The 115,343-nt window shown below is 62.9% G+C and carries 98 protein-coding genes and 3 pseudogenes (1 of these 101 running past the window's edge); 36 read left to right on the forward strand and 65 right to left on the reverse strand.

The genetic code is table 11. From position 1 onward, the window contains the following. The coding region (gene tmk / locus B0W80_RS03675; protein ID WP_076997761.1) for a dTMP kinase at nt 1-448 on the reverse strand (448 nt) is incomplete at its 3' end. Continuing rightward, complete coding sequence (gene mltG, locus B0W80_RS03680) at nt 445-1,470, reverse strand: endolytic transglycosylase MltG (protein WP_076997762.1); 1,026 nt, start codon at nt 1,468-1,470, stop codon at nt 445-447. The genes tmk and mltG, both read right to left, overlap by 4 nt. A gap of 83 nt (nt 1,471-1,553) precedes the next feature. Here mltG and B0W80_RS03685 point away from each other — a divergent pair, with 83 nt between their 5' ends. Then, nucleotides 1,554-2,477: a folate-binding protein YgfZ gene (locus B0W80_RS03685; RefSeq protein ID WP_076997763.1), complete on the forward strand. Its 924-nt coding sequence runs from the start codon at nt 1,554-1,556 to the stop codon at nt 2,475-2,477. 28 nt (nt 2,478-2,505) lie between these two features. Here the strand turns inward: B0W80_RS03685 and B0W80_RS03690 are convergent, their stop codons facing one another. The 6 genes from B0W80_RS03690 to B0W80_RS03715 all read right to left on the reverse strand — a co-directional run bounded on the left by B0W80_RS03690 (nt 2,506) and on the right by B0W80_RS03715 (nt 8,812). After that, nucleotides 2,506-2,718: a YbdD/YjiX family protein gene (locus B0W80_RS03690; RefSeq protein ID WP_076997764.1), complete on the reverse strand. Its 213-nt coding sequence runs from the start codon at nt 2,716-2,718 to the stop codon at nt 2,506-2,508. Beyond that, nucleotides 2,718-4,781, reverse strand: coding sequence for a carbon starvation CstA family protein (locus B0W80_RS03695; RefSeq protein WP_076997765.1), 2,064 nt, complete (start codon nt 4,779-4,781; stop codon nt 2,718-2,720). The genes B0W80_RS03690 and B0W80_RS03695 overlap by 1 nt, the downstream gene beginning before the upstream one ends. Nucleotides 4,782-4,906: 125 nt before the next feature. Further along, nucleotides 4,907-5,539: a response regulator transcription factor gene (locus B0W80_RS03700; RefSeq protein ID WP_076997766.1), complete on the reverse strand. Its 633-nt coding sequence runs from the start codon at nt 5,537-5,539 to the stop codon at nt 4,907-4,909. 52 nt (nt 5,540-5,591) lie between these two features. Beyond that, a complete protein-coding gene (locus B0W80_RS03705; protein WP_076997767.1) occupies nt 5,592-6,953 on the reverse strand; it encodes a cache domain-containing protein in 1,362 nt (453 codons plus the stop codon). Between the two features lie 42 nt (nt 6,954-6,995). Next, a complete protein-coding gene (locus B0W80_RS03710; protein ID WP_076997768.1) occupies nt 6,996-7,865 on the reverse strand; it encodes a YbgC/FadM family acyl-CoA thioesterase in 870 nt (289 codons plus the stop codon). Beyond that, nucleotides 7,862-8,812: an alpha/beta hydrolase gene (locus B0W80_RS03715; protein ID WP_076997769.1), complete on the reverse strand. Its 951-nt coding sequence runs from the start codon at nt 8,810-8,812 to the stop codon at nt 7,862-7,864. The genes B0W80_RS03710 and B0W80_RS03715 overlap by 4 nt, the downstream gene beginning before the upstream one ends. A 67-nt stretch (nt 8,813-8,879) precedes the next feature. Between B0W80_RS03715 and B0W80_RS03720 the strand changes: the two genes are divergently transcribed. After that, nucleotides 8,880-10,016, forward strand: a complete 1,137-nt coding sequence (locus B0W80_RS03720) for an iron-containing alcohol dehydrogenase (RefSeq protein ID WP_076997770.1) — start codon at nt 8,880-8,882, stop codon at nt 10,014-10,016. A gap of 22 nt (nt 10,017-10,038) precedes the next feature. Here the strand turns inward: B0W80_RS03720 and B0W80_RS03725 are convergent, their stop codons facing one another. The 4 genes from B0W80_RS03725 to B0W80_RS03740 form a co-directional block, all read right to left on the reverse strand. After that, a complete protein-coding gene (locus B0W80_RS03725; RefSeq protein ID WP_076997771.1) occupies nt 10,039-10,548 on the reverse strand; it encodes a DUF3016 domain-containing protein in 510 nt (169 codons plus the stop codon). A 92-nt stretch (nt 10,549-10,640) separates the two neighbouring features. Beyond that, nucleotides 10,641-11,000, reverse strand: a complete 360-nt coding sequence (locus B0W80_RS03730) for a DUF1428 domain-containing protein (protein ID WP_076997772.1) — start codon at nt 10,998-11,000, stop codon at nt 10,641-10,643. A 321-nt stretch (nt 11,001-11,321) separates the two neighbouring features. Continuing rightward, on the reverse strand, nt 11,322-11,792 hold the full coding sequence (locus B0W80_RS03735) for a hypothetical protein (RefSeq protein ID WP_076997773.1): 471 nt from the start codon (nt 11,790-11,792) through the stop codon (nt 11,322-11,324). A gap of 101 nt (nt 11,793-11,893) precedes the next feature. Further along, nucleotides 11,894-12,799 carry an SDR family oxidoreductase gene (locus tag B0W80_RS03740; RefSeq protein ID WP_076997774.1) on the reverse strand — a complete coding sequence of 302 codons (906 nt, stop codon included), beginning with the start codon at nt 12,797-12,799 and terminating at the stop codon, nt 11,894-11,896. A 1,099-nt stretch (nt 12,800-13,898) separates the two neighbouring features. On the opposite strand from B0W80_RS03740, the gene B0W80_RS34650 reads away from it, so the two are divergent. Both B0W80_RS34650 and B0W80_RS34655 read left to right on the forward strand, forming a co-directional pair. After that, nucleotides 13,899-14,843, forward strand: coding sequence for a hypothetical protein (locus B0W80_RS34650; RefSeq protein ID WP_143684463.1), 945 nt, complete (start codon nt 13,899-13,901; stop codon nt 14,841-14,843). 22 nt (nt 14,844-14,865) lie between these two features. Next, nucleotides 14,866-15,561, forward strand: a complete 696-nt coding sequence (locus B0W80_RS34655; protein ID WP_143684464.1) for a hypothetical protein — start codon at nt 14,866-14,868, stop codon at nt 15,559-15,561. Between the two features lie 83 nt (nt 15,562-15,644). On the opposite strand, the gene B0W80_RS03745 is transcribed toward B0W80_RS34655, so the two are convergent. The 17 genes from B0W80_RS03745 to B0W80_RS03825 form a co-directional block, all read right to left on the reverse strand. Then, a complete protein-coding gene (locus B0W80_RS03745; RefSeq protein WP_076997775.1) occupies nt 15,645-16,607 on the reverse strand; it encodes a glutathione S-transferase family protein in 963 nt (320 codons plus the stop codon). A 31-nt stretch (nt 16,608-16,638) separates the two neighbouring features. Further along, nucleotides 16,639-18,282: an isovaleryl-CoA dehydrogenase gene (locus B0W80_RS03750; protein ID WP_076997776.1), complete on the reverse strand. Its 1,644-nt coding sequence runs from the start codon at nt 18,280-18,282 to the stop codon at nt 16,639-16,641. Between the two features lie 32 nt (nt 18,283-18,314). Further along, nucleotides 18,315-19,331, reverse strand: a complete 1,017-nt coding sequence (locus tag B0W80_RS03755) for an NADP-dependent oxidoreductase (protein WP_076997777.1) — start codon at nt 19,329-19,331, stop codon at nt 18,315-18,317. Nucleotides 19,332-19,340: 9 nt separating this feature from the next. Further along, on the reverse strand, nt 19,341-19,802 hold the full coding sequence (locus tag B0W80_RS03760; protein ID WP_076997778.1) for a PaaI family thioesterase: 462 nt from the start codon (nt 19,800-19,802) through the stop codon (nt 19,341-19,343). A gap of 15 nt (nt 19,803-19,817) precedes the next feature. Then, complete coding sequence (locus B0W80_RS03765) at nt 19,818-20,615, reverse strand: SDR family oxidoreductase (protein WP_076997779.1); 798 nt, start codon at nt 20,613-20,615, stop codon at nt 19,818-19,820. 42 nt (nt 20,616-20,657) lie between these two features. Further along, nucleotides 20,658-20,861 (reverse strand): hypothetical protein, encoded by a 204-nt coding sequence (locus tag B0W80_RS03770; RefSeq protein ID WP_076997780.1) that lies wholly within the window; start codon nt 20,859-20,861, stop codon nt 20,658-20,660. Further along, nucleotides 20,861-22,693 (reverse strand): acyl-CoA dehydrogenase, encoded by a 1,833-nt coding sequence (locus B0W80_RS03775; protein ID WP_076997781.1) that lies wholly within the window; start codon nt 22,691-22,693, stop codon nt 20,861-20,863. The genes B0W80_RS03770 and B0W80_RS03775 overlap by 1 nt, the downstream gene beginning before the upstream one ends. 34 nt (nt 22,694-22,727) lie before the next feature. Then, nucleotides 22,728-23,903 carry an acetyl-CoA C-acyltransferase gene (locus B0W80_RS03780; RefSeq protein WP_076997782.1) on the reverse strand — a complete coding sequence of 392 codons (1,176 nt, stop codon included), beginning with the start codon at nt 23,901-23,903 and terminating at the stop codon, nt 22,728-22,730. Between the two features lie 35 nt (nt 23,904-23,938). Further along, nucleotides 23,939-25,408, reverse strand: a complete 1,470-nt coding sequence (locus B0W80_RS03785) for a M20 family peptidase (RefSeq protein WP_256856473.1) — start codon at nt 25,406-25,408, stop codon at nt 23,939-23,941. Between the two features lie 19 nt (nt 25,409-25,427). After that, complete coding sequence (locus B0W80_RS03790; RefSeq protein WP_076997784.1) at nt 25,428-27,530, reverse strand: 3-hydroxyacyl-CoA dehydrogenase NAD-binding domain-containing protein; 2,103 nt, start codon at nt 27,528-27,530, stop codon at nt 25,428-25,430. A 185-nt stretch (nt 27,531-27,715) separates the two neighbouring features. Continuing rightward, the gene (locus B0W80_RS03795) at nt 27,716-28,411 is read right to left on the reverse strand and encodes an ABC transporter ATP-binding protein (protein WP_076997785.1); all 696 of its coding nucleotides are present in this window, start codon (nt 28,409-28,411) and stop codon (nt 27,716-27,718) included. Between the two features lie 21 nt (nt 28,412-28,432). Then, the gene (locus tag B0W80_RS03800) at nt 28,433-29,206 is read right to left on the reverse strand and encodes an ABC transporter ATP-binding protein (RefSeq protein WP_076997786.1); all 774 of its coding nucleotides are present in this window, start codon (nt 29,204-29,206) and stop codon (nt 28,433-28,435) included. Continuing rightward, nucleotides 29,203-30,573, reverse strand: a complete 1,371-nt coding sequence (locus B0W80_RS03805) for a branched-chain amino acid ABC transporter permease (protein ID WP_256856483.1) — start codon at nt 30,571-30,573, stop codon at nt 29,203-29,205. The genes B0W80_RS03800 and B0W80_RS03805 overlap by 4 nt, the downstream gene beginning before the upstream one ends. Then, nucleotides 30,569-31,522, reverse strand: coding sequence for a branched-chain amino acid ABC transporter permease (locus B0W80_RS03810; RefSeq protein ID WP_076997787.1), 954 nt, complete (start codon nt 31,520-31,522; stop codon nt 30,569-30,571). The genes B0W80_RS03805 and B0W80_RS03810 overlap by 5 nt, the downstream gene beginning before the upstream one ends. Before the next feature lie 87 nt (nt 31,523-31,609). Continuing rightward, entirely contained in the window at nt 31,610-32,848 is a 1,239-nt protein-coding gene (locus tag B0W80_RS03815; RefSeq protein ID WP_076997788.1) for a branched-chain amino acid ABC transporter substrate-binding protein, read from the reverse strand. Nucleotides 32,849-33,020: 172 nt separating this feature from the next. Beyond that, a complete protein-coding gene (locus tag B0W80_RS03820) occupies nt 33,021-34,667 on the reverse strand; it encodes a 3-(methylthio)propionyl-CoA ligase (protein ID WP_076997789.1) in 1,647 nt (548 codons plus the stop codon). 114 nt (nt 34,668-34,781) lie between these two features. Then, nucleotides 34,782-36,458 (reverse strand): carboxylesterase/lipase family protein, encoded by a 1,677-nt coding sequence (locus B0W80_RS03825; protein WP_076997790.1) that lies wholly within the window; start codon nt 36,456-36,458, stop codon nt 34,782-34,784. A gap of 129 nt (nt 36,459-36,587) precedes the next feature. Here B0W80_RS03825 and B0W80_RS03830 point away from each other — a divergent pair, with 129 nt between their 5' ends. Beyond that, entirely contained in the window at nt 36,588-37,694 is a 1,107-nt protein-coding gene (locus tag B0W80_RS03830; RefSeq protein ID WP_373038154.1) for an AraC family transcriptional regulator, read from the forward strand. 16 nt (nt 37,695-37,710) lie between these two features. Here B0W80_RS03830 and B0W80_RS03835 read toward each other — a convergent pair whose 3' ends face one another. Next, nucleotides 37,711-39,012, reverse strand: coding sequence for a UDP-N-acetylglucosamine 1-carboxyvinyltransferase (locus B0W80_RS03835; protein WP_076997792.1), 1,302 nt, complete (start codon nt 39,010-39,012; stop codon nt 37,711-37,713). Between the two features lie 191 nt (nt 39,013-39,203). Between B0W80_RS03835 and B0W80_RS03840 the strand changes: the two genes are divergently transcribed. From B0W80_RS03840 to B0W80_RS03860, 5 genes are read left to right on the forward strand one after another with little or no spacing between them, the layout of a single operon-like run. Continuing rightward, nucleotides 39,204-40,688: a YdiU family protein gene (locus tag B0W80_RS03840; RefSeq protein WP_076997888.1), complete on the forward strand. Its 1,485-nt coding sequence runs from the start codon at nt 39,204-39,206 to the stop codon at nt 40,686-40,688. After that, nucleotides 40,685-41,098 carry a peptide-methionine (R)-S-oxide reductase MsrB gene (msrB, locus tag B0W80_RS03845; RefSeq protein WP_076997793.1) on the forward strand — a complete coding sequence of 138 codons (414 nt, stop codon included), beginning with the start codon at nt 40,685-40,687 and terminating at the stop codon, nt 41,096-41,098. Before B0W80_RS03840 ends, msrB begins: the two co-directional genes overlap by 4 nt. Before the next feature lie 7 nt (nt 41,099-41,105). Then, entirely contained in the window at nt 41,106-41,645 is a 540-nt protein-coding gene (locus B0W80_RS03850; RefSeq protein WP_076997794.1) for a septation protein A, read from the forward strand. An 18-nt stretch (nt 41,646-41,663) separates the two neighbouring features. Further along, the gene (locus B0W80_RS03855; protein ID WP_076997795.1) at nt 41,664-41,927 is read left to right on the forward strand and encodes a BolA family transcriptional regulator; all 264 of its coding nucleotides are present in this window, start codon (nt 41,664-41,666) and stop codon (nt 41,925-41,927) included. Nucleotides 41,928-41,975: 48 nt separating this feature from the next. Then, nucleotides 41,976-42,755 (forward strand): peptidylprolyl isomerase, encoded by a 780-nt coding sequence (locus B0W80_RS03860; RefSeq protein ID WP_076997796.1) that lies wholly within the window; start codon nt 41,976-41,978, stop codon nt 42,753-42,755. Nucleotides 42,756-42,828: 73 nt separating this feature from the next. Here B0W80_RS03860 and purL read toward each other — a convergent pair whose 3' ends face one another. Continuing rightward, nucleotides 42,829-46,857: a phosphoribosylformylglycinamidine synthase gene (purL, locus tag B0W80_RS03865; protein WP_256856475.1), complete on the reverse strand. Its 4,029-nt coding sequence runs from the start codon at nt 46,855-46,857 to the stop codon at nt 42,829-42,831. Between the two features lie 120 nt (nt 46,858-46,977). On the opposite strand from purL, the gene map reads away from it, so the two are divergent. From map to B0W80_RS03880, 3 genes are all read left to right on the forward strand, one after another. Further along, on the forward strand, nt 46,978-47,802 hold the full coding sequence (gene map, locus B0W80_RS03870) for a type I methionyl aminopeptidase (protein ID WP_076997798.1): 825 nt from the start codon (nt 46,978-46,980) through the stop codon (nt 47,800-47,802). Between the two features lie 29 nt (nt 47,803-47,831). Continuing rightward, a complete protein-coding gene (locus B0W80_RS03875) occupies nt 47,832-50,420 on the forward strand; it encodes a [protein-PII] uridylyltransferase (RefSeq protein ID WP_076997799.1) in 2,589 nt (862 codons plus the stop codon). Between the two features lie 91 nt (nt 50,421-50,511). Beyond that, a complete protein-coding gene (locus tag B0W80_RS03880; protein WP_076997800.1) occupies nt 50,512-50,916 on the forward strand; it encodes a DoxX family protein in 405 nt (134 codons plus the stop codon). 26 nt (nt 50,917-50,942) lie between these two features. On the opposite strand, the gene def is transcribed toward B0W80_RS03880, so the two are convergent. The 4 genes from def to smc all read right to left on the reverse strand — a co-directional run bounded on the left by def (nt 50,943) and on the right by smc (nt 58,870). Then, nucleotides 50,943-51,482, reverse strand: coding sequence for a peptide deformylase (gene def / locus B0W80_RS03885; RefSeq protein WP_076997801.1), 540 nt, complete (start codon nt 51,480-51,482; stop codon nt 50,943-50,945). Nucleotides 51,483-52,130: 648 nt separating this feature from the next. Further along, nucleotides 52,131-54,218: an NAD-dependent DNA ligase LigA gene (gene ligA / locus B0W80_RS03895; RefSeq protein ID WP_076997802.1), complete on the reverse strand. Its 2,088-nt coding sequence runs from the start codon at nt 54,216-54,218 to the stop codon at nt 52,131-52,133. Between the two features lie 26 nt (nt 54,219-54,244). Continuing rightward, on the reverse strand, nt 54,245-55,345 hold the full coding sequence (locus B0W80_RS03900; protein ID WP_076997803.1) for a cell division protein ZipA C-terminal FtsZ-binding domain-containing protein: 1,101 nt from the start codon (nt 55,343-55,345) through the stop codon (nt 54,245-54,247). Nucleotides 55,346-55,354: 9 nt separating this feature from the next. Next, on the reverse strand, nt 55,355-58,870 hold the full coding sequence (gene smc, locus B0W80_RS03905; RefSeq protein ID WP_076997804.1) for a chromosome segregation protein SMC: 3,516 nt from the start codon (nt 58,868-58,870) through the stop codon (nt 55,355-55,357). A gap of 103 nt (nt 58,871-58,973) precedes the next feature. Here smc and B0W80_RS03910 point away from each other — a divergent pair, with 103 nt between their 5' ends. From B0W80_RS03910 to B0W80_RS36460, 8 genes are all read left to right on the forward strand, one after another. Then, nucleotides 58,974-59,483, forward strand: a complete 510-nt coding sequence (locus B0W80_RS03910) for a hypothetical protein (protein ID WP_256856476.1) — start codon at nt 58,974-58,976, stop codon at nt 59,481-59,483. 800 nt (nt 59,484-60,283) lie between these two features. Then, entirely contained in the window at nt 60,284-61,072 is a 789-nt protein-coding gene (locus B0W80_RS03915; protein ID WP_179106821.1) for a TnsA endonuclease N-terminal domain-containing protein, read from the forward strand. Nucleotides 61,073-61,365: 293 nt separating this feature from the next. Then, nucleotides 61,366-63,315, forward strand: a complete 1,950-nt coding sequence (locus B0W80_RS34660; RefSeq protein WP_076997806.1) for a DDE-type integrase/transposase/recombinase — start codon at nt 61,366-61,368, stop codon at nt 63,313-63,315. Next, a complete protein-coding gene (locus tag B0W80_RS03925; protein WP_083745163.1) occupies nt 63,312-64,742 on the forward strand; it encodes an ATP-binding protein in 1,431 nt (476 codons plus the stop codon). Before B0W80_RS34660 ends, B0W80_RS03925 begins: the two co-directional genes overlap by 4 nt. A gap of 12 nt (nt 64,743-64,754) precedes the next feature. Next, nucleotides 64,755-66,554: a TnsD family Tn7-like transposition protein gene (locus tag B0W80_RS36450; RefSeq protein WP_076997808.1), complete on the forward strand. Its 1,800-nt coding sequence runs from the start codon at nt 64,755-64,757 to the stop codon at nt 66,552-66,554. A 27-nt stretch (nt 66,555-66,581) separates the two neighbouring features. Beyond that, a complete protein-coding gene (locus B0W80_RS36455) occupies nt 66,582-68,162 on the forward strand; it encodes a TniQ family protein (protein ID WP_076997809.1) in 1,581 nt (526 codons plus the stop codon). A gap of 1,214 nt (nt 68,163-69,376) precedes the next feature. Beyond that, nucleotides 69,377-69,703 carry a helix-turn-helix domain-containing protein gene (locus B0W80_RS03940; RefSeq protein ID WP_083745172.1) on the forward strand — a complete coding sequence of 109 codons (327 nt, stop codon included), beginning with the start codon at nt 69,377-69,379 and terminating at the stop codon, nt 69,701-69,703. A gap of 81 nt (nt 69,704-69,784) precedes the next feature. Next, a complete protein-coding gene (locus B0W80_RS36460) occupies nt 69,785-70,111 on the forward strand; it encodes an MbcA/ParS/Xre antitoxin family protein (RefSeq protein ID WP_076997811.1) in 327 nt (108 codons plus the stop codon). A gap of 8 nt (nt 70,112-70,119) precedes the next feature. Here B0W80_RS36460 and B0W80_RS03950 read toward each other — a convergent pair whose 3' ends face one another. The 3 genes from B0W80_RS03950 to B0W80_RS03960 all read right to left on the reverse strand — a co-directional run bounded on the left by B0W80_RS03950 (nt 70,120) and on the right by B0W80_RS03960 (nt 72,010). Beyond that, a complete protein-coding gene (locus B0W80_RS03950; RefSeq protein ID WP_179106822.1) occupies nt 70,120-70,332 on the reverse strand; it encodes an AbrB/MazE/SpoVT family DNA-binding domain-containing protein in 213 nt (70 codons plus the stop codon). A gap of 603 nt (nt 70,333-70,935) precedes the next feature. Next, on the reverse strand, nt 70,936-71,310 hold the full coding sequence (locus tag B0W80_RS03955; protein ID WP_256856477.1) for an H-NS family nucleoid-associated regulatory protein: 375 nt from the start codon (nt 71,308-71,310) through the stop codon (nt 70,936-70,938). A 259-nt stretch (nt 71,311-71,569) separates the two neighbouring features. After that, nucleotides 71,570-72,010 carry a hypothetical protein gene (locus B0W80_RS03960; protein WP_076997813.1) on the reverse strand — a complete coding sequence of 147 codons (441 nt, stop codon included), beginning with the start codon at nt 72,008-72,010 and terminating at the stop codon, nt 71,570-71,572. Nucleotides 72,011-72,330: 320 nt separating this feature from the next. Between B0W80_RS03960 and B0W80_RS03965 the strand changes: the two genes are divergently transcribed. Then, nucleotides 72,331-73,017, forward strand: a complete 687-nt coding sequence (locus tag B0W80_RS03965; RefSeq protein ID WP_076997891.1) for a hypothetical protein — start codon at nt 72,331-72,333, stop codon at nt 73,015-73,017. Between the two features lie 862 nt (nt 73,018-73,879). Here B0W80_RS03965 and B0W80_RS03970 read toward each other — a convergent pair. Continuing rightward, nucleotides 73,880-74,863: an IS5 family transposase gene (locus B0W80_RS03970; RefSeq protein ID WP_076997814.1), complete on the reverse strand. Its 984-nt coding sequence runs from the start codon at nt 74,861-74,863 to the stop codon at nt 73,880-73,882. Nucleotides 74,864-75,630: 767 nt separating this feature from the next. On the opposite strand from B0W80_RS03970, the pseudogene B0W80_RS36385 reads away from it, so the two are divergent. Next, nucleotides 75,631-75,885 (forward strand): annotated as a pseudogene (locus tag B0W80_RS36385) (LysR family transcriptional regulator); the annotation flags it as partial. 235 nt (nt 75,886-76,120) lie between these two features. Here B0W80_RS36385 and B0W80_RS03985 read toward each other — a convergent pair. From B0W80_RS03985 to B0W80_RS04010, 5 genes are all read right to left on the reverse strand, one after another. Next, entirely contained in the window at nt 76,121-77,266 is a 1,146-nt protein-coding gene (locus B0W80_RS03985; protein ID WP_076997816.1) for a sensor histidine kinase, read from the reverse strand. A gap of 202 nt (nt 77,267-77,468) precedes the next feature. After that, on the reverse strand, nt 77,469-78,368 hold the full coding sequence (locus B0W80_RS34665) for a hypothetical protein (RefSeq protein WP_143684468.1): 900 nt from the start codon (nt 78,366-78,368) through the stop codon (nt 77,469-77,471). 1,365 nt (nt 78,369-79,733) lie between these two features. Next, nucleotides 79,734-80,810 (reverse strand): alpha/beta hydrolase, encoded by a 1,077-nt coding sequence (locus tag B0W80_RS04000; RefSeq protein ID WP_179106824.1) that lies wholly within the window; start codon nt 80,808-80,810, stop codon nt 79,734-79,736. 769 nt (nt 80,811-81,579) lie between these two features. Then, entirely contained in the window at nt 81,580-81,933 is a 354-nt protein-coding gene (locus B0W80_RS04005) for a hypothetical protein (protein WP_076997819.1), read from the reverse strand. A gap of 72 nt (nt 81,934-82,005) precedes the next feature. After that, a complete protein-coding gene (locus B0W80_RS04010) occupies nt 82,006-82,266 on the reverse strand; it encodes a hypothetical protein (RefSeq protein WP_076997820.1) in 261 nt (86 codons plus the stop codon). A gap of 230 nt (nt 82,267-82,496) precedes the next feature. Between B0W80_RS04010 and B0W80_RS04015 the strand changes: the two genes are divergently transcribed. Then, complete coding sequence (locus B0W80_RS04015) at nt 82,497-82,700, forward strand: hypothetical protein (protein WP_076997821.1); 204 nt, start codon at nt 82,497-82,499, stop codon at nt 82,698-82,700. Here the strand turns inward: B0W80_RS04015 and B0W80_RS04020 are convergent. The 8 genes and pseudogenes from B0W80_RS04020 to B0W80_RS04050 all read right to left on the reverse strand — a co-directional run bounded on the left by B0W80_RS04020 (nt 82,701) and on the right by B0W80_RS04050 (nt 89,321). Then, a pseudogene (locus B0W80_RS04020) lies at nt 82,701-83,405 on the reverse strand (SOS response-associated peptidase). A 324-nt stretch (nt 83,406-83,729) separates the two neighbouring features. Then, on the reverse strand, nt 83,730-83,852 hold the full coding sequence (locus B0W80_RS36135) for a hypothetical protein (protein WP_256856478.1): 123 nt from the start codon (nt 83,850-83,852) through the stop codon (nt 83,730-83,732). 31 nt (nt 83,853-83,883) lie between these two features. Beyond that, nucleotides 83,884-84,591 (reverse strand): TetR/AcrR family transcriptional regulator, encoded by a 708-nt coding sequence (locus B0W80_RS04025; RefSeq protein ID WP_076997822.1) that lies wholly within the window; start codon nt 84,589-84,591, stop codon nt 83,884-83,886. Between the two features lie 28 nt (nt 84,592-84,619). Then, nucleotides 84,620-85,897, reverse strand: a complete 1,278-nt coding sequence (fahA, locus tag B0W80_RS04030; protein WP_076997823.1) for a fumarylacetoacetase — start codon at nt 85,895-85,897, stop codon at nt 84,620-84,622. A gap of 5 nt (nt 85,898-85,902) precedes the next feature. Next, the gene (locus B0W80_RS04035; protein ID WP_179106825.1) at nt 85,903-86,880 is read right to left on the reverse strand and encodes a tripartite tricarboxylate transporter substrate binding protein; all 978 of its coding nucleotides are present in this window, start codon (nt 86,878-86,880) and stop codon (nt 85,903-85,905) included. Then, the gene (locus B0W80_RS34675) at nt 86,867-87,466 is read right to left on the reverse strand and encodes a carboxymuconolactone decarboxylase family protein (protein WP_179106826.1); all 600 of its coding nucleotides are present in this window, start codon (nt 87,464-87,466) and stop codon (nt 86,867-86,869) included. The genes B0W80_RS04035 and B0W80_RS34675 overlap by 14 nt, the downstream gene beginning before the upstream one ends. Next, nucleotides 87,463-88,476 (reverse strand): MBL fold metallo-hydrolase, encoded by a 1,014-nt coding sequence (locus B0W80_RS04045; RefSeq protein WP_076997826.1) that lies wholly within the window; start codon nt 88,474-88,476, stop codon nt 87,463-87,465. Before B0W80_RS04045 ends, B0W80_RS34675 begins: the two co-directional genes overlap by 4 nt. A 563-nt stretch (nt 88,477-89,039) precedes the next feature. Next, on the reverse strand, nt 89,040-89,321 hold the full coding sequence (locus B0W80_RS04050) for a YlcI/YnfO family protein (RefSeq protein ID WP_076997827.1): 282 nt from the start codon (nt 89,319-89,321) through the stop codon (nt 89,040-89,042). A 791-nt stretch (nt 89,322-90,112) separates the two neighbouring features. Between B0W80_RS04050 and B0W80_RS04060 the strand changes: the two genes are divergently transcribed. After that, a complete protein-coding gene (locus tag B0W80_RS04060) occupies nt 90,113-91,063 on the forward strand; it encodes a metallophosphoesterase (protein ID WP_083745167.1) in 951 nt (316 codons plus the stop codon). 306 nt (nt 91,064-91,369) lie between these two features. Here B0W80_RS04060 and B0W80_RS04065 read toward each other — a convergent pair whose 3' ends face one another. After that, a complete protein-coding gene (locus tag B0W80_RS04065) occupies nt 91,370-91,660 on the reverse strand; it encodes a hypothetical protein (RefSeq protein WP_076997829.1) in 291 nt (96 codons plus the stop codon). 385 nt (nt 91,661-92,045) lie between these two features. Here B0W80_RS04065 and B0W80_RS04070 point away from each other — a divergent pair, with 385 nt between their 5' ends. Next, the gene (locus tag B0W80_RS04070; RefSeq protein ID WP_076997830.1) at nt 92,046-94,016 is read left to right on the forward strand and encodes a beta-propeller fold lactonase family protein; all 1,971 of its coding nucleotides are present in this window, start codon (nt 92,046-92,048) and stop codon (nt 94,014-94,016) included. A gap of 70 nt (nt 94,017-94,086) precedes the next feature. Here the strand turns inward: B0W80_RS04070 and B0W80_RS04075 are convergent, their stop codons facing one another. The 6 genes and pseudogenes from B0W80_RS04075 to istB all read right to left on the reverse strand — a co-directional run bounded on the left by B0W80_RS04075 (nt 94,087) and on the right by istB (nt 99,460). After that, nucleotides 94,087-94,698: a hypothetical protein gene (locus B0W80_RS04075; RefSeq protein WP_076997831.1), complete on the reverse strand. Its 612-nt coding sequence runs from the start codon at nt 94,696-94,698 to the stop codon at nt 94,087-94,089. Further along, nucleotides 94,695-95,933: a hypothetical protein gene (locus tag B0W80_RS04080; RefSeq protein WP_179106828.1), complete on the reverse strand. Its 1,239-nt coding sequence runs from the start codon at nt 95,931-95,933 to the stop codon at nt 94,695-94,697. Before B0W80_RS04080 ends, B0W80_RS04075 begins: the two co-directional genes overlap by 4 nt. A 305-nt stretch (nt 95,934-96,238) precedes the next feature. Beyond that, nucleotides 96,239-96,625, reverse strand: a complete 387-nt coding sequence (locus B0W80_RS04085; protein ID WP_076997833.1) for a hypothetical protein — start codon at nt 96,623-96,625, stop codon at nt 96,239-96,241. A 382-nt stretch (nt 96,626-97,007) separates the two neighbouring features. After that, nucleotides 97,008-97,736, reverse strand: coding sequence for a hypothetical protein (locus B0W80_RS04090; protein ID WP_076997834.1), 729 nt, complete (start codon nt 97,734-97,736; stop codon nt 97,008-97,010). A 162-nt stretch (nt 97,737-97,898) separates the two neighbouring features. Continuing rightward, nucleotides 97,899-98,345 carry a hypothetical protein gene (locus tag B0W80_RS04095; RefSeq protein ID WP_076997835.1) on the reverse strand — a complete coding sequence of 149 codons (447 nt, stop codon included), beginning with the start codon at nt 98,343-98,345 and terminating at the stop codon, nt 97,899-97,901. A 357-nt stretch (nt 98,346-98,702) separates the two neighbouring features. Further along, nucleotides 98,703-99,460: pseudogene (gene istB / locus B0W80_RS36465) on the reverse strand (IS21-like element helper ATPase IstB). A gap of 200 nt (nt 99,461-99,660) precedes the next feature. On the opposite strand from istB, the gene B0W80_RS36470 reads away from it, so the two are divergent. The 6 genes from B0W80_RS36470 (at nt 99,661) to B0W80_RS04140 (ending at nt 106,521) form a co-directional block, all read left to right on the forward strand. Then, complete coding sequence (locus B0W80_RS36470; protein WP_076997836.1) at nt 99,661-100,029, forward strand: transposase; 369 nt, start codon at nt 99,661-99,663, stop codon at nt 100,027-100,029. Beyond that, nucleotides 99,999-100,400, forward strand: coding sequence for an IS66 family insertion sequence element accessory protein TnpB (tnpB, locus tag B0W80_RS04110; RefSeq protein WP_373038165.1), 402 nt, complete (start codon nt 99,999-100,001; stop codon nt 100,398-100,400). Before B0W80_RS36470 ends, tnpB begins: the two co-directional genes overlap by 31 nt. A 1,559-nt stretch (nt 100,401-101,959) precedes the next feature. Further along, nucleotides 101,960-102,271: a hypothetical protein gene (locus B0W80_RS04120; RefSeq protein ID WP_076997838.1), complete on the forward strand. Its 312-nt coding sequence runs from the start codon at nt 101,960-101,962 to the stop codon at nt 102,269-102,271. 81 nt (nt 102,272-102,352) lie between these two features. Next, on the forward strand, nt 102,353-103,147 hold the full coding sequence (locus B0W80_RS35915) for an NIF family HAD-type phosphatase (RefSeq protein ID WP_218668868.1): 795 nt from the start codon (nt 102,353-102,355) through the stop codon (nt 103,145-103,147). Nucleotides 103,148-103,169: 22 nt separating this feature from the next. Next, nucleotides 103,170-104,060 carry a metallophosphoesterase gene (locus tag B0W80_RS04135; RefSeq protein ID WP_256856479.1) on the forward strand — a complete coding sequence of 297 codons (891 nt, stop codon included), beginning with the start codon at nt 103,170-103,172 and terminating at the stop codon, nt 104,058-104,060. A gap of 829 nt (nt 104,061-104,889) precedes the next feature. Next, on the forward strand, nt 104,890-106,521 hold the full coding sequence (locus tag B0W80_RS04140; protein ID WP_076997839.1) for a Dam family site-specific DNA-(adenine-N6)-methyltransferase: 1,632 nt from the start codon (nt 104,890-104,892) through the stop codon (nt 106,519-106,521). 597 nt (nt 106,522-107,118) lie between these two features. On the opposite strand, the gene B0W80_RS04145 is transcribed toward B0W80_RS04140, so the two are convergent. After that, complete coding sequence (locus B0W80_RS04145; protein WP_076997840.1) at nt 107,119-107,847, reverse strand: H-NS family nucleoid-associated regulatory protein; 729 nt, start codon at nt 107,845-107,847, stop codon at nt 107,119-107,121. A gap of 789 nt (nt 107,848-108,636) precedes the next feature. Between B0W80_RS04145 and B0W80_RS04155 the strand changes: the two genes are divergently transcribed. Both B0W80_RS04155 and B0W80_RS04160 read left to right on the forward strand, forming a co-directional pair. Then, the gene (locus B0W80_RS04155) at nt 108,637-108,873 is read left to right on the forward strand and encodes a hypothetical protein (RefSeq protein ID WP_076997842.1); all 237 of its coding nucleotides are present in this window, start codon (nt 108,637-108,639) and stop codon (nt 108,871-108,873) included. A 370-nt stretch (nt 108,874-109,243) separates the two neighbouring features. Beyond that, on the forward strand, nt 109,244-109,657 hold the full coding sequence (locus tag B0W80_RS04160) for a transposase (RefSeq protein ID WP_083745169.1): 414 nt from the start codon (nt 109,244-109,246) through the stop codon (nt 109,655-109,657). A 186-nt stretch (nt 109,658-109,843) separates the two neighbouring features. Here the strand turns inward: B0W80_RS04160 and B0W80_RS34690 are convergent, their stop codons facing one another. The 3 genes from B0W80_RS34690 to B0W80_RS34700 are packed head-to-tail and all read right to left on the reverse strand — an operon-like array spanning nt 109,844 to nt 111,587. Beyond that, on the reverse strand, nt 109,844-110,698 hold the full coding sequence (locus B0W80_RS34690; protein WP_143684474.1) for a hypothetical protein: 855 nt from the start codon (nt 110,696-110,698) through the stop codon (nt 109,844-109,846). 38 nt (nt 110,699-110,736) lie between these two features. Beyond that, nucleotides 110,737-110,943: a hypothetical protein gene (locus B0W80_RS34695; RefSeq protein WP_143684475.1), complete on the reverse strand. Its 207-nt coding sequence runs from the start codon at nt 110,941-110,943 to the stop codon at nt 110,737-110,739. Further along, nucleotides 110,940-111,587, reverse strand: a complete 648-nt coding sequence (locus B0W80_RS34700) for a hypothetical protein (RefSeq protein ID WP_143684476.1) — start codon at nt 111,585-111,587, stop codon at nt 110,940-110,942. Before B0W80_RS34700 ends, B0W80_RS34695 begins: the two co-directional genes overlap by 4 nt. A 144-nt stretch (nt 111,588-111,731) precedes the next feature. Between B0W80_RS34700 and B0W80_RS04165 the strand changes: the two genes are divergently transcribed. Further along, entirely contained in the window at nt 111,732-112,010 is a 279-nt protein-coding gene (locus B0W80_RS04165) for a hypothetical protein (protein WP_179106829.1), read from the forward strand. Nucleotides 112,011-112,152: 142 nt separating this feature from the next. On the opposite strand, the gene B0W80_RS04170 is transcribed toward B0W80_RS04165, so the two are convergent. Next, nucleotides 112,153-112,602, reverse strand: coding sequence for a hypothetical protein (locus B0W80_RS04170; protein ID WP_076997844.1), 450 nt, complete (start codon nt 112,600-112,602; stop codon nt 112,153-112,155). A gap of 144 nt (nt 112,603-112,746) precedes the next feature. Continuing rightward, nucleotides 112,747-113,166: a hypothetical protein gene (locus B0W80_RS04175; RefSeq protein WP_076997845.1), complete on the reverse strand. Its 420-nt coding sequence runs from the start codon at nt 113,164-113,166 to the stop codon at nt 112,747-112,749. 1,108 nt (nt 113,167-114,274) lie between these two features. Here B0W80_RS04175 and B0W80_RS04180 point away from each other — a divergent pair. Continuing rightward, nucleotides 114,275-115,343: the 5' portion of a dsDNA nuclease domain-containing protein gene (locus B0W80_RS04180; protein WP_076997846.1), read on the forward strand. The gene runs 59 nt beyond the window's last position; 1,069 of the gene's 1,128 nt are visible here — the first part of the coding sequence; it begins with the start codon at nt 114,275-114,277; the stop codon falls past the right edge of the window.

Raw genomic sequence — 115,343 nt, forward strand, 5'->3', positions numbered from 1 at the left:
CCAGTCGCTCGGCCGCGATCTCGGGCGGCAGGTCGAACCACAGCGTCAGGTCGGGTTGCAGCAGTGTGCCGTCGCGCGACTGCGCCCACCGCTCCAGCGTGGAAAGAACGGCCGGGTCGAAGCCACGCCCTCCGCCTTGGTACGCGAACGTGGCATCGGTGAAGCGGTCGCACAGCACCACGTCGCCACGCGCGAGTGCCGGCTCGATCACCTGCACGATGTGGTCGCGCCGCGCCGCGAAGACCAGCAGCGACTCGGTCAGCGCGTCCATCGCTTCGTTGAGGATCATCGTGCGCAACGCTTCGGCCAGCGGCGTGCCGCCGGGCTCGCGCGTGCGCGTGACCTGCCGGCGCGCGCCCTCGAACAGTGATTGCAGGGCATCGATGTGGCTGGACTTGCCGGCCCCGTCGATGCCTTCGAGCGTCACGAACAAGCCCCGGCCGCTCATCGCTGATCGCCCTTCGGTGTCGTCGTGTCGATGCCGCGCTGGTAGCGGTTGACCGCCCGGTTGTGCTCGTCGAGCGAGCTGCTGAACTGGCTCGATCCGTCGCCGCGCGAGACGAAGTACAGCGACTTGCTCTGCGAGGGCTGCACCGCGGCCAGCAGCGCGGCCTTGCCGGGCATCGAGATCGGCGTGGGCGGCAGGCCGGGCCGCATGTAGGTGTTCCACGGCGTATCGGTCTGCAGGTCTTTCTTGCGCAGGTTGCCGTCGAAGCGGGTGCCCATGCCGTAGATGACGGTCGGGTCGGTCTGCAGCGGCATGCCGACCCGAAGCCGGTTGACGAAGACGGCCGAGATCTCGGCACGGTCCTTGGCGACGCCGGTTTCCTTCTCGACGATGCTGGCGAGGATCAGCGCCTCGTCGGGCGACTTGAGAGGCAGGTCGGACGCACGTGCGGCCCAGGCCGCGTCGAGCTTCTTGTCCATGGCGCGCAGGGCGCGCTGCAGCACGGCGACGTCGGTCGAACCCTTGGAATAGGTGTAGGTGTCGGGGAAGAAGCGGCCTTCGGGGTGCACGCCGGGCCGGCCGAGGCGTGTCATCAAATCGGCGTCGCTCTGGCCCAGGCTGTCGGGCTTCAGTTGCTCGGCCTTGGCCAGCGCGGCACGCACCTGGCGGAAGTTCCAGCCCTCCACGATCACGATGCTGCGGGTGGCCTCTTCGCCGCGCACCAGCATGTTGAGCAGCAGCCGGGGCGTGACGCCGCGCTCCAGCTCGTAGCTGCCGGCGCGGATCTGTCGGTCTTGCCCCGAGAAGCGGAACCAGCCGTAGAGCAGCTGCCAGGGCACCGCGACGCCCGCGGACTCGATCGATTGCGCGACGCCCTTCGGCGTAGTACCGGGCTCGACCGACAGGTCGACCGTGGGCGCCGGCAGCCTGAGCGGCTGCTGCACCCACCACAGCCCGGCCGCGCCGGTGCCGAGCACGACGAAGGCGACGAGCAGGAAAAGCGTGAGGAAGAAACGGCGCACGGATCCGGGGGAGCAACGACGGGGGTGGGAACGCGGTAGCCCTGCGGGCCGAACGGAACGGATCGGCCCATGATAATTCAGCGATGACCCCAGTCGTTCTGAATGGCGTAACAGCCTTGTCCCATCTCGGCGTGATCCGCGCCGAGGGCCCCGATGCCGCCCATTTCCTCAATGGCCAGCTGACCCAGGATTTCGCCCTGCTCGGCCCCGCCGAGGCCCGGCTCGCCGCCTTGTGCACGGCCAAAGGCCGCGTCATCGCAAGCTTCATCGGCATCAAGCCGCGGCCCGACCTGGTGCTGCTGGTGATCGGCCGCGACATCCTGCCGGCCACGCTCAAGCGCTTGTCGATGTACGTGATGAGGGCCAAGCTCAAGCTCAGCGATGCGACCGACGAGTTCATGCTGCACGGCCTGGCCGGCACGGCGCTCGCCGCCAATGGCGCAGACCCCGCCGCGGCGCCCGGCCGTTGCACGCAGGCCGGCGACGCCAGTGTGGTGTCGCTCTACCCTGCCGACGCCATTCCGCGCGCCCTGCGCATCGCGCCCGCCGGCGGCCCCGCGCCCGAAGGTCCGGCGCTAGACCCCGCGCTCTGGGCCTGGAGCGAGGTGCGCAGCGGCATCGTCACCGTCAGCACGCCCATCGTCGAAGCCTTCGTGCCGCAGATGCTCAACTACGAGTCGGTCGGCGGCGTGAACTTCAAGAAGGGCTGCTATCCGGGCCAGGAAGTGGTGGCGCGCAGCCAGTTCCGCGGCACCCTCAAGCGGCGGACCTACCTGGTGCAGTCGGATGCGGCGCTCGATTCGGGCCAGGAAGTCTTCGCAGCGGCCGATGCCGATCAGCCCGTCGGCCTGGTCGCACAGGCCGCGCCGGCACCGGACGGCGGCTGGGCCGCGCTGGTGTCGATCCAGATCGCGGCACTCGAGTCCGGAGGGCTGCGCGCCGGCACGGCCGACGGCGCAGCCCTCAGGGTCGAGCCCCTCCCCTACCCCCTGTTGGAAGACATCTGAATCGCATCGGCAAGGCGCGGCGCCCGCATCAGCAGCACCGCCCTTTGCCCCCGCCGTAGCGCGCTTCCAAGCGCTCGCGGAAGAAGGCCTCGTAGCTCATCGGCGCCTGGTCCGGGTGCGTGCGTTCCATGTGGCTCAGGTACGCGTCGTAGTCCGGCAGGCCCACCATGAGGCGCAGCGACTGCGCCAGCGACCGGGTCAGGTAGCGCCCGGCCTCGGGCAAGGCGGCCAGGGAGCGCATCAGGCGGTCTGTGTCGGAATCGGTTCGAAGGGGGTCTCGTGCGCAGTCGGCTTGTTGGACGCACGAGCCGCGAGCACGCTCTTCACGGTGTAGACCAGCACGCTCAGCACCACGCAGATGAAGAGCGCGCAGAGCGCCGCGTCGAGACGGTCGTTGAAGATGATGCGCGACATCGCCTCGGGCGTCTTGGCCGGTGCGAGCAGCACGCCCTTCTCCAGCGCTTCGGCGTACTTCGACGCGTGCGAGAGGAAACCCACCTTCGGGTCGTCCGAGAAGATCTTCTGCCAGCCCGCCGTGAGCGTACACACCAGCAGCCAGGCGGCCGGCGCGATGGCGACCCAGGCATAGCGCTCGCGCTTCATGCGGTAGAGCACCACCACGCCGAGCAGCAGCGCCACCGCGGCCAGCATCTGGTTGGAGATGCCGAACAGCGGCCACAGCGTGTTGATGCCGCCCAGCGGATCGACCACGCCCTGGTACAGGAAGTACCCCCAGGCCGCGACGCACAGGAAGGTGGCGAGCATGTTGGCCACGAAGGAATCGGTGCGCTTGAGGGCCGGCACGAAGCTGCCCAGCAGATCCTGCAGCATGAAGCGCCCGGCGCGGGTGCCGGCGTCGACCGCGGTCAGGATGAACAGCGCCTCGAACAAGATCGCGAAGTGGTACCAGAAGGCCATCATGGCCTGCCCGCCCAGGGCCTGGTGCAGGATGTGCGCCATGCCGACGGCCAGCGTCGGTGCGCCGCCGGTGCGGCCGAGGATGGTGGTTTCGCCCACGTCCTTGGCGGTCTGCACCAGCATCTCGGGGGTGACCACGAAGCCCCAGCTCGAGATGGTCTGCGCCACCGCGGCCGGCGTGTTGCCCACCAGCGCGGCCGGGCTGTTCATCGCGAAGTACACGCCCGGCTCGATGCAGGCTGCGGCTACCAGCGCCATCACGGCGACGAAGGACTCGGCCAGCATGCCGCCGTAGCCGATGAAACGCGCGTGGCGCTCGTTGTCCAGCATCTTCGGCGTGGTGCCCGACGAGATCAGCGCATGGAAGCCCGACACCGCGCCGCAGGCGATGGTGATGAAGAGGAAGGGGAACAGGCTGCCCGACCACACCGGCCCGTTGCCTTGCGCGAATTGCGTGACGGCCGGCATCTGCAGCGTCGGCGCGACGAACACGATGCCGATCGCCAGCGCGACGATGGTGCCGATCTTCAGGAAGGTCGACAGGTAGTCGCGCGGCGCCAGCAGCAGCCACACCGGCAGGCTGGCGGCGACGAAGCCGTAGCCCACGAGCATCCACGTCAGCGCCTTGCCGTCGAAGGTGAAAAGCGGCGCCCAGTCGGGGTTGTTCGCCACGGCCTGCCCGCCGAAGATGGCCAGCATCAGCAGCACGAAGCCGATCACCGAGATCTCGCCGATGCGGCCCGGGCGGATGTAGCGCAGGTACACGCCCATGAAGATCGCCACCGGAATCGTCGCCGCCACCGTGAACGCGCCCCAGGGCGATTCGGCGAGCGCCTTCACCACGATCAGCGCCAGCACGGCCAGGATGATGATCATGATCATGAAGGTGCCGAAGAGCGCGATCAGGCCCGGCACCGTGCCCATCTCCTGCTTGATCAGGTCGCCCAGCGATCGGCCGTCGCGACGCGTGGAGATGAAGAGCACGATGAAGTCCTGCACCGCCCCCGCGAACACCACGCCGGCCAGGATCCACAGCAACCCGGGCAGGTAGCCCATCTGCGCCGCCAGCACCGGACCCACCAGCGGCCCCGCCCCCGCGATGGCCGCGAAGTGGTGGCCGAAGAGCACGTTCTTGTCCGTCGGCACGTAGTCCAGCCCGTCGTTGTGCCGATGGGCCGGCGTCATGCGATTGGCGTCGAGCCCGAGCACGCGTTCGGCGATGAACAGGCTGTAGTAGCGGTACGCGATCAGGTAGACGCAGATGGCCGCGGCCACCACCCACAGGGCGCTGATCGCCTCGCCCCGCGACAGGGCGACCGTGCCGAGCGCGAAGGCGCCGACGATCGCCACGAGAAACCACACGATGTGGCGGCGGATGTTTTGCATGCGGATGTCTCCTTGGAACGCTGACCCCGGGCAGTGTGGCGAGCCCGGGGCGCGTCTGCATCCGTCACACCGCGCAGGTGGTGCGCGCGGCTTCACTTAAGGGATAACCCTGGAGCAACCTCCGATCAGCCTTGCCCGAACTGCCGCGCGTGCTCCACCGCGTACTTGATCAACTCCGCCTGCCCGTCGATCCCCAGCCTGCGCTTGATGCTCTGGCGGTGGGCCTCCACCGTTCGCACGCTCAGGCCCAGCTCGCGTGCGATCTGCTTGCTCGACTCGCCGCGGCCCAGGGCCGAGAGGATCTCGCTTTCGCGCGGCGTGAGCAGCGGGCGCGGCGCCTGGTTGCGGAAGAGGCGTTGCGACACGGCCGGGCTCAGGAAGGTGCCGCCCGCCGCAGCCGCTTCGATGGCGGCGACGATCTCCGCGGCCGGTGCGTCTTTCAGCACGTAGCCACGCGCGCCGGCCGCCAGGGCCTGCTGCACGTACTCGGGGTTGTCGTACATGCTGAGCATGACCACGCGCACGTCCGGGTGCCGCTCCTGCAGCGCCGCTGCGAGCTCGATTCCGTTCATGTCCTTCATGCCGACGTCGGCCAGCACCAGCTGCGGCTGCAGGCGGGCGATGGCTTCGAGCGCCTCGGCCGCGCTGCCGGCCTCGCCCACGATCTCGATGTTGGGCAGCGGGTCGAGCCGCGCATGCAGGCCGTCGCGCACCAAGGGGTGGTCGTCGACCAGGAACAGGCGAATGGGCGCGCTCACGGCGTGCCTCCGTTCTGCACTGCAATGCTCGCCTTGGCTGCGGCCCTGCGCCTCATGTCGCCTCCAGACTCTTCGCCGGCACGAACGCCACGATGGCCGTGCCGCTCGCAGCCGAACGCACGTCGAGGCGCCCGCCGATGGCGGCGATGCGCTCGCGCATGTTGCGCAGGCCGATGCCGCGCCGTGGGTCGAGCTGGGTCGCTTCGACGTCGAAGCCGACGCCGTCGTCGCTGAGCTCCAGGCGCAGGCCGCGCTCTTCGAAGTCGAGCGCGATACGCACCTGGCGCGCCCGCGCGTGCTTGCGCACGTTGGTCAAGGCCTCCTGGGCGACGCGGAACAGGGCCGTCTTCACCTCTTCAGGCAGCTCTTGCGCCGTGCCCTGCACCGCCACGGATGCAGCGACGCTGCCTTCGTCGCCGAACTCCGCGCCCAAGCGCTCCAGCGCGGCCGGCAGGCCCAGCTGGTCGAGCAGCGCCGGGCGCAGCCGGTGCGAGATGCGCCGCACTTCCGACAAGGTCTCGTTAAGCCGCGCCACAGCCTTGGCCAGCACCGCCGGCGCGGTCTGATGCGCACGCTCGAGCGTGTCGACCGCCGATTCGACCAGCAGCTTGGTGGACACCAGCGTCTGGCTGGTGCCGTCGTGCAGTTCACGTGCGAGGCGGCCGCGCTCTTCTTCCTGCGACTGCACGACTTGGCGCGCCAGCAGGCGCAGCTTGGCCTCGGCAACGCGATGCTCGCTGAGGTTGAGCAGCAGCCCGCCGGCGCTCACGGCAGAAAGGCACAGCGCCGCGATGCCGGCGATCCACAGCATGGTGGTCGTGACGTTGGTGTTCATCTGCCGGTCCAGCGTCTGCATGGCCGACTGGATGTCGTCGAGGTACAGGCCGGTGCCCACCATCCAGTTCCAGCGCGGCAGCGCCGTCACATAACCGAGCTTGGGCGCGAGCTGCGCGCTCGACGGCTTGCGCCATTCGTACTCGACGAAGCCGCCGCCGTCGCGGGCCCGCGCGATCAGCTCCTGGATGGTGAAGCGGCCCTGCGAGTCCTTCAGCTCCCACAGGTTCTGGCCGACCAGATCCGGCTGGCGCGAATGCATGAGCGATCGCCCCTGCAGGTCGTACACGAAGAAATAGCCGTCGTTGCCGTAGTCGAGCGCGGCCAGGCGATGCAGGGCTTCGGTCCGCGTGGCTTCGTCGTCCAGGCCCGCGTCGTAGAGCGGCTTGACCACGCTCACGGCCAGGGCCACGTAGCTGCTCAGCTCGTTGCGCCGCTGGTTCATGTAGGTCTGCTCGATCAGCGCGCGCTCGCGCTCGGCCAGGTCGCGCTCCTGGTGGCGCACGGCCAGCGTCACCAGCACCAAGGCGACGATCAACGGCGCGACAGCCAGCGCGACGATCTTGAGGCGGAGGTTCATGGGGCGAGCCGGGCCTGGTGTACTAGCGGCCGCCGTTCGCGTTCAAAGCGCGCGCCGCATCTCGATGTGGGCGATGCCGGCTTCCTCGAAAGGTTCGCCGTGCAGGCCGTAGCCGAGCCGCGCGTAGAAGGCCTCGGCGCTGCGCTGGGCATGCAGCGTCACTTCACGGTCGCCGCGCGCCTTGGCGGCGTGCTCCAGCGCCTGCAGCACGGCCGCGCCGTGGCCGCCGCCGCGCAGCGCGCGGTGCACCGCCATGCGGCCGATGCGGCCCTGGCCGGGCTCGCCGGGCACCAGCCGCCCTGTGGCGATGACCTGGCCCAGGCGGTTGCGCGCGACGGCGTGGACGGCGCTCTCGTCGTGCTCGTCCCATTCGAGTTCCTTGGGAATGCGCTGCTCCTCGATGAAGACGCTGCGCCGCACCGCACCTGCGCCCTCGCCCAGCTCGGCCCAGCTGCCGGTCTGCACGCTGCGCATGCTTTCGCCGGCCTCGTAGGCGGCCAGCGTTTCGCGCAACAACGGCGGCACCGGCTTCGAGGTCTGCGTGGCAGGGTCGGCGAACACGTAGACCAGCTCGCAACCCACCAGAAAGTCATCGCCTCGGAACAGCCCGCCATGAAAAATGATCGACGAGTTGCCCACGCGCACGCACTTCATGCCGACGTCGAGCATGTCGTCCGCACGCGCGGACGCGTGGAAGTCGACGGTCGCCTTCCGCACGTACAGGTCGCCTTGGAGCACATGCATCGCCTCTTCATAGGGCAACGCCATCGCGCGCCAGTAGTCGGCGATGGCGGTGTCGAAGTACATCAGGTAGTGGGCGTTGAAGACGATCTTCTGCATGTCCACCTCGGCCCAGCGCACGCGCAGGCGGTGGAAGAAGCGGTAGTCGGTCTTGCGGGTGGTCTCGGTCATGGTTGCAGGGCTTCCTGAAGGGCGCGCGCCGCGTCGGCCTGGGCCTGCAGCGCTTCGGGGATGGCCCGGCCCATTTTGACGAATTCGTGGATCACGCCGCGGTAGATATCGAGCGCCACCGGCACGCCCGCGGCGCGCAGCTTGTCGGCGTAGGCGATGCCCTCGTCGACGACCGGGTCGCATTCGGCCAGGCCGATCCAGGCGGGTGCGACGCCGTCGACGTCGTCGGCATTGAGCGGGGCGAAGCGCCAGTCGTCGCGGTCGGCCGGGGTGTTGACGTACTGGGCGAAGAACCAGCTGATCAGCGGCTCGTCGAGCAGCGGGCCTTTCTCGAAGACGCGGTGCGAGGCCGTGTCCTGGTGCGCGGTCGTGCCCGGGTAGAAGAGCATCTGCAGCGCCACCGGCAACCCGGCGTCGCGCGCGAAGATGGCACAGGTCGCAGCCAGCGTGCCGCCAGCGCTGTCGCCGCCCAGCGCGATGCGCGTGCCGTCGAGGCCGAGCCCGCCGGCCTCTTTCGCGATGAACTGCAGGGCATCCCAGGCATCGTCGGACGCCGTCGGAAACTTGTGTTCGGGTGCCAGGCGGTAGTCGAGCGACACCACCGCGCAGCCGCTCTTGTGGCTCAGCACGCGGCACAGCGTGTCGTGGGTGGCGATGCTGCCGACGGTGAAGCCGCCGCCGTGGAAGAACAGCAGCAGCGGCAGCCTGTCGTTCGACGGCGCGTAGAGCCGGGCCGGCACCGCGTGGCCATCGCGCGCCGGGATGGTGAAGTCGTCGATGCGGGCCAGCGCAGGCTTGGGCACCTCGAGCACGCCGGCGCCCTTCTCGTAGGCCGCCCTGGCCTCGGCGGCGCTCAGCGTGTAGTAAGGCGCCTGGTGCGCGCGTGCCATGCGGTCGACCACGCCGGCCATTTTGGAAGTCAGTGGCGGCATGGGGATCGGGCTCATGGGCAAGTCGGGCGCTGCTTGTTAAATTGGAAGGCCCCGCATCGTAGCGCCCCACTTCAAACGTCCCATGGCCCTCATCCAGTACCTGACCCAGATCCAGTTCGACTTCGGCGCGGTGCGCCTGCTGCGCAGCGAATGCGAGCGCATCGGCATCACGCGGCCGCTGATCGTCACCGACGCCGGTGTGCGCGCGGCCGGCATCCTGCAGAAGGCGCTCGATGCGCTCGAAGGCTTGCCGCACGCGGTGTTCGACCAGACGCCCTCGAACCCGACCGAGGCCGCGGTGCGTGCCGCGGCAGCCCTCTACCGCGAGCAAGGCTGCGACGGACTCGTGGCGGTCGGCGGCGGCTCGGCGATCGACTGCGCCAAGGGCGTGGCCATCGCCGCCACGCACGAAGGCCCGCTCAAGACCTACGCGACCATCGAAGGCGGCTCGCCGAAGATCACCGAGCGCGTGGCGCCGCTGATCGCGATTCCCACCACCAGCGGCACCGGCAGCGAGGTCGCGCGCGGCGCCATCGTCATCGTCGACGACCACCGCAAGCTCGGTTTTCACAGCTGGTTCCTGATGCCCAAGGCGGCCATCTGCGACCCCGAACTCACGCTCGGCCTGCCCCCGCGCCTGACCGCCGCGACGGGCATGGACGCCATCGCGCACTGCATGGAGACCTTCATGTCGGCCGCTTTCAATCCGCCGGCCGACGGCATCGGGCTCGACGGACTGCAGCGTGCCTGGCGCTACATCGAGCGCGCCACCAACGACGGCAGCGACCGCGAGGCGCGGCTCAACCTCATGAGCGCGTCGATGCAGGGCGCCATGGCGTTCCAGAAGGGCCTGGGCTGCGTGCATTCGCTGAGCCACAGCCTGGGCGGCATCGATCCGCGCCTGCACCACGGCACGCTCAACGCCCTCTTCCTGCCGGCCGTGATCGCGTTCAACGCAGGTGCGGAATCGGTGCAGAAGGACCAGCGGCTGCAACGCATGGCGCAGGCCATGAACCTCGACTCCGCCGGCGACCTGGGCGCGGCGGTCCGCGACATGAACGCGCGCCTGGCCTTGCCCAAGGGCCTGGCCGAGGTCGGCGTGACGGCCGCGATGTTCGAGCCCGTGATCGACGGCGCGATGGCCGACCACTGCCACAAGACCAATCCGCGTCTGGCCACGCGCGAGGACTACCGCGAGATGCTCGAAGCGTCGATGTAGGGCATGCAGGCCGCGGCGCGAATCAGCCTTGGCGCTTGACGATGCGCCGGTCGAACCAGTCGTCGAGCATCGCCTTCTCGTAGCGCAGGCGGTCGCTGGTCGAATAGCGGTTCACCGTCAGCAGGTAGTTCTGGTCGGCGATGCGCTCCTCGCCGCTCGCCACCACCTGGCCGCCCTGCGTCAGCGTGTAGCGCAGTTGCATGCGCGGCCAGGTGACACCGCGCATCACGCGCAGGTCGGCAGCCGACGGGGCGCGCCAGGGTTCGAAATGGCCGGCCAGGTCGACGTCGAGCACCTCGATGCGCAAGGCGTCGCCGGGCGGCAGCGTGCGGCTGGCCAACGATTGAAGGTGGCGCTCGATGTCGCGCATGACTTCGGCGCGGTCTTTCTCGGACGGGAAGGATCGCGAGTACGCCGCATCCGTGTAGCTCTCGGGGTGGATGAAGCTGACCGTCAGGCCGGCCGGTTGCGCCACGGCCGAGGCCGACAGGACGAACAGGCAGGCGGCAGCGATGAAGTTCCGGTCGGGCATGGCGCGCTCCTCGAGTACTGGGTGCGAGGCTGCTTGGACGACCACGGCGAACCGGCGGTTCCCGCACCGGGGCAGCAGGCGGGCCAGAACGATCAGACCGATACCAGCGTATCGAAGCCGCCCCAGAACATGCGCTTGCCGTCGAAGGGCGAGTTCTTGGGGTCCATCATGTCGGCCAGGCGCGGGTCGGCCATCACCTTGGCATTGACCTCGTCGCGGTGGGCGCGCGATTCGAACACGATGTACGAGAAGACCACCAGTTCGTCGTCCTTCAGGATCACGGCCTGCGGGAAGGACGTGACTTCGCCGGACTTGACGTCGTCGGCCACGCACTCGCGGTATTCCAGCGCGCCGTGCTCGCGCCAGATCTTGCCGGCCTTGGTGGCCATCTCGCGGTACTGCTCGAGGTTGCGCTTGGGGACTGGAAGAACATATCCGTCGACGTAGGCCATGCAGATCTCCTTTGGTCTGGCTGGGTGGGAAAGAAGCGGAACCTGCCGAGGTTAGGCGCTCCCCGACCGGCGCCTCGTCAAGCCCCCGTCAACGCCCGGGGCAAGTCGGCGAGGATGCATCGACAGGTCAGGACGCGCTGTCACAGTCTCGCGCAAATGCGTATGCGCGGCGACGTTGGACATGTCCCCGCCGAGGGTGGAAAAGCTTGTGGAAAACTCCATGAGCAAGTCTGGGAACCCTTGTCCCGCAAGGCTTTGCGCCGGATTGCCTGTTGAAGAAGCAGTGGGTTACATCCGAATGCAACAGATACAACGAAGGACTTAATTCTCTTGAAGCCAGCTGTCGGCGCAGGCTTCGAACAACGGAATCGCCTGGTCGATCTCGTCGCGCAGGAAGCGGCGTGCACCATCCCGCGCATGGCCGTCGAGGGCGAGCCAGGCTTCCCAAAGGCGGCTGTCCTTCGGCGGCGCCGTGGCGTCCCAGACCATCGCGACGATGGGCAAGGTTTCCGCCGGCGGCAGGTCGGACCAGATGATGCCCAGCCTCGACAAGGGGCTGGGCACGCCGCCCACGTCGATGCCGGTGCGCACACGGCCATCGTCTTCCTCGATCACCGGCGAGAAGCCGCCGCACAGCAACACGTGCAGCAGGTCGGCAGGGCTCGCATTGCGCACCCATTCGTCGGCGCGGCGCGCGAGCTGCGCGCCGAGGTCGTGCTTGGTCAGATGCGCGCGCACCGGGCCGTGTGCGCGATCGATGGGGGCAGGCATGGCGTAGGCGGACTGCAGCATCGCGCCAGTGTCGCCAAATCAGCTCAGCTGTCTGCCAGCGGCGGCCTACGTGGCTGCCCTCCCGACGCCGACACGGACGTATCGCCGCCTTCCGGCCGCGATCAATCCGCCCGAAGCTGGGCGCGAAGCTTTTCGCCGATCTCGGGCCGCTCCAGGAACGGGTCGGCCGGATTCGTGAGGGCCACGATGTTCTCCATGCGGCTCTTCACGTTGCCCAGCGCCTTGGGGTGGCTGAACACGTAGAACTGGTTGGCGCTGATGGCTTCGAACACCTTGTGCGCGACCTCCGCGGCCGTGATCTTGCCGCTGCTGACCGCCTTGTTGCTCATCGCCTGGCCGATCAGCTGGCTCTTGGTCGGCTTGTCTGCGGCCAGCGCGCCGGGCCGGTTACGCTCGCTGCTGGTGATGCCGGTGGGCACGAAGTACGGGCACAGCAGGCTGGCACCCACCTGGTCGGTGATGAGCTTCAGGTCCTGGTAAAGCGTCTCGGTGAGGCTCACGACCGCGGCCTTCGCGGTGTTGTAGATGCCCATGTTGGGCGGCGTCAGCAAGCCGGCCATGCTGGCGGTGTTGACGATGTGGCCGCGGTAGGCCGGGTCTTTGGCGGCGGCCTCGAGCATCATCGGCGTGAACAGGCGCACGCCGTGCACCACGCCCCACAGGTCGACACCGAGCACCCATTCCCAGTCGGCGACCGTGTTCTCCCACACCAGCCCGCCGGCGCCCACGCCCGCGTTGTTGAACACGAAGTGCGGTGCGCCGAAGCGCTCTTTTACCGCGGCGGCAAGGGCTTCCATCTGCGCGGCGTCCGACACGTCGACCTTGCGCGCCAACACCTGGGCACCGGTCGCTTCCATCTCGGCGGCCGCACGGTCCAGCGCGTCCTGCTGCACGTCGACCAGCACCAGATTCATGCCGCGCTGCGCACCGATGCGGGCGCATTCGAGGCCGAAGCCGGAGCCGGCGCCTGTGAGAACGGCCGTGGTGCCCGTGAAATCCTGAATCATTGCGCAAGTCCTTTTGTCTCTGGTTCGTCGATGGATGGAGGCGCTATTGAAATACGGAATGCGCTGCGCCGCAGTCGCCAAGGTGCCGCATGCGCCAGCGTGGAGCTTCAGCACGGGGCGCAACTATCCGCACTGAGGGTAGCCGCCGGCTCGTCAAGAGATTGATGGACGATTTTTGGCGCATCGTGCAGGAGGCTCTCAAGTTTTGCGCATTAGCGAAGAAAGCTGCGCTTGGCAAGAAGCGTCGAGGACGCCGATCGGGCTCCCTACTGAAGGTGCCAGTCGCCGCGGTCCTTTTAGATCGCCATCGTGGAGCGCGGCGCGCCCCCAACATAGAGTAGGCCTAAAGGCATATTTACGGCTGATGGCGACTGCACGATTCTCTGAACCGGCCACCGTCGTTGGCGAAGTAGCCGGTTGGCAACCTCTCGGCGCTAACGCCGTAACTGCCATTAATGCGTACCGCGCATGTAGATACGCACAACTTGGAGAGAACAGATGACTCACACATCGCGTTTTTGTCGAAGTTGGCCGTATAAACCAGCTAGGCGATGGCGGACTTACGTAAGCTCAATATCTTTTCGGCGTGGAGCTTTTGGTACATCGTTTTGAATGCGCGCTCAGCCTTTTTATGTTAATGCATTATTGAACTTATCGGCTTGTTTCTTCGAAAAGATGTGATATTGAGCGACGTTGCGTTCTTCAAAATGCCGGGCTCTATCAAAACGGAGGCGCCATTATTTTGATCTCTTCTGCAAACGACTCCGTCAAGCTACTGACATTTTACGCAGTACACGCCCTAGGTATATTTGCAGCGTTCATTAGTTTCTTTTATCTTTTTCATCCGGAATTTTTGGACGTATCCCAATGGGCCGGCGCCTTAGGTGTGGCGACATGGACATTTCTTAATAACCCCAAATTCTCGCAAGCCCTTGGCTTTAGAACCGTTCAAGCATACCGACGAAAATGCTTGAGGCATTTTCGAAAGTTTATATGCCTGTCAATTATTATCGCGACTTGCATTGCTTTGATTAGTAGTCTGATGCTTAAAGATTTATTCTCTCGTTGGAGCTATGTTGCACTGATCAAGGACATGACGTTGTCAGAGGCCACCGAGGCAGTTCCCTTTGCAACGGCACCCGATCTGGCAAGAGCATATATGCTGTACCCTCACCGCAAGGAAGTGCCATTTATACTTGCGCGCATGAGCCGACTTCTAGCTTTTGACGATGAAATAACCAATTTCAACATATTTGTTAACGCATTTATAAAGAACTTGGATGTCGAGCTTATTTTGACAAAATATGGTGATAAATCCAAACTGGATGACATGGTCGGTTCTTTGGATCCAGTCATCTTTGTTACCCGGGCCATTGTGGAGGGCTCACCGAACGAAAATGGTTTTCGCAGAGCGATAGGGATTCTAGAGCACCATCGGGCAACTGATGAGCTCGCCGAATTTCACAAAATAATCTACGAACATGAACTAATATCGATAGTAAAACCGCAAGATAGCAGAATTAAATTACTCGCTTTGCGATCTAAAATTGAAGAGCTAATGAAGAAATCTCAGGATCAAATTTCGCCTAGATCTCATCTGAAGTTCGTCACTCACCACATCTTCCAAGAAGTCCTTGACCATTACGCACAGATCGAAATCGAAGTGGCAACGCCAACCGATGCTGATGATGCTGAGCGCGTTCGAAGACAGGTTCCGCGCCTCTACTCAAGAGTCCTAACTGTCAGACAACAAATCGCTCGAGCGTCCGATGTCCCATGGCTTGAGGGTCCAGGAAAATTTTCTCTATATTATTACTTTCAACATCATCTGGGCCGCGAGTCTGAAACATCGCAAACCATTGTTGATTTTTTTTCGCGGATTCCGGGTCTACAGGAAGATTTGAACAAACGGCTGTTTGAAGCCGAAGCGTTTCGCGACTATCGCACACTCAAGACCTGGGACGTGGGGACTCCGCTCAGCGCGGAGTACGCTGGCACAGCGATGCATACAAAAATGCTTGAATGGTTAAAGTCAGGGTGGTAATTTTCCAACGAAGGAATATATTATGAGCATTCCGCTTTCGACTGCGAATCAGCGTATTGTTGCAGGGCATACCGCCGGACACCGCCCGCGCACAAATAAGCAAATCATGCATACGTTTTCGCCGATGGAATTAGCTTGGGCTTCAGATCAGCGTGGTTGTCAGATCATCATTCACCACGGTGCGGAAGATCCAGGCTCCTCTTATATCAAGGTTCATTCGCACATTGAAATACTTCTGCTGTATGCGCGAAAAGAAATAGCACGAGAGGGCTTGAGCGCAGTTGACGTTTTAGCAGCTCTGACCGCGCGTAGACCACTCGATGTTGACATTTTATATCACGCCGGCACACTATACGACAGAGCCTTGCAATATATAATTGATTTGAGCGGCGAAGGAGGTCATGTATCTGATAAGATTACCAGATCCCCCTCTTACATATCGATGGCAAAAGAATCGTTATACAATCGATCAGCTATATTAGTTGGCCTTCGGAGTGCAGCTGTAGGTCAAACTGATTTTGAACCGTGCCTCGTGAATGGAATAAGCCCATTGGAGTCTTGCGTAGACAGATACCCCTTCAAATCCGAGATTAACGTATATATGGCCGACGGCGAAAACTCAATGGTCGCAAAAGATTATTTGAGGCAAATCATTGCTAGGGTGCTTGACGACCAGCGATGCATTTTTACCCATGAGGCACCGTTGATTCTGGCTTAAAGTGAGTGACGGCATCGCGCGGGCGCCGTTCCTAGCGCTGGTGCATGGTTGTGATTGCTTCGGCCATAACGCGTCGCGTGTCCTTACACGCCTTTTTCTCTTCGCTTTGAGGCGTCGAGCTTGCACAGCGTGTAGCCCACGCGTGGGAAGTGCACGTGGATCGTGCCCGCGCGTGGGTCGTCGCGGCGCAGCGTGTAGTGGGTGCGCGTGGCTGCGATCAGTTCGCCTTCGGTGGGCTCGGGGCCGAAGCTTTCGGCAGCGATGGTGACGCGCGTGCCCAGCGGAATGCCGTGCTCGTCCTGGAAGGTGCTGTCCGACAGCAGCGTGTTCGGCGTCGATGCGGCCGCGACCGCGATCGCCTGCGCCGCATCGAAGCTTTCCATCGTGCCGTGGCCGATGGCGGCCATGCGGTCCAGCCAGTCGCTCACCGCCGGCGTGAACTGCAGGATGCCCGCCATCGACGGCGTGCGCTTGCGCGTGAACCACAACGGGTGGTAGCAGGCGAAGTCGGCCACGGTGGGGTACGCGCCGAGCAGGAAGTCGGTGTCGTCGAGCATGTCGGACAGGCGCCGCAGGTACGACTTGTAGGCCGACGCGGCATCGCCCGGGCGGTGGCGGACCATGTTGAAGGTCATCGCCTTGCGGTCTTCGGCGAAGGCACGCGCGGTTTCGGGCGGCGTGTTCGCGAAGATGTCGGCCAGGCCCTTGCCGCTGAGGTTGTAGCCCATCGCGGCCCAGAAGAGCGTGCTGTCGCCCCACTGCGCCACCACGCGCTCGAGGCCCTTGCCCGGCTCGGGGTAGATCGACGGCATGGGCGCCACGTGCTCCAGCACGTCGCAGATGAGCGACGTGTCGCAGTAGATGTCGGCGCCGATCTGCAGCACCGGCGTGCGGCGGTAGCCGCCGCTGAGCGCCACCAGTTCGGGCTTGGGCGCGATCTGCGGAATGATCACCGACTTCCAGGCCAGCTTCTTGTAGCCCAGGATCAGCCTCAGCTTCTCGGAAAAGGGCGAGGTGGCGTAGTGATGGAGGATCAGGTCGGCCATGGAACTCCTTGTGGCTTCGTGCGTTGTGGGGCTACGGCGTGGGGCGCGCGCGGGCGACGATCGAATCGAAATCGCTGCCCGCGCCCAGCGTACCAAAGGCATGCCCCCAGTCGCCGCCCAGCCGTGACGCGCAGAAGGCGTCGGACACCGCCGACGGTGCGGTCTGCACGAGCAGCGCGGCCTGCACCGCAAGCGCGATGTCCTGCGCCAGGCGGCGCGCCTCGACCTCGGTGGCCATGGCCTCGATGCGCGCGGGCAGCGCGTCGGCCAGCCGATCGAGCGCGGCATGGCCGCCACGCGCCGGCGCGAGTTCCTGTGCCAGCGCGGCGACGGCATCGCCCTTGCGCGTCGCGCGCAGCAGGTCGAGCGCCATGATGTTGCCCGCGCCTTCCCAGATCGAATTGAGCGGCATCTCGCGGTACACGCGCGCCATCATGCCTTCGCCGCCCTCCTCCACGTAGCCGTTGCCGCCCAGGCACTCCATCGCCTCCTGGGCCAGGTGGCTGCCGCGCTTGCAGATCCAGAACTTGGCGACCGGCGTGAGCAGGCGCGCCATCAGGCGCTCGTGCGCGTCCTGCGGCCGGTCGAAGGCGCGGGCCAGGCGAATGGCCAAGGCGGTGGCGGCCTCGCTTTCGAGCGCGAGGTCGGCCAGCACGTTCTTCATGAGCGGCTGCTCGGCCAGCGGCTTGCCGAAGGCGCGGCGCTGGTGGGTGTGGTGCAGTGCCAGGCTCACGGCCTGGCGCATCAGCCCGCTGGTGCCCAGGGCGCAGTCGAGGCGGGTCATCGTGCCCATCTCGAGGATCTGCGGAATGCCGCGGCCTTCCTCGCCCACCAGCCAGGCACTGGCGCCGTGGAACTCGACTTCGCTGCTGGCGTTGGCCTTGTTGCCGAGCTTGTCCTTCAGGCGCTGGATGCGGATCGCGTTGCGGCTGCCGTCATCGAGCACGCGCGGCAGGAAGAAGCAGCTGAGGCCGGCCGGCGCCTGGGCCAGCACCAGGAAGGCATCGCACATGGGCGCGGAGAAGAACCACTTGTGGCCGGTGATCTCGTAGCGCTCGCCCCAGGCGTCGCTGCCGGTGCGCACGGCGCGCGTGGTGTTGGCCCGCACGTCCGACCCACCCTGCTTCTCGGTCATGCCCATGCCCATGGTCAGGCCGGGCTTGTCGCGCCAGGGCTTCAGCGCGGGGTCGTACCAAAGGCTGGCGAGCTTGGGGCCCCAGTCGGCGAAGACGGCCGCGTTGCCGCGCAAGGCGGGCGTGACGGCGTAGCTCATCGAGATGGGGCACAGGATCGACGGCTCGAGCTCGGTGAAGAGCATGAAGCCGGCGGCGCGCTCGACATGAGGCGATGCGGACTCGCCGCTCCATGGGGTGCCATGCAATCCGGCGCCCACCGCCGCCTTCATCAACGCGTGATAACTCGGATGAAACTCCACCTCGTCGACACGCCGCCCGAACCGGTCATGCGTGTGCAGCACGGGAGGGTTCGTGTTGGCCAGGCGCGCATGCGTCTGCATGTCGGCCGTGCCGAGTTCGCCGCCCAGATGCGCGAGCGGCGCCAGGTGCAACTGCGGCGCGTTGAACTTCAGCGCATCGCGCAAGGCGCTGTTCGTCTCGAACAGGTTGTAGCCCGCCAATGCCTCGGGCTGGTTGAAGACCTCGTGCGTGGCGTCCATCGCGGCCTCCTTGCGCTGCAGAAGCGGCGCGGCTAGATCAGCTTGACCAGTTGCTTGCCGAAGTTGCGCCCCTTGAGCAGGCCCAGAAAAGCCTCGGGCGCCGCCTCGATGCCCTGCGCGACCGATTCGCGCGGCTTGAGCTTGCCGGTGCCCACCAACTGGCCCAGCTCGGCCAGGGCCTCGGGCCACACTTCCATATGCTCGCTGACGATGAAGCCTTCGAGCTTGATGCGGTTGGTCAGCAGCAGTGCCGGGTTGGCCAGCGGCACCGGCTGGCCGTCGTAGCCGGCGATCATGCCGCACAGCGCGATGCGCGCGAAGGCGTTGGCGCGCAGCAGCACGGCATCGAAGATGTAGCCGCCGACGTTCTCGAAATAGCCGTCGATGCCCTTGGGGCAGGCTTCCTTCAGCGCGGCGCTCATGCTCTTGGCGTCGGGATGCTGCCGATAGTCGATGCAGGCGTCGAAGCCCAGTTCTTCCGTGACGTAGCGGCACTTGTCCGCGCCGCCCGCGATGCCGACCACGCGGCAGCCGCGCGCCTTGGCCAGCGCACCGAAGGCGCTGCCGACCGCGCCGCTCGCGGCCGTGACCACCATCGTCTCGCCGGCCTTGGGCTGGATGATCTTGACCAGGCCGTACCAGGCCGTCACGCCCGGCATGCCGACGGCGCCGAGATAGTGCGACAGCGGCACGTGGGTGGTGTCGACCTTGCGCAGCGTGCCGGGCTGCGAGGCGTCGACCACGCTGTATTCCTGCCAGCCGCCGAAGCCGACGACCTTGTCGCCGACTGCGAACTTGGGATGGCGGCTCTCGACGATTTCACCCGCCGTGCCGCCCTGCATCACCTGGCCCAGCGGCTGTGGCTGCGCATAGCTCTTCGCATCGTTCATGCGGCCGCGCATGTACGGGTCGAGGCTCATGAAGTGGTGGCGCACGAGGACCTGGTTGTCCTGCAGCGCCGGCGTCTCGGCGGTGACCAGCTTGAAGTTGGAGGCGACGGCCTCGCCCTCGGGGCGATTGTCGAGGTGTTGCTGGCGGTTGGTGGGCATGGGAGTCTCCTAGTCTGTCGAGGGCGGGCGCATCGCGTTGGCACTGGCGGGGCCGATGGGCAGGCGATGCTTCACGTACTTGAAAGTGCCGGTGGCGTGCGCGCAGGCCTGGCCTTTCTCATCGTAGATCGTGGCCTCGGTGAAGGCGAGCGTGGCGGTGCGGTCCATCAGCCGGCCGCGGGCATGAAGCGGTCCGACCGAAGGACGCATGAAGCTGGTCTTCATCTCGATGGTGACCACGCCGATCTCTGGCGTCAGGCTGCGCGCGGCTGCCGCCATGGTGATGTCGAGCAGCGTCATGCAGGCACCGCCATGGGTCACGTCGAAGGTGTTGAGGTGCTCGGGCTTGGGGGTGTACTCGATCTCCGATTCACCGCCTTCGAACTTGGTGATCTGGAAGCCGAGATGGCGCGCGAACGGAATCCGGCTGGTGAAGGCGCGGAGGTCGATGTCGGTGGAGTCTGGGGGCATGAACGAGAGTGTCGCTCAGGCGGCGCCGAGAACCACGCTCACGCCGCCGTCGACCGCCATCCACTGGCCGGTGATGTGCTTGCCGGCATCGCTGGCGTAAAGCAGCGTCAGGCCCTTCAGATCTTCTTCGTCGCCCAGCCGGCCCAGCGGCGCGGCCGCGGCCATCTTCTCTTCGCCCAGCGACTTGATCAGGCCGGCCGCCATCTTGGTCATGAAGAAGCCCGGGCAGATCGCGTTGACGTTGATGTTGTAGCGGCCCCATTCGGCTGCCAGCGTCTGGGTGAAGCCGATCACCGCGGTCTTGGACGTGTTGTAGGCCAGCGTACGCATCTCGGGCGGATTGCCGTTCAGGCCCGCGATGGATGCGATGTTGATGATGCGCCCGGCCTTCTTCGGGATCATGTAGCCGCGTGCGATCTGCTGCGCCAGGATGAAGTAGCCGCGGACGTTGAGGTTCATCACCTTGTCCCAGGCCTCAACCGGGTGCTCCTCCGCGGCCGCGCCCCAGCTGGCGCCGGCGTTGTTGACCAGGATGTCGACCGCGCCCATGCGCTCCAGCGTTTCGTCGGCCAGGCGGCGTGTGTCTTCTTCCTTCGAGCAGTCGGCCGCGATCCAGCGGGCGTCGATGCCGGCCGCCTGCAGCTCGGCGGCGGCCTGCTCCAGGTCGTCTGCCTTGCGCGAGCTCAGCATGATCTTCGCGCCGGCCTCGCCCAGCGCATGCGCCATCTGCAGGCCCAGGCCGCGGGAGCCACCGGTGACCAGCGCGGTCTTGCCGCTCAGGTCGAACAACTTCTGGATGCTTCTTGCGCTCATGGGCTTCTCCGTAGGGTCAAGGGGTTGTGGTGCGGTCTCGCTTCAGGGCTTGAGCCGCGAGCGAACGTAGATCAGCACGACGCCGACGGCCGCCATGGCGGCACCCGGCACGCCGACCGACCAGCCCATCACTTCGTTGGCGCGCCCGGTCGCGAGGCCGAGGATCAGCAGGAACAGGCCGACGTAGATCAGGATCCAGGTCCATTTCTCGAGCGCGGCATGGGGCTTGGTTTCGTTCGTCGTCATCAGAAAGCGTCCTCGGGCAGGGCTGCGCAGGTCGGATCGCGGCGCTCCACCACCTGGAGCCAGGCGTCGATCTTGGGCAGTTCGTAGTGAAAGAAGTAGTCGGTCGCGCCGAGCCGCCCCAACGTGGCCGGCAGGGCCTTGGACGTGTCGGCGCGCAAGGCATGCTCGGCGACGTCGAGCCAGATCCAGGCCAGCACGACGTGGCCGAAGGCCTGCATGTAGGGCACCGCGTTGGCCAGCGCCTCTTGCGGGTTGCCGGTCGACCAGGCCGCGCGCGTGGCGCTGCCGATGCGTTGCAGGGCACGGGTCAGCGCCTCGGCATGTGCGGACAGCGCGGGTAGCTCCGAGGCGCGGCTTGCCGTGCCGGTGATGCGTGCGGCCAGCAGCTGCAATCCGCGCCCATCTTCCATCAGCACCTTGCGGCCCAGCAGGTCGGTGGCCTGGATGCCATGCGTGCCCTCATGGATCATGTTCAGGCGGTTGTCACGCCAGTACTGCTCCACCGGAAAGTCGCGCGTGTAGCCGTAGCCGCCGTGCACCTGGATCGCGAGCGAGTTGGCCTCCAGGCACCATTCGCTGGGCCAGCTCTTGGCGATGGGCGTGAGCACTTCCAGCAGCAGCCGCGCGTCGTCGGCGGCCTGGGGCTCGCCGGTCTTCTGCTCGTCGACGAGGCGCGCGCAGTACAGCTCGAGCGCCAGTGCGCCTTCGCAGTACGACTTCTGCGCCAGCAGCATCCGGCGCACGTCGGCGTGTTCGATGATGCGCACCTGCGGACGGGCCGCGTCCTTGCCGGCGGGTCCGACAGGCCGGCCCTGCGGCCGGTTCTTCGCATAGTCGAGCGAGGCATGGTAGCCGGCCATGCCGAGCATGGTGGCCGCGGTGCCGACGCCGATGCGGGCCTCGTTCATCATGTGGAACATGCAGTGCAGGCCCTTGCCCGGCGCGCCGACCAGGTAGCCCACTGCGCCCGCTTTGCCATCGACCGGGAACCGGCCTTCGCCGAAGTTCAGCAGCGTGTTGGTCGTGCCGCGCCAGCCGAGCTTGTGGTTGAGGCCCGCCAGTGCGATATCGTTGCGCTCGCCGGTCAGGCGCCCATCTGTGTCGACCAGCTTCTTGGGCACGATGAAGAGCGAGATGCCGCGCGTCCCCGGCACCAGCTTGCCGTTCTCGTCCGGAATCTTGGCCAGCACGATATGAACGATGTTCTCGGTCAGCTCATGGTCGCCGGCCGAAATCCACATCTTGTTGCCGGTGAGCCGGTAGCGCGGCCCCAGCGGATCGCTCTGGTAGTCGGGCCCGTCCGGCACGGCGCGCGTGGCCACGTCGCTGAGGCTGGAGCCGGCCTGCGGTTCCGACAGGCACATGGTGCCCGCCCAGCGCCCCGAAAATTCGTTCTTCGCGAACACGTCCTGCTGCATCGGCGTGCCGTGCACCATCAGCAGGTTGGCGTTGCCGCTGGTCAGCATGTTCGACCCGATGCTGACCGAGGCCATCGCGAAGAAGCTGTTCGCCGCCGCCTGCAGCGTGTAGGGCAGCTGCATGCCGCCGATGTCGTAGTCCTGCGCCGCGCTCAGCATGCCCGAGTCGACGAAGGCCTTGTGGGCGTCGTGCGTGGCCTGCGGCAGCACCACCTTGTCGCCGTCGAAATGCGGCTCCTGCGTGTCGACCGTGCGGTTGTGCGGCGCGTACTTCTCGCGCGCGATCCGCTCGCAGGTGTCGAGCACCGCATCGAAGGTCTCGCGGGAATGGTCGGCGAAACGGGTGCGCTGGTTGAGCGACTCGGCTTTCAGCCAGTCGTAGAGGAGGAAGTCGAGGGTGGGGCGAAGGCTCATGGCAAGACTTTCAAGATCGGCCTTCGACGGTCGCTCAAAGCACCTCGAACACCCCAGCCGCGCCCATCCCCCCACCGATGCACATCGTCACCACGACCTTCTTCGCCCCGCGCCGCTTGCCTTCGATCAGCGCATGCCCGGTCAGCCGCTGGCCGCTCACGCCGTAGGGGTGGCCGACCGCGATGGCGCCGCCGTTGACGTTGAGGCGGTCGCCCGGAATACCCAGCTTGTCGCGGCAGTAGATCACCTGCACTGCGAAGGCTTCGTTGAGTTCCCAGAGGTCGATGTCGCTGATCTTCAGGCCCAGGCGCTTCAGTACCTTGGGGATGGCGAAGACCGGGCCGATGCCCATCTCGTCGGGCTCGCAGCCCGCCACCGCGAAGCCGAGGAATCGGCCCAGGGGCTTCAGGCCTTTCTTCTCGGCGTAGGACTCATCGACCACCACGCAGGCACCGCCGCCATCGGAGAACTGGCTGGCATTGCCGGCCGAGATCAGGCCGCCCGGAATGGCGGAGCGGATGCCGCTGATGCCTTCCTTGGTCGTGCCGGCGCGGATGCCTTCGTCGTTCTCGACCGTCACTTCCTTCGTGCGCAGGCCCATGACCGGATCGGCCACGCCGGCCAGCACGGTGATCGGCGCGATCTCGTCCTTGAACAGCCCTTTTTCAAGCGCCGCGGTCGCCTTCTGCTGGCTGGCCGCGCCGTATTCGTCCATGGCGTCGCGGCCGATGTCGTAGCGCTTGGCCACCTGCTCGGCGGTCTGCAGCATGTTCCAGTAGATCTCGGGCTTGTGCTTCGCCAGCCAGGGGTCTGCCAGCATGTGCGTGTTCATCTCGTTCTGCACGCACGAGATGCTTTCCACGCCACCGGCAACATAGACCTCGCCCTCGCCCGCGATGATGCGCTGCGACGCCGTCGCGATGGTCTGCAGGCCCGAAGAACAGAAGCGGTTGATGGTCATGCCCGACGTGGTGATCGGCAGGCCGGCGCGCAGCGCGATCTGGCGCGCGATGTTGGCGCCTGTCGCGCCTTCGGGGTTCGCGCAGCCCATGATCACGTCGTCGACCTCGGCCGGCTCGATGCCGGCGCGCGACACCGCATGCTGCACCGCGTGGCCGCCCAGCGTGGCGCCATGCGTCATGTTGAAGGCGCCCTTCCAGCTCTTGGCGAGCGGCGTGCGGGCGGTGGAGACGATGACGGCGCGGGTCATGGTGAAGTCCTTTGCAACAAGAAAGATGGAAAAAGCTACTGGGGCTGCGCGGTGTTGCGCAGCAGCTGGTGATAGAACTGGATCATCTCGATGTAGTTGGCGATCGAAATGCGCTCGTTGGTACCGTGAAAGCGAGGCAGCTCCTCGGGCTTGGCGCGCACTGGCGAGAAGCGGTAGACGGCATCGCTGACGATCGAGAAGTGGCGCGAGTCGGTGGCCGCAATCATCAGGCCCGGTGCCACCACGGCTTCTGGGAACACCTGGCGCACCGACTGCGCGATGGCGCGGTAGCCGAGCCCATCCGTCGGCGACACCGGCGAAGGCTCGGAATTGCCGGGGTAGGCCTTGATCGCGATCGCATCGTTGCCGAGGGCCTTGCGCAGATGCGCTTCGACCGAGGCCAGGCTGTCGCCCGGCAGCACGCGGAAATTGACGGCTGCCTCGGCTCGGCCCGGCAGCACGTTGTCCTTGTTGCCGGCGCGCACGATGGTCAGCGCAGTGGTGGTGCGCAGCATGGCGTTGCTGCTGCTGCCTTTTTCGAGCTGGCCCTGCACCACGGGCCCGAAGAGCCACAGGTTCGACAACGCCACGCGATTGAAGCCGCTCATCTCGGGCGCCAGCGTGCCGAACATCTCGCCGGCCACGCCGCTGATGGCGGCCGGCATCGGGTCGGCCTCGAGCCGGGCCAGTGCGGCGCTCATGCTGCCGATGGCCGTGCGCGACGGTGGCATCGACGAATGGCCCGGCGGCATGTCCAGCGACAGGAAGAAGGTGGCGTAGCCTTTCTCTGCCAGGCCGATGAGCGCGGCCGGCTTGTCGAGGCCCGGCAGCACGCCCTCGGTGACCAGCAGGCCTTCGTCGAGCACCCATTCGAGCCTGACGCCGCGCGACTTCAGCAGCTCGGCGATGGGCCTGGCGCCCCGCAGGCCGCTGACTTCCTCATCGTCGCCCGCCACCAGGTAGATGGTCTGCCGCGGCTGGAAGCCCTGGGCCAGCAGCAGTTCGACGGCTTCCATCTGAGCGAGCAGGTTGCCCTTGTTGTCCCAGGTGCCCCGGCCCCAGACGAAGCCGTCCTTGATCTCGCCGCTGAACGGGTCGACTTCCCAGGCCTTTTCGGTGCCGGGCGCGATCGGCACCACGTCCTGGTGTGCCATCAGCGCGATCGGCCTGGCCGACGGGTCGCTGCCGGACCAGGTGTAGAGCAGCGCGTTGTCGCCGATCACTTCTTTTTTCAGCGCGGCGTGCAGCTTGGGAAAATGTTGCGCCAGGTAGGTGTGGAGCTTCTTGAACTCCTCGCCGTTCTGCTGAAGGCCCTCGAAGCTCGACACGGTACGGATCGGAATCGCGCCGGCCAGCCGCTGGGCGGCCGCGCGTTCGTCCACGGCCACCTTCTGCGCAGGCGGCACCTGCAGCTGCAGCGAAGGCCGGCGCCAGGTGTTGCACGCCACCACCAGCGCCAGCAGCACCAGCGCCGCCAGCAGCGTGAGCAATACCTTCCTGATCACCACCGGGCCCCGCGCGCCTTCAGCCGAACTGCTTGCCGTCGGCCACCAGCTTCTGGATCAGCGGCGCGGGCTGCCAGAACGACGCGTCGTCGCGCGGGTTCTTGGCGAAGCGCTTCATGGCCTCGGCCACGTTGTACAGGCCGACCTGGTTGGCGTAATGCATGGGGCCGCCGCGCCAGATCGGGAAACCGTAGCCGGTGAGGTACACCATGTCGATGTCGCCCGACTTCGAGGCGATGCCGTCCTCGAGGATGTGCGCACCTTCGTTGACCAGCGCATAGACCAGGCGCTGCACGATCTCGTCGTCGGAGATCTTGCGCGGCGTGATGCCCAGTTCCTTGCGGTGCTCCTCGATCATCTTGTCGACCAGCGCCGACGGAATCGCGTCGCGCTTGCCGGCCTTGTAGTCGTACCACCCTGCCCCGGTCTTCTGGCCGAAGCGGCCCAGCTCGCAGAGCTTGTCGGCCGTGCGGCTGTACTTCATGTCGGGGAAGTCGACCGAGCGGCGCTTGCGAATCGCCCAGCCGATGTCGTTGCCGGCCAGGTCGCCCATGCGGAACGGGCCCATGGCGAAGCCGAACTTCTCGACGGCCTTGTCGACCTGCTGCGGCGTGGCGCCTTCGTCCAGCAGAAAGCCGGCCTGGCGCGAGTACTGCTCGATCATGCGGTTGCCGATGAAGCCGTCGCACACGCCCGAGACCACGGCCGTCTTCTTGATCTTCTTGGCCACGCTCATCACGGTGGCCAGCACGTCCTTGCCGGTCTTGGCGCCGCGCACCACTTCGAGCAGCTTCATCACGTTGGCCGGGCTGAAGAAGTGCATGCCGATCACGTCTTGCGGACGCTTGGTGAAGGCTGCGATCTTGTCGACGTCGAGCGTGGACGTGTTGGAGGCCAGGATGGCGCCGGGCTTGGCGACACGGTCCAGCTCGCCGAACACCTTTTCCTTGACGCCCAGCTCTTCGAAGACGGCCTCGATGATCAGGTCGGCATCCTTCAGGTCGTCGTAGGACAGCGTCGTCTTCAGCAGCGACATGCGCTGGTCGTACTTGTCGGCCTTGAGCTTGCCCTTCTTGACCTGCGCCTCGTAGTTCTTGCGGATGGTCGCCACACCGCGGTCGAGCGCTTCCTGCTTCGTCTCGAGGATGGTGACCGGGATGCCTGCGTTCAGGAAGTTCATGCTGATGCCGCCACCCATGGTGCCGGCGCCGATCACGCCCACCGTCTTGATGGTGCGCTGGGGCGTGTCGTCGGCCACGTCGGGAATGCGCGAGGCGGCGCGCTCGGCCATGAACAGGTGGCGCAGCGCGACCGATTCGGGCGTGAACATCAGGTTGGTGAAGTGGCGGCGCTCCTCGGCCATGCCGTCGTCGAACTTGCGCTTGGTCGCGGCCTCGGCCGCGTCGACGCACTTGAGGGGCGCCGGGTAGTTCTTCGACATGGCGCCGACGGTGTTGCGCGCGAACTGGAAGTAGGCGTCGCCTTGCGGATGCTTGCACGGCAGGTTGCGCACCAGCGGCAGGTCGCCGCCCTTGGCGGCCACCGACTTGGCGAACTCCACGGCCTCGTCGAACAGCGACTCGGGCGATGCCGCGAGCTTGTCGAACAGCTTCTGGCCCGGCAGCGAGGCGAGCAGTTCGCTCTTGACCGGCTCGCCGCTCACGATCATGTTGAGCGCGGTTTCGACGCCCAGCACGCGCGGCAGTCGCTGCGTGCCGCCGGCGCCGGGAATGAGGCCCAGCTTGACTTCGGGCAGCGCGACGCTGGTGCCGGGTGCGGCCACGCGGTAGTGGCAGCCCAGGGCCAGTTCGAGGCCGCCGCCCATGCAGACCGAATGAATGGCCGCGACGATCGGCTTGGTGGAATGCTCGAGCGCCAGGATCACGCTCAGCAGGTTCGGGTCTTGAATGGCCTTGGGTGTGCCGAACTCCTTGATGTCGGCACCGCCCGAAAACGCCTTGCCGGCGCCGGTGAGCACGATAGCCTTGACGGCGGCATCGTCCAGCGCCTTCGACAGGCCTTCCGTGATGCCGACGCGGGTCGCGTATCCGAGTCCGTTGACCGGGGGATTCGCCAGGGTGATCACGGCGACATCGCCGAGCACTTTGTATTCAGCCGTCATGCTGCGTTCCTTTGGGATGGGAGAGGATCGAAAAGCGGATTCGGGGGTTCGAGTCGGAGCATGCACCTTGCGCTGCTGCACCGCATCTAAAAAGCACGGACGTTCTTTTTTCGGAAGATTCTAGGCCTTTGAAGCGACCTCGCAATGAAGCCCAGTCGCTGGCGAGACATTCACCGCGCGAGCGGTCAGACCTCGAGCCACTCCTTGCGGGTGGTGGCGTCGGCGCGCAGGCTGTCGGGCGTGCCGTCGAACACGATGCTGCCGTGGCCCATGACGAGCGCGCGGTCGGAGATCTGCATGGCGATGGTGAGCTTCTGCTCGATCAGCAGCACCGAGATGCCCTTGTCCTTGAGCGTGCGCAGGTACTGCCCCACCAGCTCGACGATCTTCGGCGCCAGGCCTTCGGTCGGCTCGTCGATGATGATCAGGTCGGGGTCGCCCATGAGCGTGCGGCACAGCGTCAGCATCTGCTGTTCACCGCCCGAGAGCACGCCGGCTTCGGTGTGCTGGCGCTCCTTGAGGCGCGGGAACATGCCGTACATGTCGTCGAAGGACCAGCGGCTGCCTTTGCCGCTGCCCTTCTGCCCGAGGAGCAGGTTCTGGTGCACGGTGAGCTTGGGGAAGATGTCGCGGTTCTCGGGCACGTAGCCGATGCCCAGGTGCGCGATCTCGTAGGCCTTGCGGCGCAGGATGTCCTGGCCCTTCCAGTGCAGGCCTCCCTCGGCATGCACCAGGCCCATGATGGCCTTGGCAGTGGTGGAGCGGCCCGAGCCGTTGCGGCCCAGCAGCGCGACGATTTCGCCGGCGTTGACGCCGAACGAAACGCCGTGCAGCACGTGGCTCTTGCCGTAATAGGCGTGAATGTCTTCGAGCTTCAGCATGTGTGTCTACCTGCTCCTGCCTCAGTGACCAGCGCCCTGTGCGTCGGCGACCGACGAGCCGAGGTACGCCTCCTGCACGCGCGCGTTGGCGCGCACCGCGGCCGGCGTGTCGAAGGCGATGACCTCGCCGTACACCACCACCGCGATCTTGTCGGCCAGGCCGAAGACCACGCCCATGTCGTGCTCGACGGTCAGCAGGGTCTTGCCGATGGTGACGTGCTTGATCAGTGCGATGAAGTGCGAGGTCTCGGTCTTGCTCATGCCGGCCGTTGGCTCGTCGAGCAGGATGACGCTGGCACCGCCGGCGATGGTGATGCCGATCTCCAGCGCGCGCTGCTCGGCGTAGGTCAGATTGACGGCCAGCACGTCGCGCTTCTTCTCCAGGCCCACCTGGCGCACCAGTTCTTCGGCGCGCTCGTTGGCATCGTCGAGCTTCGACAGGAAGCGCAGGAAGCTGTAGCGGTAGCCCAGGCTCCACAGGACCCCGCAGCGCAGGTTCTCGAAGACGCTGAGCTTGGGGAAGATGTTGGTGATCTGGAAGCTGCGCGACAGGCCCAGCCGGTTGACCTCGTACGGCTTCATGCCGTCGATGCGCTGGCCGTGCAGCCGCACTTCGCCGCTGGTGGGTGTGAGGCGGCCGCTGATCAGGTTGAACAGCGTGGACTTGCCCGCGCCGTTCGGGCCGATGATGGCGACACGGTCGCCCGCCGCCACCGCGAGGTCGACGCCGCGGATGATTTCGGTCTTGCCGAAGTTCTTGCGGAGATCCTTGAGCTCCAGGGCATACGTCGTCATGCCATCTCCCTCCGCTTGATCTCGGCTTCGATCTCTTCCTGTGCCTTGCCCCAGACCTTGACGAAGCGCCGGCGGATGACCTCGACGGCGGCCAGGCCGATCAGCAGCAAGGCGGCCGCGCCGGCCCAGCTCGCGACGGTGGAGGTGTCGAGCGCCACGCCGAAGAAGTTGAGCCTGGGCCCGAGCGCCGAGTTGAGCTGGATGTGATAGATCATCTCGATCACGGCCGCCGCACCGACAATCAACGGAATCGCAGCCAGCGCGAAGGCGCCATACAGGCCCCAGAAGCGGTTGAACTTGCCGAACTTCGCCACCCGCAGGTTCATCATGATCAGGCTGGCGATGCCGCCGGGCGCGAACATCACCATGAACACGAAGACCAGGCCGAAGTAGAGCTGCCAGGCCTTCGACAGCTCCGACAGCAGCACCGACGCGAACACCAGCAGCACCGCGCCGATGATCGGCCCGAAGAAGAAGGTGGCGCCGCCCAAGAAGGTGAAGAGCAGGTAGCCGCCCGAGCGGATCGCGTTCAGGCTGTCGGCCGCGTTGACGATCTCGAAGTTGATCGCCGCCAGGCCGCCGCCCACGCCGGCGAAGAAGCCCGCGATGATGAAGGCGAAGTAGCGCACCCGCTGCGTGTTGTAGCCGATGAACTCCACGCGCTCGGGGTTGTCGCGCACCGCGTTGAGGATGCGGCCCAGCGGCGTGCCGGTGAAGGCGTACATCAGCGCCGTGCAGACGAAGCAGTAGACCGCGATCAGGTAGTACACCTGCAGCTGCGAGCCGAAGTTGAAGCCCAGGAAGCTGCCGTACACGCGGTCGGTGGTCACCCCGCCCTCGCCGCCGAAGAAGGTCGGGAACATCAGCGACATGGCCGCCACCAGCTCGCCGATGCCCAGCGTGATCATCGCGAAGGTGGTGCCCGACTTCTTGGTCGTGACGAAGCCGAACAGGATGGCGAAGAACATGCCCGCCAGGCCGCCCACCACGGGAATGAGCACCAGCGGGATTGGCCAGCCGCCCTTGCCCGCCAGGTTCATCGCATGAATGGCGAGGAACGAGCCCAGTCCGGTGTAGACCGCGTGACCGAAGCTCAGCATGCCGCCCTGGCCGAGCAGGATGTTGTAGCTCAGGCAGATGATGATCAGGTAGCCGATCTGCGAGGCCATGGTCAGCGCCAGGCTGCTGCGGAAGATGTGCGGCGCCAGGATCAGCGCCAGTGCGAACAGCGTCCAGATCAGGTAGCGGCCGATGTTCCAGGGCTTGAAGCGGTAGTACTGCTTCGGGCCCGAGGTGGCTGCATGCTCGGCGCCGGTCGCGGTTGGCGCCTGCGTCAGGCTGTCGTGGGTCGTGCTCATGTTCTCAATCCTCCCGTGTGCCGAGCAGGCCCTTGGGTCTGAAGATCAGGATCAGCACCAGGAACAGATAAGGCAGGATGGGCGCCACCTGCGAAATGGTGAGCCGCAACAGCTCCCAGCCGAAGGTCTGCTCGCTCACGGCCACGCCGATCGCCTGCAGGCCCGATGCCAGCGAATGGTCCATGGCCACCGCGAAGGTCTGGATGATCCCGATCAGCAGCGACGCCAGGAAGGCGCCCGCCAGCGAGCCCATGCCGCCGACCACCACCACCACGAAAATGATGGAGCCGACCGAGGCTGCCATGGCCGGTTCGGTGACGTAGGTGTTGCCGCCCACCACGCCGGCCAACCCGGCCAGGGCCGCACCGCCGCCGAACACCAGCATGAAGACGCGCGGCACGTTGTGGCCCAGCGACTCCACCATCTCGGGGTGCTTGAGCGCCGCCTGGATGACCAGCCCGATGCGGGTGCGCGTGAGCACCAGCCAGACCGACAGCAGCATCAGCAGCGCCACCAGCATGATGAAGGAGCGCGACTTCGGGAACTGCGTGCCGTAAAGCGTGAAGAGCGGCCCCTGCAACTGTGGCGGCAAGCCGTAGGGCACGGTCGACCGGCCCCATACGAGCTGCACCAGTTCGAGGATGAGGTACGAAAGCCCGAAGGTCACCAGCAATTCCGGCACGTGGCCGAACTTGTGCACGCGCCGAAGGCTGAAGCGTTCGAAGCAGGCGCCCAGCGCACCCACCAGCAGCGGCGCGAGAAACAGGGCCGGCCAGAAGCCGACGATGCCCGAGAGCGTGTAGGCCACGTAGGCCCCGAGCATGTAGAAGCTGGCATGCGCGAAGTTGAGCACGCCCATCATGCTGAAGATCAGCGTCAGGCCCGAGCTCAGCATGAACAGCAGCAGGCCGTAACTCACGCCGTTGAGCAGTGAGATGACGAAGAATTCGAGGTTCATCGTTCCTGGAGGGTTCGTGCGGAAATGAAAAAGGCCCGAGTGTTGAAGTCGGGCCTCGACCGGTTTGGCTGTCGCGGTCCTAAGCCATCAGGGGCTGGGCCGCTTCATCTGGCACGAGGTCGGCGTGCTGGCCACATAGGGCTCGTAGTACTTGACCGGCACGAAGGTGTAGCCGGTCTTCTCTGCATCGACCTTGTTCTTGCCTTCGGCCTTGGCCCACTGCGCGATGTACAGGCCTTGTTGCAACTGGTGGTCGGTCTTGCGCATTTCGACCTCGCCGTTGAAGCTCTTGAACTTCATGCCTTCGAGCGTCGCGGCCACCTTCACCGGGTCGGTCGACTTGGCCCTGACGAAGGCTTCGCTGAGCATCGCGAACGCGGTGTAGGCCGAGTTGGTGTACAGGTCTTCGTTGAACTTCTTGTTGAACTCTTCGGCCAGGCGCTGCATGTCGCCGCCCATGTTGTAGTGGCCGTAGCCCACCTGGTACACCTTGCCTGCCGAGGCCGCGCCCATGGCGGTCGGCGTGCCGCTCACGGTGCCGTAGTAGGTGTAGAACTTGACGTTGTTCAGGCCCGCGTCGTTGGCGGCCTTGATCATCAGGGCCAGGTCGGAACCCCAGTTGCCGGTGATGACGGTGTCGGCGCCGGAGGCCTTGATCTTCGCGACGTAGGGTGCGAAGTCGCGCACCTGGGCCAGCGGGTGCAGGTCTTCGCCCACGATCTGCACGTCGGGCCGCTTGCGCGCGAGGTTTTCCTTGGCGAACTTCGCGACCTGCTGGCCGTGCGAGTAGTTCTGGTTGAGCAGGTACACCTTCTTGACGTCGGGCTGGTCCTTCATGAAGGTGGTCAGCGCTTCCATCTTCATCGAAGTGTCGGCGTCGAGGCGGAAGTGCCAGTAGCTGCACTTGCTGTTGGTCAGGTCGGGGTCGACCGCGGCGTAGTTGAGGTACAGCACTTCCTTGCCCGGGTTGCGCGCGTTGTTCTTCTCGAGCGCATCGATGATGGCCAATGCGGCGCCGGAGCCGTTGCCCTGCAGCACGTAGCGGGCGCCCTGGTCTTGTGCGGAGCGCAGCGCGTTGGTGGTTTCCTGCGGGCTCAACTTGTTGTCGATGCCGATGATCTCGAACTTCACGCCGGCCGCGTTCTTCTTGTTGAATTCCTCGGCCAGGAACTGGTAGGTCTTGAGCTGGTTCGTGCCCACCGCGGCCATCAGGCCCGACAGCGGATCGAGCCATGCGATCTTGACCGTCTCGCCTTTCTGGGCCATGGCACCGGTGGCGACGGCGGCGAGGATTGCCGCGCTGGCGAGTTTGAGAGCGAACTTCATTTGTGTCTCCTGGTCATGCTGCAATGCGAGATGAGGTTACTGTTGTTTGCACCCCTGCCCGTCAGGGAATGCCCGTAAGACGCCCGACTCAACGGGCCTTTCTATCACTCAGGCGACAGGCGGCACCGGGGTGGTGCTACCCGCCGGTAGGATCGGCGCGCGTCGAAGTGCTTCAGCACTCCGGCAGCTTGTAGTCGCGCAGCTGCTCCCGCAGCCGCGTCTTGAGGATCTTGCCGGTCGCGCCCAGCGGAATCGCCTCGACGAAGACCACGTCGTCGGGCACCTGCCACTTGGCCACCGTCTTGTTGCCGTAGAAGGCCAGCAGCTCGTCGCGGGTGACCTCGGCGCCGGGCTTCTTCACCACGATCACGATCGGCCGCTCGTCCCATTTTGGATGCGCCACGCCGATGCAGGCGGCCATGGCCACCGCCGGGTGCGCTACCGCGATGTTCTCGATGTCGATCGAGCTGATCCATTCGCCGCCGGACTTGATCACGTCCTTGCTGCGGTCGGTGATCTGCAGGAAGCCGTCGGCGTCGATGGTGGCGACGTCGCCTGTGGGGAACCAGCCGCGGCCCTGGGCGTCGGGCACCAGCGGATCGCCGCCCTCGCCCTTGAAGTATTCGGCGACCACCCACGGGCCCTTGACCAGCAGGTCGCCCGAGGCCTGGCCGTTCCAGGGCAGTTCGTGGCCGTCACCGTCGACGATCTTCATGTCGACGCCGAAGATGGCACGGCCCTGCTTCAGGCGCAGCGCGGTCTGCTGCGCCGGCGGCAGCGCCAGGTGCTTGTTCTTGAGCGTGCAGAGCGTGCCCAGCGGCGACATCTCGGTCATGCCCCAGGCATGCAGCACGTCGACTTTGTACTTCTGCTGGAAGGCGTCGATCATGGCCGGCGGGCAGGCCGAGCCGCCGATGACGGTGCGGTTCAGCGTCGAGAACTTGAGATCCTGAGACTGCATGTGGCCCAGCAGCATCTGCCAGACCGTCGGCACGCCAGCGGCGAAGGTGACGTGCTCGCTTTCGATCAGGTCGTACACCGACTTGCCGTCGAGCGCGGGGCCGGGAAAGACCAGCTTGCAACCGGTGAGCGCGGCCGAGTACGGAATGCCCCAGGCGTTGACGTGGAACATCGGCACCACCGGCAGCACCGAGTCGCGTGCCGACAGGTCCATCACGTCGGGCAGCGCCGCAGCGTAGGCGTGCAGCAGCGTGGAGCGATGGCTGTAGAGCGCGGCCTTGGGGTTGCCCGTGGTGCCGCTCGTGTAGCACATGCTCGAGGCCGAGTTCTCGTCGAAGCGCGGCCAGTCGTAGCGGTCGGACAGCTTGCCCATCCAGGTCTCGTAGCTGACCAGGTTCGGGATGCCGCTGTCGGCGGGCAGCTTGTCGGCGTCGCACAGCGCGATCCACTTGCGTACCGTCGGGCACTTGGCATGCACCGCCTGCACCAGCGGCAGGAAGCTCAGGTCGAAGCAGAGGATCTGGTCTTCGGCATGGTTGGCGATCCAGGCGATCTGGTCGGGGTGCAGCCGTGGGTTGATGGTGTGCAGCACGCGGCCGCTGCCGCTCACGCCGTAGTAGAGCTCGAGGTGGCGGTAGCCGTTCCAGGCCAGCGTGGCGATCCGGTCGCTGAAGAGCAACTGCTCGTTGTCCAGCGCGTTGGCCACCTGTCGCGCACGTGACGCGATGGTGCGCCAGTCGCTGCGGTGAATGTCGCCCTCGACGCGCCGCGACACGATCTCGCCGTCGCCGTTGTGGCGCTCGGCGAACTCGATCAGCGACGAGATCAACAACGGCTGGTCCTGCATCAAACCCAACATCAATCGACTCCTTGTTCAGGTGGATGGGCCGCGGCGTTCGCGCGGCCCGTACAACCGAGATTCACTCAAGCTTCAACGGGTTTCACAATGACGCAAACCCGCAGTCCGCCGCGTTCAGCCCGCCGGCGTGTGTGCGGCGATGCGCGCGGCGTCGGGCGTGGCGTCGAACACCATGCGCGCCGGCCAGGGCGGCCATGGGATTCCGAGCGCCGTATCGTTCGGATCGCCGTTGCGAAGAAAGGCGGCGATGCCGGCCATCATGGCGGCCGACAGCGCCAGCCGACCGGGCTCGTTGGCCCGGCTGTTGGCGGCGTTGGCGAACACCGAGGGGCCGAAGTTTCCGAAGACGAAAGGCAGGTCGAAGGCATGCGCGGCGCCGTAGACCTCGTTCCACGGGGGCGGCTCCTGCGACCAGTCGAACTGGTAGTGCCACAGGTTCGGCTGCTGCGATTTCAGGGTGTCGAGCAGGTTGTCGCGGCTTGCGGCCATGAAGCGCTGGGTGAGCAGATCGGTCCGCGCGTCGTATCCCGTGTCTGGCGTGCCTACCGGCAGGTAGGAGGCGTCGAGGATGTCGGCCGTCGCAAGCGAGGCCGGCGCATCGGGGTCGAAACCTTGCATCAGCGTGAAGCGCGTGGCGTCGTCGATGCGGATGCCCGGCTTGCCGCCCAAGAGCGTGAGGAAGGGTGCGAACAGCTTGCCTTCGTCGCGTGTCATGCCCGTGAGCGTCGGCACCCTGGCGTAACGACCGGCCGCGATGGCGGCGATCGGGTCCTGCGGCACCACGGTGCCGTCCGGGATCGGGCCGGAGCCGGTCAGGCCCTTGGCCAGCACGGTCGACAAGATCGTGCGGGCGTCCTGGGCGCGAAGGTAGTCGCCCACCTGGGCATCGGACTGGGCCGCCACGTGGCGCTCGGCGGCCGGCAGGTCGGCCGCGGTGCCGTCGGCCACCAGCAGATGCAGCAGCAGCGCCTTGCCCTGCGCCTGGTAGGCCGAGGCCGGCAGCAGCGTCGGCAGGCTGCCGGCCGGCAGGTTGCTGGCCAGCGAAATGCCGCCGCTCAGCGGCACGGCCTTGTGGAAGAGCCCCTGCGCCAGCGGCGAGACCAGCAACGCCAGCAGGTTGATGGCGCCGGCGGACTGGCCCATGAGCGTGACGTTGCCGGCATCGCCGCCGAAGGCTTCGATGTCGTTCTTCACCCAGCGCAGCGCCGCCAGGATGTCCAGCAGCGCGAAGTTGCCGGAGTCCTCGCCCGAGGCGGCGCCGGTGCGGAGCTGCGGCATGTCGAGAAAGCCGAGAACGCCCAGCCGATAGTTGGCCGTGACCACCACCGCGTTGGCCGCACGGGCCAGGTGTGCGCCGTCGTAGACCGGGTCGGCCGTGTAGCCCGAGATGTTGCTGCCGCCGTGGATGAAGAACAGCACCGGCAAGCCCTGCTCCGTGGATGCGGGACGCCAGACGTTGAGCGTCAGGCAGTCCTCGCTGCCCACCGGGGTGTTGAGCGTGCTGGCGATGGTGGCGTCGTAGCGGTTGTTGGCGCCGGGGCCGTAGAGGCGGCCGATCTGCAGGCAGGCGTGCCCGAAGGCCGTGGCCTGCCGAACGCCGGACCAGGGCTCGGGCGGCATCGGTGCGCGCCAGCGCAGCGGGCCGACCGGCGGCTTCGCGAAGGGAACGCCCTTCCAGCTCCAGGTGTGCGCGCCGGCGCCGTCGTCCGCGCCGGCAAGGCTGCCGGCCGAGGTCCGGCGGACCAGGGCGCCATCGGCCGGGCCGTGCGCGTTCGCGTCGTCTGCTGGCATTGCCTGTCTCCACGCCGGGTTAATCGGAATTCCTGCATCGGCGCAACCTGTCCATACTGCAAGGCGCCGACACCGCCGGAATTCTAGAAACCCCTGTCCGTTTTCAGTTATCGCAAGCGTGCCAAATCAATGACTTCAGGAGCCATCGCCACCATTTCAGCGCGTCAACCTTCGGGCCGGACCGACGCAGCCTGCCCGCCGGCCAGGCGCAGCAGCTCCGCCGCCTGGATGGAAGGCGTGATGGCGATGTTCGAGGCGGAAGGGCTGAACGTGCCCGCGCTGTTGCGCGATGCGGGGCTCGATCCCGCATCGCTGCATCGGCAGCATGCCCGCTTTGCGGTGGACGAGGTCACGCTGTTGTGGCAGTTGGCCGTGGCACGCGCGGGCCGGCCCACGCTGGGCCTGAACCGCGACCTGGCGGCCACGTGCAGCCGGCTGGGCACGGTCGGCCACGCCTTGAGCTGCAGCCCGGACTTGCGCACCGGCCTGGGCAGCCTGACGCGCTACATGCCGGTCATTTCCGATGCCACGGCCTTCTCGATGACGGCCGACCCGCGCGGCAGTTGGGTGGCACTGGCCTATGTGGGCGGCAGCCTGCCGGTGCCGCGCCAGCGCGTCGAATTCGCGATGCTGACCATCTTCACCCTCTGCCAGTGGCTCACGCGCCGCGATTTCAATCCGCTGGGCGTGGAGTTCGTCCATCCCGCGCCGGTCGACGTGCACCTGTACCGCGAGGCCTTCGGTTGCGAGGTTCGCTTCGGCGCAATCGCCAATCGCATGCTGCTATCGAAGGCCGACCTGGACACGCGCATCCCCACCCGCCACGAGGCGCTGGGCGCGATGCACACGCGGATGCTGGAAGACGAGCTCGACCTGCTGGGCCAGACCTCCGTCAGCCACCAGGTCTGCGCCGAGATCGCGCGCCGGCTTCAGCAGGGCGAACCCAGGCGGCAGGACGTGGCCGCCGGCCTGGGCCTTGCCGAGCGGACCCTGCAGCGCAGGCTGCAGGAAGAGTCGGTGTCGTACCAGGCCCTGCTCGACCGCACCCGCAGCGAGCTGGCCCGCCAGTACCTGGCCGAGCCGCGCCTCTCGCTGCAGGACGTGGCCGACCTGCTGGGCTTCGTCGATGCGAGCAATTTCTTCCGCGCCTGCAAGCGCTGGTTCGGCCTGCCGCCCGCGCAGTACCGGGCGCAGTTGTCGCGCGACTTGGAAACGCCGGCGATGCTGGCAAGCTGAGCGCCCCGGGGCTTTCCTACTCTTCCTGTGTCCACTCCACGCGCACGCCCAGGCTGCGCAGGTTTTCCACGAAGCGCGGGTGGGCGCGCCGGATCGGCGCCGCATTGCGGATTTCCGAGCGTCCCTCGATGCTGGCCGCCACCATGAAGAGCGCGATCGCGACGCGGATGATGTAGGGACTCTCGACCACGGCCGGCGCCAGCGGGCCGCCGCCGAAGGTGATGAGCCGGTGCGGGTCGGACGAGAACACGTGGGCGCCGAACTTCGACAACTCGCCCGTCCAGCCCAGCGCGCCGTCGTACACCTTGTTCCAGAACATCGCGTTGCCCTCGGCCCGCACGCCGAGCGCGATGAAGATCGGCAGCAGGTCCACCGGCACGTAGGGCCAGGGTGCGGCCTCGACCTTGGTCAGCACGTTGCTCGTGAAAGGGGCCTGCACCTTGAGCGGGCCGCCGCGGCGGGCCTGCGACCAGCCGTCGCTGTGGACGATCTGCACGCCGAACTTGGCGAAGGTGCGGTCGATCAGCGGAAACTGCTCGGGCGCGCTGTTGCGCACCAGCACGTCGCCGCCGGTGATGGCGCCGAGCGCCAGGAAGGTGGCGATCTCGTGGAAGTCTTCGTCGAAGCGGAATTCGCCGCCCTTGAGCGGGCCGCCGCCATGCACCGTGAGCCTGGACGTGCCCATGCCTTCGATGCCGACGCCCATCATCGCCATGAAGCGGCAGAACTCCTGCACGTGCGGCTCGGAGGCCGCATTGGTCAGCGTCGAAGTGCCCGGCGCCGCGGCGGCGCAGAGCACGAAGTTCTCGGTGGTGGTGACGGAGGCGTAGTCGAGCCAATGGTCGACCGGGCGAAGCTTGTCCGCGAGGCGAACCAGCAGCGAGCCCGCGGTGCGCTCGACCTGGCCGCCGAAATGGCGAAGCACCTCGACGTGCGGATCGATCTCGCGCACGCCCAGGGTGCAGCCCTTGACGTTGTCTTCGAGCCGCGCCACGCCGAAGCGCGCCAGGAGCGGCGGCACCAGCATGATCGACGAGCGCATCTCTTCCGGCAGTCGGTGGCGTGCGGCGTCGAACACGGTGTCGCGGTGGTGCAGGTCGAGCGTGCCGCTCTCGCGGTCGAGCCGTACTTCGCTGCCCAGGGCCTGGAAGATCTCGAGGATCTTGCGCACGTCGGTGATGTCGGGCACGCCGTGCAGCCGAAGCGGCTCGCGGGTCAGCAGGGTGGCGCACAGCACGGGCAGCACCGCGTTCTTGTTCGCCGAAGGGGTGACGCGGCCGCGCAGCGGGGTACCGCCGTGGACGATGAGACTGGACATGGGGGAAGAGAAAGACTGGAGACGGAACCGGACGAACGAACGTGCGAGCGGGCGGAGACGGAGCGCGAGGGTCGCACTCTACAGCCTTGCAAGGCCCCGAAGTCGGCCTCAACAAATCGAAACAGAACACGCAGGCCGTTGCGCATGGCCCCGCCGGTCGTGGGTTTCGCGGTCTGCCGGACAATCGCGCCATGAGTTTGCTGGCAGAAGACAACACGAAACTGGCCGATCTGGGTGTGCGATGGGTGCCCGGGTTCTCGGCGCTGGGCCCGGCCTTCCATACCTCGCTGCGCCCCACGCCGCTGCGCTCGCCGCCTTATTGGGTCGGTTGGAGCGACAGCGCGGCGCGCGACATGGGCCTTCGCGCCGACTGGCGCAACGACGAGATCCTGGCCGCCCTGACCGGCCAGACGCTGCTCGAAGGCAGTGCACCGCTAGCCACCGTCTACAGCGGACACCAGTTCGGCGTGTGGGCCGGGCAACTGGGGGACGGGCGCGCCATCCTGCTGGGCGAAACCGACACCGGGTGGGAACTGCAGCTCAAGGGGGCCGGGCGCACGCCCTACTCGCGCATGGGCGACGGCCGCGCGGTGCTGCGCTCCAGCATCCGCGAGTTCCTGTGCAGCGAGGCGATGCATGGCCTGGGTATCCCGACGACGCGGGCCTTGTCGGTCACCGGCTCGGATGCGCCCGTGGTCCGGGAAGAGATCGAAACCGCTTCTGTCGTCGCGCGTGCGGCGCCGAGCTTCGTTCGCTTCGGGCATTTCGAGCATTTCGCAGCCGCCAACCGGGTGGACGAGCTGCGCACCTTGGCCGATTTCGTGATCGATCGCTTCTACCCGGCCTGTCGCAACAGCGATCGCTTCGGCGGCAACGCCTATGCGGCTTTCCTGGAAGCGGTGAGCGAACGCACGGCAACGTTGATGGCGCAATGGCAGTCGGTCGGCTTCTGCCACGGCGTGATGAACACCGACAACATGAGCATCCTGGGGCTCACCATCGACTACGGGCCCTTCCAGTTCCTCGACGGCTTCGACCCACGGCACATCTGCAACCACAGCGACACGGGCGGCCGCTACGCCTACAACCAGCAGCCCAACGTCGCCTACTGGAACCTGTTCTGCCTGGCCCAGGCGCTGCTGCCGCTGATCGGCGAGCAGGAGGTCGCGGTGGCCGCGCTCGAGTCGTACAAGACGGTGTTTCCGGATGCGTTCGAGGCCCGGATGCGCGCCAAGCTGGGCCTGCCGGACGCGGCGCCGGACGACCGGGCGCTGATCGAGGGCGTGCTCAAGCTGCTGGCGCAGGAGAAGGTGGACTACACCATCTTCTGGCGCCGCCTGGCCGACCGGCAGGCCGGTGGCGATCCGGACCTGGTGCGCGACCTGTTCGTCGACCGCGCCGGCATCGACGCCTGGCTCGCGAGCTTCGCGCAACGCCATGCGCAGGTGCCGGCAGAACAGTCGGCGCGATCCATGCGCGGCGCCAACCCCAAGTTCGTGCTGCGGAACCACCTGGGTCAGCAGGCGATCGAAGCAGCGCAGCGCAGGGACTTCTCCGGTGTCGCCGACTTGCTGAAGCTGCTCCAATCCCCATTTGAAGACCACGCCGGCTACGAGGCCTATGCCGGCTTCCCGCCCGACTGGGCGTCCACCATCGAAATCAGCTGCTCATCATGACCGCTCCCATCCAGAAAACCGATGCCGAATGGAAGGCCGTGCTGGCCGAGAAAGGCGCCGAGCCCGGCGCCTTCGAGATCACGCGGCACGCCGCCACCGAGCGCCCCTACACCGGCAAGTACGAAGCCCACTGGGACGATGGCACCTACCACTGCATCAGCTGCGGCGCCAAGCTGTTCGAATCGGCCACCAAGTTCGATGCCGGCTGCGGCTGGCCCAGCTTTTCGCAGGAGGCCGTGCCCGGCGCCATTCGCAACATCGTCGACCGCTCGCACGGCATGGTGCGCACCGAGAACGTCTGCGCCAACTGCGGCGCCCACCTGGGCCACGTGTTCCCCGACGGCCCGACCGAGACCGGCCTGCGCTACTGCATGAATTCGGCCTCGCTCGAATTCCAGAAGAAGCCCTGAATCCACGATGAAGATCCTTCTCGACTTCTTCCCGATCCTGCTGTTCTTCGGGGCCTTCAAGCTGTACGACATCTACACCGCCACCGGCGTCCTGATGGCGGCGACGGTGGTGCAGATGGGGATCATCTGGTTCAACGAGCGCAAGCTGGCGCCGATGCAGAAGGCGACGCTGGTGTTGATCCTGCTCTTCGGTTCGCTCACGCTGCTGCTGCACGACGATCGCTTCATCAAGTGGAAGCCGACCGCGCTTTACGGCGCGATGGCCGTGGCGCTGGCCGTGGCGCTGTGGGGGTTCAAGAAGAACTTCCTCAAGATGCTGCTGGGTGCGCAGCTCGACCTGCCGCAGCAGATCTGGGGCCGCCTCAACGTCGCGTGGATCGCCTATTGCGTGTTCATGGCCGCCATCAACGGCTACGTCGCGGCCTACTTCAGCACCGAGGCCTGGGTCAACTTCAAGCTCTGGGGCTATGCGTTCCCGATCGTGTTCCTGGTGGCACAGGGGCTGTACATTTCGCCGCATCTGAAGTCGGACAAGCCCGTTGCGTAAGCGCCGCACGAGTGTTGCATGAGCCTCCCCACTACTGCCGATCTCGAAGCCCGCCTGCGTGCGACGCTGTCCCCGACCACGCTCGAAGTGATCGACGAAAGCGCCTCGCACGCCGGCCATGCCGGCGCCAATGCCGAGGGCTACGGCACCCATTTCCGGGTGCGCATCGCCTCCCCCTTGTTCGAAGGAAAGCCCCGCGTGGCGCGACATCGCCTTGTGTATGATGCGCTGCAACTTTTCATCGCACAGGGCCTTCACGCCATCGCCATCGAGACGCTTTGAAGCGCTTTGTTTCCCGCCCGGTCGGGCGGTAGAAAGTACCCTCCCCCTATGAAGAAACACCTCCTGCAGGCCGCAGCAGCCGCCACCCTTCTCGCTGCCATTCCCGCCTTTGCGCAGAACGCCGCCATCGTCAACGGCAAGCCGGTGCCCAAGGCGCGCATGGACGTGCTGGCCCAGCAGCTGGCCGCCTCCGGCCGGCCCGTCACGCCCGAGATGCAGGGGCAGCTGCGCGAGGAAGTGGTCGCCCGCGAGATCTTCATGCAAGAGGCGCAGAAGCAGGGGCTCGACGCCACCGACGATTACAGGAACCAGCTCGAACTCGCCCGCCAGGCCATCCTGATCCGCCAGCTCTTCGAGAACTACCGCAAGACCAATGCGGTGTCCGACGCCGATGCCCAGGCCGAATACGACAAGTTCGTCGCGGCCAACGGCGGCAAGGAATACAAGGCCCGCCACATCCTGGTCGAGAAGGAAGACCAGGCCCAGAAGATCCTGGCCGACCTCAAGAAGGGTGCCAAGTTCGAAGACCTCGCCAAGAAGCAGAGCAAGGACCCGGGCTCCGGCGCCAACGGCGGCGACCTCGACTGGGCCGCACCGGCCAGCTTCGTGCCCGAGTTCTCCGAGGCGATGATCAAGCTCAAGAAGGGCGAAACCACGCCGGCACCTGTGAAGTCGCAGTTCGGCTACCACATCATCCGTGTCGACGACATCCGTCAGGCCCAGTTGCCGAAGCTCGAAGAGGTCAAGCCGCAGATCGTGCAGCAGTTGCAGCAGCAGAAGCTGCAGAAGTACCAGGAAGACCTTCGAGCCAAGGCGAAGGTCGAGTAAAAGAGCGCTCCCTGAGGTGCTCCCAAGCAAGAAAAAGCGGCCGAGGCCGCTTTTTCTGTTTAGCGTCGTTGAATCAACCGACCCACTTGCGCGCATTGCGCCAGATGCGCATCCACGGGCTGAACGCGCTGTTGTCGCCCGAGGTCCAGCTCATCTGGATGTTGCGGAACACGCGCTCCGGGTGCGGCATCAACGCGGTGAAGCGGCCATCGGCGGTGGTCACCGAGGTCAGGCCGCCGGCGCTGCCGTTGGGGTTGAAGGGGTAACGCTCGGTGGCTGCGCCGTGGTTGTCGATGAAGCGCATCGCGGCGATGGCTTTCGAGGCGTCGCCGCGGTGCTTGAAGTTGGCGTAGCCCTCGCCGTGCGCCACCGCGATGGGCAGGCGGCTGCCGGCCATGCCGGCGAAGAAAAGGCTCGGTGAATCGAGCACCTCGACCATCGACAGGCGTGCCTCGAAGCGCTCGCTCTGATTGGTGGTGAAGCGCGGCCAGGCCTCGGCGCCAGGGATGATGTCGGCCAGCTCGGCGAACATCTGGCAGCCGTTGCACACGCCGAGCCCGAAGGTGTCGCCGCGGCCGAAGAAGGCCTTGAACTGCTCCGACAGGCGCGGGTTGAAGGTGATGCTGCGTGCCCAGCCGATGCCGGCCCCCAGCGTGTCGCCGTAGCTGAAGCCGCCGCAGGCCACCACGCCCTTGAAATCGGCCAGGTTCGCCCTGCCCGTCTGCAGGTCGGTCATGTGGACGTCGAAGGATTCGAAGCCCGCCTCGTGGAAGGTGTAGGCCATTTCCACGTGCGAGTTGACGCCCTGCTCCCGCAGGATCGCCACGCGGGGCCGTGCGAGGTTGAGGAAGGGCGCGGCCACGTTGTCCTCGGCACCCGGTGCCAGGTGTACCTGTGCGCCCGGGTCCTGCGGATCGCCCGCCGCGGCGTGTTCGGCATCGGCGCAGTCGGGGTTGTCGCGCTCGCGGCAGATCTTCCAGCTGACGGCGTCCCACACCTGGTGCAGGTCGTGCAGGTCGGCGCTGAACACGGCCTTGGCATCGCGCCAGACCTCGACCTTGCCCTTGCCGGCATCGATGGCCGATGAAGCGGGCCGGGTCTTGCCGACGAAATGGCTGTGGGCGCTGAGGCCGTGGGTGCGCAGGGTCTGCATCACCTCGTTGCGTTCGGCCGTGCGCACCTGAAGCAGCATGCCCAGCTCTTCGTTGAAAAGCGCCTGGAGCGTGAGTTCCTCGCGCCGGGCGCTGACCTGGCCGGCCCAGTTCTTGGCATCGCCATACTCGGCACGGCTGTCGCTGATGCCGTCGCCTTCCGTCACCAGCAGGTCGACGTTGAGCGCGATGCCCACGTGGCCGGCGAAGGCCATCTCGCAGGCGGCAGCGAACAGGCCGCCGTCGCTGCGGTCGTGCATGGCGAGGATGCGGCCTTCGGCGCGCAGCGCGTTGACCGCCGCGACCAGCTTCACCAGGTCTTGCGGATCGTCGAGGTCGGGCACTTGGTCGCCCGATTGATCGAGCGTCTGGGCCAGGATGCTGCCGGCCATGCGGCGTCGCCCGCGGCCCAGGTCGACCAGGACCAGCGTGGTGTCGGGTTCCGCTGCGTCGAGCTGCGGCGTGAGCGTGCCCCTCACGTCGGCAAGGGTGGCGAATGCAGTGACGATCAGGCTGACGGGCGAGCTGACTTTCTTCTGCGTTTCGCCATCGCGCCATTGGGTGCGCATCGACAGCGAATCCTTGCCGACGGGAATCGAGATGCCGAGCGCCGGGCACAGCTCCATGCCGACAGCTTTGACGGTGTCATAGAGCGCGGCGTCTTCGCCGGGCTCGCCGCAGGCGGCCATCCAGTTGGCCGAGAGCTTGACGCGCGACAGGTCGATGGGCGCGGCCAGCAGGTTGGTGATGGCCTCCGCCACCGCCATGCGGCCCGATGCGGGCGCGTCGAGCGCAGCCAACGGCGTGCGCTCGCCCATGCTCATGGCCTCGCCGGCGAAGCCCTGGTAGTCGGCCAGCGTGACGGCGCAGTCGGCCACCGGCACTTGCCAGGGGCCGACCATCTGGTCGCGGTGGCTCAGGCCGCCGACGGTGCGGTCGCCGATGGTGACGAGGAAACGCTTGGAAGCGACCGTGGGGTGGGAGAGGACGTCGATCGCGGCTTTTTGCAAGTCGATGCCGGTGAGGTCCAGCGGCTTGAATTGGCGGGTGATCGTGGCGACGTCGCGGAGCATTTTCGGAGGCTTGCCCAGCAGGACGTCCATGGGCATGTCGACGGGCGGGGTGAGGGGCGCCCCGTCCGCCACCACCAACTGCCGTTCCTCCGTCGCCACCCCCACCACCGCGAACGGGCACCGTTCCCGCTCGCAGAACGCCTGGAACTGCGCCAGCGATTCCGGCGCGATGGCCAGCACATAGCGCTCCTGGCTCTCGTTGCACCAGATTTCCTTCGGCGCCAGGCCCGATTCCTCCAGCGGCACGGCGCCCAGGTCGAAGCGCGCGCCACGTCCGGCGTCGTTGGTCAGTTCAGGGAACGCATTGCTCAGCCCACCCGCGCCCACGTCGTGGATCGCCAGGATCGGATTCGCATCGCCCTGCTGCCAGCAATGGTTGATGACTTCCTGCGCACGCCGCTCGATCTCGGGATTGCCACGCTGCACCGAATCGAAATCGAGCTCCGCGGCATTGGCGCCCGTGGCCATGGAACTGGCCGCGCTGCCGCCCATGCCGATGCGCATGCCCGGCCCGCCGAGTTGGATCAGCAAGGTGCCTGCGGGAAAGCGGATCTTCTTCGTCTGACCCGCGTCGATGCTGCCCAGGCCGCCCGCGATCATGATCGGCTTGTGGTAGCCGCGCTGCAGCGTGTCGCGGTCGCTCGCCACCGACTGCTCGTATTCGCGAAAGTAGCCCAGCAGGTTAGGCCGGCCGAACTCGTTGTTGAAGGCGGCGCCGCCCAACGGGCCCTCGGTCATGATCTGCAAAGGGCTGGCAATGTGCTCGGGCTTGCCGTAGCTGCCGGCGTCGGGCCAGAGCTTCGACACGGTGAAGCCGGTGAGGCCGGCTTTCGGCTTGGAGCCGCGGCCGGTGGCGCCCTCGTCGCGGATTTCGCCGCCTGCGCCGGTCGACGCACCCGGAAAGGGCGAGATCGCGGTCGGGTGGTTGTGCGTCTCGACCTTCATCAGCACATGGCCGAGCGCGTCGCGCTTTTCGTAGCGGTTGGCATCCATGGCGGGCACGAAGCGCTCGATCTGCGTCCCTTCCATGATCGACGCGTTGTCGGCATAGGCCACCACCGTGTGCTGCGGGTTCTGCCTCTCGGTATTGCGGATCATCGAGAACAGGCTCTGCGGCTGCGGCTGCCCGTCGATCACGAAGTCGGCGTTGAAGATCTTGTGCCGGCAGTGTTCGCTGTTGGCCTGCGCGAACATCATGAGTTCGACGTCGCTGGGGTCGCGGCCGAGACGCGTGAAGGCGTCGACCAGGTAATCGATCTCGTCCTCGGCCAGGGCCAGGCCGAACTGGGTGTTGGCCTCCACGAGCGCGGCGCGCCCGCCACCCTGCACGTCGACATGGGCCATCGCCTGGCTCGGCAGTTCGGCGAACAAGGCGGCGGCCTGGTCCACGCCGGGCAGCACCGATTCGGTCATGCGGTCGTGCAGCAGCGCGGCCACGGCCACCAACCGGTCGCCGTCGAGCACCGGCGCCTTGCCCAGCAAGGGCGCCTTCATCGCGACGTGGTACTGCGTCACTCGCTCGACGCGGCGCAGCGCCAGGCCGCAGTTGTGGGCGATGTCGGTGGCCTTCGACGCCCAGGGCGAGACCGTGCCCAGGCGCGGCGTGACGACCAGCGCGGCCGTGGCCTTGGCAGGCGCCTCGAAGGGCTCCCCGTACGTCAGCAGCGCCGCGAAGCGCTCGCGCTCGGCGCCTTCCAGCGTGTGGTCGGTGGCCACCAGGTGAACGAAGCGGGCCGAGATGGCCTCGATGCGCGGCTCGATCGCCTGCAGGCGGGGCAACAGTTGCCGGGCCCGGAAGCCGCCGAGTGCGCTGCCGCCCTCGAAGAAGGTCACCACCGGGGCGACGGGATGGGAAGGCGCATTGAGGGGCAACGTCACGGTCGGAATCGGCCTGCGGGCCGGGTTGGGAATCCAGATCAGATGAGGCGGCGGCCGCTGACTGGGGCCATCCGCGTGAACCGGGCATTTTAGCGAGGGCGATGGGATAATTCCGGCCCTATGAGCATCACCTACAAAGACGCCGAGGGCGTGGCCGGCATGCGCAATGCGTGCCGCCTCGCATCCGAAGTGCTGGACTACCTGACTCCGCACGTGAAACCCGGTGTGACCACCAACGAGATCGACAAGCTCGCCCACGACTACATCACGCAGGTCCAGGGCGGGATTCCCGCACCACTCAACTACATGGGCGCCTCCAGCGTGCCCTACCCCAAGTCCATCTGCACCTCGGTCAACCACGTGGTGTGCCACGGCATCCCCAACGACAAGCCGCTCAAGAAGGGCGACGTGGTCAACATCGACGTCACGGTCATCAAGGACGGCTGGCACGGCGACACCAGCCGCATGTTCGTGGTGGGCGACGCCTCCATCGCAGCCAAGCGCCTGTGCACGCTGACCTACGAGGCCATGTGGCACGGCATCGTCAAGGTGAAGCCCGGCGCCCACCTGGGCGACATCGGCTTCGCGATCCAGCGCTTCGCCGAAAGCAACGGCTTTTCGGTGGTGCGCGAGTTCTGCGGCCACGGCATCGGCCGCGGCTTTCACGAAGAGCCGCAGGTACTGCACTACGGCAAGCCCGGCACGCTCGACGAACTGAAGCCCGGCATGACCTTCACCATCGAGCCGATGATCAACGCCGGCAAGCGCGACATCAAAGAAGATGCCAAGGGCGGCCAGTACGACGGCTGGACCATCGTCACGCGCGACCACTCGCTGTCGGCCCAATGGGAGCACACGGTGCTGGTCACCGAAACCGGCTACGAAGTGCTCACGCTGTCCGCCGGCAGCCCGCCGCCGCCCGCCTTCGCCAGCGCGTCGGCTTGAAGCCGCAGTTCGGCCTCCGGAAGGCTGCCATGGTCGACCTCCCGTCGTTGCGCGATGCCTACCGCACGCACAAGCTGGCGCTGTACGACCAGGCACGCAGCGCCCGTGCGCCCACGCGCAGCGTCCACACGGTGCTGCGCCAGCTGGCCGCGCTGGCCGACGAAGCGCTCAATGCGCTGTGGGAAGACGCAGGCTTCGGCAACCGGCTCGCGCTGGTGGCGGTCGGCGGCTTCGGTCGCGGCGAGCTGTTTCCGTATTCCGACGTCGACGTGCTGCTGCTCCTGCCGCCCGACCATGCCGAAGACGTGGACCCGGCGCGCATCGAGTCGTTCATCGGCCAGTGCTGGGACGCGGGCCTGGAAATCGGCTCGAGCGTACGCACGCTGGACGAATGCCTGGCCGAGGCCGCCAAGGACGTCACGGTGCAGACCTCGCTTCTCGAGTCCCGCCTGGTCGCTGGCGACAAGAAGCTGTACACCAACTTCCGCAAGAGCTTCTGCGCCGCCATCGACCCGCGCGCCTTCTTCGAGGCCAAGTCGCAGGAGATGCGCCACCGGCACCAGAAGTTCGAGAACACACCCTACGCGCTCGAGCCCAACTGCAAGGAATCGCCCGGCGGCTTGCGCGACCTGCAGACCATCCTCTGGGTCGCCAAGGCGGCAGGCTTCGGCAAGCGATGGGACGACCTCGCGAAGAACGGCCTGGCCACTGCCTTCGAAGTGCAGCAGATCAAGCGTAACGAAGCGCTGCTGGGCCTGATTCGCGCCCGCCTGCACGTGATCGCCGGTCGGCGCGAAGATCGCCTGGTGTTCGACCTGCAGGTGGCGGTGGCCGCCACCTTCGGCTACGTGAGCGAGTCGCAGCGCAAGGCCAGCGAGGCGCTGATGCGCCGCTACTACTGGGCGGCCAAGGCAGTGACCCAGCTCAACCAGATCCTGATGCTCAACATCGCCGAGCGCCTTTACCCGCAGGAAGACCAGGCGACGCGCATCAACGACCGCTTCTTCGAGAAGGGCGGCCTGATCGAGGTGGCGAGCGACGACCTGTACCTGCAGGACCCGCACGCCATCCTGGAGACCTTTCTGCTCTTCCAGAAGACCATCGGCGTCACCGGCCTGTCGGCGCGCACGCTGCGGGCGCTCTACAACGCGCGCCACGTGATGGACAGCAAGTTCCGCAACGACCGCGTGAACCATGCGACCTTCATGCGCATCCTGCTGGAGCCGCGGGGCATCACGCATGCCTTCAGGCTGATGAACCAGACGTCGGTGCTGGGCCGCTACCTGCGCGTGTTCCGCAGCATCGTCGGGCAGATGCAGCACGACCTGTTCCACGTGTACACGGTCGACCAGCACATCCTGATGGTGCTGCGCAACGTGCGTCGCTTCTTCATCGTCGAACACGCGCATGAGTACCCGTTCCTGTCGCAGCTGGCGGGCGGATGGGACAAGCCGTGGATCCTGTACATCGCCGCGCTCTTCCACGACATCGCCAAGGGCCGCGGCGGCGACCACTCCGAGCTGGGCTCGCGCGACGTGCGCCGCTTCTGCCGCCAGCACGAGATTCCGCGCGAAGACACCAAGTTGATCGAGTTCCTGGTGTCGGCGCACCTGGTGATGAGCCAGGTCGCGCAGAAGCAGGACCTGAGCGATCCGGAGGTCATCGCGGCCTTCGCGCAGCGCGTGGGCAACGAGCGCTACTTGACCGCCCTGTACCTGCTGACCGTGGCCGACATCCGCGGCACCTCGCCCCGCGTGTGGAACGCCTGGAAGGGCAAGCTGCTGGAAGACCTGTACCGATACACGCTGCGCGCCCTCGGCGGCCGCATGCCCGACCCCGGCGCGGAAGTCGAGGCACGAAAGCGCGAAGCGCTGGTGCAGCTCGCGCTGCACGCGCAGCCCTTCGAGGCCAACAAGGCGCTGTGGGAGACGCTGGACGTGGGCTATTTCGTGCGCCACGACGCCTCGGAGATCGCCTGGCACACCAAGCAGCTGTCGCGCCACGTGCCGCCGCGCAACGTGCCCGTCGACCCGCAGACGCCGGCGGTCGTGCGTGCCCGCATCTCGCCGGTGGGCGAAGGGCTGCAGGTGGTCGTCTACACGCCCGACCAGCCCGACCTGTTCGCGCGCATCTGCGGCTACTTCGACCAGTCTTCGTTCAGCATCCTCGATGCCAAGGTCCACACCACCTCCAACGGCTATGCGCTCGACACCTTCCAGGTGGTCGCCACCTTCATCCCCGAGCACTACCGCGACCTGATCAACATGGTCGAGAGCGGCCTGGCCAAGACGCTCGACGACGCCGGCCCCCTGCCCTCGCCGAGCAAGGGCCGCGTGTCGCGCCGGGTGCGCAGTTTTCCGATCAAGCCGCGGGTCAGCCTGCTGCCCGACGACAAGGCGCAGCGCTGGCTTCTCAACATTTCGGCGAGCGACCGCGCAGGGCTGCTGTATTCGGTGGCACGCGTGCTGGCGCGGCACCACCTGAACCTGCAGCTCGCCAAGGTGACGACCCTGGGCGAGCGGGTGGAAGACACCTTCCTGATCAGCGGCCCCGAACTGCAGGGCCAGCGTGCGCAGGCCAGCATCGAGACCGAGCTGCTCGAAGCCCTGGCCGCCTGAGCCTGACCCGGCTTCTGCGGGTGCATCGCGTCGTGCCGGCGCGGAATCGAACACAATCGCCCCTGTTTTTAACAACAGAAAGGCTTTCGACATGATCCGTTCCGACGACACCGGCAAGTTCATCCTGCGGGTGGCCCTGGGTATCCTGATCCTGATGCACGGCGTCGCCAAGATCAGCAGTGGCGTGGGCTTCGTGTCCAACATGCTGGCATCACACGGCCTGCCGGGTGTGCTGGCCTACGGGGTCTACGTCGGTGAGATCGTGGCACCCGTGCTGCTGATCATCGGGCTCTACACCCGGCCGGCCGCGTGGATCGTGGTCATCAACATGCTGGTCGCGGTCTGGCTCGTCCACATGAAGCAGATCGGCATGATCAACAAGAACGGCGGCTGGGAGCTGGAGCTCCAGGGCATGTACTTCTTCAGCGCGCTCGCCGTCGCCTTCCTGGGCGCCGGCCGCTTCAGCGTCGGCGGCACCGGCGGCAAGTACAACTGAACTTCGACGACCGACCCGACAGAGGGTCAGTCGTCCTCGGCTGCATCGAGGCCCGGAAACAGGATCTCGGTGTAGCCGAAGCGGGAGAAGTCCCGCACGCGCATGGGGTAGAGCTTGCCCAGCAGGTGGTCCACCTCGTGCTGCACCACCCTCGCGTGGAAGCCACTCACGGTTCGGTCGATCGGGTCGCCGTACAGGTCGAAGCCGGTGTAGCGGATGTTGGCGAAGCGCGGCACTACGCCGCGCAGGCCTGGCACCGACAGGCAGCCTTCCCAGCCCTCTTCTTCCTCTTCGCCGATCGGCGTGATGATCGGGTTGAGCAGCACCGTGCGCGGCACGATGGGCGCATCGGGGTAGCGCGGATTCACGGTGTCGGTGCCGAAGATGACGAGCTGCTGATCGACGCCGATCTGCGGCGCCGCAAGTCCGGCGCCGTTGACGGCATGCATCGTCTCGAACATGTCGCGCACCAGCAGGTGCAGCTCGTCGGTGTCGAAGGCGGCGACCGGCTGCGCGATGCGCAGCAGCCGGGGGTCGCCCATCTTGAGGATCTCGCGTACCGTCATGCGGCGATTATCACCAGGGTCGGTGATGCCGCGCCCTTGCCGGGGGCGATCAGGGAGGCGTCTGGTTGCGCGAGTCGGGCGAGCTCAGCATGCGGTTGATTTCCTGCCTGCTGCGGCCCGGCGGCACTGGCACGATGTTGCCTGCGACGCCCGTGCGCGGCCCGGCGCCAGGTGGTGGCGGAGGAGACGGGAGGGCGACACCAGGACCTGGGCGCCCATTCCAGCCAGGACGATAGCCTGGATGCGGGTACTGGCCGGGCCGGCCGTAGTAATAGGGGGCGGGATAGCGCGGCCGCGAGTAGTAGCCACCGCTGTATCCACCATCGATATACACATTGGGCTGAACCACGGCCGGACCCGGGTCCACGTAGTACGGGTCGGAATACCCATAGGAGCCCGGTACCGCCACGCAGCCGCCCAGCAAGACCGCACCACCGAGTACAGCGGAGATTCCCCAAAGACGACGAGACTTGATCATGTTGGACTCCTGGTCGGCATTGCCGAATTCGAACACCTGACGTCACCTGACGTGGGACTGCGTTTCGACCACTGTCGTTCAACGCCCGTCTTCAACGCACCTTGTAGACCCTGTTGACTTCTCCTGCATGAAGCTGCGTAACGGCCGGTAAAGCTGTTCCGCCGACAGGGTCAGAGGCCCTTGTCGAGGATCGCCAGCATCCGCTCTTCGTCGATCACAGCGACACCGAGCGCCTGGGCCTTGTCGAGCTTGCTCCCTGCTTCGGCGCCCGCGACCACGAAGTCGGTCTTCTTGCTGACGGAGCCGGCCACCTTCGCGCCGGCCGCCTCCAGTTTGTCCTTCGCTTCGTCACGGCTGAGCGTAGGAAGAGTGCCGGTGATCACGAAGGTCTTGCCCGCCAGCGGCTTGGGCGCACGGGCGGCAGGCTCGCCCTCTTCCCACGTCACGCCGCTGGCACGCAGCTGCTCGACCACCTCGCGGTTGTGCGGCTGGTCGAAGAAGGTGCGCAGGCTCGTGGCGACCACCGGGCCGACGTCGTCGACCTCGAGCAGTTGCTCCTCGGTCGCGTCCATGATCGCGTCGAGCTTGCCGAAGTGCTTCGCCAGGTCCTTCGCGGTGCTTTCGCCGATGTGCCGGATGCCCAGCCCGAACAGGAAGCGCGGCAGCGTGGTCTTCTTCGACGCTTCGAGCGCCGCGACCAGGTTGTTCGCCGATTTCTCCGCCATGCGGTCGAGGCCCGCCAGCGTCGTCAGGCCGAGCTTGTACAAGTCCGGCAGCGTGCGGATCAACTGCGCGTCGACCAGTTGCTCGACGAGCTTGTCGCCGAGGCCTTCGATGTCGAGCGCGCGCCGCTGCGCAAAGTGCAGCATCGCCTCCTTGCGCTGCGCGCCGCAGAAGAGCCCGCCGGTGCAGCGGTAGTCGACCTCGCCCTCTTCGCGCAGCGCATCGGAGCCGCAGACGGGGCACTTGTGCGGCATGGTGAACACCGGCCCGCGCTGCTCTGACGGCTTGGTCGCGCTCTCGGGCACCACGCCCACCACCTCGGGAATCACGTCACCTGCGCGCCGCACGATCACGGTGTCGCCCACGCGCACGTCCTTGCGGCGGGCTTCGTCCTCGTTGTGCAGCGTGGCATTGGTGACGGTGACGCCGCCCACGAACACCGGCGCCAGCTTGGCCACCGGCGTGAGCTTGCCGGTGCGCCCGACCTGCACCTCGATGCCGAGCACCTCGGTGAGCTGCTCCTGCGCCGGAAACTTGTGGGCCACGGCCCAGCGCGGCTCGCGCGACACGAATCCGAGCTGCCGCTGCAGTTCCAGGCTGTCGACCTTGTAGACCACCCCGTCGATGTCGTAGGGCAGCGCATCGCGCTGGCGGGCGATGGTTTCGTGGAAGGCGATCAGCTCGATCGCACCGCGCGCGCGCTGGCTCTGCGCGCCGATCGGGAAGCCCCAGGCATGGAATTGCTGAAGCCAGTCGAACTGGGTGGCATGCGCCGGCCCGCCCTGGTCGGCCGGCGTGACTTCGCCCAAGCCGTAGGCGAAGAAGCTGAGCGGCCGGTCGGCGGCGATCGCCGGGTCGAGCTGCCGCACGGCGCCGGCCGCGGCATTGCGCGGATTGACGAACACCTTCTCGTGCTTCTGGCCGGCTGCGATCTTCTGCCGCTGCCGCTCGTTGAGCGTCTCGAAGTCGTCGCGCCGCATGTAGACCTCGCCGCGCACTTCCACCACGGGCGGCATGGCTGCGGCTTCGCCCCGCAGGCGCAACGGAATCTGCTGCACCGTGCGGATGTTCTGCGTGACCTCTTCGCCGATCTCGCCGTCGCCCCGCGTAGCGGCCTGCACCAGCACGCCATTTTCGTAGCGCAGGTTGAGGGCCAGGCCATCGAACTTGAGTTCGCACACGTACTCGACCTGCGGGCCGTCTTCGGCCAGGCCCAGTTCGCGGCGCATGCGCGCATCGAAGGCGCTGGCGCCGCCGGCCGTGATGTCGGTCTCGGTGCGAATCGACAACATCGGCACCCGATGGCGCACCTTGGCGAAACCGTCGAGCACCTTGCCGCCGACGCGCTGCGTGGGCGAATCGGGCGTGCGCAGTTCGGGGTGTTCGTCTTCGAGCGCCTGCAGCCGCTGGAACAGCCGGTCGTATTCGGCATCGGGCAGCTCGGGCGCGTCGAGCACGTAGTACTGGTGCGCATGGTGGCGAAGCTGCTCGCCCAGTGCGGCGGCTTCGCGAGCCGCTTCTTCGCGTGTGGTCATGGGTTCTCCGGGATCAGGATGCCGGCTCAGCTGAAGAGCCGCCGAGCCAGGGGCGAGCCGGCCGAAAGCTCGCGCGAATCCAGCGTGTCGTAGAGCTGTTCGAGGTCGGCGCCGATGGCGTCCATGGTTTCCTCGCGCAGCAGTTGGCCGTCGCTGTCGGTCACCACGCCGTCCATCTCCTTTGCCAGCGTCGCGGCGGTTTCGCGCATGCGCTGGAAGGGCCGCTCGCCGCGGTCGACCTGTGGCACGTCGAGGCTCAGCGTCAGCTCGCGGATGGCGGATTGGGCCGGGTCGTCGGCCAGGGCGGCCTGCGTGTCGAACGCGAGGCCCAGGATCGGCGGCAGGCCCAGCTCGCTGGCCGGCAGCACCATGCGGCCCGGGATGATGCCGGCCACGAAGCCCAGGCGTGCGGCGTTCTGCTGCACGTAGCCGGGACTCCAGGCCGCATGCAGCGCGCGCAGCACGAAGCCCAGCTGGGCGTCGTGCTCGCTCGCGAACTGGTCGAGTTCGCGCGCACGCGCCACCTCGTCGAGCATCTCCGGGAATTCGGGGGCGCCGTTGACGGCATCGGCGAAGGCCTGGGCCTTGACGACGAATTCGGAGTATTCGATCTCGTTGAGCGCGCCGGTGCGGTTGGCCAGTTGCACCCCGGCCTGAAACGCACCGTAGCGCTGGCCCGGCGCCGCAGGTTCCCATTCGCGCGTGAGCTCGTTGAGGCCCTCGATCGCCACCGGCTTGCTGCCGGCTCGTCGCGTGGCGGGCATGGACGCGAGCGCGGCGTCGCCGGAGACGCGGCTGTCGAGCGTGATGGGCGCGATCACGTCGATCAGCGGGTCGAGCCCGCCGCGCCGATCGGCAGTCGGAATGGGGAGCGCGCTGGGCGCCGGCAGCGCCGGGTCGAACAGCGGCTCGTGCCGGTCGGCCGCGCCACCGGGCTCTTCCGATGCGTGCAGCACGGGGTCTTCATCACGGCTCAGGGGTGCCGGCACGGTGCCGAGCACCTCGCCGTCCTCGCCGAGCTCGGGCTGGCGGGGCGCATTGCGGCGCGACATCCAGGCGTTGTAGCCGACGACCGCGGCAAGCACCAGACCACCGACGATGGCGAGGGCGACAGTGAGGCTGCTCATCACCGCGGGCTATGCGGCTTCGGCCATCGACACGGCGGACTCCATGTCCACCGCCACGATGCGCGAGACACCCTGCTCCTGCATGGTCACGCCGATGAGCTGCTGGGCCATCTCCATCGCGATCTTGTTGTGGCTGATGAAGAGGAACTGGGTTTCGCGGCTCATGGCGGTCACGAGTTTGGCATAGCGTTCGGTGTTGGCGTCGTCCAGCGGCGCATCCACTTCGTCGAGCAGACAGAAAGGTGCCGGGTTCAGCTGGAAGATGGCGAACACCAGCGCGATCGCGGTGAGCGCCTTCTCGCCACCCGACAACAGGTGGATGGTCTGGTTCTTCTTGCCCGGCGGCTGCGCCATCACCTGCACGCCGGAGTCGAGGATCTCGTCGCCCGTCATCATCAGCTTGGCGTTGCCGCCGCCGAAGAGTTCGGGGAACATGCGGCTGAAGTGCTCGTTGACGATCTTGAAGGTGCCGCCGAGCAGCTCGCGCGTTTCGGCGTCGATCTTGCGGATGGCGTCTTCCAGCGTGTTGATGGCCTCGTTGAGGTCGGCCGATTGGGCATCGAGAAAGGTCTTGCGTTCGCGTGCCGTGGCCAGCTCGTCGAGGGCGGCCAGGTTAACGGCGCCGAGCGCGGCCACCTCGCGGTGGAGCCGGTCGATCTCGGACTGCAGGCCGGTCAGCCGCACCCTGTCGTCCTCGATGGACCGGGCGATGGCTTCCATGTCGGCCTGGGCATCGGCCAGCAGCTGCTGATATTGCTCGAAGCCCAGCCGCGCCGCCTGTTCCTTGAGCTGTAGCTCGGTGATGCGCTGGCGCAGCGGGTCGAGTTCGCGCTCGAGTTGCAGGCGGCGCTCGTCGCTGGCGCGCAGCTTGAGGGTGAGGTCGTCGTACTGGCTGCGTGCGGCGCCCAATGAGCTTTCGCGCTCGAGCTTGAGGGACAGCGCATCTTGCAACCCGGCCTGCGCCGCGGCATCGGACAGGCGCCCGAGTTCGGCGCGTGCGCGTTCGTCCTCGTCAGCCAGCGATGCGGCCTGCTGGTTGGCCGTTTCGATCGCACGATTGAGTTCGGCGCGACGCGCTTCGAGAGTGCGCTGCGAGAACACCGCCTCCTGCGCCTGGCGCTCCAGGCTGCGGTGCTGCTCGCGGCTGGCGGTCAGGGCGCGGCCGGCTTCGATCACGCGTTCGTCGAGCTGTGCGTGGCGCTCCTGGCTGTCGGCCAGCTGCATGTCCAGCTCTTCGAAGCGCGCCTCGGCGGCCACACGCTTTTCTTGCAGCTCCTCGAGCTGGGCTTCGACTTCGCCGAGGTCGGCCGACAACTGCTCGCTGCGCGCGCGGGTCTGTTCGGCCAACTGGGTCAGGCGCAATGTCTCGACCTGGATTTCGTGTGCGCGCGACTGCGTGTCTGCCGCCTCGCGCCGGGCCGTGACCAGGCGCTGGGCGGCATCGCCATAAGCCGACTCGGCGCGGGCCAATGCGGTGCGGGCTTCTTCGTTGATGAGCGTCTGGGCGCGCAGCTGGCGTTCCAGGTTTTCCATCTCCTGCTGGCGCGCCAAGAGGCCGGCCTGTTCGGAGTCCTGGGCATAGAAGCTCACGCTGTGGGCCGTGACGGCGTGGCCGCTCTGCACGTAGATGGCCTCGCCGGGCTGCAACCCGCCGCGCTGGCCGAGCGCTTCTTCCAGCGTCGGCGCGGTGTAGCAGCCGTGCAGCCAGTCGGCCAGCAGCGCCTGCTGGCCGGCATCGCCGAGGCGCAGCAGGTCCGACAGGCGCGGCAGCGTGCCGGCAGGCTGGGGCGCAGCGGCGCTCGGTGGGCTGTAGAAGGCCAGCTTGGCCGGCGGTGCATCGCTGCCGAAAGCGCGGACCATGTCGAGCCGGCTGACTTCGAGCGCGCCCATGCGCTCGCGCAGTGCCGCTTCGAGCGCGTCTTCCCAGCCTTGCTCGATGTGAATGCGGCTCCACAGGCCTTGCAGGCTTTCGAGGCCATGCTTGGCCAGCCACGGGGCGAGCTTGCCGTCCGTCTTGACCTTTTCCTGCAGCGCCTTGAGCGCCTCCAGCCGGGCGGACAGCTCGGCATGGCGCGCGCCTTCCGTGTTCACCGCCTGCTGCTTCGCCCGGCGGTCCTCGTCGAGCTGGGGCACGGCTTCCTGCAGCTCGTGCAGGCGCGCATCGGCTTCGCTCGCGCTTTCCTGGGCTGCGGCAAGTTGTTCCTGCATGTCATGAAGGCGAGCCTCGTCGGGCGCGGCCAGTGCCTTCTGGTCGCCTTGCAGGCGCTCGGCGCGTTGCGTGAGTTGACGCACCTGGTCGTCGATGTTGCGCTGGTCCGCCGCCAGCACCTGAATCTGCTGCTGCACCTGCGTGACGCTCGCGCGCTGGGCATTGGCTTCGTCCTGCGCACGCTGCTGCGCTTCTTCGAGGGCGGGCATGCGGGCGTCGTGCTCTTCGAGTTGCGCGGCCAGCAGTTCGGCCTGCTCCTCGGCGTTGACGCCCTGCCCGGCCAGCGTCTCGATCTCGGCCTCGGCGTCGTCGCGCCGGGTGTTCCACTGGCCCGCCTGCTCGGTGAGCTGCACCAGCCGTTGCTCGACGCGCTGCCGGCCTTCGACCACGAAGCGGATCTCGCCTTCGAGCCGGCCGACCTCGGCACTGGCTTCATAGAGCCGGCCCTGGGCCTGGTTGACCTGGTCGCCGGCGGCGTAATGCGCCTGGCGCACCGTCTCGAGGTCGGCCTCGACGTGGCGCAGGTCGGCCGTGCGCGACTCGAGGTCGTTGATGGCCTTTTCGCCGTCGGCCTTGACCTTGGCCTGGTCGCCTTCGCTCTCGCTGCGCTTGAGGAACCACAGTTGATGCTGCTTGCGCGTGGCGTCCGCCTGCAGCGTGTTGTAGCGCGTGGCCACCTCGGCCTGCATCTCCAGCCGCTCGAGGTTGCTGTTGAGTTCGCGCAGGATGTCTTCGACGCGGGTGAGGTTCTCGCGCGTGTCTCCGAGGCGGTTTTCGGTTTCGCGGCGGCGCTCTTTGTACTTGGAGACGCCGGCTGCTTCCTCGAGGAACAGGCGCAGTTCCTCGGGCTTGGACTCGATGATCCGGCTGATGGTGCCCTGGCCGATGATGGCGTAGGCGCGAGGGCCGAGGCCGGTGCCCAGGAACACGTCCTGCACGTCGCGCCGGCGTACGGGCTGGTTGTTGATGTAGTAGCTGGAATTGCCGTCGCGCGTGAGCACGCGCTTGACCGCGATCTCGGTGAACTGCGACCACTGGCCGCCGGCACGATGGTCGGCGTTGTCGAACACCAGTTCGACGCTGGAGCGGCTGGCCTGCTTGCGGGTGGTCGTGCCATTGAAGATCACGTCCTGCATCGATTCGCCGCGCAGCTCGGACGCGCGCGATTCGCCCAGCACCCAGCGCACCGCATCCATGATGTTCGACTTGCCGCAGCCATTGGGACCGACCACGCCCACCAGTTGGCCGGGCAGCAGGAAGTTGGTGGGTTCCGCGAAAGACTTGAAGCCGGAGAGCTTGATGGAGTTGAGACGCACGGCTGATGTGGGCCTGAGGTGAGCCCAAGGTGTTGATTTGTAAGGAAATACTCGCCGGCCAGAAGCTCCGTCGCCGGCTGTCACCCGAGGCCGGGATGATAACGTGCGGGCCATGAGCGATATCCCTCGGCCCTCCCGTCTTGCTGCCTCTTTCGAACGCCGAACGGTCCTCTTCGGCGGCTTGGCTGCGGCGCTCGGCCTGGGCGCCTGCAGCAGCACCGACCGCGCCGAGCCTTACGGCAGCAACGAGTGGCTGCAAAGCGGCGCCAACCGAATCGCCAACCTCGCGCTGCGCGACAACCTGCAGTCGATACGACGGGTGCAGTTGTCGCTGTACCGGCGCAATCCGCGGGAGTGGCGAAAGTGGTCGGCCAGTGCCGAAGATGCGACGCAGCGCACGTGGGACGCGATCACACAGGGCGCGCCACTGCCCCAATTGCGCGGCGCCACGGGCATCGAGTCGATCCGGCTCGCGTTCGAGACCCAGCCCAAGCCATACGACGGCGACCGAATCGCGGCCCTCGTCGTCGGATGGGCAGCCCTGCTCAAACAGGCCAACGGCGACACCTGGGAGCAGACCATGCTCGACGGCGTAAACGCCGACGCCGATTAACTAAGGTTGCTGAGATTTTTGACTAAGCGCCCTAGTCAATTGCCGATACTTTGGCCACACCTTGGCGAACACCCGGCAAGCCCACTGCTGACGGGACCAAGTGGAGCAGCCGTTTCCGAGGAGCCGTAGCACGTCTATTGGGCATCCCGGAGGGTATCCCTGGGAGTCAACGCGTTTAGATCGAGGGAAGAGATCGCTGAGGCTCTGTCACGGGCCACGCAGCAGGCACCCACTACGCCTCTTCAGTGATCCCGTCCTGGCCGCCACGCCAGCCTGTCGTGTCGAGCGCCGCATGGCGCTGCCTACGTGCCTACGAACTCGCCAATGCGATTCACCTTAGGCTCAGAAAGCCACTGCCGAGCAGTTCGTCCGATCGAACCGGACGACTCATCTGTTCTAGCAAGTTCCGATGGCTCTTCGAATCACAACCCATGAGGCCGTTTTGAGCCGCCGCTCGCATCCCTCAGCGAGATCCTCCAACGGCTGTTGAGAACTTACCTCGCCAGTCGCATCGCGGAGTCGTGACCGCATCGCCGGCGGCCAACAGCAATGATCGACGTCACCGAGACGATCACGCCGAGCACCAAGGCTGTCAGGGCTACTAGCGCGTGCTGCTCACTTTGCAGAAAGCACATTTAACGGTAGATACTGTCCGTAAGAGCCGCGATCGAACCAAGTTCGACACAAAAGACGGCTTGAATCTTGCGCTCCGCCCGACTAGGCTAAACCATAGATGACCCTCCCGAAGCGCGCCACCCATCGCTTCGGTTCCCTGCCGGCAATTGCTAATAGGTTGCTACGTGGACTGGCCACACGACCCCTCCCTCTATCCGACGTATCTGCGCCCCCGGGTTAGACGGGGGTTCGGACTGGGCGAGGGCGCCGCCTACCAGCCATGGATCAGAGTAAGGGACTTCGGCTCCAAGGGAACCTGCTCCAACTTCAAAGGCGTCAAGATTCGACGTCCCTTCCACTTCCTCTCTTCTCTGGAGGCGACGAACTACCTGCTGCTAGAACGAGATCCAGATGTACTTGACATTCGAGAGCAGTATCCAATCCTGGATCTGAAGAGCACCCTGCAGCTCTGCGCGCAGCACAAGATCAAGCATGGCAAGCGATCCGGCTTTCCGGAGCCATTCACCATTGACTTTATGGTGACTAGGCGCGAGGCATACGGAACATCCATCCAAGCGCAAAGCATCAAATCGGCCGCGGACCGCAGACTTCCGAAGGTCCAGGAGCGCCTGAACATTGAGTATCAATGGTGCAAGGAAGTTGGAGTTCCGTGGGCTTGCGTTGAGACCGAAGATTTCACCAAACAGCTCCTGCGCAACCTTCGATTCATTAGGCGCTGGTTCGTAGACCGGTACGACCCCAATGAGGAGTCCGCGCAGCGCTTTGCTGATGCCTTCGCGAGGAGCTATCAACTCGGGACACCACTGACTGAACTCATCCGCATGGCGGGCTCGCGGTGTTGTTACCGGCATACGGCGGAGAACCTCTTTCAGTACTGCGCTTGGACAAATCTGCTCAAAGTTGATCTTCGTCGGCCGATCTCACTAAACCACAGCGTAGTCCTTCATCTATGACGACTGAGTCCTATCCACCCGCAGAAACCACCCAGGTGGCAATCGGACTGCTTCTGCGATTCGCAGACTCCAAAACCAAGAATCCGATGCGCATAACGCACGTCTTCAGAAGCACTGTCTACGTCACGGAGTATTCAACCCCGTCTGCAGCGGCTTCAGCTCGGAAGCCTCATCGCCTCTCCAAGCACGAGGTGACGAGAGATCTCGAGTCGGGTAGAGCTGAACTCTGCAAGGCCGCACTGCCAGAGGAGCTTTTTCGAAGGCATCCCGCTCCGCGGACTGAAGAGAATTGCATGCCAAACGCACTCAGGGACAAACAAACCTGCGACATCGCGCTGTCTTGGATAGCGCCACTCATAGAGACCTTCGATGTCGAGGCGAACCTGGCGCGCAAGCGCTTCAAGTCAGAGATCCAGAATCGAGCCGATGAACTTGACATGAGATTTCTCACGCTCTGGCGCCTGATACTTCGCTACTACTACTTCGGACGCATTAAAGAAGGCCTCACACCGTTGGTTCCAGGCCCGGAGCCTGGAACGAACAAGGTAGTCTCAACGTCGGAAGGGCAACGCGATCAGAACTCAGTTAGGCATCGGCGAGGCCGCCAACCACTGTTGACAGGACGTCGCGTGACAAACACCTTCGTCGTCGACGAGGAGGATGTTCTTGAAATGGTCAGCGCCACCAAGCGATGCACCCACGGCCCAACCACGCTCGTAGCCGCACACGACGATTACATGACGACTGAATTCGCGAAGCGGTATCCGGAAATCTATGCAGACTATATGAGTGGTCTTCGCGTCTTGCCTGTGACGTATGCCCAGTTCCGGAGATACATGAAGGCTCACATCGAGTTCGACGAAGACATTGCCCGCAATCTCCCCGCACTCGCCGGAAATGACCCCGGACATCCATCGGACACAAGTGGGCCAGGCGACATCTATGAGGTCGACGCGACAGGCGGAAGGATCGCATTGGTGACAATAGACGAGTACGGCAATGCGATCTTGGTGGGCAGCCCATGGATCTATATCGTCGTCGATAGATGGAGCCGTTACATCGTCAGCATATATGTGACCTTGGGCTCTCCGTCATGGGAGGAAGTCAAATACGCCCTCCTTGTCGCCTTTACGTCAAGGGTGTCTCGATTCAGATTTCTCGGCATCGAGATAAGCGACGAGGTCTGGCCAGTTGGTCGCGTCTGTTCCGTAATGGCGCATGACCGTGGAAGCGAGTTCATTGGCGGCTGCTACCTTGAAGCAGCCGTACAGGATCTAAGAATCGAGTCGCACACCATGCCCCCATTTAAACCGGATTGCAGAGCGGTGATCGAGCGACTTAATCTTGCTCTCAAAAAAAGGATGGCGAGCTCTCGCTTGCCTGGCGTCTATGCCGATCGCCCTCTCGATCCCCCTTCAAGGCGACACACCAAGAACGCCCAGAATATTGCAGCGACCAGCCTACGAGACATTTATAGCTCCCTCATCAATATCGTTATTGACCACAACAACGCGCCACACAAAATGCTAGAGAGTGACGAAAGAATGATCCAAGCAGGGGTTCCCCCGACTCCGCAGGCCGCATACCTCTGGGGTTGCCGTGAACTGACAGGTGCAAGGGTATCGCCATTGACCGAACAGGATCTAATGCATCGACTTTATTCGGTCGGAACAGGATCAATTGCCAAGGAGCGACTGAAGTTCGAGAAGCGTCTTTACGAGCCTAGTGACGAGAAGGCGATTCCGCTGGCGCGGTCATCGACGAGCAATCCACGATCAGTCAAAGTGCGATTCGACAAAACCTTCCCCGAGGAGGCCTTTGTGGTCAGCAAGACCGGCGCATGGTCCTCGTGGAAGATGATTGAGACAGATCGCCAACAAATCCGGGGAGTAACGATAGACGAGGAGAAGGCGCTCGAGACGCCAGGCAAACTGCTCAAGGCAGAAGCAGAAGACCGGAGCAGGAGACGTCGGTACTCGCAACGAAAAAGCATTGCACCTGCTCGGCAACCCCCGATACATGCCAACAAGGCAGAGACTGCGGTCCTTCGCCACGACGATACCTCTGAGATGAAACAAGGACTGACCGGCAGGAACAGCGAGCCGACCATCAACACCACGGCACATAGCGCTGCCGCTACTCCGAGTTGGAAGCAGTTGGAGGACGCCGAGCGTGTTGCGATCATCAGTAGGACGATTGAACGTAGAGCAGCAGCAGGCGGCGATGAAGGTGCAGCATCATGAAGCACTACGAATCAATCCCAGCCATCTACACCCAAACCGGCGTTAGTAGATTTGATGGCAACCCATTGATCGAGGCACTCCCTCCCTTAGAAGTCTCCAAAGAAAAAATCTTGGAGAGAATTGAATTCAACCCTCCGAAGTTTACGGGTGCAGACAGAACAAAGGGGGATCTAGTCCGCATTGCTGAGTTATCACGCATCGCGTCGGTGATCTACCCATTTGCAGAGTACAGCCGCACGGCTGCAAACGCAACAATGAACCTTCGCGAAGCGTATGTAGCTCGCAATCCCTTGACCCCGCTTGGACAAAGACGCCGAACATTGATAGGGACAATGACCGATGAGCAGAGCCTATCTGCCTCGCAGTTGAGGTCAACAGCACTTGGGCAGACGATCTTGGGCGTCACTGGAAGCGGAAAGACCACCTTCGGTAGGCGCTTCCTCGAGCCATACTGTGTCGTCATTGAGCATACGGAGTATCGGGGTAGACCTTTCATGTGCCGTCAGATTCCCGTGATTCACATGAACGTGATGCACGACGCCACCATGCTTAGCTTTTGCATCCAGTTTTTTGATGCCATCGACCGCATACTCGGGAATACACACTATGCCCGTGAAGCGAAGAGTATTCGGCGCATCGCTTTGATGGCATTGCTCGCGCAAAAGGTTGCGACGGCTGTCTCGCTAGGCGGAGTATTCATCGATGACCTTCAGCACTTGCGGGCCGCAAGAAGTGGCCAGGCGGAAATTGTCCTTAACTTCTTCAGCCAATTCATTGAACTCGCTGGCGTCTCAATTATCTTTGCTGGAACACCTGCGCTCGGACCTGTGATTGAGAAGAGTGTAAGGAACGTCCGGAAGATGACATCAGGCGGGGCGACGAGCTTTCCGTTGATGGGGCGAAACGATCCCCAGTGGAGCGCGTTCTGCGACGCGCTTTGGGGTTACAGAATCGTAAGGAATCTTGGACCGCTTGACAAATCAACGCGCGCCGCTTGGCACAACTGCTCGGGTGGAAATCCCGCCTTCACCGCTATGAGTTTCTTGCTTGCACAGAGACAGGAGATTGGCAGCCGAGAGGTCGTCGATAGCACAGCTTTTGAGAGAGTCGCGGCGACGGAAATGAGCTTCCTTCGGCCCGCCATCAATGCTGTTCTTTCAAAAAGACAGAACCACCTTGAGAGGTTCGATGATCTTGTCTTCAAGGGCGATCTTGACGATCTGAGGGAGTGGGTTGGACGAGAGGAATCGAGGACGGAGGGATCCAAAATCGATCCTGAGTTTGAACAAGTTCAGCATGCTGAAGAACTAAGCAAGCCGCGCAAGCCTCGAGTCAAAGCACGATCGAAATCAGGCACTGGCAAGGCCCACTCAAAGACTCGACGTCCGGCGCCGGAGCCTCTGCCTACCATAGCGCCCAGAATCTGAGCGGCGACCACCATGTCAACGAACGGCCCCCTTCCCTATGCGCCTCCTCATCTGGAAGACGAGACTCTCTACAGCTATCTAGGCCGGCTGAACGCGTACAACTGTTTGGGTCTAGGCCGACGATTTTTGCACTCGGTCTTCGGCTCTGGCAAGGAAATCTCCAGCGCAGATCTTCCCACCACTCTCGCCGCGATGATTCGGCAATGGCCTGAGGTAAGCCCCTATCCAACGATCATGGAGGTTATTGAGAGGAGCACCAACTATCCGTACCATCGTCCGTTCATGCCATGCGCACGTTGGGAAGAACTTGTCGAGCGCGCTTCTCACGGCCCCGGCGGAACGCTGAAGATCTGGCTTGGTCTCGTCGCCCAGCGGTTCTCTGCTACCGCTACGTTTCGCTCCTGCATTGAATGCGACAGATTTTCTTGGGATATGAACGGAACGCTCTATTGGCGCCGGTCCCATCTGCTCCCCGGTGTTGTCATCTGCCCGATTCATCAGATTCCGCTTGTAGAGCATTTTGCGCAGAGTAAGGACACAGTACGGACCGCGTTACGCTTGCCTCCATTGCTTGGAGCACCCATCCATGTGAGTCGAGTCTCCCTTGAGCCTCTTACACGCTTTGCCCTTACTTCCAGCGACGTCCTAAGGGCAACTCCGTCTGGTCTGACCGGCGACCTTTGCAGTGAGACGTATTTGAATAGGCTGAGGGAGATGGGGCTTTGTAGTGCCTCGGGACGCATTAGGTGGCAACAGCTCTCGTCCCTCATCCTTCAAGAGAATCGATTCTTTGACGATTGGAGGGTCGGGAGCCGTATCGCACAGCATTCTGGATGCGCGCTCGTCTGGCTCCGCGGCTTACTCAACGGTCACGGGAAGCTTTCTCATCCGCTCACTCACGTAGTACTCATCAATTGTCTGTTCGGCTCATTTTCCGGCTATGTGGCGATCGTCAAACAGAATCGCACTGAGTGCGACAACTGCCTACCGGCGGTAGCGGCGCCCCCGTTCGCATTAGATACCAGGTCCGATGCAGGGGTGTGTTCGGTTAGAAGTCTCATGCTCATTGAGGTCGATAGTTGTGCCTCAATCGCTGCACGGCGACGAGAGGATCTCCCCCTTCCAATCGCCGGCCGATCCACGCCCATAACGACGCATCGCATCGCCAAGGTCGAGACAATGCTCAGATCGGGTACGACGCCCGTCAACGTCGCCAAACTTGCGCGGCTCTCATTGAGCTCTGTGTACCGGATTCGCAGGGCGATGCTAGCTAGGGCCATAGCCCGCCCCGACGCAGCAATGTTGGAGAATTTTCGCCAGAGATGGCTTCAGACTCAACTGGCTGGACACTCTGTGCGCCAGCGCCGAGTCCTCGACGGAGAGGCATATGCATGGCTCTATCGCCATGATCGTCAGTGGCTGACGAGCGGTTCTGGCCTATCAGATCCGCCGATCAGCCAATCGATTCATCGAGCCAGAGTCGATTGGGAGAGCCGCGATAAGCAATATGCGGAGCGCATCGCGGCCATCGCCTTGGCACTGAAATCTCGGTTGCCGCGACCTCGGGTGTCCACTGCGGCCTTGATGCGCATGATCGCGCCGCTGAGTTCGATCCGCTCTCATCTGCATCGCCTTCCCCTTTCCCAGGGGGCCTTGATTGGGTATTCGGAGAGCATCAGCGAGTATCAGAGGGAGCGATATGCCTTTGCCTCTCGCGCATTGTCTAGTTCTGGTGGGATCTTTCCGGAATGGAAAGCCCTTCGACTCGCTGGACTACGGCGACGTCCCGATGGTGAACTGTCATCTCCATAGGGGAAACGCGTGCGACCCTTTCCACAAATGCCTGAGCGGTATCCGGATGAGCTAGTAGGCAGTTTTCTGACTCGCTTCATCGACGCGAACGCGTTGGGTTCCAAATACGCGCTCTTGAAGTGGCTTGACCTACCGTCGATCTCGTACGGCTGGCAGTTCATGGACATCAGCGTCCTTACGCCCATCTGGATCTCTTTGGCCGAGCGACTCGAGATCGGCTTGTCAGACTTGATTTGCGAGCTCAGCACCAAGCCCTACTGGGCATGCTTCCAAGCAAAGCGACGACGAGCACCATCCGTCGAATCGGCCCTTGGGAACCTCGAGGGTAAGCTTCCATTCTCCCCGGACTTTCTCCGCTCTCCGTCGCACACTCGATTGGAACTTCAGTTCTGTGCTCAGTGCGCCCGCCAGGACCTTCGATCTATCGGCGTCCCGAGCCTGCGTCGGAGTCATCAGCTCCCGGGAACCTTCGTATGTCACGAACATGCCCTGCAACTTATTCACCGGTGTCCGAACTGTGCAACGGTTCTCGCACCTAGATCCGACTTGGTTCGGATCTCATTGACATGCCCGGTGTGCGGATGTGACCTTGGGGACCCCACAGCGGATGTAGTTGGAAGATCCACGCCCATCTTCCGGCTTGCCGTATTCGAACACGACTGCCTCCATTCGGCCGAAGCGCCGCGTCAAGCCAGCGAAGTGGCCGGCTTCGTTAGGAATTTCTGTCGCGAATCGAATATCAACATGAACGCAGTGACGATGGAAGCCTTCGGAAGCGCTTTTAATTCCTGGCGCCGAGAGTCATTTGGAGGTACGGCCCACGCAACGAGGATTGACCTTCAAGGCATGCCTACACTTTGTGCTTGCCTAGTTGCTCTAGGGTTCACGCACCACAGTCTTCACGCAGCAATCGCGAACTCTGCACCTACCGTCGAACCGACTACGCGCCGGGTGATTCGACCGAAAAGCGCTTCGGAAGCCCGCAAGGAACTGTTGGCGTTGGTTACTGGAGGCCAGAAACTCAACTGGTGCATTCTCCGGACGCGTCATTCTTCCATCTATTGGTGTCTAGTACTCAACGACTTCGCATGGCTCGAAAAGCAACTGGGATTTTGCCGCGTAGGGTTGACAATTCCCCCGGTCCGTCAAGATCGCCGCGCAGCGTTCTACGCCAAAAAGCAGAAACAATCTGACGCACGTACAAGACTTCTTTATCGAGATCCTGGGTGGTTGGCCGAGGCGCTCAAGAGCTCTAGCAATGAACGGTTGGCCAACCGCGACGACCACCTTGTCTGCCTGATTCAGAAGGCGAAGGCTAACTGGTTCGCTCGATCGGGGCGTCCCGAGAGATTCTCTCAGGAACGCGCTGCCGAGGTGGTTGGATTGAAACTGCATAGGCTTCGTCTCCTAAATCAACGACTACCTTTGGGTCCAGAGTCGCCTCTTTGGGAGTCGTCGACACACTACCGGTTGCGGGTTCTGCGATGGACATTCGAAAGATTCTCCAACTGCGGAACCCTGCTGAGTTCAAGTCAGTTATTGCGAGAGGCAAATCTTCGCAATACGCCCGATCTCCGGTCCCTGGCCGCAAGAATTATGCACCCTTAACACAGCTGAGTAAGTTTGAAACATTGCGTTTAGAGCGAGGTTAGTCGTGGAGCGATCAGGGAGCTTCCCATTCGATTGACAATCGCCACACGCTCTCGAGCCCCTCCTCTGCCTGCTCATTCATTTGGTCCGGGCAATGCCGCGAACACAACGGGAGCTCCTGACCAAAATACCGCGCGCGTGTGCATCGCGCGCCACATACGAGACAGGCTTCTGATGCTAGCCTTTCTGCCTCACAGACAATCGCGTCGATGCGTCTCGTTAGCGTCGTCGGCACCTCGCTGTTGACATGAACAAGCGCCCGACGCGAACTACCCCCGATGTCGACTAGGAAGCGAGAGCGATCGTTCAACGAATAGAAGAACCACCCCGTCCCATTCTCCTCTCGCAAGCAAACCCAGTGGAACTTCAGACCCCGTAGGACGACGATTTGGTCGATCTTCTCGCATGCGCGGACCAGGATTGGCACCCAACCACGATACAGCACGAGACCGACGTGCGGACCGTCGAACATATAGGGGAAACGTGCGCGTGGATCACCGAGCTTCGCGTCTCTATCGCTCAAACGCGCTGAGGTGACATCGACTGCTTGTTGGAACGTCTTCGGTCGCGGCTTTGCTCGCCGCCAGAAGGCTGGCTTGCGCTTCAGGACGGGCTGCACCGTACCACCCGACTGGCTTTCCAGTTCCGCCCAACCAGACTGATGACGAGGCACACCCGCTTGATGCTGATCGCTCATGACAGTAGCTCCACTTTCGAAGCGCTGCTAAGGCGCGCTGAATTGGATCGGCCGTGCAGAATCTCGAAGGGAGGTTGGCTACGAACCACCCCCACAGCATTGCCGTGCCTCTCCATGCCAGTACCTCCGCCACGTCGAAGACGTGATTGCGCTCCATGCCAGGGTGACTCACCAACACGCACCGGCTCCGCGAAGGAAGATCACACAGGCAACTTGACAAACTGACGCATGTAGCATAGATGCTGGGGCATAAATGTACAAATCGGCATTGTGACAGTTGGTCTCAACGGATCTCGTCAAAGCATGAGCCGTATGCCGGCTGGTTCCCCTTCTCGCTTGTGTACAGGCCAACCTTCTTGCGGCATAGCGCTAGGCAACAACCAGCCAAGAAGAGGGATTTCTTCTGGACAGCACATCCTCACTTTGTAGCAACTATGCGAGTGCATAAATGCGACGCAGCGGCGAGATTCGCTGCATGCGTAGCCCCCCCGATCCGGCGTTACTCCGGGCGGTCGCAGCGGAGCTCAAGGCGCGCCGCGCAGCGCTTGGTCTGAATCAGGAAGCGCTCGCATTTGCAGCCGGCGTTGACAGGACATTCGTAGCCCGTCTGGAGACCTGTTCGACCTCGCCTTCGCTGGGAACCCTTTTTCGCCTCTCAACCGGGCTGGAGACAGACCCCGGCGAACTGGTGAGCGCGATTGCCAAGCGGTATAGGAAGGAGCACCGGGCTGCGGTCGTTCTGGACTCACTTCAGGATGCGCCCAAAAAGACAACGCTCGGCTCCAAGAAGCCGAGCGGGTGATCTCCGGCTCCTGAGAGCACAACGAAACAATCCCTCCCGACCTGGCGTCAGACATGGGTGTGACGAAACAGGAATGCTCCGTTGGCTTGGGTATGCGTCGCCGCCAGAGCCAAGACATGTGCATCCAGATTTGCACCTCCCTGTGCCGCAAAGCGCGCGGTTGCTTGCACTGCTCCGGTTCGTTGGAAGCGTGGAAAGGATGCTGAGGAATCGGGCCATATCACGCCCACAACTTGGATCGCCTCCTGGCTGAAGGCTCCCCGCCCTGACTTGGGCGGTCGGCGTCCTGAGGACTACCTGGACACCGATAAGGGTCGAACTCTTCTATTCGACCTTCTCGGCCGCATGCAGAGCGGCGCGTTCGTTTGCCCCGCTGTCGTCTGCGGAGACCTCTTCAGCAAGTCGTGAACGCCCGTTCAACGGCTCAGGTCCTCTACGGAGAACTTGGGCTGATCCGACCGGGTAAGAATTCCTGCAAGGTCAGCCAGCTTCCTGCGTTTGACGCGCATGACGACCGTACCATCGCTGAGTTGCGAAAAGGCCAGCTTTGTGCCGGGCGTGAGCCCCAGGCTTGTGCGCAGCGCCTTGGGTAACGTGATCCGGCCTCTCGACATCAGGGTCGTTTCCACGACCATGATTCTCCTCAGGTTCAACGAAGCGCGCAAGTGCCATCCCGCCTGCGTGCCGAAAAGCGTGCCAACGAAGCGAGCAATCGAAATCGACCGGCCGAATTCGATCCTGACTACGTGAGTTCGCGGAAATTCACATCGAGTACGTCACTGACATTCGCCAGTGGATACGGGCCTCTCCCCGAGGCCGCCCTACGGGGATTGGCTATGACGGCTTTTGAACATCCATCATCGTTCATCAAGTCAGCTCGCAACCCGGCATCGACCAACCGAACCGAGATTGTCAGCGCGAATGGCTACTCGGAATTCCCTCGCGCGTGGGTCGTGAGGCCGCCGCGCGGGCGGCAGTGGCAACCGCCAGCTGGCCAAAGACTGCAATGGTGAGTGATTCCACATTTGCCTATTGAGCCACATTTGCTGAACAGCAATGTGGCGATAAGCCATAACTTAGCTGATTGATAAGGAACTGAACAGCTAATTCCAGTTTCCGCCCTAGCTGCTGTGCAACAGGCACCTGATCTTCAACAACTGCGACGAAGACAAGGGCCAGCGCAACGGCATCACGTCCATGAAGATGCTACTCGCGCACGAACGGCCCCGCCCCTAGATTTCGAAATCGGAGAGCGTCTTGCCCTGCGCAAGTGCTGCGCTGAGCCAGCTCGGCTTGCGCCCGCGCGTCCCCCCCACCCAGGTCTCCCCATTCGGGCCGCGATAGGTTGGGCCGGTCGGGGCCGCAGCGGCGCGGCGGCTCGGCACCGCAGACTTGCCGGTCAAGCCGAGTTCCTTCGCGGAAATCCCGTACTCCGCGATCTTCCGTCGCAGGTCCTGCAGGACCTCGCTGATTTCCTCCTGGCGCTGCTTCGCGGCGACGGCCCTCAGGTGCGCGATTTGCTCTTCGCGCTCCTTGATCTGCGCTTCGATGTCGGCGATTGAAAGGGTTGCCATTGCTCTGTAGGTCTTGTGGATGCGCCAGATCATAAGGGTGACGGCGGTGCGCGCGGCTGGGAGATACCCAGGCGACTTCGCGAGCGACGCCCTACCCTCCTGTACCCGGGCCATTCATCAGGAGGACGTGCGTGCATCTGAGACAGAGCGCGGTGCGGGAGCGCGTGGAGTTGGGCAAGAGCCAAGAGTGAATCCGGCGTCGTCTTAGCCCGTGTGCAGCCTTCGCGGCATAGCGCGCCCGAAAAAGGGCCTCCAGTTGGAGGCCGGTCGTTTGTCAGGAGGTGCGGATGCCTCAATGCGGCATTCGAGGCTCGCCTCGCATGAGGTGGCTCTGAAGCTCTTGCGCCGCCTGTCGTGGCAAGCAGATGACGTACTTGGGCGGCTTCTGCTTAGCCAAGTCCTCCTCGATATAGCGGATGACCCGAATCCAAGCACCGATTTCGGCGCGGAAACGCTCACGAACGATTTCGACATCGGCCCCGTCCAATCGAGCGATCCCGGCTTCGTCATCGACGGCGAGGCAAATCGAAATCCTAAGGGTGGCGTTCGTTGCCATATCCTGCACAACTTGCGGCCGCTCGAGCGTCTGCCCAGGGAAGAGCCGCGCCGTACCGGTCACGTAGTCGACTTCGAACCTGCCACCTTGCTCAAGCATCGTGGTCCAACTCTTGGCTCCCAGACCCTCGAAGAGGCAGGTAAATAGCGAGGCAAGCTGTTCATCGTCGAATTTCATCGTTCAGTTCCTAGTGGTGAGGCCGGCTCCTCGCCCCGACGTGGAGCGATGACGAAGCGGCCATCAATCCATGTAGTGCTGCGAGGGCCGCATGAGCGCAACTTTTTTGGGGTCGAGGGAAAACACCCCGTAAACAGGGGAGTTTTTTGAACGAAGATTTTTTGCGAATGGCCTGGCGCACCGCCCCGTGTCTCGCCCACCGCCCTCCGCCCGCAGGGCCGAGGTACTTGGTCGGCCGGCAATCGCGCAAGATGATCCGAACCTTTCAGACGCTGCGACGGAGCAAACGTTTCCAACTGCCCCCCGAAGAAGGCGGCCTCATGAAACGTTATCGCTGGTTTCGGGCCGAGTGGCCAATGGGAATGCGCGCCTTGGCCAAGCGGTTAAAGTCGAAGGCGTTCGACGAGGACAGCGCGGATGGCTTCGTTCTAGATCGCGTCCGCGACGACTGCATCGAGGGCCGATTCATCGAGCGTTTCGAGTACGACGACATCATCACCGACCCGTTTGGGAAGGAACTTACGTTTCATCGAGTTGACTACAACCAGTGCGAGTTCCGAACCTTCGACGCGTCGCCTGGGCTAGAGCTTGTCGACGCCCCACGAAGTGTCCAAGCGATGGTGAGCCGGATGTTGGAAGCCACAGACTTTGCTTTGGCGATCAGTCCTCTCTCCGTGAATGTACTTGACTGGGCTGATACTTTTCAACGCGCGGCGAAGGTATCGGGACTCGTGGATTCGATGCAGCTTGGGGCGCTGGAGTTGGCCTCTGGAATCTCCGCCAAGGCTGTGATTCGTGGTGACACGGATGTTCGAGAGGTAGGTGCGACCTTAATCGAGGGCCGACGACACACATTAGAAAAGCTTCAGCTTCGGCTGCCAGGTCTACAGCGGACAAAAGTCGTCTTGACGAATGTTGGCTCGGTCAAGCTTGAATCTGAAGTCGCAGACGAGTTGCTGCCCGCACTGCGGGCGTCCCTGACGAGCGTGTTGAGTAAGGAACACTAAGACTGCCCGGCTCAGGCAGAGCAACCTCACAACGTGACATGCCCCTTCACTCCCAATCTCACTCTGGTGCCGGCGGCAAGTGCCGGCACAACCGATCATGCCTTTCACGCGCAAACGCCGGACTGCATGCGCCTTAGCAGCGTCGCCAGCAGTGCGCGGGCGTCGGCGACGTCAAGGTACTCGTTTGGCTGAAGTCCACCGAGGCTGGATTAGGGCTGCACCAGCCATTGGGCCATCCATGCGGCGACATCAAAGTCGGGGTGGTCAGATGATTCCAGCATGATTTGCTCGGCTTCACCAATGAGCCGCGCCAAGCCCAGCAGCCGTTCGCCTTCCAGTCGTCCGAGGGGCCGTCCCAGCCGGGCTTTTCGTGCGAGCCTACTCGGCGAAAAGGTCCAACCAGCTGCACAGCTGCGACCGGGAAACATCGAGGTTCCTGGCGCCTTCGGTGCAATTCCAGAGGTAACCCGCGTGTGACAAGGTTGTTCCGGTCGACGGGCTCCATCGCCCAATAGTCGCGATAACCCGCGGGCCGATCAAGCAGGCTGCCGTGGTCCATGAACATGAGCATAGGGAGCCCTCTGCTGAAGTTTAACCTGCGTCGAAATGCCCTTGCACGCGCTTTATTGCTCAGGGGCGCCGATGAGCTTGGCGGCAGTGGACGGCGCACTGTTTGCGCCCTCCCTTGCGTCTGCGTCGTGCTAGGGATGGTCTGCAGAACACGATCTGCAATCACGACTGAATGAGCAAGGTGATGCCGACGCAATCAGATGACTCGATCGAGCAAGCTCGGCAACGATTTGCTGTGCAGGGCAGCCACTGCGGCCGCCTCGCAAGCCCGCTTCGGGCCTCGCAGACGCACTCATCCCCCGACCTCCATCAACTTTCGCCGTGCCATCCACAGGTTCGACAACGCGAACAGCGTGACGATCTGGGCCGTGTTCTTCGCCAAGCCGCGATAGCGCACCTTCGTGAACCCGAACTGCTGCTTGATCACCCGGAACGGGTGCTCGACCTTCGCTCGGATGCTGGCCTTCATCTTCTCCACACGCTCGGCCACGAACTCCGGCTCGATGAACGGGTTGAGCAGCCTGCGCTTGCCCGGGCGCATCGCCACATGCCACGTCGGCCCTGCGGCCTCCGCTCGCTTGTGCACGCCCTGGTAGCCCGAGTCCCCGAAGGCCGCGTGCTCCTCGCCGTGCAGCAGCGCTCCGGCGACGTTGATGTCGCTCACATTGGCCGACGTACCCACCACCGTGTGCACCAGCCCCGACGCAGTGTCCACGCCGATGTGGGCCTTCATTCCGAAGTACCACTGGTTGCCCTTCTGGGTCTGACGCATCTCCGGGTCGCGCTCGCCTTCGGCGTTCTTGGTCGAACTGGGCGCGGCGATCAGCGTGGCATCCACCGCAGTGCCGGTGCGCAGCAGCAGGCCCTTGGCTTGAAGGATGTCATTGACCACGCGCAGCATGTCAGCGGCCAGGTTGTGGTCCTCCAGCAGATGGCGGAAGCGCAGGATGGTGGTCTCGTCGGGCAAGCGGCTCACGCCGTCACCCAGGCCTGCAAACTCCCGGTACAGCGGCACGTCGTGCAGCGCCTCTTCCATGGCTGGGTCGCTCAGACCGAACCACTGCTGAAGATAGTGAATGCGCAGCATCGTCTCGATCGCAAAAGGCGGCCGACCAGTCTTGGCCCGGGGGGTGTGCGGTTCGACGATCTGGACCAGCGCGCTCCAGGGCACCACCCGATCCATCTCGTCGAGAAACTCGCGCTTGCGCGTCTTCTTCGTCGACAGATTCAGGCCCAGACCGAGCTGATTCGGGGGAGTCATGCGGTTGGAAATCATGGGGTCAGATCAAGCAAGGCTCGGGCCTGTTTTGCAGACCTTCCCTAGAAACGATCGAGAGCATCGAGAGGCGAATCGTGAATGTGACACGGAAGAAGATGCGCAACTGCTCGAACTCTTCTCATTCGGTTCCATGCTTTGTCATTCTGACCCTGCGAACATCGAAAGGAATGGTGGCGTCTGGTGTGGGCGGGGCGCCTTCCCAAGCCGCGTTCTGGAAGTGAGAGCAGCGAGACGATCAACAGATCATCGACTGGTATGTGGTCCTCGCTCTTCGAGATGTCGACCTGAGCGCTGGTGTGGGCAGGCGGGCGCGGGTGTTCTGGGCGATCACCAGCGCTACATGCTGCATCTTCAATAGGCGGCCTTGCCCATGGTACGTGTTGCGATGAGCCATCTTCTTGACCATTGGCTCAGTCTGCGCCTTGACGATCGCATGGTGCGACACGATTAACCGCATAGCTCTTTGCAGTCCTGCATTTCGATTGTCGCTTAGTAGCATTGCTTTCTCCCGTCAGAGAAGTTTCCTGCGGCAACATCGATGTTCTGTTATCTGAACTTGGCACAATGAATCATTGCGGCATCGGGCTTTGATCCTTTCCCGATGTATTTGTGCTCTATCAGGACGCGCCGATTCCCAGGTCAATCTGTTTAATATTCCGTATGAGCTCTGGAGCCTGATGCTCTTTCCACCCAACGCTGGAGCATTTGGTATGGACCATTTCGGTTCTGAATCTCACTTTGCATGACGCATGACGAGAGTTGCCATGGAACTACGCCACCTTCGCTGTTTCCTGGCTGTCGCTGAAGAACTCCACTTCGCGCGCGCGGCGGAACGACTGCACATCGAGCAGTCGCCGCTGTCGCGGGCCATCAAGGAACTCGAAGAGGACCTGGGCGTGCAGCTGTTCGTTCGGACCACGCGCAGCACGCGGATCACGCGGGCCGGCAAGCTGCTGTTGGAGCATGTGCCCCGCATCTTTGCCGCGTTGCAGCAGGCTCGCGATAGTGCGAAGGCCGCACCCGCGCCGCGCTTCCGACCCGCAGGGACGCGACAATTGGAAAGTGACCCGGTGAAGAAGGTAGGACCACGCCCACTCTTGCGCCCGTACGCCACTGTAACGGTCCGTTGAACGACCGCTTTTTGGAAGTGACATCGCCCAACTGAAAGTCTGCAGCGGGCCCATAGCGGCTGTACAGTTTCCCAGGAAGCGGACCTTGAGTACGACCATAGCGTCGCGGGACTACTCGTGGCAGCTAAGTTTGCTTCGGCTTGGCCATGGTCAAAGGCAGGCGGACGCGGAACGCGGTGCCTTCTTCCGCTGATGAGGTGACAACGATGGTTCCTCGATGGCCACCTACGATTTCTCGGGCGATGTAGAGGCCAAGACCCAGGCTAGTGGCCGGGCGCTCGTGCGGCTCGGACGCTTCTGCAGGCACCTGCACCAAGGGGTTGAAAATGACCTGCATCGCATCGGGCGGTATAGGCTTGCCCCGGTTCATGACGACCATCGTCACCTGCTCCAAGTCGCTGGTCACAATGAGAGCCGCTGGGAAGGCAGCATCTCCGTGATGAACTGCGTTGCTCAGCAGGTTGCTCAAGACCTGCCGCATCCTCGGCGCATCGAAGTCGCAGAGCAACTGCTCGGGAATCTCTGCTCGCAGGACCCGTTCGGGGTAGGCGGCGCAGACCTCATCAAAAGCCTCGTGGCACAAGGCGGCGAGGTCCCCTGGGTTGGGCTGCACATCAATGCCACGGCCCAGCCTCGAGCGGGTGTACTCGAGGAGGTCGGTGACCATCTCGCTGATGGAAGTGATGCTGCGCTTGGCGATACTGAGGGCCCGCTCCTTTTTGCCCATCTCGCTCGTCAACTCCAGCATCCGAACGCACGCGCTGAGCGCGCTCAGGGGGTTGCGCAGGTCGTGACCCAAAACCGCCAGGAACGTGTCCCTGGAGTTCGCGACATTTTCGGAGTAGGTGACCATGGCCTCGGCAAGCCCTTGGTCGATGCCCTCGTTGAACCGGGCTACCTCTTCGAGAACTGTCCTGTCAACGACCTTGACATTTTGCATCCACTGGCGAAGCACTGTCGCGCGCAGGGCACGGTACTCCGCGCCCAACTGTGTGAGGTCGAACCCGACGCGCTGACGCAGCCCTCCATGCTCGGCGGCGAAACTAGCAGCTACTTCGCGGGGAGCCAACCCTTTCGACTTTGCCTCGCGTTGGTCCTCGGTCTGCAAGGTCTCCATCTCGTCCGCGATGGCCAACAAGATTCCGTGCGCATGGTCTCTTAGTTCGACCACAGACATGGTTTCTGCGGGCGGAATCATCGTTCTTGCGAACGCCTCCCATTCGACCAAGATGGGCTCGATATTTTCTTTGATGAACTTGCTGAGACGCATGCCGCAGTATGCGCTTGCAGGACGTGGCCGACATTGCGGCCGAGCCCGCCTGCGAGAGGAAGCTGTGCATCGAAGGTCCGCTCGTGGCCGACAGCGGCCGTCGCAAGCATGCCACAGGCGTGCAGTTTCACCCCGGGCCGCTTGGCTTGGTCAAGACCTATGACCAATGCGCAGGAAATTTGCCTGTGCATCCCACCCAATCCTAGGGGTAAGTAAAAATCACCTTTACGTATGTATCCCTACCCATAAATATCGAAAACGCTGTTGCCGTCTTGCTTCCTACAACATAAGGCATCTTCACCTGAATCTTTCCTGAACTCATTGGCGCAACTTCGGTGGAGGACCAATTTTCAATATCGAGCTCCGAGCCTGTTGACCGTTTCTCTTTTTTGTCCGCGGAGACCTTCAAGGGGAGTGCGGTTTTATTGTGAATTGCAAACGTCGCGCGCAGCAAATTGCCATCAATCTTTTGAGATTCGAGCCGCAGCGGAAACTCTTGGTCTGTATAGCTGTCTCTTAAGTCGGAGGTTACGTAAGACTCAAGCCCCGTCCAGCCACCATCCATAAGCTTCGCTAGTTTGTATTTCGTGTATGCACCTCGTCCGTTTTCCCATAGAGTTGGAAGTGAGAAGAGGCCTCCCATCAGGCAGAAAATGACTACTACACCGAGAAAAACTGCGGCGTAGTTCGGAGGAATGTTGTCATCCGACTTTACGACCCTTCCGGTAATGTGTTTGGAGTTAATACTTAGTTTGCCCACGTCTAGAATGCCGTTCTCCACTAGCAGCAACATCGATGCGCTTTGCCACTTGTGAAGGCGTTCAATCTTGAGGGCGGATTCCTTGCATGAGATATTTGGAGAGCTAGCCGCTATAAGTTCACATTTCAATTCCGGCGGCAAGTCGACTCTTATATCCTCTTCAACTTGATTCCCCCGGTTATAGACCAGAACTTCACACATTGAGCCGTCACGGCTTATCGACGCATGACGGTAGAGTTTGGGAGAGGTGGCATATAGCTGCCGCATCCGGAAAAGATAGGCAGTAATTGAGGTAATGATAAACAATAAAATGCCGATTCCAATTTTTCCCAACTCTTCCATAGTTCCCTCCCAAGTTAAAATTAAGACACGAGTGTCGAGGCCGCCATCCAAGGACCGTTATTGTCCGGCTGCAGCGGGCCGCGGCAGGCAACTACTCTGCACATCGCGGTCAGGCGTCATGACGCGCTCGGTGAGCTACCTGTTCACGAGGGGCGCCGTCACCAAAGCGCGGGCGTGGGAAGGTGCGAGCATCATCAAGCCGAGGTCTGCGCGGTTGACTGGGACCCTCACCGGAGCACATCCGCTGAAAGACCTTGCTGGGCGGCGCACCAAGGAGGATGTCGCCAGAATCCGCGCTCAGACTCAGTGGCCGTTCGTTCATAGGGATGTTGGATGGGTATTCGCTGTCCGCATTCTGAGGAACGGCCGAACGTCCGCAGTTGGCCGCGAGCCGCGGTACACCCGCTACTGAAGCCAACGCAGATTAGCCCAGAAGCTGTCACCCAAGTAGGCGGCGCCGACGCCGCAGGCGGCAGTGGTGATTCCCACGAGCATGCACGCGCCCAGGATGCTCAGCGGCGAGAGACCAACGCACATGCCGAGGCCAACGACCGGGCCCAGCAGTGCCCCGCAACCAAATCGCACCTTCATCTCGAAAGCATCGGGTGTTCTACCCGCGAGAGTGGGTCCTGATTCAATCTTCATGCTCGTTCTGGCCTTGTAGTTTGGGGGACGGCGTCGACCGTCCGCTGCTGGCCGAATTCTGCCCGTCGTCGTTCTAGCGCAAATGGGCTGACTGGGCGAGCGAAACTCGGAGCAAAGCATCGTTCATGCAGCAGCCACATCCCGGGCACTTGTCCCAATTGGTCATCACCTGTCGGGGCGGGGAAGTTCTACTCTCACCGATTTCCCACTCCAAGCCGCACGAAGGGCAGGCAGCTCTAGATGCGCTCGCCGGCCCTCCACGTCGAAACAAAAGGCCAAATCCTGCGAGGGCGCCGAACCCCACACCCAACAAGAATTTAGCGGCTGGCGACGGTGCTTGGGTGGGCCAAAGCAACAGCCAGAAGCCTGCCCCAAGCACGCCGAGGAGGACGCCCGCAAAGACGTGGAGATTGCGTGCGCTTTGGTTCCGGCGAGCCAACGCCTTCTATTCGAGAATCCGCGAGGCGAGTTCCGGTGGAACTAGGTCTAAGGGCATTGCATGCGAAGGTCTGGTTCCGGCCGACTGTAGCGAGCTCGCGAGCCGTTCGGACACAGAGTTGGAGGAATACTGGCAAGCCGTGACGAACTGCCGCTGTTGGCCGCATACCGCGTTCGAGCTGCCCCCGCAGCTACCCACTCCAAGGTAGCTGATTTGCTAGCAGTTGCTCAATGCAAATCTCGCCGGGCCCGCGCGAGGGCTCGAGGCCCACTCTTGTCGCTCTATCGTCTAAATGCCCAATAGTCGTTGCCGCCAAGCGAGGTGGCTGGGTCTAGTCCGGGTCGCTCTGAAGCACCCATGTGCCGGCCAAACACTAGGGAAATATCCGTCAAGAGCGCTCGGGCATCACCGTAATAGGAATGCGCCAAGAAATCGGTATCGATGCGTGAGGCGTCAACGGTATCTATGCCGGCCATAACAACCAGCGTGGGTCCAGCGTCGCCCGCGCGCGGGCTTCCGTGGACTTTGTGCGAAGCAGCCAGAGCTTCGTCCCTTGCTGACACGTACAAGGTGAGCTGTGGCCCCTCCCGCTTGCCTCTTTTGCGCTCCTCGTCGTTTGCAGTAATTCGCGGTGCGATATCTCGCAAAAATACCTCCGCGTCGATATCTGGCGCGGCCAAGACGATTTCTCTGAAACGTGGGCGCAAGTCGAGTCGTGAACTAAGCAGCGCTGACAGAGCTCGTGTTGCGGGGCGGGCGCCCATGCTGTGCGCAACAACAAAAATTTCGGAAGCTCTGGAGTTATCGGCGAACTTTTCTAGAAAGTCTTTGAGGTGGGGCTCGGCCCATTCGGCATTAGCCTCGTCGACCGTGTACTTCTCGATTTCGTTTTGTGAAGGCCAACTGAAGAACGTCGGTAGTGCCCCTATGCCGAGGTCTACAGCGATTTGAGCGGTTCGATAGGCCGCATCATTGAAGCCGACATTGAAGCCATGAACGAAGACAAACGCGGTTCTCCGACGGGTCTTGACCAAGGTTGCATTCACCTGAGTGAAAAATTCTTCCGGGCTCAAACTGTCTTGTTTCCTGAGCATAAAGTGCTTGTCTGGATTCCCGTCCGTGAACTGCCCCAAAAACCAGCCCGGGCGCTCAACCGTCCCCATCTTGTGCCCGAGAGGAATGCTGACCGTGACCGCGCCGAGCGTGAGCGGACCACGCGCTCCGGTGAACGGTTGGGTGGATGGGTTGGTATCGGGCCTCCTGTCCGTGCCGTAAAACACTTTGACAAGCGAGTAACCAAGTATCGGCCCCTTCGGTTCCGGGGGCGGGCTGTTCGCCGAGTTGGGGAATTGCGGCAACGAGTTGCTCGGGAATCCCGACGATTCTGGATAGCTGTTGGCTCGCGGTCCCGGTTCACTAGGCCGAGTCGCTGATGGCCCAGGATGTTCTTTGCCGGACCTATCAAGCGGGCTTGGCCTCGGAGACTCTTCGGCCCTTCTACAGCCGGAGACTAGGAGCCCGACGCAGACCGCCGAAATGACAAATCCGAGCCGAATCACCCGGACTGACCTTACGCAGCCTCGGAGCCATCCAATCATTTTAAACCTCCGGTCCCCGCGTCCTTCGAGATGCTGCACGAAACCGATACGACATCGTCGGGCGACGTAAATGATTAAAGCGCAATCGGGGAGGTTCGGCTAGCACATCCAGTTCCCGTTTGGCCTAATCCGGAAGGTAGGGGCAATGGCAATTGGTTGATGTTGATGGCTGGCAATGCGCTCTCCGAGCCGCTTCAAGAGCGCGGGGCCCTCTGGCGCCCGCGTCGTGATTCATTGTCCAGGACGAAGACTGCCACCTCGTTCAGTTCAACCATTGAGAACCGGTCAGCGACCGCAACGGTCTGCCAGTGGCCGCCCTTTGCCTTTCCGGGGTGCCGGAACAGGCGTCTTGGGCCGGCGGGCCTACTTGGAGCTCCCGCGAGCTGTGGGGTCCCACGCAAGGTCGCCAAGACAAGACGGTGGCAAAACAAAAGCATTAGGCATCTGGAAGGGTCTCTGCGAAGGTCTAGTCTTGGCCGGATTGCGACCGTCGTCGGACGCCACAGGCCACCCTTGGTCTCCTCTCGAACTACCGAAGTATCAACGACGCGAACAGCGGCCAGGCAGCGCCGCAGAACACCGCGAATACGGCTAGAAAGATGGCCGCATACCACCGAATGATGGACTGGACAAATTTCGGCAAGCGGCCAAAGCGGCCGCCACTCGATTGCATGTTGCCACGTGTGGGATGGAACCAGGTGGCAGCACAAAGCGCGGCCCATGGAAGCCCAACCATCGGGCCTGCAAGCGAGATGGCCAACATCTCTCCGCGGAGGCTGAACAGAGCAACGATGAAGAGCGCTGAACAGACAGATGCGGCCAGAAGCCACCACCGGAACGGGAAGAGGCGGTCGGCGAGTTTCGTGTAGAGGGCAGGTGTCATTTTCTTGGGGCGATTCCGCCTCGGCAACGAGTGACCGGTTTTGGCCGCGTGCTGCCGCACAGTTGCGTGAGGTCACCTGAGCACGCCGAAGGCGAACCAAGTGATGATGCCCGCTACAAGCACCCAGTTGCCCTTCCGGCAAATTTGCTTCCCTGCCTCCGAGTATTCGTCGCCTGGACCGACTGACCACGCCACGCCCGTTAGAAGAAAGCGCGCTGATGGCGACTTTCGCTTCTGTGCATCCACGGCATGTCCGCCCACGACCACGCCCAGGTAGGTGTAGTAGATGCCGCAGGCGGTGCCCAGGATGGCGAGCAGTGTGTGCAAAGTCATGACAATTTCTAGTTCAACGTCGCAGCCAGCCCTGGCCGCATCTGCGCAGTTCGATGTGCGTCATGTGGCAGGAAGTCGGTTTGTGCGCCGATTGTTGCAGGCGTGAAGGTCGGTGTGCACGCGCTTTTCAGAGCCGGGCTCGAACTTCCGCTCCTGGCCGAGACTTCCTGTTCGCCAACCTCGCTCGTAGCGGTCGTTGGCCAACCGGGCGAAGCCGCCGAAGGTCAGCTGTGAGGCACGGCCGCGAATTGGTGCTCGCGGCCAGTCGGACCTACGACCTGACCTGGGTGGTTGCGAACCCACGTAACGGGAAGCGCTCTTCACGCCTCTTCGCCATCAACGAAGCCGAGCGCCGCGTGCTGGCCACGTCATGGAAAGCTGCACCGCAGAGCATCGAGCATGGCGTCGAGACGGCACCGGTAACGCTGTGCTGATCAAGCGGCCGAGCGCTTCTTCTCGATGGGGTTGGCGGTGTGCCCCTCGGCCGGATACGCCCGCATGAATTCGCGCGCTTTCTCCGGCTGGGCCGCGTTCAGCCAAGCGCCATACGAACCTTCGTTCAAAATCGCCAACATGCGCTTTTCGCTGCCCGGTTGCCCGTAACGGTGCATCAGCGCGTGGCTGTTGGCATTTACCGTGAGCAGGCAGAACCTGACGATCACCCCGCCCTGCGCACCGGTTCAGGACTCCCACAGACCTGCCACGCCCATGGGTTTGCCGTCCACTCGCGCGACACGCGTGGACACGGCTTTGCCGCTGCGCAAGTCATCTTCGTGGAACGCCATCATCGGCACGATGCAACGCTGCGCACCCAGCCAGGCGCCGCGAAAGTTGTTGGACGTGGTCGCGGTCTCCGAGCGTGCGTTGACCAGCTTGGTCGAACGCAGTTTTGCGTCGGAAGCGGATTTCACCCAGGGCGGGACCAAGCCGAACTGGCCAACGACGAGCTCGCGTTCGATCGCGCCTGGGTACGGGTGTTCGGCGCCTTCGACCGAAGGCGGTGCCGGTTGGTTGCGGATGAAAACGCCTGGGCGGCTGGGCCAAACCTGGCGACCCACCGCGGTGTCGCTGGGCGCGTCGACGTCAAAAATATCCCGGTACAGGTGGTCGGGACGCAGGCATTCGTATTGGGAGCTCATGGCGAGGATGGTAGACCGCGCGCTTCGGCGTTTTTTCGGTGTACGCGGGTGATGAGGCCCCGCTACCGATCCAAGACCCACACAAGCGGCTGACAGCCGCCACATCCCGCAAGAGAGACCTGAGCACTGGCTCCAGCGGACGGTTTCGCCGCCCGCTGAGATTCAACGTTGAACGACCGTTTCGGGCCGAGGCTGTGTAGAAACGCACCCCATTGCCACGAAGGCGAGTGACCTGCCGAACTCATCCAGTGTTCTGGCGCTCAGATTCCGCATCTCGAGGCCTCGTGACGTCCCTCCTGTACGCGTGAGAAGACACACAGGGCCTCATGCCCCGGCCAGCCGCATCGCCTTCATCGTTTTTGCAATAGCCGCGCGCTGGTTGATGCGCACGAAGTATTGTGGCACCACGGTCGAGTCCTGCTTGACCACCGTAGCCAGCTTGCACATGTGCTGCAAGTGGCCGGCGGCAGCACGCGCTTCACGTTGAGACCTGGGTTCCGTCAAAGATAGACTCTTCAGCGTCTGCCGAGTTGCGAACACATGATTCTTCTTGCGGTTCATCGACAGGTTGAGCTTGCATACCTGCAGTGACGAACGGAAGGACGAAGCGGATTGCCACTTCCGGGTCAGACGCGTCGAAGTCTTCCCCGGCCAAGTTGCGCATCTTTCCGGTATCCGCTTGGATGTAGAGCATCACCCCGTACACACAATACAGCCGCCAATAGAGTTCACGTTCGCTCAGATACGGGCAAGCGGCTCGTAGCGCCCTGTGAGTTAGAACGGTGTTCTCGTTGTAGATTTCACGCAACATGCCCTGCACTTGCGGCGTAGGATCAGTCGAGATCCGTCCCGCAAGCTTTCTGAAGGTCTCGTTCGCGCTGGACGCCCGAAAGGCCGGCTCAATCAGCGCACGCAGCACGTCCTCTGGCTTCAGAGGACGCCCCCGAGATAGCAGATCCTCCATGCGCCGCCGGCGTTCCTCATGAACAGGTTGCACTCCGCGAAGATAGACCTCGCGAAGCAGTTTCTCCTTAGTCCCAAAGTGATGCGGGATGGCGCCTTGGTTGACACCAGCGACAGAAGAGATCTGCCGGGTGGTCGTACCGATGAACCCAAACTCCGCGAAGAGCCGTTCTGCGGCGTCAAGAATCTTGGTTCGGGTGTCGCCACCCGCAGTTATGGGCATAAAAATGTGGAGGCTGAAGGCTGTTCCGTTACTGGTGTTCTGTCTGAAATGAAGGAAGCACGAGTCCCTCGAGGCTTCCAAAGCCTATTCTTTGACCGCTTTTGGTGGTGCCTGCGCCGGTAAATGTTACCGAGTCAAAGTCTTCGAGGTAGGCGCGATGAACTCCATCGGCCAACAGAAGTGGCTGCGTGCCGTCGAATGTCATCTCGAGCAGACAGGCTCGCTGCTCTGGCTTCGGTCCGCTGAGTGTACCGCTCCCTATGAGGTCCCCCGTCCGAAGATTACAACCCCCGATGGTGTGATGAGCAATCAACTGCTCAAAACTCCAAGACATGAAGGTCGGACTGGTCTTCGCAACGATGCTGCGCGTTCCGCCTTTGGGTTGCAGGGACACGCTCAGTGAGATGTCGAAGTTGGTGGCCGATCCACCATGGTCAAACGTCAAATAGCTGGCAACAGCAGGTTGCTCAACCGGCGACCGAAAATAGTTTAGGGCATCGGGCGTAACAACCCACGCGGAAATCGATGTCCCAAAAGCCTTTCCCTGGAACGGGCCGAGGGGAGCGGATTCGAAACGCTGAATATCTCGAGCGCTCCAGTCGTTCAACAGCACGTAGCCGAAGATCTGCTCGCCAGCCAGAGCCAATGGCACCGGCTTTCCAAGTGCCGAGCCAGGACCAACGAAGGCACCAAGCTCCAGTTCAAAATCCAACGCCTGCGTTGGCCCCCAGCGGACGCTGCTCCCATCTCGAGTCAAGCTTTGGCCATGGGGCCGCCGCAAGGGCGTGCCGCTTACAACTACGCTACTTGCCCGGCCGTTGTATGCGATCGGCAGGTGCTGCCATTGGGGCGGCAATCCACCTGCCGAGCCGCGGATGATTCGCGAACAGCGGCTTGCGTGATGCTCGGAGCAATAAAAGTCTGTGAAGCCACCGATGTCGAACGGCAAATGCAGGGTGATCGAGGCGCGAGGCACGAGGCAAATATTCGCAGCGGCGGATCCGCTGAACGATGATCCTTGCTCCAGCAAATCCGCTAATTGGCGTCGAATGCGGGTCCAGGTGCCTCGTCCTTCGCCAGCCAGCGCGTTCAGGGTAGTCTGCGCAAAAAGGTGTGCAGGCGCCTCGACCGCGAATTCGGTCGCTTGCAGCGCCGCTATATCAAGCACGAAGTCGCCTATTGCAACGCCGATGCGGCGCCCGGTGGAGGACGTGCTGAAAACCCCGTAGGGTAGATTCTGAAGAGGGAAGTCAGTGTTTAACGAGCCACTCACAAAGCTGGCGCGCGACTCGTCAATTAGATGCATATGAGTTAATTCCGTTCCAGAGATATACCGGCAGCCGCGGCAACCTTTGCGTACCGAACCAAATCGGCCTCGATTCCTGTTCGAAACTGCTGAGAATTGCCCCCCACGGGTTCGAAGCCTCCGTCCGCCAAGTAGCGTCTGAGTTCCCCGTTATCCAGTGCCGAGGCGAGCGCCTTTTGTACGGAAGCTATACGCTCAACGGGTGTTTGGGTGGCGGCATAAAAGCCAAAACGCGTGGGGCTCCAATGGAAGCCGCTCAACACTTCCGCCATGGCTGGAACATCGGGTAGGCGCTTAGCCCTTTTTGATCCGTCGTTCGCAACGGTCGCGAGCGCTCTGATCTTTGAAGCCTGAAGGTGCGGCTCCGCTAACAACGGATTGAGGAAAATCATGTCAATTTCCTGCCGCAATAGCGCATTCAGCATGTCGGGAATACCCCGATAGGGAATATGATGTAATTTTAAGCCCGCTTGCTGCGCAATTGATTCCATCAAAATTTGTTGCCCATTTCCGACCCCAGGACTTCCATAGGTCACAGTGCGGGGGCTAGCTTTCGCCGCGGCCAACAACTCTTGCATCGACTTATAAGTCGATTGCTGATGTACAAGCAGCAAATTCTCTGCAAGATATACGGATTCCGAGATCGGAACAAAATCACGAAGAGTTTTGTACTTTATTTTGGAATAGATCACTTCGTTGATCTGCATTGCTGAAGAGTTGAACAACAGTGTGTATCCGTCGGCTGTTGCATTCGCCACTGCTTCAGTGCCAATGATTCCATTTGCACCACTCTTGTTTTCGACAATCGCGGGGAAATTTGCTTGCGACTGCAGAGCATGGACAATTGCTCTGGCCAAGGCGTCTAGTGTTCCGCCTGCGGGATAAGGAACAACGACTTTGACCGCGCGAGCTGGATAGCTTTCTGCCAGCACGGGAAATCCAGTGCAAATAAGCGGCAGCACGAACATATTACGACGGATCATCCTCGGCCTCGAATTGCGGTTGAAATTTGGCGGCCTTCCATGCTTCTGCCGATTTCGGATCAAAGCCATGAACATTGATCATCAAGGTGACCATCGCGTAGTAGCCCGCAATTGCGGTGAGCTCGACCACCCCTGCGGGCCCTAAGTCGTCGAGAGACATTGCGTACGCGGCATCTGTAACCCGTTGGTTTGTCAGCAATTGGCGGACGAACTCATGGGTGTGCGCCTGTGCTTTTGTCATGCTCTCTGGCGGGTGGCCTGCTCGTATGGCCTCGATGAACTCTACGCTTAACCCAGCTGAGAGTGCCGCCTTTTCATGTGCCGACGTGACGTAGTCGCATTGCCAATGAGCGGCAACCAATAAGGTTGTCAATTCCACTAGGTCTTGGCTCAAAGTGGTTCGATATCGCAATGTGCCACCAAGCGCTTGCCAATCTTGAGTAAAGGCAGGCGAATGCAGCGCGATGCGATACGGCAATGGAATCTTGCCGCCGCGATCGGAATCGGACGCGATGCAGACTACGACCTCGTGTTGTTCTGGGGTGAGGTGTTCCGGTTGCAACACCCGCAGTCTTGATGAGTTCAAGCGACCCCCTTGAAAGCGAAGAGCCGGGGATGGCACTGGCGTACTTGATGGTGCAAACGCCATTGCTTCGCCAGATAAGCCGGATAATCACGGCGAACGTAGTCCTCTTTGTCTCCGGCGAACTCGCAGAAGAGCATCTTCACGGTGAACCAGAGGTTCTCTGCACCCGCGTAATCCTGGAACCGCTCGAGGCTACTCAGGAGATCGTCGGTTGCCTCATCGACAGTCATCCCACGCTCGAAGCGTTCTCGCACTTTAAACTGGATAAATTCAAGATACTCAACAATCTCCCTGAGGTCTGCAATATCAAGCAGCGGCCCATGCCCCGGGATATAAATGCGCGCTTGGAAGTCAAGCGCCTTTCTACAAATGGTCAGTAAGTTCGTCATGAACGGGTACTGCACGCCGATATGGTGTTTGGCTCGAACCAGGTCCCCCATATGAACGATCCCTGCATGTGGGATGAAGACGACGCTGTCGCTCCTGGTGTGACAAGGCGCGGCCTCTAGCACATCGACACCCACCTGTCCGACGCGAAGGGGCAGAGCGCCTTCAAATGTGTCGGTTATTCGAATCGGATGCAAGCCCGTGAAGTCGAACTGAGGTTGGATAAGCCGCTCGATTTGCAGACGCGCGTCACCTTCCAGGGCGGAGATCGCTTCGAGCCACCGAGCGGGCGGCAATTTCTTCAAATACTCAGCGCAAATCTGCGTTGCAAAAACACGCGCGCTCCCGAGTTCTTGCGCACAAAGGCCGTGAACATGATCCACATGCCAGTGAGTGAGAACAACCTGCGTGATGTTTCCGGCAGCGGCTTCGACGGTCCGCATGTCTGCAAGCATGCGTTGAGTGCTGGGCACATCTACAGTTGCATCAACTAGCAATGCCTCTCCGTCCGAGCAAATTAGCGCAGTGTTGTTCAAGCCCCAAGAGCCGTTTGGTTGCAACCACGCATAAACACCATCGCCAAGGTTTTTGATCCCCTGGTTGAAACCATTCCAGTCTGCCATCGTGCGATCCCTTCTTTCTGTCAGCCTATCATACGTACGTATGAATCATAAGAGATAGGTAAATACCCTCTGGCCTTTGGAGCCAACAGCTCGCCGATGACAGCGAGCCCACCTCGCCATAAAGCACCCGCCGGCGAAGGGCCAACTTCGCCCTACCAGTCTCCGGGCTGCGAGGCACCGCTCCGAGATCTCACGGCCAAGAGCCGTCATTGGCGGCGCGGTCAGAATTCGCTGCGTCGACCACAACACCCAGAGGAAATCCAATGCTCAGAAAAGCAGCTGTGCCCGTTTTCGTTCGTGCTAGCCGTGCCGGGACACCGCCTACTTCAGGGATGTCCTGGGCATCAAGGCTGAGTGGCCAAATAGGCCCCGTCGCAGGTAGCGCGCGTCAACGCGAAGCGTTGTACACGGCTCGACCCGCCGGGACACGTCATTCCTTACCCCGGGGTAAGTCCCGTGTGGTTGTACCGCTCACTGGAAGTTGGAAAGCCTGCCACCCCCAGCGAAACTGCGATGCCCTCAGGGGCACCCGCTGAGAAGTCGCGAACTGGGCGCGATGACGGTCACGACCGCGCGGCCGCTTTGCGTGTATTCGCGGCGCTGAGCTTGTCATTGAGCCTTCGTAGCACTTCGTCCGATTCGACGAAGCAGCGAGTCTGCTTGGAGCGCGCAAGGGATTGCAGGCCGCGGGCAACGAATTCAGCCTGATTTTGTCGTTCACGAACGGCGCTTCTCACCGCCGTCTCCACGAATGCTGGCAGCGATTCGCCCTCGCTGAGCAGCTTCTCGACTTCCTCGAGCAACTCCGGCTCAACTCGCACTGATGGGATGGTCGCGAATTTCATACCGCATGGTAAGTCGCATTCACGCACATAGGGACAAGCACAGGTTCGGATGGTCCTACAGGGTCAGACCAAGCGACGAGGCGTTGCGCCAGCCAAATTCGGAACGGAACTCTCGCCACGCCCGATCAGTCAAGTCTTCGCGGTCTAGCGGCTCAATTCGTCAATGCTAAGGTGCGTGCCGTCCGTTGCCTTGAGCATTCCAGCCAAGCTCAGGATGGACCTAGTCTTCGCCCGGACAACGACGGTCCCGTCCGACAAGACATTCCATGAGAGCCGGGTTGCTGGCTTCGCGCCCATCCGTGCGCGAACGTCTGCGGGAACGGTCGTCCGACCTTTAGCAGAAATAGTGGATTGAGACATGGCAGCTCCTCGCATCTCGGGGATGGTACGGCTCGAAGCCGCCTGCCAGCCACCGATAGCCCCGTCGGCGCCTAGGGTCAGAATGCCCGCCGCCTCAAGACCACGGGATCGCGGGAGCCGTGCCGCCCACTGCTCATGACTGTGCCAAAACTCCCTTCGCGCCTTGGGTTTGTCGCGCGCCGACAACCGTTCGCAGCGTCGTATAGCTCGCAATTTGCGGTCTGCCAACCGTGCCTTTGACGGTCGCATGCGCAAGTCGTAGATTGCCTGTAGGAGGTCGGGCGGCTTCGAAGCTCGACCCGCAACGCCCAAGTCCGACACCGCTTCCAAGCCCCGAGGCGCTCGCAAACCGGCCAGCGATCCGTCATAGTTTTTTGAGTTCGAGGGGTAATGCAGATGAAGTACGGAGTTCGACCAGGCTCAAGACTGCCATGGCGGGAAAGTCGGCCGATTGGTCGCGACCCTTCGAGCCGCTTTCCTCAGGTGACGTGGTGAAGATCTCTTCACCCCAAGACCCCGCCATGGAAATGCGAATTCAATTCGTCTCGGATTTGCATCTCGAACTTCTTTGGCGCTTTCCCGCCTGGCATGGGATTGCCCGGAATCCCGCGGCCGATTTGCTCGTGCTCGCAGGCGACATCCATCGGGTCGAGGACGTGGTACGCGTGTTCGGGCGTTGGCGGACGCCGGTTCTGTTCGTTCTCGGTAACCATGAGTTCTATCACGGGACGATGGACTCGCTGCGCAGAACCGCCCAGCAGATTACCCAGGGGACGTCGATCGTTGTCCTCGACAACTCCGGAGTCGGCCCGGCCGAACTGTTTCGCTTCAAGGGTTGGTACAGGACGAATAGGCGGAGAGTAGACGGGATACGGATACTCGGCGGCACGCTGTGGACTGACTACTGTCTTCCAGAAACGTCCGATGCACCAGACCGTCAAGCCCTTCGCATGGGCGAAGCAGGCAAGCGGTTGTTGGACCACCGCGTGATTCAATACAAGGACGGAGTGCCGTTCAAGCCTATCGACGCTCTGGACGAGCACCGCGCTACGGTCGATTGGCTCGCTGAAGCGCTATCGACGCCATTTGACGGCAAAACGCTGGTCATCACACATCATGGTCCGGACCGCGGGTCAGTCCATTCGCGATACGAAGGCGACATGCTGAACGCTGCGTTTGTGAGCGAGCTTCCAGCACTCTTGGCTCATGCAGACGTGTGGATGCACGGGCATGTACACGACAGCTTTGACTACCGGAGTTGCGGCTGCCGAGTCGTCACGAACCCGCGGGGGTACCCGACCAACTACCGCTCGGTCAGAGACTCCAGCAAATTGATCTTCGAGAATCCAAACTTTGACGCCAGCCTCATCATCACCGTCTAATTGCGATCCTGCACTAACTCCGCGCAGACACCATTTGGACGACAAGAATACAGCCCCGCCCTGCCCCGGCGACGGTAGCGTCGGTCCTCCAAGACCAGCAGCTTGAAGGGCGCGACAGTCACCCGCCAGCACTGCCTGATCGACCGGCGGTGCCGGGTCAAGATGCCTTGGCCGGACGCATACGAAACGGCGTGGCGAATCCCGGACAAATCTGTGCGCCGCGCGCTCCGGACCCCACAGACGATTTGGAGCATCAAGTCGCCTAGCTGAGCGGCGTTTGGGCGGCGAGCCCCAGAGCGCCAGTGACTAACGCCAGTAGGTCACGCCGTCGTCGCACTTCCAGCCAACCTTGTCCGCCTCCATGGCCACGCCGACGGTCGGCTGTCCCGTCGAGGTGTTGAACGAGACGGTAGGCAACACGTCGCCGCTCACCCGGCCGACCTTTTGGCAGTTATGGGCCGACTTGAACTCACGCCACTGGCTCCCCTTGTAGAGGCCCAGGGAAACTGACCCGCCGACGAAGAGAGCGACGACAAGTAGGGGGCCGTAAAACGACCATCCGGCTTGACGCATCCAGTTCCAGGCCTTGGTCTTCATCGCGCCATCGTACTGATCTTCAGGCTCTTCCTATCGGAGGCCGACGTCGCCTATTCACTTCCGTGGAGTCTCCCGGGTTTGAGGGTGCCAGGACGCGCACTTGAGTGTTACCAGAGGTTTCATAGCCCATACACTTCCGGAACCTATGCACCAAAAAGTACCCACTTTCCTCGCCCGCAATTTACCGGGAGGTATCGCATCGACCCTCCTTGCCTTGGCTCTCGTTGCATGCGGTGGCGGAGGTGGTGGCGGCGGTGGGTTCCCTCTTCCAAGTTCCACGCCCACTGCACAGACGGCACCGACCGTACCCGTCACTGATCCTGTACAGAATCCCGAGGTTTCGCCAGAAATCCCGCACAGAGTTGGCGGATCGGTCTCAGGTCTGGTGGGCCAGGGTCTCATCCTGCAAAACAACTCGGGCGACGACATCGCCGTCACCGCCGACGGCACGTTCGGCTTCGCCGCAGCGCTGAAGCCAGGCTCCGCGTATTCGGTCACTGTGAAGACCCAGCCGTCGGGCCCGACCCAGATGTGCACGGTCAACGCCGGTGCCGGCACCCTGGCCGACGCAGACGTGAACAACGTCAAGATCGTTTGCGCAACGCAGAGTTTCCTGGTGGGCGGCACGGTTACCGGCCTGGCCGGAACGGGGCTCGTCCTGCAAAACAACGCGGGTGACGACCTGGCGGTGGCCGCCAACGGGCGGTTCACTTTCGCAACGCCAGTGGCCAGCGCGGCGAACTTTGCGGTCACCGTGAAGACCCCGCCTGGGTCGCCAACGCAGACCTGCAGTGTCAGTCGAGGTACCGGCCAAATTGGCGGTGTCGCCGTCGACAACGTGGCAGTTGTGTGCTCGACAACTTCGTACTTTGTCAGCGGCACGATTACAGGCCTCACCGGCAGCTCGTCGGTTGGTCTGCAGAACAACGGGGGCTCCTCCATCTACTTGCAAAACGACGGGCCATTCACCTTCCCGGACAAGGTCGCAAGCGGGTCGCTCTATGCCGTGACGGTGAACTCGCAACCTTCGTCACAGGTCTGCACCGTCGTTAACGGCTCTGGTGTGGTTGCGACGAGCAATGTCACCAACCTCGCCATCGTCTGCTCGACCCAGACGTTCAGCGTTGGCGGCACGGTTTCGGGCCTTGAAGGTACAGGCCTCGTTCTTCAGAACAATGCCGGGGACGATCTTCCAATCACAGCGGATGGCAGCTTCTCCTTCGCGACGGAGGTGGCGAGCGCCAGCTCGTTCAACGTGACGGTGAAGACCCAACCCAAGATACTGGACCAGACCTGCACAGTGGCGAACGGGACGGGGCTCATCATGACGGCCGGAACGACGTCAGTCGCGATCACTTGCGTCACGGCGACTGCCCGAGCTGCCTACATCGGCATGTTCCAGGGGCCTCCCGTGACGGGCGTGGCTCCGCACATGATTTCCAACAACGTCATCAACTCAGGCGTATCGCCCCTGGGTGCGATGGGCAGTGTCGGACCGTACGCCGTTGCCGTCGATCCCTCGAGCAAGAACGTCTATGCCGTGAACGGAGACTGGATTTACCAGTTTGGCATCGCCAACCCCATTGGCGTCGGCCTGCTGGTCAAGAGCCCGATCCTTACTCAGCCAGGCAGCGTCGGCATCATCATCGACCCCCAAGGTAAGTACCTGTATGTCTGCAACGTCCTGCAGAACTACATCGAGGCCTTCAGCATCGACCAGACCAGCGGTGCGCTCACACATATAGGGGTCACGCCTACGGGCATTCGACCGCGCTCCGGAACCATCGACCCCACGGGCCGATTCCTGTACGTCTTCAACGAGTCATCCAACAACGTCTCGACGTACACGATTCAGCCGAATGGAACTCTGTCGGCGGCCACCAACTATGCAGTTGGCATCTCGCCGACCGCGATAACGCTGGACCCGACCGGCAAATTCCTCTACGTGGGCCACCTGTCGTCGTCGTACATCATGGCGTTTGCCGTCGACCAAACGACCGGTGCGCTTTCAAATGCCACGGCGTATGCGACATCGAACCGGCCATCGCGCCTGGCCATGCATCCCAAGGGGAAGTACCTCTACGCGGGGGAAGGCGATGGGACTACCGGCGCACTGATGACGCAGTATTCGATTGACGCGACGACAGGCGCCTTGACCCCAGCCAGCAACCTGCCGTCCGGCGCAACCCTTCAGATGGTCTCGATGTCCGTCGACCCAACGGGCCGGTACCTGTTCACCCTGTCGCAGGACATGCAGGCGACGTTCGCAATCGACCAGGTGACTGGCGCGCTGACGGCGCATTCGGGCTTCACCTTGCAGAGTGCGAACGGCACTTCGATGGCCATAGCTCGATAGTCCGGCCGGCGCAGCGCGGCGCCGTAACGAAGGTGGCCAGCGCTCACGCCTCGGGGCGAAGCTGGTCAGCTCACCGGCCTGCCACCGCGCGGCGAACCGCGTCCCAGTGCTGACCGAGGTTGCGTTTGGACAGGTGCGCACTCAGTGCGTGGGCCGTTCGAGCAAGCGTCACCATTGCTAGCTCGGGCACCAGCTCGCGCCAGGCGGCCTCGCTGCGAACCAAAACGAATTGGGAGCCCACCTCAAGCTGGTGAAGCACCAACTGTCGGGCGAAAGCCCGCGAGGGAAGTCGCAAGCCTGCATCGAAGCGCTCCGAGGCCCAGGGGCACATCTGGACGACGAGCACGTTGTTGCTCACCTGCTCGTCCCCCAGTTCTTCTCGGAGCTCGCGCAACCGGTCCCACGTCCACTTGCCATAGCCCGAGCGGTACGCTGGCGCCAGGCTCTGCAAGGGCCAGCCTGGCGTGGGAGGCGGCGGGTGGTTGTAGGCATAGCCAGGTGACGCGTCGTGGCCTGGATTGGCGAGCAGCCACGTCAACGGAGCCCCGATGCGGCCTTCGTAGGGCATCGGGGCAATCTCGGTGTGCAACCGCGTCGTCGAGTTCGGTGGCCTTCGCGCGTTGTACCGCTCGATGAGCAGCAGGTCGGCGTTACCGTCGAATTCGAAGCTCGGCGAGGTCATTGCCGCTTGAATGCTACGCGGTTGATGACGGAAACCCGGTAGCTGCCGTAGTTCACAAACGCTGCAGGCATCTGCGACCAGTCCAGGCTGAGCGGGATGGTCCAATCGAAATTCGAGGTGAAGGTCTTCTCGAACAGCTTGACCGTCTCGTAGCCTGGCTGGCTGTTGATGAAGGTCGGGCCCTCGAGGGTCAAGATCACCGTCAACGACTGGTCCAGTTCCCAGCCTGGCGCCACATTCGCCGGCAGCATCGTGCCCTGGATATGGTACTGGAGGGTGCCACCGGTGGCGTTCTGCATGACGTTCGCCGCAGTCATCCAGTGGTGGAAGTCGCTTCCCGTCACCTTGCCCACGGGAATCTTGGCCAGCTCGGTCGGCTCAGCCGAGAGTCCGTAGCCGTAGCTGCTGATGGTGTTGACGTTGGCCCACGTCACCTCCGACTTGCCCGACATGCCGGAGCTGTCCAGGTGGCGCACGTTCAAGGCGAGGGTGCTGAGGGAGCCGCCCGAATTCGCGCCGCGTGGCTCGAGGTCGGGCGCGCCTGCTGGCGCCGTGAACAAGCATTGCAGGTCTGTGAAGTTGGCAAAATCCCAGAAGGTTGCAAAGTTCGCGTCGGAGCGTAAGTAGGCGCATCCGCCGACGGTGCTCACCGAATCCCCGACATTGAGTCCGCTCGCCTTGAAGGTCGCAAAGGGGGGCAGCGAACCTGGCGCGACGGCCTCGACGGTCGAGTAGGCGGGCTCACTCGTCTTGCCATCACTGGAGACGACCAGCTTGAGTTTGTACGTGCCGACGACGTCAGCCCAGAACGTCGCGCTTGGGTTCGTGGCGACGAACAGCTGCGTGGTGCTCGTCGCCGGCATTGATTCAATCGACCACAGGTAGGTGATTGATTTGCCCGGCACCCCCTTGCTTGTCGAGCCATCAACCTGGACGCTCTTCTGAGTGAGCGTGCCGAGCTTGCTGGGGATGATGGCAACCGGCACTACTGGCGTCGGCGCCGGTTCCTGGGTATCGGGAGGTGTTTCCGGAGCGACTTCAGGTGCGGTGACGACGGGTGTCTCAGGCTGTGCGGCGGCCGGCGGCGCGCCGGCTGATTGCTCCGTCGATGTGGCGGGAACCGGCCCGGCCGTAATGAGCGGATAACCCCCGCCCCCTCCGCCACCGCCGCCGCACGCGGTCAACAACACCAAACTCGTGATACAGGCTCCAGTGGCGCGAAGGTAGGGGTTCAAAACGCTCTCTTTGTAAGAAAAAGGTGAGCATTGTATGTAACTGTGGTCAGGTTCTGGTCAGGTAATCCCTAATTTGGTGCAGGTTCGGCGGTCGGGCGACCTGACGCCTGGAGGCCGGAGTTCCGTCGGTGCGCAGTCGCCGGCACCGGTCTATGATCGATTCGCGCGTTCGGCTTGACCGGGCGTTTGCATCACCCTCGGGTGTGCCAGTGACCAGGCGAGAGCATCACCACCATGTCATCGACTGCAGGCAGCAAGCGGCGCTTCGGCGCCGTTTGTCCGTGCGGGCCGGCGGGCCGACGTCGTCAGGCGCTGAAGGCGTAGCCCCAGGCGAAGGCGAGCAACAGGACGCTGCCGCCCGGGCCGAGCCCATGGCCGAAGACGCTCCACAGGGGCCCCTGCGCGTTGCCGACGAAGAATGTGATCCGCCCGGCCAAGAAGAGCACGACGAACGCCACGGGAACGGCGCCGAGCTGCGCCGGCGCCGTGGAAACGAAGGCGGCCAGCGCGAGGAGCGCCAGCAGGGTCTGGCTCAGGGTGTTCTGCAACAGCCTGCCGGCGTTGCGCACGCCCAGCTTGGACAGCCCCGTGGCCGCGAGCACCAGAATCGCAAACCACCCCGCCAGGTCCCGCACGACATCCGCGCGCGCGGCGGGCATGTAGACCGGTTCGTGAAAGGCCCCGACCAGCATGGCGGCGGTGCACAGAATCGCCGCGGGTTCTCCTCTACAGCACGACATCCCTTCGCCCGCGGACGTCGCCTCCCGGCGATTGCAGTGCCTCCAGGCACTGCATGATGGCCACAGGCATCAGTCAATGCAACCCCGCGAGTCAGGCCGAGGGCCGGGCCTCGAGTCATCCGCACCTACGCGGCGAGAGTCAATCGCCCCCGTGCGGGCCTGGCGGCCCTGAGTCATCCAGCCTCGTGAGGAGTTCCGCCTGGCCAGTACGGAGTCAAAGTCCTGGAGCGCCCGTGAAAGTGCTGCCCGGTACGGATCGACAGGGGCCATGTGGCATGCACCGGCCGGCCGTGAGTCCTTTGCGGGGCCCCGCGCGGGGCGCACGCCACTTCCCTTAACAATAGAAGTTGAACTTGCAGGCCCCGGCGCCGCCGTTCACGCCAGGCCGGCATTCGCCCACACCGCTGTATTCCATTTGCAGCTTGCACGTTTTCTGCCGGCCGTCATCGTTCAGTCGAACCGTCCAGTAGTAAAAGTGACTGCCCGTGCTCAAGCGCTGCTCGCTACTCGGTGGTCCAAGAGCCCTGTCAACCCATCCTTCGGGCAAGCCCTTGAGCCTGCGCTCGAGTTCGAAGGTGGAGCAGCTCGCTGAGCCATCAACACAATCGAGCGCGCTCAGCGCATTGTTGGCAAATCGCTCCTGGTCGGCCAGAACCTCCGGTCGCAAACCCTCTGTGCGTGTTTTGGCGATATCCGCTTCGATTCTTCTCCTCGCAGAGCTCTCGGCGGCAACAGGCGCCTGCATTGCGCGGACATCCTGATTCGCCGGTGCACGGAGCGTTGGAAGCACGACTGCGAAAATGAGGCCGAGCCCAAGGAGACCGAGAGCAGCCTTTGGAATCAACCCCAGTTTCTTCGGCTGGATCACATTTGCCGGGCCATTCACCGCGGCGACAGCCTTCTCAGGCAGATTGGTTCCGATGAGGACTTCGGATTGCCTTCGTTGCTTTTGAGCGATTGCCGCCTCGACCTTGGCATAGATCGCACCACACTTGGGGCATTCGCCCAGTGGTGCCGCGTCTGTCGTCACGCGCTGATAGCCGCACTTAAGGCAGGTTTTCAAGCTCAGCTCCTCGTTCCTTATTCTTGGCGGATTATGAGGGGGCGTGCGAAGTGCGCGCTCGATTCCGACGCGGCCTTCAGCCCTTGGCGCTGGGCGCGGGCGCGCCATCTCCTCCACCCCTCGACCACGTCAGCCTGGCGGCCCGCTCACCCGCGCACAGCTTCATTGGCTGAGGCAGGTCGCTCGAGGCGAGCCATCCTGGAGGAAGCCGTCGAGCACACGTTCCGCGCCCTTGCCCTTGAAGCCCACGCCCATGACGTACCAGAGCGTTTCGCCATTCAAGGGCCCCGCCACGAGGAGCTCCAACGTGCTGAAGCCAAATTTGGCCTCGGGCACATCGAATACGAGGTTGACCCGCTCCCGGCTGCCGTCTTTCGAAATTCTGGTGGCGGTACCCGGAAACTCACCAGGTGTGAAGCGGTCCGTGAGCTTCGCCACCCGAGTCGAGTCGTCCCAGCTGAAGCGTGCCGGCAAAAAGTCGCGCGGCGATTTTTTCGCCTCGGTCTCACATATTGTGACCCTGGCCGCGACGGGCCCGGCGGCCGCGGCGAGGCCCGCGGCTACGAATGCAGCCCAAGCTGCCCGAAGCTTCCAAGTTCTGATGCCCACGTCGTTTCCTCGTGTGATGAGCGCGAGCCGGCGTCCACCTTGGCCGCCGGCGGACCGACGCGCAGGATGCCACATCTCCTCAAAGCCACTCGAGCGGCGCCAGCAGATGCCGCTTCACCCGAGCAGCGCCTCAGCGGCCAAGTCGCCTCACATCACAACTTCAGCCGGCCGCCCTGGAAGGAATGCCGGTGTACGCCTCAGGATGCGGCTGAGAGCGCGGTAGCGCGACTTCACAGTGCTGGCATAACGACGCACCAGCACTCCTTCTCCGGATTTCGAGCACTCCCGCCACTACGGACGACCTATCGAGCAAGGCGTGTGTCAAGCGACATCAGGAACTGACCCCCGGGTTGTTGATCAATCGGTCGAGACTGCGTCTTTCGCGCTGGCCTGGTTAACCAGGCCAGCGCGGCGCTTCGATCTGAGCCGGTAGCTGTCGCCGCGGATCGTGATGACGTGGCTGTGATGCAGTAGCCGGTCCAGGATCACGGTGGCGACCACGGCGTCGCCGAACACGGCGCCCCATTCGGCAACCGAGCGGTTGCTGGTCACCAGCATCGATCCGCGCTCGTAGCGCCTGCTCACCAGTTGGAAGAACAAGTGGGCGGCATTTGCCTCGAATGGCAGGTAGCCCAGTTCGTCGACGACCAGCAGCTTGGGCTTGGTGAAGTGCACGAGCTTCTCCTCGAGCCTGCCTTCGGCGTGGGCCCGGGCCAGTTGCGTCACCAGTCCGTTGGCCGGCACGATCAACGTGGAATAGCCACGCACGATGGCCTCGCGTCCGAGCGCCACGGCCAGGTGCGTCTTGCCCACTCCGGGCGCGCCGAGCAGCAACACGCTGTCGCCGTTGCCGATCCAATTGAGGTGGCGAGCTCCCGGATCTGCTTGGGGTCCACCGACGGCTGCGCCTCGTACTCGAAGCCCTCCAGGGTGCGCACGCACGGGAACTTGGCGATCGACATGCCCATCTGGATGCGCCGTTCGTCCTTGCGCGCGACCTCGGCTGCGCACAGCATCGAGAGCGCCTCGCGCAGGTTGAGTTCGGCGCGGCCGGCTTGGTCGAGTAGTGTGTCGAGTTGGTCGCGGATGGCGGTCAGCTTCAGGCGCGTCAGCATCGGTTCCAGGTCGCCCGATACCTCCAGTGCCGGGGCCTTGGCGCTCTTGCCGGCGGCTATCACCAACGGCCTCCGAGCGCACTCTCGTATTCGGCCAGCGATCGCAGCAATTCGGCGGGCGATGCCGCAGGCAAGGCCACGGGCAAGCCGTCGGCCGGTGGCCTGGCCAGCCAGTTCACGCTACGAGGTTCGCGCCGACGATGCCAGCCACCCGGCGCAGGCACAGCGAAGAGCTGAAGCATGAGTTGATCGAACGCAGCCTGGAGCCTGGCGCGTCGGTTGCCGCCATCGCGCAGGAGAACGGCATCAATGCCAATCTCCTGTTCAACTGGCGCCGGATTCGACTGCATGCTGAGGGACCTGCAACCGAGGCCGCAGCGCCGCCGATGCTCCTGCCGGTCAAGGTGCAGATGGACGCCGTATCCAAAGCGGTCCCCAAGGCCATTGCGCCGCGCCCTTCAAGCGGCGTGATCGAGATCGATGTTGGGCCACGCGTGTTCGCCTGCGCGGAGCCGTCGACGAGGCCAGCTTGCACTGCGTGCTGCGCCTGCTCGGTGCCATCGCAATGATTGGTCTTCCCTCGAACATGCGCGTGTGGATCGCGGCCGGCCCCACCGACATGAGGAAGGGCTTCGATGGCCTGGCTGCCATGGTCCAGACGGCACCCTTCTGCGGCCTCGTCTTCGCCTTTCGCGGCAAGCGCGGCGACAGCCTGAAGGTCCTGTGGTTTGATGGCCGGGGCCTGCTGCTCCTGGCCAAGCGGCTCGAACGCGGGCGCTTCGCCTGGCCGCAGGCCACGTCAGGCAGCGTCTCGCTCTCGCCAGCGCAGCTCTCGATGCTGCTGGACGCATGCCGGTGCGCACGCCCGAGCCGATGCTCGCTGCTTGATTCCAGCGCTCTCGTCGAGACGAACTACTGGATGAGAAGTTCTCCGGTGTAGCACTGGTTGTTCGACGTGGTGAAGGCCGAGCAAAATAGAGAACGGACGAAGCCCATCGACGCCTCCAACACGCTTCATACCGTTGAGCGTTTGCTGCGAGTGGTCGAGGAGCGAGACGCCGAAGTGATGCTTCTGAAACTCATGGTCGACAAGCTCAAGTTGCAGTTGCAGTTGCAGCGTAGTCGTCCTTCATTTTCTGTTGGTTGGCGCGGTGCCAAATGTAGTCAGAGAGTTGTGATTTGGTGATGGTCATGTCGATTTGAGGTAGCGCCGGGTATCGATACTGAGGCGCCCCGGCAGTCCGCGCTCCAAGCCGGTATAGGAGTACGAAGCGGAGATTCGAAGCAGCTTTCAAGAAGTATTTTTGCCTCGAGCCAAACTGCGGCGAAGGCCGAATGACCTCGCTCGCACGGCGACTCGCCGGTCCAGTCCGACCCGCGCGGAAAAAGCCGTTCTCAGCAGGCCCCGACAGCGATAGGCCTACAACTCGTGCTTGACGATCGAACACGGCCAACACCTCGACCATCACCCACCCGCCCCATCCAGTCTCGCTCTTGGCCGTCGCCCCTTGACCGTTCGCCCCCACCCTTCCCCTGCAGCTTGATCCCCTTCGGACGCTTGGACGCTCTGGCCCTGCGTCCCCTTCCCTTTTGGATAAGGAGACTGCTTAGCTGAGCGCTAGCTCAACGCCCTGGTAGGTATTAACTCAGCATTTCAAACGCGCACCCCCTAGCCTCTTGGCCAGGATATTCCTTCGGGCCGCCGAAATTAATCAGCAAATACCCCCCGGCAGCCGTTCGAGTTAGGGCGCTACCTTCGCCACCCATAGCCATTTTCAACCCTTTTTCCCCTGGTTTGGCATATTCGACCCTACCCCCAGTGCATCGGCCCCAGGTTGGGTGAGTACCATAGCAACCAGCTGCTTCCCGTTATAACAGGGGAAGAAAGCCTAGACAAAGCTCGAGTATTAGTTCGGCGCAAGGGCTAGTTTTTCAGTTGCCTCATCCAATTCAAGCTGCAGCAGGCAGCGTTGAACCTCGCATCTCCAAATGGAACCCGTGGCATGAAGCGCCACGACGCGATTTTCAGACAGTACCCGCCAGTATAGGCGCCGAAAGTCAAGTTCAAAAACTCTCCTAATACGCAGCTAGTTTTTTCGACAAAAACTATGACATGCACCCGAAGAATCGAGGGGTCCCGAGGGCAAGGGGAGGCTCAGGTGGGCGAAGCGCTTCCTCGCCTCGCGAACCCTGACCGCGCGAGTCATCTCAAAAACCTCAAAGAAACCAAGGGTTTAGCGAGCGTCTACCTGTGATCGAACTCCGAAGCATTGCTTTAAAGTTAACAAAAAATGCCGAATATTTGGCGCCTCGCGTGTTGACTGATATATTTCTTCGCAATACAAAGAAAAGTCTTCAAAGGTTAAGGGACGGTCTAGCTTCCGCATGCTTAATTCCAAACAGCAACGTTGCCATCTCGCTAAAAATAGATTGAATTCCAAGCGAATTCGTGTCAGCATTCGATCAAAACGTTCTCAACCTTCGTAGGAGGGAGTTGCGATGGGCCAGGGAAAAAGTATCCCCGACGATTTTCCTAGAGAGGACCTTTTTGGTGCCCTTCCTGGATTGCAACCTAAGATTGGCGTGCGCTTGGTTGATGGCACAGTCGTTGAGGGCCTGACTGAGGACGAGTTGTATACGCGGTACGACGCCTGCGAGGATTTAGTAATTCAATTGGTCGGCTATTGCGAACGAAAGCTCCAGGTGCGCCCGGAGTGGGATCTGCCGACGTTGTTGACCAAAGTGCGAGGAGGCGTTGGACAGAAGGGTTGGGGCGTTTCCCCTGCCGAACTCAGCTGGATCATGTGCTAAGTGAGCAAACGCATGGCGGGCCGCCGGAAGGTCGTCTAAGTCAAAGCGATTGCCAGCGCAGATTGAAGTGGTGCACAGAATATGGCTAGCTCACCGCCACCCCGCCCAACGGTTCTTGCCCTGGACCTAGAGGGAACTCTCATTTCCAACGCAGTCAGCCAGTTTCCCCGGCCGGGCCTGTTTGAGTTCATTGAGCGGTGCCAAGCGCTGTTTGAGCGCATCGTCATGTTCACATCTGTGACTGAGGACCGGTTCCGCCAAATCGCCAAGACGTTAGTAGACGAAGACGCTGTACCGGTTTGGTTCCAGCACCTGGAGTACGTGCATTGGGAAGGTTCCATCAAGAACCTGACTTTCATCTCGGACTGCGAGTCGAGCGAAGCGCTATTGGTAGACGATCATGCGGACTACGTTCATCCAACCCAACTGGAGCAGTTCATCAGGGTAGAACCCTTCGAACCACCGTTCTCCGACTCCGACAACGGGCTCGCCAAGGTCCTTGACGAACTCGCGCAGCGCGGTATTTCACCGATTGATCCCGGCCGACTGCCCTCACGACATCACATTCCTCAAGACCATCAGAGCCTGCTGATGCACCGAGAGGCCGTCCGCCTCATTCTTGTGGACCCTTCGCTTGTCCTCAAGGCTCAGGCCACGCTTGCCCGCTGGATGGTGATAGGTAGCCAGAGGTCAGTGCCACTATGGGAGCAATGGCGAGACGTCCTTGAGCAAAGGAACTGGGACCTGGCCGTTGAGGATTCCGAACGCGGCCGCGAGTTGCGCCAGGCATCGCCGCTCTCCACCCTGCTTCCCCAAGAGACGCGCCTCGAAATCATCGCGAGGGTGCGCCGGATGCAGAGGCTGGATGAGTGCTGAACCACTCTCCCTGGGTATCGCCATGACCCTCGCATCCTCCCACGACGCACTAGATCTGCGGATTCAACTCGCCTCGGATTTGCATTTAGAGCTTCTTTGGCGCTTCCCCGGATGGCACGGGCTCGTCCCGAATCCTGAGGCAGACTTGCTGGTTCTCGCCGGCGACATCCACCGGATTGAGGACGTGGTTCGTATGTTCGGAAGGTGGCGAACCCCGGTTCTGTTCGTAATGGGCAACCACGAGTTCTACAGTCAACAGACGATGGACTCGCTGCGCAGAACCGCCCATGAGATGACTCAGGGAACGTCGATTGTTCTGCTCGACAACTCGGCTGTCGGTCCGATCGAACTGTCGCGGTTCAAAGGCTGGTACAGAACGAAGAAGCGGCGCGTAGACGGGATACGGATACTAGGTGCCACGCTTTGGACTGACTACCGTCTGTCGGAACCGGCGGGAGGCCCCGACCGGCAGGCACTTCGAATGGGCGAAGCAGGCAAACGTCTTGCCGACCATCGAATCATTCAATACAGGGACGGGCTGCTGTTCAAGCCCATGCATGCTTTGGACGAGCACCGGGCGACGGTCGCGTGGCTCACCGAGGCGCTTTCCGCGCCGTTTGACGGGAGAACTCTGGTCATCACGCATCACGGTCCGCATGGCGGCTCAATTCATCCGCGATACCAAGGCGACATGCTGAATGCGGCGTTTGTGAGCGAGCTTCCAGCACTCCTGCGTCTCGCAGACGTCTGGATTCACGGCCATGTACATAGCAGCTTCGACTACACAAGCTACGGTTGCAGAGTTGTCACGAACCCACGGGGGTACCCCACAAACTACCGTTCCGTCGGAGACCCCAGCAAGCTAATCTTCGAGAACCCAGATTTTGACCGCAGTCTCGTCATCACGCTCTGATGGCGGATGGACGCGGCGTTGCAGCTTTGGGGTCGGCTGGGGCGCCGCCCGCGCTAGCTTCGAGCGCTGAGGTTTGGCTGCCAAGCCGAGCACATGCCTGCTGACTCGGCGGAGCACCGTTCATGTCGTCATGGGATCTGCCGTGCAGTGATCCTCTCGCGTTGTCGAGCATGGGTGTATTCGTCGCGCTGGAGCTCACGGCCTTTCCGGGATGCACCACTGCGCTGATCTGTGCCCTGCGTGGGCCTCGCATCGACGACGTTCGCGCCGGCACACGGCGCGTCTGAATACGCAACCTTGCTGTCTGTGTCGAAGCGAAAGACCTTGCGCTGGCCAGCCAGCGGGGCAACGTCAGAACAGAAGAAAGCGGGCGCAACTGCGAAGCGCCGCACGTTCAACTCACCAGAATTTCCACCACGGTCGCCCCTGAAGGCGCACATGCAGCGGGCGGGTGTCGAGGCTCTCCAGGAGGGAGGCCGCCGCGCCAAAGCGACTATGTGACGACCCTTCAGACTCGTCGGGTGCGGTGTCAACTGCCATCGCGACCCGACGCTTTGGGCCGGTTAGAGGAAGGGGGTCCTTGACCGGAAGCACGCTGTAGTCAGTCATGAACCCAATTCTGCCGGAAGGGAATCAGCGAGCCGTGTGAGCAGACGCTTGGGAGCGGGTGGTTTTGCCGAAGCGCGAAACGCCGATTTGCACAGCGCGTCGACGAGACACATATTATTACATCTAATTATGTCCCGGTGATTAAGGTAGTTTTCACAGGCGCGCTCGCCTTGGGCGCGCTTATGGGTTCACGTCGCCTTCGCATTTCCCTACACGGGAGATGCACCAAAACAGTACCCCCGCCTTCTTCGGCGTCCCCCCCGCCAGTTTCCTTGCTGCTTCAAACCAAAACCGCGGTCCCTTCTTTAAGTGGACTGGCGGTAAGTCGAAGCTTCTCTCGCAGTTGCTGCCGCTGCTGCCAGAGGGCAAACGGCTGATTGAGCCGTTCGTCGGCGCTGGCAGCGTCTTTCTCTCGACGAACTACGAACGCTATGTCATCGGCGACACCAACGAAGACCTGATCGCAGTTTACGCTGCGCTCCAGAACCGTCCGGAAGAGTTTATCTCGCGTGCCCAACAGTTCTTCGTCGAAGACAACCTGACAAAGGATGCCTATCTAAATATCCGCGCTGAATTCAACTCGCTGTCTGACCGGTTCGAACGCGCCGTGCGGTTTCCGTTCTTGAACCGCCACTGTTTCAATGGACTTTTCCGTACAAACAACTCAGGCGAATTCAACGTGCCCTACTCCTACCCCAGGAGGGTTCCCGACTTGCACATCGAAGAGATGCTTGCAGCGGCGTCGAAACTGCAGTCCACCATCATCTTGAACGGCGGCTTCGAGGGCACGTTGGAAATGGCCGGACCAGGAGACGTCGTCTACTGCGACCCACCCTACCTCGATTCAGCGGATGGCAAGAGCTTCATCCACTACGGCTCGGCCCGATTCGACGCGAGCAAACACAAGCGGCTCGTCGAATGCTGCGTCGAAGCAAGTACTCGAGGAGCGACGGTGCTCATCAGCAATCACGACACTGCCGAAACCCGCGAGTTGTATTACGGCTGGCATATCAACGAACTCAAGGTCCGTCGCAGCGTTGCTGCTAAGTCGGAGGCCCGTCGAATGGCCAGTGAACTTGTCGCCGCGCTGCCGGCAGCGGGCAAGCATCTTGACGTGGTCGATACTGTCACACGCTCGAATGATAGGCAGATATTGTCGAAGGAAGTGGCAACGGCGATTGCAGAGCGAGAGACAACATGCGCCGATGCCGTCGCAACCGCTCTCCCCAATGCTGGGGATCGCAAGCCGGCGATCGCAGAGGTCTTTGCCGACATGCCGTCAAAGCATGGCAAGGAGGTCGAGTTCCAGTTCCCCAAGAAAGACCAGCCGCGGCAAGACGCTGCAGCAAACATTGGACCCAGGTCGGTCGAGTTTCCTTCCGCAATCAATGGTGCACCAAGTGTTCCCGGACCCTCCTTCGTACGGCGCCAACCGGCTCACAGAGGCGCCCTTCGACTATCCAGAATTTGCAGTATTCCAACCGAGCCAGAACTGGAGTTGACCCAAACGTACCTTCAAGTTCAAAAGCAAATCCAGTCCTTGCAGCGCAAGGCAGAGAAACTGCGCATGCATGAGATGCGCGGCGTCATCGACCGCATCAAAGTCGCAATCGCGGAGTACGGCATCACGGCTCAGCAACTCGGCTTCGGTTCGACATCGAAGCCCGCCCTTGCAACGCAGACTCCGGCCATATCTCAGGGCGCAACCAAAGCCAAGTATGCTAATGGGCGGGGACAAATTTGGGGGGGCATGGGTCCGCGCCCCGCATGGTTACGAGCGGAGTTGGAAGCGGGCAATTCGCTCGAGGACTTCCTGGTGACGGTCAGGCGCGGGACCTTCCGGTCGGCGTGACCCATCTCCCATCAGCCGCTTGCTCATTCGCCACAGGTTCTGCGCAGTGGCTGCGAGGAGACATTCATCCCCTGCACAGGGATGCACGAGTAAAGTCGTTTGGCACTGGAATTTTGCCAAGGTGGATGAGCGTCCGGTCGTGGCCGCCGCATTGACCTGCTTTCCCGACTTCACGAGTCAAGCGCCACCTCGAACTGTTCAAGCGTCTGCGGATGACTGGCCTGGGCTCGGCGCTCCCGGGTAGTTGCTCAGCAAATGCTTCCCAATCAGCTAAGTTATGGGTTGACGGCATATTTGCTGAACAGATGCGATTCATGAAGCAAATGTAAAACCCCTGGCATTAGCTTTTCGCCGCAAGACCGGCAGGTTGTCGCTGGACTTGGGCAAGTTCGGCAATGTGAACCCGGACGCAGGAATCGAACCCGGTCCCGAAGGGCTCCACAAGCGTTACTTCGATTGAAAGAACGCCGCCGGGTGACGGCGCGGCCCGAATCTGGGGCGGCGCAGTCCGGAAGCTGAGCCAAAAGGAAGCGGGCCGAAGAACGGCCCGTTTTTGCATGGTCATTTCGAGCCGACACAGGCCGGCCGGCTAAGCTATCAGTTCGCGGTCGCTCCCGTCTCGGCCGCCTCTGGCGCGGCGGACGTCACAACAGGCGCCGCAGCCTTCATGGTCGTGCGCGGGCCGCGCGTCTTGGCTGCAGGCTGTGCCTTGACGGGTTTGGAGGCGACCTTCATGGTTGCCTTCGCAGTGACCTTGGGAGCCTTCGCAACCTTGGCGGCAGCAGTCACCTTCCTTGCCGACGGAGCCTTCTTCGCGGCCTTTTCGGCCTTTGCTTCAGGGGCTGCAACTTCAGCCGCTGTGGCAGCCACCTTCTTGGCGCGATTCGTCTTCACCGGAACAGCAACCGTGCGGGTCTTGCGGGCGGCCCTTTTCGCCACTGGAGCGATGGGCGCGACTCCTTCTTCGACCGAAGGTGCCGCCACGACGCCAGATTGGTCGATGAGAAACCTGTCACGGTTGCGAGCCGAGGCAATCCACGCGGGAGGTTTGCCGAAGCCCGTCCAGGTCTTGCCCGTCTTGGGGTCACGGTACTTGGGAACGCCTGCGCCCTTGCGCACTGCTTTGCCGCCACCCAGGGCCTTCCCGGCGGCTGCTTTCAGTACTTTGGCGCCACGGCCAAAGAGGTGTTCAACAGTCAGGCCAAACGTCGCAATCGACTCCCTGATTTGGGCAACCACTTTTTTTGTCTCAGCTTCACGGAGCGCGGCCGCTTCCTTTTCGAGTTTGGCGATGGCGGATTTGATCTGCGCGTAGGTCTTCGTCATTGAGTCTGAAACCTTTGAAGTTAAGAGAGTTGGTCGCTTGAAGTGATGAACGTTGGCGACAAAGACGTCCGATTTTGAATCAACGGAAAGATTTGAGTCTCTTCAAACGCACGCCGGCCCGGATTCTCTCACGGCTATGGGCTATGACGCCTTCCCCTTGTCCGGCCAGTCTTGCTCCGGTAAGCTGACGTCCAGCTTCTTTTTTCGGACTTAGCCCGCTCGCTCAGCGCAACTAGCCGCGTCGAGTTGTCGGCCAGCACGGCCAGCGCGTCTTCCTGGGAAACGGACCAAGCCCGTCCCAAAAGCCTCGCGGTCTCGTCTGCACTCCATGGCAGTACTGGCTTATCGCTCACCTTGGCAAAAGGGCCGTCGCTCTCGGGCACGACTCGGCTGCGAAGCAGTTTCGCCGGAATGGACCGCCCGTTGGAAGAGCAAATGCCGCAGGGCCCATGCTGCGAACCCGAGCTGCTCAGCCGTCAAGCCATAGTGTTCGATAGCAATTTTGATTCGAGCCATCACGCCGCCGGTTTCCTTGTGGCGAAGCCCATCGGCCTCCTTCTGAAGCTTTGCGATCTGTTGCTGGATCTGGGAATGGGTCTGAGTGATAGTCATAGTCTGCAAAGACGTTGGGGATTTGCTATTGTGGGCACTGTATGGAGTAGAGCTAGGCATAACTCGCGAAAAGGCGAACCAAGCTGCGAAGGCTATGGGTTGAGGGCATTTGATAGGGCGGGCCGGGCCGACGGGTTCCAAGGCCGACGGTTCCAAGGAGAAAAACGAAGGAGCTACATGTCCAGTTCGATCCCGACCACCTCAGCAGCACGGTTCTCAACGGCCTTCTCCTTGATGCCCAACCTGGTGGCTTGGTTCCTTGGGGCTGGCGCCTCGGTCGCGTCAGGAACTCTCACTGGCGAGGCGTTGATTCGGTACCGCGAGAACAACCTCTCCAAGCGCGAAATCGACACCGGCGACCAAATCTGGATTGACCGGATCGACGCCTTCTCAACCGAGGCCGCTTATGACTGACTCTCCGCCGTACGTCGAAGTCAAATGCCCGAGGTGCTCGTGGGTATATGCATCCGTACCGCTGAGCACCATCTTGTCCGATGTTGCCTCACCGGAGGAGCTTGCCCGGTACTTTCGCTGCTTCCGCTGCGGCAGCCCCACCAAGGCCTTCGTGCCAGCTCAGGCGGACGATGCTCCGGTTGGCTGCACGCTTCAGCTTGTAGTGGTCGGGGAAGAACCTCGGTAGAGGCCCGTGGCATGCGGTGATGTCGGGTTCAGTGATGGCCATCTTGCAGCGCTTTACGATGGCAAGGGTCCAAAGTGGACGATGTCACGAGAACTGTAAACGGCCAGTCTCCCCACCTTGAGATCAGAGGCCAAGCCGGAGACCATGCTGTCCACCGAAGTTAGCTGGACATCTATGGGCGTCAATCCGAAGCAACTCCGCCGGCACAGCGCGGCATTCAAGGCGCAGGTTCTGGCCGCCTGCGCCGAACCCCGCGCTTCCGTCGTGGCGGTCGCGCTGTCGTTTGGGCTGAACGACAAGAGCGCTGTCGCTGAGGAGGCGCGGCGTCGCATCGCGGAGATCTACCGCCTCGAGCGAGAGCTGTCGGCGCTGACGAGCGATGAGCGGCTGTCGAGAAGATGCAGCCATGCGAAGCCACTGTGGGCGGACCTGCATGCATGGCGGCAACTGGAACGAAGCCGAGTGCCCGACGGCAGCTCGACCGCCAAGGCCTTGAACTACAGCCTCAACCACTGGGAGGCGTTGACGCACAGCCGCGCTGATCGTGGCTTGGATTGAACTGCGAGCATTTCGTGCGCACGGCAGACGACGTAGCAGTCGAGGGTCCGCAGTTGGCACGGGCTTTTTTCCTCGGTCTTGCAGTGGCCCTAGCTTCCTGACAGCCCCAAAGTAGCGTGAAGCGCCCGCGACGGCTGCGGGACCCGGCCAGCGCCCGGGTCGGCTCGATCGCCGACAACGGAGAAACTAGCGAGCAGTGACCTTCTCGTAGACTCTCACAAAGTCTGTTGAATCGCTTCGCTTCCGAAACCAAGAACCACCTTCGAAGCTGACTTTATGGGTGGTTTTACCAATGAGTCTGTCATACTCGATTTCGTTTGATTCAAAAAAGTAGTTGCCCGCGTCTTGGCAAAGGTATGTGAGCTCAGTTTCCCAGCGGTTGGTGCCAACATCGAATATTTGCCAGCTAGAATTTAAGCGTTGTTTTAGCTGTTTTGTGGCAAACTGAGTTTTCGCCTCAAATTCAGAGGCTACAACCTTGACCGGAAACAGGCAGTCGCTCAATACGAAAGACCTAGTTTCAAGGCCAACGTCGACCGCGTAGATCTGTCGAGCCTCCAAAAATCTTCCGGCGGACGTTCGCGTCATGAAAGTCTGACGCTGAACCTTTCCTCCAACGGCGATGTAGCCACTTAGAGTTCGAAGCTGAAGTGGAACCGCGTCTAGAAAGTCGTATAGCTGATCAAATGCGAAGCTGGCGACAAATTTCCAGAGCTCCGCCTGGGGTCCGATAAATTCAATTTTATCCAGAATCGTAGCGGTAAAAACCCTGAGTCCATACGGTACAGTAGCGTCGCCGTATTCGACTAAGAGATTTCTCAGCTGCAACGAATTCGAAGTCTCAAGAACAATTTCCGCCTGCAAATAAAGACTACCGTCCCCGTTTTCGATGCTCGATGCCGGTAGCAACGCGACATAGCAACCAGCCGGGGAGGCTGCCTCCACTGCCAGAGGCGTGTCAAGGATGCGAGAAACAGCCTCGTTAAGACTCATGAGCCCTGAACAATGAGACCCCACCTGCGCGAACCAGTCTTCGTTCATGATTTTGCAAATTGCATTTAAAAAATATTGCGACAAATCTAAGGAGGGGGAACTTCTGTCAAGGCACCATCTTGATAGTAAGCCTGAACTCCGTCTCTATAAACAACAATTACATCTTTTCCGGGATCTCCGAGTCTGTTTTCTCCGTGTCCAAGAGTTCCGCGTTCAACGGGCTCATCAGGGTATCCAGGCTCATATCGCTCATAATCCGTTGGGCCATATTGATTCTCGAGAATAACGGTCACGTCGAATCTCCTTTCAAAAAAACTGGCAGCACTTTCATTGCGGCAATCCTGAATGGCTTTGAAACCGGGGAATCCCAAAAACTAGCGGCCTCTGGGGCTCTTGTTTCATCTGTTTTTATATAAACGACTGCTTCGTCAGCCGCTGCATCAAAATTTGACTTGTTTATCTCAATAACCGACTTGAGCCCGGGTTCGAGTCGAGGCAGGGTCATTGAGCTTCCGCCAGACGCGCCAGTCCATATTGCGCAAGCCTCAAGGCAAGCCAAAAACTCTAAGGCGCAAGTCGCCGGTTTAGTTTTCGCAAAAAAAGCTCTGACTCTGAAGGATGTCTTGGCTTTTGAGAGGTGCCCCACAATCAACACAGGATTGCGTGAAGAGAGAACACCCATTTCCATGCAATCTGGTCTGCTCGCGCGCAGGGATTCGATGGCATCCTTTTCGCGTAAATCACCTGCATATGAGTCGAACTCGGAGCCGAGCAGGGTCCACAAGGTTTCGTATCGGTTTTTGTCCGATAGCTGAAAAAGACCCAATATTTCAGGGGTTGTGGCAGGCAGTCGCTGGTTGGTCAACTCAAGGCAGACTCTGCGCCTCTCCCAATACCGCGGCTCAAGCTGAGCGCGTGCCTTAGGAACTTTCTTCACCGATCTCCTCCATCCGTTTTTAGTTGTAATGTATTACCAATCGCCCGCAAGTCAATGCCCTCCCGACGGCCGATGGGCAACCGTGCTGCATGAGCCACACATGCGGTCGCGAGGGCAAGCAAGGAGATCAGCGATACCGATCAGGTGGCGTTCGCGGTGCACGTGTCGGAAAAGCTTCGCGGCGACGACGTGGTCATGGCACAGATTCAGAGCAACCCGAAGGACCGTGCCATGAAAGCAAACCTGCCGGGGGCCGCCATGGATGCGATCGTCTCGGCGATGAACATGCACAAAGACCTCGCGACGAAGCTGCTGAGCGACCAGGGGACCCGGACGGTGTTCCTCGACGTGGTCTACGAGATGCTGAAGCGACAGGACTCGGCAGGGATGTTCAATACAGAAGCGGGAGTAAATTCGCGATGACTGCCGGTCGCAAGCTCTGGGCTGGCGATCTCGAGCCTTGCGCCGGTTGCGACTGAGCAAACGTCCCGCGCCGGCTATCGCAAGCACGATGCGACGCGGAAGTTTCCCTGCCAAACGCTGTGCCGATCGACGCAACTAGGTCTCAGCGTAAGGGGACCGGCGTGGCCATGCGTACGAGCGCGGCAATCAGGTCATCGCCCTCCCCCTTTGGCAGCGAGAAGAGGAACTTGGGCCGCCTCTGCGTTACGTAAACATTTTCGATGTCGCGAACGTCGAGAATCCAGTCGTCAAACTTGGCCTTGAAACGGGCGCGAACGGTTGCTAGTTCAGCGCCGGCCAGTTGAGCGGCCTCGGCCTCATCTAGGGCAACAAAAATCGCGATGCTGAAGAGGGCGCCATCGCGGTCGCCCAGCACCACTTTCGGCAGAGGATGCCTCTCCATCCTCATTCCGGGGAAGAGCTTGGCCGTGCGGGTTTCGAAATCCAGCTCGAACTTGCCGCCCACGCTGAGCATCTTGCCCCATTGGGCATCGTTCAGGGCATCGAAGGCGCTGGTCAGCATTTCTGCAAGTTGGTTATCGTGAAAAATCATGGTCTATTCCTTGGTGAATTTGATCGCTCCCTCGCCCCGAAGCAGAGCGTCGCCGAAGCGGCCATCAGTTGGTGTAGTGCTACGCGGGCCTCATGCCTTGCAGGCGAGGTTCTGCGGTGTAGAGGCCGGAGAAGCGCGATTGAGTTACGCTGGTTCGGTGTGCAGGGCCTGCGAATTCAGCTCGCGAAGCGCGCCCACTTCAATCTCACGAAGGCGTCGAATCCAGAGTGCAATGCTCATTGCATACTGGCCGCGCACCCATTCAAACATGGCTTTCCAGCCCTTAGCCGAAAGCGATTGGCCCTTAAGCTCCTCCGCATGGGGGAATGGCGGCAGCCACATTGCAAGGCCGGAAATCTGATAAATGGGTGCGGTAGGGTCGAGCACCACTGTGGGATGGGGATGTACTTCCATGCGCATCCCGGGCCAGAGCATCGCTCGGCCAGTCTCACAGTCGAGATGGAGCTTCCCTCCTTTCATGCACAACTCGCCCATCTTCTTAGAGGTAAGCTTCGATAGCGCGACTGAGATGGCGGCGGACAGTTCTTGGTCATTCATCTTCATAGTCAAATCCTTTGCGTTAGTTGGTGTGCTCCCGGGCCGAGCGATGCAAGAGCTCGCCCGAAGAACGAATGCACTCGACCGAACCAGAACGGAATACCCAAGCTGGTCGACCTAGTGAGATCAAGTTTTTTAAAGAGGAGGCTCTCGCTGCGGAGGTGAGCGAAAGCAAAGCAGTGCGGCGTGACCTGCGCGCAGGACAACAGCGGCCTCAGGCAACGCCGAGGCAAAAAATACAGTCGATTGAATTTTGAAAGAGCATCACCGGCGTGCAGATGCACGCGCAGGATCAACGGCGTTGCGCCGGGATCAGATCAGTGATGCTCTTTGACAGGTACCGGCGTGGTGTCAGTACCTGGAGGGGGCGAGATTTTGCGCCTCCGAGAGGCTCAAAGTAAAATGCTGTGAGCGAACGTATTCTAGGGTAACTTTGCGTTTCGGTCAACGCCTTTTTAAAGATGCCGACAGAACGCAGAGGGTTCAAGCTGGAGGCCGATATCTGCTGCACTTAAGGGTAGCAAAATCGTCTTACTTGCTTCCCTTCAGTGCAGCAGTGCGGTTGCCGAAGCCGTGAAAGACTGGTCCGAAGTCACTCTCGGTACGGCCGAGAGCTTTAGTGACGACCAGCACTTCTCGGTGTTTGAAGCGCCCTCTGTAGAGCGGCGTTGGCCCTTTCCCCTGCCCTCCAACAGCGCCCGTCGTCGGGCAGGTTTGCAGCGGTAGCAGTCCTTCATCACCCCCCTCGCCAACGACCGCTTGACGGTGGATCACCGGCATCGCCAGGCTGTCAAGCGCTGACCGTCCGGGATGCCGTGGCTCCGATCGCCCCCAGCTGCGCTTCCGGTGGTGAAGCGCTCAACTTATCCGTAGGAGCTCACGCCTCAAAAAGCGAACGCCTTCGACTACCGACCTCACGCCTCAGCCGCCCCTCCGGTTGCCCAGTTGACTGCTGGCGGCACTGCGAAGCTTCCTGCGAAGCGATGTTCCGTCCTTCACGTCGCCTGCCGCTGTCTAGAACTACTCGGTCCAAGGCGTTGATTTCGCTAGCGAGTGCCTAAATTGGAGGACTTTGCACCCACCACTGTTACAGTTCGCGACAGGAGGCGCCTAGATGCCCAAGGCAGTAACAACCGCACTCGAGGAATTTGAGGTCATTGAAGGTGATGACGCCTTGCATGACTTCGGCGGCTCGCATGGTGGCAAGGGACACGACTTCGCGAGCTTCTGGGTCATCCAGCGGGTCACCGAACTCGAACAGGCCAAGCCCAGCGACTACCTTTTTGTCTGCGAGTACATGCAGGACGTCGCAGAGTTCGACTCCAGTACTGCTCCAACGCGCGTTCAGCTCTATCAGCTGAAGAAAAAGGAAGACGGCTACTGGACGCCGCTAACCCTGACGGGACAGTCCGGCAAAAGCAAGACGCCCAATCCGGACAAGCCCATTTGGAAGCTTCTTCGCCACGTTCGGACTGTGACGCTTGCCAAGGCGACGGGCGCGTTTGTCACCAACGGCAAGTTCAAAGTCGAGCTGGCCTCAGGTCAAAGCTCAGTCAATGACACCCGCATCGGGCTGGACAGGCTAGACGCCGCACACGCGTCGAAACTGAAAGCTGCGATTGCTGCCGTCGAGGGCATCGACCCCGCCGACGTCGACCTGAGCTCAGTGGAGCTTCGAAGCGAAGCCATTGCCATCAATGACCTGCAGCGACACGCCAACGGCGTGATGCTGGAGTTCCTGAGCACGGTGGCGCCCGAGCATGCTGGTCAGGCTGCCTCGCTCGTCGACACGCTCTACATTGAACTAAAGAAGACGGCCCGGAGAACTGAGAAGTGCAGCAGTTGGGACGAACTCGTCAGTCGCCGAGGCTTCACTCGGGGCAAGTTTCAGAAGGCCGTAGAAGACCTCAAGACCATTCCGGACCGGACCGCTGCCCGGACCGCCCTTTTTGACGACATATCCAAAAGCTGGCGGAACTTGGACCGGGCCCGTGTGCTGGCAGCCCTGACGCGCTGCGCCCGAGAAAAGGTGCTCGTCGGTGAGGCAAGTCGCTGGAACTCAAAGGACATGCTGCGCCACATGTTCGAAGTCGCTGACGAGGAGCAGTGGCCAGACCAGCAGCGGTTTGAGACCGCCTGCGTGCTCCTCACCGATGAACGAAACGACTTATCTCGCGACGAGA

Origin of the sequence: Variovorax sp. KK3, assembly GCF_001984055.1 — a bacterium.
GTDB lineage: Bacteria > Pseudomonadota > Gammaproteobacteria > Burkholderiales > Burkholderiaceae_C > Variovorax.

Coding starts and splice junctions, on each gene's coding strand:
- B0W80_RS03685 (WP_076997763.1), top strand. CDS start 1,554: ATGACCCCAGTCGTTCTGAATGGCGTAACAGCCTTGTCCCATCTCGGC.
- B0W80_RS03690 (WP_076997764.1), bottom strand. CDS start 2,718: ATGCGCTCCCTGGCCGCCTTGCCCGAGGCCGGGCGCTACCTGACCCGG.
- B0W80_RS03695 (WP_076997765.1), bottom strand. CDS start 4,781: ATGCAAAACATCCGCCGCCACATCGTGTGGTTTCTCGTGGCGATCGTC.
- B0W80_RS03705 (WP_076997767.1), bottom strand. CDS start 6,953: ATGAACCTCCGCCTCAAGATCGTCGCGCTGGCTGTCGCGCCGTTGATC.
- B0W80_RS03710 (WP_076997768.1), bottom strand. CDS start 7,865: ATGACCGAGACCACCCGCAAGACCGACTACCGCTTCTTCCACCGCCTG.
- B0W80_RS03715 (WP_076997769.1), bottom strand. CDS start 8,812: ATGAGCCCGATCCCCATGCCGCCACTGACTTCCAAAATGGCCGGCGTG.
- B0W80_RS03720 (WP_076997770.1), top strand. CDS start 8,880: ATGGCCCTCATCCAGTACCTGACCCAGATCCAGTTCGACTTCGGCGCG.
- B0W80_RS03725 (WP_076997771.1), bottom strand. CDS start 10,548: ATGCCCGACCGGAACTTCATCGCTGCCGCCTGCCTGTTCGTCCTGTCG.
- B0W80_RS03730 (WP_076997772.1), bottom strand. CDS start 11,000: ATGGCCTACGTCGACGGATATGTTCTTCCAGTCCCCAAGCGCAACCTC.
- B0W80_RS03735 (WP_076997773.1), bottom strand. CDS start 11,792: ATGCTGCAGTCCGCCTACGCCATGCCTGCCCCCATCGATCGCGCACAC.
- B0W80_RS03740 (WP_076997774.1), bottom strand. CDS start 12,799: ATGATTCAGGATTTCACGGGCACCACGGCCGTTCTCACAGGCGCCGGC.
- B0W80_RS34655 (WP_143684464.1), top strand. CDS start 14,866: ATGAGCATTCCGCTTTCGACTGCGAATCAGCGTATTGTTGCAGGGCAT.
- B0W80_RS03745 (WP_076997775.1), bottom strand. CDS start 16,607: ATGGCCGACCTGATCCTCCATCACTACGCCACCTCGCCCTTTTCCGAG.
- B0W80_RS03750 (WP_076997776.1), bottom strand. CDS start 18,282: ATGGACGCCACGCACGAGGTCTTCAACCAGCCCGAGGCATTGGCGGGC.
- B0W80_RS03755 (WP_076997777.1), bottom strand. CDS start 19,331: ATGCCCACCAACCGCCAGCAACACCTCGACAATCGCCCCGAGGGCGAG.
- B0W80_RS03760 (WP_076997778.1), bottom strand. CDS start 19,802: ATGCCCCCAGACTCCACCGACATCGACCTCCGCGCCTTCACCAGCCGG.
- B0W80_RS03765 (WP_076997779.1), bottom strand. CDS start 20,615: ATGAGCGCAAGAAGCATCCAGAAGTTGTTCGACCTGAGCGGCAAGACC.
- B0W80_RS03770 (WP_076997780.1), bottom strand. CDS start 20,861: ATGACGACGAACGAAACCAAGCCCCATGCCGCGCTCGAGAAATGGACC.
- B0W80_RS03775 (WP_076997781.1), bottom strand. CDS start 22,693: ATGAGCCTTCGCCCCACCCTCGACTTCCTCCTCTACGACTGGCTGAAA.
- B0W80_RS03780 (WP_076997782.1), bottom strand. CDS start 23,903: ATGACCCGCGCCGTCATCGTCTCCACCGCCCGCACGCCGCTCGCCAAG.
- B0W80_RS03790 (WP_076997784.1), bottom strand. CDS start 27,530: ATGACGGCTGAATACAAAGTGCTCGGCGATGTCGCCGTGATCACCCTG.
- B0W80_RS03795 (WP_076997785.1), bottom strand. CDS start 28,411: ATGCTGAAGCTCGAAGACATTCACGCCTATTACGGCAAGAGCCACGTG.
- B0W80_RS03800 (WP_076997786.1), bottom strand. CDS start 29,206: ATGACGACGTATGCCCTGGAGCTCAAGGATCTCCGCAAGAACTTCGGC.
- B0W80_RS03810 (WP_076997787.1), bottom strand. CDS start 31,522: ATGAACCTCGAATTCTTCGTCATCTCACTGCTCAACGGCGTGAGTTAC.
- B0W80_RS03815 (WP_076997788.1), bottom strand. CDS start 32,848: ATGAAGTTCGCTCTCAAACTCGCCAGCGCGGCAATCCTCGCCGCCGTC.
- B0W80_RS03820 (WP_076997789.1), bottom strand. CDS start 34,667: ATGTTGGGTTTGATGCAGGACCAGCCGTTGTTGATCTCGTCGCTGATC.
- B0W80_RS03825 (WP_076997790.1), bottom strand. CDS start 36,458: ATGCCAGCAGACGACGCGAACGCGCACGGCCCGGCCGATGGCGCCCTG.
- B0W80_RS03830 (WP_373038154.1), top strand. CDS start 36,588: ATGACTTCAGGAGCCATCGCCACCATTTCAGCGCGTCAACCTTCGGGC.
- B0W80_RS03835 (WP_076997792.1), bottom strand. CDS start 39,012: ATGTCCAGTCTCATCGTCCACGGCGGTACCCCGCTGCGCGGCCGCGTC.
- B0W80_RS03840 (WP_076997888.1), top strand. CDS start 39,204: ATGAGTTTGCTGGCAGAAGACAACACGAAACTGGCCGATCTGGGTGTG.
- msrB (WP_076997793.1), top strand. CDS start 40,685: ATGACCGCTCCCATCCAGAAAACCGATGCCGAATGGAAGGCCGTGCTG.
- B0W80_RS03850 (WP_076997794.1), top strand. CDS start 41,106: ATGAAGATCCTTCTCGACTTCTTCCCGATCCTGCTGTTCTTCGGGGCC.
- B0W80_RS03855 (WP_076997795.1), top strand. CDS start 41,664: ATGAGCCTCCCCACTACTGCCGATCTCGAAGCCCGCCTGCGTGCGACG.
- B0W80_RS03860 (WP_076997796.1), top strand. CDS start 41,976: ATGAAGAAACACCTCCTGCAGGCCGCAGCAGCCGCCACCCTTCTCGCT.
- map (WP_076997798.1), top strand. CDS start 46,978: ATGAGCATCACCTACAAAGACGCCGAGGGCGTGGCCGGCATGCGCAAT.
- B0W80_RS03875 (WP_076997799.1), top strand. CDS start 47,832: ATGGTCGACCTCCCGTCGTTGCGCGATGCCTACCGCACGCACAAGCTG.
- B0W80_RS03880 (WP_076997800.1), top strand. CDS start 50,512: ATGATCCGTTCCGACGACACCGGCAAGTTCATCCTGCGGGTGGCCCTG.
- def (WP_076997801.1), bottom strand. CDS start 51,482: ATGACGGTACGCGAGATCCTCAAGATGGGCGACCCCCGGCTGCTGCGC.
- ligA (WP_076997802.1), bottom strand. CDS start 54,218: ATGACCACACGCGAAGAAGCGGCTCGCGAAGCCGCCGCACTGGGCGAG.
- B0W80_RS03900 (WP_076997803.1), bottom strand. CDS start 55,345: ATGAGCAGCCTCACTGTCGCCCTCGCCATCGTCGGTGGTCTGGTGCTT.
- B0W80_RS34660 (WP_076997806.1), top strand. CDS start 61,366: ATGCCAAACGCACTCAGGGACAAACAAACCTGCGACATCGCGCTGTCT.
- B0W80_RS03925 (WP_083745163.1), top strand. CDS start 63,312: ATGAAGCACTACGAATCAATCCCAGCCATCTACACCCAAACCGGCGTT.
- B0W80_RS36450 (WP_076997808.1), top strand. CDS start 64,755: ATGTCAACGAACGGCCCCCTTCCCTATGCGCCTCCTCATCTGGAAGAC.
- B0W80_RS36455 (WP_076997809.1), top strand. CDS start 66,582: ATGCCTGAGCGGTATCCGGATGAGCTAGTAGGCAGTTTTCTGACTCGC.
- B0W80_RS03940 (WP_083745172.1), top strand. CDS start 69,377: ATGCGTAGCCCCCCCGATCCGGCGTTACTCCGGGCGGTCGCAGCGGAG.
- B0W80_RS03955 (WP_256856477.1), bottom strand. CDS start 71,310: ATGATCTGGCGCATCCACAAGACCTACAGAGCAATGGCAACCCTTTCA.
- B0W80_RS03960 (WP_076997813.1), bottom strand. CDS start 72,010: ATGAAATTCGACGATGAACAGCTTGCCTCGCTATTTACCTGCCTCTTC.
- B0W80_RS03965 (WP_076997891.1), top strand. CDS start 72,331: ATGAAACGTTATCGCTGGTTTCGGGCCGAGTGGCCAATGGGAATGCGC.
- B0W80_RS03970 (WP_076997814.1), bottom strand. CDS start 74,863: ATGATTTCCAACCGCATGACTCCCCCGAATCAGCTCGGTCTGGGCCTG.
- B0W80_RS03985 (WP_076997816.1), bottom strand. CDS start 77,266: ATGCGTCTCAGCAAGTTCATCAAAGAAAATATCGAGCCCATCTTGGTC.
- B0W80_RS34665 (WP_143684468.1), bottom strand. CDS start 78,368: ATGGAAGAGTTGGGAAAAATTGGAATCGGCATTTTATTGTTTATCATT.
- B0W80_RS04005 (WP_076997819.1), bottom strand. CDS start 81,933: ATGACACCTGCCCTCTACACGAAACTCGCCGACCGCCTCTTCCCGTTC.
- B0W80_RS04010 (WP_076997820.1), bottom strand. CDS start 82,266: ATGACTTTGCACACACTGCTCGCCATCCTGGGCACCGCCTGCGGCATC.
- B0W80_RS36135 (WP_256856478.1), bottom strand. CDS start 83,852: ATGTGCAAGCTGGCTACGGTGGTCAAGCAGGACTCGACCGTGGTGCCA.
- B0W80_RS04025 (WP_076997822.1), bottom strand. CDS start 84,591: ATGCCCATAACTGCGGGTGGCGACACCCGAACCAAGATTCTTGACGCC.
- fahA (WP_076997823.1), bottom strand. CDS start 85,897: ATGCATCTAATTGACGAGTCGCGCGCCAGCTTTGTGAGTGGCTCGTTA.
- B0W80_RS04035 (WP_179106825.1), bottom strand. CDS start 86,880: ATGATCCGTCGTAATATGTTCGTGCTGCCGCTTATTTGCACTGGATTT.
- B0W80_RS04045 (WP_076997826.1), bottom strand. CDS start 88,476: ATGGCAGACTGGAATGGTTTCAACCAGGGGATCAAAAACCTTGGCGAT.
- B0W80_RS04050 (WP_076997827.1), bottom strand. CDS start 89,321: ATGAAATTCGCGACCATCCCATCAGTGCGAGTTGAGCCGGAGTTGCTC.
- B0W80_RS04060 (WP_083745167.1), top strand. CDS start 90,113: ATGGCGGGAAAGTCGGCCGATTGGTCGCGACCCTTCGAGCCGCTTTCC.
- B0W80_RS04065 (WP_076997829.1), bottom strand. CDS start 91,660: ATGAAGACCAAGGCCTGGAACTGGATGCGTCAAGCCGGATGGTCGTTT.
- B0W80_RS04075 (WP_076997831.1), bottom strand. CDS start 94,698: ATGACCTCGCCGAGCTTCGAATTCGACGGTAACGCCGACCTGCTGCTC.
- B0W80_RS04085 (WP_076997833.1), bottom strand. CDS start 96,625: ATGCTGGTCGGGGCCTTTCACGAACCGGTCTACATGCCCGCCGCGCGC.
- B0W80_RS36470 (WP_076997836.1), top strand. CDS start 99,661: ATGCCAGCCACCCGGCGCAGGCACAGCGAAGAGCTGAAGCATGAGTTG.
- B0W80_RS04120 (WP_076997838.1), top strand. CDS start 101,960: ATGGGCCAGGGAAAAAGTATCCCCGACGATTTTCCTAGAGAGGACCTT.
- B0W80_RS35915 (WP_218668868.1), top strand. CDS start 102,353: ATGGCTAGCTCACCGCCACCCCGCCCAACGGTTCTTGCCCTGGACCTA.
- B0W80_RS04135 (WP_256856479.1), top strand. CDS start 103,170: ATGACCCTCGCATCCTCCCACGACGCACTAGATCTGCGGATTCAACTC.
- B0W80_RS04140 (WP_076997839.1), top strand. CDS start 104,890: ATGCACCAAAACAGTACCCCCGCCTTCTTCGGCGTCCCCCCCGCCAGT.
- B0W80_RS04145 (WP_076997840.1), bottom strand. CDS start 107,847: ATGACGAAGACCTACGCGCAGATCAAATCCGCCATCGCCAAACTCGAA.
- B0W80_RS04155 (WP_076997842.1), top strand. CDS start 108,637: ATGTCCAGTTCGATCCCGACCACCTCAGCAGCACGGTTCTCAACGGCC.
- B0W80_RS04160 (WP_083745169.1), top strand. CDS start 109,244: ATGCTGTCCACCGAAGTTAGCTGGACATCTATGGGCGTCAATCCGAAG.
- B0W80_RS34690 (WP_143684474.1), bottom strand. CDS start 110,698: ATGAACGAAGACTGGTTCGCGCAGGTGGGGTCTCATTGTTCAGGGCTC.
- B0W80_RS04170 (WP_076997844.1), bottom strand. CDS start 112,602: ATGATTTTTCACGATAACCAACTTGCAGAAATGCTGACCAGCGCCTTC.
- B0W80_RS04175 (WP_076997845.1), bottom strand. CDS start 113,166: ATGAAGATGAATGACCAAGAACTGTCCGCCGCCATCTCAGTCGCGCTA.